This window comes from Limnohabitans parvus II-B4, assembly GCF_003063455.1.
Classification (GTDB): domain Bacteria; phylum Pseudomonadota; class Gammaproteobacteria; order Burkholderiales; family Burkholderiaceae_C; genus Limnohabitans_A; species Limnohabitans_A parvus.
In genome coordinates, this window is record NZ_NESN01000001.1 from 802682 (window position 1) to 913828 (window position 111147).

Below are 111147 nucleotides of genomic sequence, written 5' to 3' on the forward strand. Positions count from 1 at the left end.
GGCCGAGCGCCGCAAGGCACGCGGCCTCAAGCTGAATTACCCCGAAGCCATTGCGCTGATCAGCGCTGCCGTCATGGAAGGCGCACGGGACGGCAAGACCGTGGCCCAACTCATGAGCGAAGGCCGCACCGTTTTGACGCGTGCCGACGTGATGGACGGCATCGCAGAAATGATCCCCGACATACAGGTGGAAGCCACTTTTCCGGACGGCACCAAATTGGTGACCGTGCACCAACCCATCGTTTGAACATTGCAAAGGAACACCCCATGAAAAATCTGGCTCGGACACTTTCTTTCGCCCTTTTGAATCTGGGCACGGCCGCTTGGGCACATGACGGGCACAGCCTCGGTGGTTCGCACTGGCACAGCACCGATGTGCTGGGCTTTGTGGTCGCAAGCGCCTTGGTGGCCCTGGCGGTTTACTTCGGCAAAAAGTGAGTCCCGCATGACCCCCGGAGAACTTTTGATTGACCCCGGCCAGCACGCCCTGAACGTGGGCCGCCGCACCTGCACGCTGGTGGTGCAAAACGCCAGCGACCGCCCCATTCAGGTGGGCTCGCATTACCACTTTGCCGAGACCAACGCGGGCCTGCGCTTTGACCGCGCTGCTGCACGCGGCATGCGCCTGAACATCGCCTCCGGCACCGCCGTACGCTTTGAGCCCGGCCAGCAACGCACCGTGGAGCTGGTGGACTACGCAGGTGACCGTGTGGTGTATGGCTTTCGGGGGCTGGTCCAAGGTGGACTTGAAAGCACACCATGACGCTTTTCATCACCGCTTTTCTTTTGGGATTGATCTTCAACGCCGCACCCGGCCCCGTATTTGTTGAGACCATCAAACAAGGTGCCAAAGGTGGTTTTCACGCTGCTTTGCAAACCCAATTGGGTTCCTTGGTTGGCGATGCCTCATGGGCTATTCTGGGTCTTACCGGCATTGGCTTGCTGATACAAATCGCTGTGGTGCGCATACCCCTGGGCTTGGCTGGTGCGGGCTACCTGCTTTATTTGGCATGGGACAGCTGGCGTACCGCTTGCTCTGAAGACACCATTGGATCTCGCACAGAACTTCAAGTCAGACCCGCATTCAGACGGGGCATGTCTCTGTCGTTGACAAATCCACAAAACTTGGCTTTTTGGGCTGCCATTGGAAGCACCCTGGGCGGCTTGGGCATTGCTGAGCCACAGACCACCGATTACATGACCTTCATGGCAGGTTTCATGGCCTCATCGCTGATCTGGTGCTTTGTTTGCGCCGCAGCCGTGGCAAGCATCCTTCGTCAGGTCAGCAACCAATGGACAAAATTAACTTACCGCTTGTGTTCGGTCAGTTTGCTGGTGCTCGCGCTAACTTCGTTGAACGACCTGATGAGTCCCGTTCATGCCCATGACCCATTGAGTGACATGGCCACCCCCTCGCATCCTCAGAAAGGTACCTGACATGGCCCACATCGACAAACGTGCTTATGCCGAAATGTTTGGCCCCACCGTGGGCGACCGCGTTCGCTTGGCCGACACAGCCTTGGTGATTGAGGTTGAAAAAGACTTCACACTGCAAGCGGGTGGCTACGGTGAAGAGGTGAAATTTGGCGGCGGCAAAACCATCCGTGACGGCATGTCGCAATCACAGCGCACCAACGCCGAGGGCGCGATGGACTGCGTGCTCACCAACGCGCTCATCATCGACCACTGGGGCATCGTCAAGGCCGACATTGGTTTGCGCGGCAACCGCATCGCCGCCATTGGCAAAGCGGGCAACCCCGACACACAACCGGGTGTCGACATCGTCATCGGCCCAGGCACCGAGATCATCAGCTGCGAGGGATTGATCGTTACCGCAGGCGGCATCGACTCGCACATCCATTTCATCGCACCCCAGCAGATTGACGAAGCACTGGCCAGCGGCGTGACCACCATGCTGGGCGGCGGCACAGGCCCGGCCACCGGCACCTTTGCCACCACCTGCACACCCGGGCCCTTCAACATCGAACGCATGATGCAGGCGGCCGATGCCTTCCCGATGAACCTGGGCTTTTTGGGCAAAGGCAACGCCACCTTGCCTGCTGCGCTGCACGAGCAGATCAGCGCAGGCGCGATTGGCCTCAAGCTCCACGAAGACTGGGGCACCACGCCAGCGGCCATCGACAACTGCCTGAGCGTGGCCGAAGAAACCGACACACAAGTGGCCATCCACACCGACACGCTCAACGAGTCGGGCTTTGTGGAAGACACGGTGGCCGCCTTCAAGGGCCGCACCATCCACACCTTCCACACCGAAGGCGCGGGCGGCGGGCATGCGCCCGACATCTTGAAGGTGGTGGGCGAGGCCAATGTGCTGCCGTCCTCCACCAACCCCACACGGCCTTACACCATCAACACGCTCGACGAGCATGTGGACATGCTCATGGTCTGCCACCACCTGGACCCGGCCATTGCCGAAGACCTGGCCTTTGCCGAAAGCCGTATCCGCAAGGAAACCATTGCGGCCGAAGACATCCTGCACGACCTGGGCGCCATCAGCATGATGAGCAGCGACAGCCAGGCCATGGGCCGGGTGGGCGAGGTCATCATCCGCACCTGGCAAACCGCACACAAAATGAAACAGCAGCGCGGCAGCCTGCCCGGCGACACCGACCGCCATGACAACGCCCGCGTCAAACGCTACATCGCCAAATACACCATCAACCCCGCGATTGCGCACGGCATGAGCCACGAAGTGGGCAGCATCGAAGTGGGCAAGTGGGCGGATTTGGTGATCTGGAAGCCCGCGTTTTTTGGTGTGAAACCGGCGCTCATCATGAAAGGTGGCTTCATCGCACTGGCCGCCATGGGCGACCCGAACGCCTCCATCCCCACGCCACAGCCGGTACATTACCGCCCCATGTTTGGCAGCTTTGGCGGCGCGCTGTCGCGCAGCTCGCTGACCTTTGTATCGCAAGCCGGTTTGCAGGCGGGCATTGGGGCGCGTTATGGCCTGCAAAAAACCTTGTCGGCCGTGAAGAACATCCGCCAAGTGGGCAAAAAGGACATGGTCCACAATGACTACGCGCCCCGCATGGAAGTCGATGCCCAGACCTACGCGGTGCGTGCCGACGGCCAGTTGCTGGTGTGCGAGCCCGCCGCCAGCCTGCCGATGACGCAACGCTACTTTTTGTTCTGATGATCACTTGCTCCAAACTCATGCCCCAAGGCCGTGGCCTGGCCCGTGTGCTGGTCCAGCGCGCCAGCACCATCACGCTCGACTGGGATACCCGCCAGAAGAGCCGCTTTGACACGACCGACAGCACGGGCCGCCAACTTGGCGTGTTCCTACCACGGGGCACCGTGGTGCGCGGTGGCGATGTGCTGGTGGCCGAAGACGGCTCTCTCATTCGCGTAGAGGCCGCACCCCAAGAGGTTTTGCGCATCACCGCTTGCAGCGAACACGGCAGTGCCTTTGACCTGACCCGCGCCGCCTACCACTTGGGTAACCGGCATGTGCCGATTGAGCTGAAACCCGACCACCTCAAGATCGAACCCGACCATGTGCTGGCCGACATGCTGCGGGCGATGCACATGACGGTGGTGGCCGTGTCTGAGGCTTTCGAGCCAGAAAGTGGCGCGTATGGTGACCACGGCGGGCATTCGCACGGCGGTCATGGACATAACCACGACCACGGTCACTCGCACAGCGACAACGCAACGACTGCCGAGCCGCATGCGCACGGCCCCGGCTGCAAGCATGAGCACTGACAGCGCCCCGTCTGGCTTGCTGCAACTGATCTGGCTGGCATCGCCTGCGCTGCCGATTGGTGGCTTCTCGTACTCCGAAGGTCTCGAAGCCGCCATCGAACAAGGCTTGGTGCACAACGTGCAAAGTGCCACCGACTGGGTGGTGGACCATCTGCACCTGACGCAGTCGCGCGGTGACATGGCGGTGCTGGCGCAAGCCATCCCCGCATGGCAGTGCGGCGACACCGCCCGGCTGCAAGCCCTGAACGATTGGGTGATGGCCACTCGCGAAACCGCCGAAATGCGCTTGCAAGCCGAACAGATGGGCCGCTCCTTGCTCGACTGGCTGCGCAACTTGCAGCAAGCCAGCGATGCGCAACTGAACTGCTGCGCCCAATTGCCCCCCACCTATCCCCTGGCCATGGCGCTGGCTTTGTCACTGGCCCAGGCCCCGCTTGCCCAGGCCTTGCAGGCCTGTGCCTTTGGCTGGGCCGAGAACATGACCCAGGCCGCCCTCAAAGCCGTGCCTCTCGGCCAAAGCGCGGGCCAGCGCATGCTGGCGCGGCTGGCCCGCGAGATACCTCTGGCCGTGCAAACGGCCATGCAAACCAACGACGAAGACCGGCAAGCCTTCAACCCCATGCTGGCCATCCTGTCGGCCCGCCACGAAACCCAATACTCCCGAATTTTTCGATCATGAACAGCACATCCTCTTCTACACTGCACCACATCCCCCACCGCACCAAAAAACTGCCGCCCCTGCGCGTGGGCATTGGCGGGCCGGTCGGCTCCGGCAAAACCACGCTGCTCGAAATGCTGTGTAAAAACATGCGCGAGCGCTGGGACCTGATCGCCATCACCAACGACATCTACACCAAGGAAGACCAGCGCCTGCTCACCGTGAGCGGTGCACTGCCTGCCGAGCGCATCATGGGCGTGGAAACGGGCGGCTGCCCACACACCGCCATCCGAGAAGACGCGTCCATCAACCTCGAAGCGATTGACCGGATGCTGGAAAAATTTCCGAACGCCGATGTGGTTTTCATTGAAAGCGGCGGCGACAACCTGGCCGCCACCTTCAGCCCAGAACTCTCCGACCTCACGATCTATGTGATCGACGTGGCTGCGGGCGAAAAGATCCCGCGCAAAGGCGGCCCGGGCATCACCAAGAGTGATTTATTTGTCATCAACAAGACCGATCTGGCCCCGCATGTGGGCGCAGACCTGCAAGTGATGCGTGACGACACCCACCGCATGCGCCCCAACCCGGAAACGCGTCCCTGGGTCATGACCAACCTCAAAACGCTGGATGGCCTGGCCGACGTGGTGGCCTTCATCGAAAAGCGCGGCATGTTGTCTGCGGCTTAAATGGCTTTTGATGGGGGGCGATGCTGGAACAGCCGGAATCGGTGATTTAACTCGTTACAATCTGGCCCCAAGGAAGCGTGGCAGAGTGGTCGATTGCACCGGTCTTGAAAACCGGCGACTCGAAAGGGTCCGTGAGTTCGAATCTCACCGCTTCCGCCAGACCCCCTATCTAGGGGGTTTTTTTACGTCCATACATTTCATTTAAGTCATTGATTTATATGTAATTTATGTCCGATTTGGTCCTGCTGAGTCCAGTGAAATCGCATTTTTCTATGATGGTATAGTTGATGGTATAGATTTTTCGAAGCTTAAAAATGCCAAGAATTGCCAAGCAGCTGGGCGCCCTTCAAGTAAGGCAACTGACCAAGCCAGGTTTTCATGCAGTTGGTGGAGTAGCTGGGCTCTATCTGACCGTGAGCGAATCAGGTGCACGCTCTTGGATCCTTCGCACCTTCATTGGCCTTAAACGATCAGATGTTGGATTGGGCTCATTCCCAGCTGTGAGCTTGGCTATGGCGCACCAAAAAGCTCAAGCCCTCAAGGATCAAATCAAATCCGGTGTCAACCCCATCTCTGAGCGCAGACAACAGCGACAAAAGATTGAATGGACATTTGACAAGTGCGCCAGTGACTACATCGAGCTACATCGCAGCAGCTGGAAGAACAAAAAACACGCTGCTCAATGGGTCAGCACACTTCAAACCTACGCAAGCCCCTTGATTGGACGTAAACATGTTCGAGAAGTGACGGTGAATGATGTCCTAGGAGTCATTGAGCCACATTGGCAAACGAAAAATGAAACGATGGTCCGACTCCGCAACCGCATTGAGCTGGTGTTGAGTTGGGCTGCTAGCCGTGGCTACAGATCTAAGGAGAATCCGGCCCAGTGGCGTGGCAATCTACAACATTCGCTGCCTAAACCATCTAAGGTTAATATGCGTAAACATCACGCTTTTATCCCAGTGAAAGAGATGCGTGCATTTGTTCAACGTCTAGAGTTGGTCGAAGGCAAGACAGCAAAAGCATTGAAATGGGTCATCCTGACTGCATGCCGCTCGGGTGAGGCCCGTGGCGCAGTCTGGTCCGAAATTGACCTACAGGATGGATTGTGGAAAATTCCTGGACATCGAATGAAGTCAGGACGCGACCACACTGTGCCACTGACCTCAGAGGCCCTGAAACTGCTTCAAACACTGCCGCGTTTTGCAACGGACGACGATCAGCAAGATTACATTTTCCCTGGGCGAAGCGGCAAGCAACTTTCCGATATGAGTATGACTCAACTCATGAGACGCATGGGCGCAAATGCCGTGCCGCACGGTTTCCGTGCAAGCTTCACAGTATGGGCATCCGAGATGACTAATTACGAAGTTGAGCTTCGAGAAATGGCTCTTGCTCATGCATTAGATGACAAAACGATCGAAGCATATCAACGAACTACATTGGTTGAAAAACGTCGAAAAATGATGGCTGAATGGTCAGAGTTCCTTTACTCTTAACAAAACCATTTCAACATCAATCGAAACGATCAAACCACTCTTCACACCAGTGCATTAGTTGCTTGTCGGTGTGAATTTTTGAAAGCCGCGCCGCCCTTACAAAGGCTATAGCGCTCGTCGATAGTTTTCGATATTCGAATTAAATCGAATGAACTTCTATCGGAAACCAGGTCACGCGCCCCATAAGCAAAACGCCCAACTATGGCATGAATATGCATGTGACGGCGGTCTGCATGCACAACGCAATACAAAGCAAGTCGATGATCTATAGCCAACATATCGAGAATATCCAACGCGATGCGAAGAGCTCCGACATACGTTCCTTCATCGGAATTTTTTTCATTGAAGTCCAGGCTCTTCAATGCATTTCTTGAACGATAGCGAGGTGGGATACTCATGATGACATGTGTGCAAAGATCGTGCGGCCTCGAATCACCAATACGCGCGCTCAGGACTGAACTCGTCAATTGCTTAGCTATATCGGTTGCCGACTCTTCCATCTCACCCCCAAACGGATTGTGGCGTTGAATCAAATTTCGGCAGAAAGGCGGACCAGCCAATCTCACCAGCGATTGACCAGGCCCTCGACCGACAAGAAGATAGCGAATGAGCCTTGAAATTTCACAGACACGCTGCCTCTGTTTTGCTGTATAGCAATTGATTTTGATCAGCATTTATACATACCCGAAAGACGTTGCAAACACGTCATGGTCTCACTGATAAGCAATCGAACATGATCTCTGCGCCTGCGAGTGATGCGCACTTCTAGACTCGCAGCTGCATAAGCCAGGCGCATCACGAGGTTAGACATCTCTGCAAGCTCCTCTGTTCGCATGTGCTTTTGCGCATTCGACATAGTGAGTTGATGGCTTGAATTTCCTAACATCTGCTGAATAGCTGTCCTGATCAAAGCACTTCTGGCGCAGTGGCGTCGCTTGGCTTCAGCCTTCAAATTGCGGATCTCGTCCTCAGTCAGCGCAACACTTGTAGGTTTGAGTTTTTCCCTTTGGATACGTTTGACTTGGACCTTTTTCGATGCCTTGCTAACAGGTTCTTTCTCTAGTGTCCCGTTTCTCACTATCATTCCTTCACAGATATACAGAAAGACTCGAGCGACTCGAAATAAAACGAGCTTTCGAATGCATTCCCCTGGAAAGGCCGAAACCTTCCAGGGATCTTTCAATATTGAATTCAGGATCGCTTGGATGCGGCTGAAGCAATGAGCGCGAGAATTTCAGACTCAATCCAAGCAACTGACCTAGCGGACAGCTGAACGGGCGCAGGGAAGATTTGCTTAGCTACGCCCGAATACCATGTGGAGCGGCTTACCGGGAACAGCTTCAGAACCTGATTCAACCGCAGGAGTCGCTCAGGTTGATGAGCAACATTCGCAGACTTTTCGTTTGCGTGATTTTTTTCGTGACCGTAAGATTCTTCGTTCACATTCGGGGCTTCGAAATCGATGGGTTTTTTCATGCACTTTTCTCTCGTTCTCGTTAGAAAAACGCACCCAGCTAGCCCTTGAAATGCTTATTGACAAATGTAAGCGTTTCAAGAAACAATAGCGTGTCCTCCGCCAAGACGACACGCGCTAGATGCGCACTAAGCCTCCGTTGCTAACGCCACGGGGGCTTTTTTATTCGGCTCCTATTAAGTCCGAATGGATTTATTCTGTACCGAAAGAACGTGTCAAAACGAAAGGAGTGGAATCTAAGCGTGACTATTTTCAAAGTAGCTTCGATTTTGAAGATCACTACGATTTCGCGACTGAAATATGGATTCGAAAATGTAGATTTTGATATTTTTATTATCAAAGACCACAACATTAAGAAGGGTTCTGGTTGACCATTCAAGTTGATCAAATCAATTTCGGCTGTAGGCTGGATACAGTCGCTCGAGGAGTGCCCTGCGAACGACTGATCCCTGTCGGCTGCGGACTATCAAGTCTCCCGGACAACCTGCTGACGCACAGGTCCGAGGTATGGACTCCACGACAGGCGACGAAACCCACCCTCGGCTCTTAAAGCAGTTAACCCCGACGACGTGAGTGGTCGGATCGCACAATACGGGTAGGAAGAACTCGACTTAGAGATAGCGGTGCCGGACGGGCACTTGCCTTCGAGCTCTTGGCCGAAAACGTAGAGGCCAAGTGTCTCTGTAACGCTGGCGCTATTTGCACTGCGGCCCACATATATTTATGTAGATCATAAATTTAATTAAATACGCATATGTAGCTCTTAAAAATACTAAAATGTGGCACAGCCGCAAAGTGATTTCACCCCCATGCACCCACTTCTAGGTCTCGGACTCCTCGCTGCAGTCGTGACCTGGCTCTTAGACGATAGGGACAAGAAGATGCCTGCAGTGCAAAAACAGTTCGAAGACTTCCACAAGGCCATCTGTTTCAATGAAGACGACGAGAAGGCCACCTTGCGCGAAAAGCGCGACATCATCATCAAGGCGCTGAAGGACAACCTCGGCGAAGAAGTGCCGACCTTCACCAACTTCAATCAGGGGAGCTATTCCATGCACACAGGCGTGGTGCCCTTGGACGGCAACTTCGACATCGACGTCGGCCTCATCTTCGACTGGAACCAAGATAAGTACCCCGACCCAGTTGCGCTCAAGAAGAAGGTGCGTGACGCGGTAGACACGAACTTCCGTACAGTCGAGATTCGCCGGCCGTGCGTGACTGTCAACTACATCAGCGGCGGTAAGACGGCCTATCACGTTGACCTAGCCGTCTACAGCCAGGACGCCAGTGGGACGCTGTACCTAGCAAAGGGCAAGGAAAACTCCGCCGAGGAGCACCGCATCTGGGAAGTGTCTGACCCGAAGGGCCTGACCAAGCTGGTGTGCGGCGCATTCGAAGACTCGGAAGAGCTGGCGCAGTACCGCCGGTGCATTCGCTACCTTAAGCGCTGGCGCCATTGGAAATTTTCGGGTCCCGGCGCACCGCTCAGCATCGCACTGACCGTAGCTGCGCTGAGGTGGTTCAAGCCGAACTTCAGCACGTCTGGCAAGCCCGTCGACCTGCTGGCGATGCTCGACTGGGTCCAGGCGATGCTCGACAACTTCACCGACGAATACTGCGAGGATGACGGGTGGCATGAGCGTCTGAGGGTTCCGCTGCCAGTTCAGCCGTACACTGACTTGATGGCCAAGCGCACCGCTGCCCAGATGACGGACTTCAAGGAGCGGCTCGAATCACTGCGCGACGCCCTTCAGGAGGCCTACGACGAAGAGCTGCCTGAGGACGCATGCAAGTTGCTTAAGAAGCAGTTCGGCGACGATTTCAAGGTGCCCGAGAAGGCTGAGACGGCCAAGATGGTCGCGCCCGCAGTCATCAGCACCGGCAACTCCGCTTAACGGACATGGTCTCCGCCGAGGTTGGTGATCCCGTAAAGGTGGATGCCGCGTTCGACGCGGTGAAGTCCGCCTGCTCTCTACGCGGGATTGCTGTCGTGCGGATGCAGGAATCGAGGCCGACCATATTGGCTGTCGAACTGACGGGAGCGACACGCAATTGGCCCCTCTTCATCGACTGCGACGAGGCACACCTGCGCCTCCCTTGGGTCGCGACGAAGCCGCCTACCACGCCGCTCGCGCACGTCAGCTATTCGGGAGCCGTGTGCATCGACGATGGCCAAGGTCTGTCGCTGGACCCGAGCCGCCCCGCGGAAATCGTCGCACATGCCGCCCTGAAGGCCTACGACTTGCTCGAGGAGTCTGCGGTCGATGCAGCCACTGGTTACGGAGAGTTCTTCAATGAACTCGAGGGGTACTGGCTGCACCTGCCTGGTTCGCTACGCTCTCGCGCCTACTTCGAGGTCGATGGTAAGTCGCGGATGGTCAAGGGGTTCGTTAACTCCAGGCTGAAGACGCCGAACTGGTACTTCGTAGAACCTGAAACCGACCGGCCCAGGGACGTACGGCAGGAGAAGCTTGCCGGGCAACGGGCGCTGTACGTGCACCTGGATGCGCTGGAGCTCCCCCCTGCGAAGCCCAACAAGCTGACGACAGCCTTCATCGACGCCGTGCACCAACAGCTGACGCCCGAGCAGTTGAATCTATGGAACCAGCTTCTCGGTCCCTCGAAGAATTCGCCCAAGCAACTGGCGCTGTTGGTCTCGGCTCCCCGCCAGGCTGGTGGCCTGTCGCTTGTCGCTGCGGTATTTACCGCGCGCGGCGGCGGGATCGATAAGAGTGCGTCCGTCACGCCGCTGACTATGCGCCGGCATGCGCCTCAGTACATGCGGGAGCGTGGGGGCAGCGCGCTCGAGCTGTCTGGGAAGCATGTCGCAGTGCTCGGAGCAGGCGCCGTGGGTAGCGTTGTCGTGGATACGCTGGCCGCGGCAGGCGTTCGAAATCTCACGGTGGTCGACCACGACGAGTATTCGGCGGACAACGTCTTCCGCCACCTGCTCGAGCCGATCTACATCGATATCTCGAAACCCGTCGGACTCAAGCTCGCGTTGGAACGGCGGTACCCCGGCCTGAGCATCACCCCGGTCACCTCGACTGCGCAGAAGTGGTGGAAGACTGCCGACCTCCGCCAATACGACGGAATCGTATTTGCGTTCGGCGCCCCCTCGGTGGAGCGTTCATTCTCGCGCGTGCTTAAGGGCGGGCGGCAAGAAATCCCGGTGGTCTTCACGTGGCTCGAAGCCATGGACCTCGGAGGTCACTCTGTGCTGATGTGGACCAAAGGTGATGGCTGCCTCGACTGCGCCTATCGGGATGACGAGGGTCTGCCGTCACAGGCGTCTCGTACGTCCTTCCTCGAGCCGAATCAACCGGTTACTCGCAATTTAACGGGATGTGCCGGTGCGTTCGTGCCGTTCGGGCCCATTCAGGCGCGAAAGACAGGCCTTCTGGCCGCCGAGCATCTGCTTTCTGCGATGACCTGGGCTACGGCCGGAGACGACGCGCGTAGGCCCTCCTACCGCTTCTGGGTTGGTGAGGGAACTGCTGCTGCCAAGCAGGGTTTGCGGACTACGCCTTGGTTCCAGGCTGCACGGACAACCTCGTACAAGGAAGCTACCCGCATGGTGTTCGGCCGCCCGTGCCTTCACTGTCGCGCGCCGAAGGAGCCTTCGCCGTGAACCTGGTGTACCGCGTTACGCCTAAGCAGCGACTCATCATCGTCGAAGACGCACTCAAGCAGATGGAGGCGTTCGCACAGCACTGGTGGTCGGATAGGGAAGCAGGCGGCGTAATGATGGGACGACATCTGCTCGACTCGCACGACATCGTCGTCGACGAGATCTCAACGCCCCAGTACACTGACCGCCGCAGCCGGTTCAATTTCTTCCGGTCACGAAAGCACGAACAGGTGGCTCGCCAGCGGTGGCTGCAGGAGCACAACACCTCCGCCTACCTAGGTCTTTGGCATACGCATCCCGAGCGCGACCCCACGCCATCTGGTGTTGACCGGAACGATTGGCAGCAGGCCGTCGCATGCGACACTTACGAGGGGGATCGCCTGTTCTTTCCAATCGTTGGTACGCACTGCATTCGCGTCTGGACGTTGAGTCGTCGAGGCGCGCTACGAGAGTTGAAGCTGGAGAATACTAATGCCCAAAAGTAAAGTACCTAGCAGCGGCGGCGCTAAGCCGAAAGCCATGACCAGGAAGGTTGAACGCGCCTACATCCCGGCGACCGTTCGACGTGACCTGTGGGTTGCTGCGGCCGGCCGATGCGAGTTCCGAGGTTGTTGCAAGTCGGTGGACCGGGACTTCCTCACAATGGCTAAATGCAATGTTGGCGAATACGCGCACATTATTGCCGACAGCCCTGCTGGGCCTCGCGGCGTTCCAGGCGAGTCAGAGCGGCTCGCAGCAGACCCGAGCAACCTCATGCTCGCGTGCTTCGAATGCCATGCCCGCATCGACCGCGATGGCCGAAGCAATGAGTTCACGGCCGAACAGCTGCGCGCAATGAAGCGCGAGCATGAAGCGCGCATCCAGCTCATCTACTCAGCCAGCGGTGTGGTCGAGAGCACACCGCTGATCATGTCGTTTCCCGTGGGCACCCATGTGCCCGTAGTCGAGGTGCGGGACATCCAATACGCGATGCTTACTAACAGCAACTTCAAGCTGTTTCCGACATCCACCGCCATACACATTGACCAGAGCAACTTCCACCTACAGGACAACGACACGGACTTCTGGCCAAACGCTCAGCGTGCACTCACGCAGCAGTACGAGCAACGAGTGCTACCCGCGCTTACCACCCGCGGTGGTGCTACGCATCTGACCATCGCCGCGTTCGCACCCATTCCCATGCTTATGAAGCTCGGCGCTCTCATCGGCGACAAGACGCCGGCCGCCATCCTCGACTTACCGGGCGAAAAATGGCTTTGGGACACCCGAGATGGCTGCCCGGAGCCGCAGTACGCCTACAACGTGCCCGTCTCACTTCCTTGCGAGGTCTCGGTGGTGGTGAGCATCTCAGGCAAGGTTCAGCTGCCCGTTGGGCGCGTGGTCGTCGAGTTCGAGGCGGTGGTTCCGGGCCGTGGCATCATCCGCAAGGGCGCGCACCTTCAGCAGTTCCGCACAAGCTTTAACGCGTTCTTGCAGCAACTCTTCGCTGCCGGCGTCCGAGTCGTACACATCTATCCTGCTACTCCGCTGTCGGCGAGCATCGAGATTGGTCGCATGCTCCTGCCCAAGATGTTTGAGGAGGTTCACGTCTGGGAGTGGCAAGCGCCGGACTGGAAGCAGGCGTTACGGCTGAAATAGCTGAGCCACCCAACACTTGATATCTTGTACACGCCCACACGACTTAGCTCCGAGCTGTTACTCTTCCAGCTTCGCTCAACGCCTTGCCAATCTGGCAGCAGTCGATGTACGGGCAGTAGTCCTGAGGAGCAGCGATGAGAAAGTGCCTGGTTCGCACTGATTGGTCGTCTCTCGTTCAACTGTCCTCCAGGCGTACCGAGACCGCTAAGTTGAGCGACCGCTTGATGACACTCAGAGTCAGTCAGACGCATGGGTCAACTGACCGCTACCGCTGCATACCGGCCACCTCAGGACCTCCGAGTTCAAACATCGTTGATGAATCAATTCGAATGCGAACCTCGTTCTCGAAGGTCCGTTGGCGAATCGCACTGAAGGCCCATGCAAAAGTCATCTGGTTCTGTTTACGTGACCGAAGCAGTTCGCATCCGATGATTTCGTCTACTTAGTTATCGCCACCGGTTTTTTTCGCAATCGTTTTTTTTCGTGGACGATATCTTCGTGATCGATCCGGGCTCTTGCCTTTTGCACTCTCTAAGGCCAATGACGCAGTTTGTCCGCCCCACTGACACGGGCACAACGACATTGAGATTGCCATCGCATGCGAAGCTTATTGAACGAAGCGACAAGGACAACTAACTAGCTCGATTGCGCAATGGAAGCTAGTGGGGCCCGTGGCTGATCAAGCGTCACCATAATTTGACAGAGTTTTACGCCATCAGTGAGTAATCCGAGCAATGCAAAGCGCGTTCAAAACCGATGCAAAACTGGTCAGCAACCCAGTCTTATCAACAACTTAGCAAAAAAATATTTTGACTAATTTTTCACAAAGCATAAAAACAACAAGTGAATTTGTCGAAATTTGGCAAGCCTCGCCAAGGTCCCTACACTTCGCTGCATAGCAAACCTTCCAAATGATTCTTGCTCTGAAATCACTGCCTAAACGCACCAGCCTTGGTGCTTAAACTAGCATGCGAAGTCGATAGCTCCCCTTAAGTTTTCTCCCTTTTTTTTGCCTTAGCGGGCACCAGCCAGGACTTCTCCTGCGCGTGGATTTTTTTAGGGAGAGAGAAAAATGCAAAACGTCATTAAGACTGCACTTGCGGTCGCGGTCATCAGCGTAGCCACTGCGCGGCTGTGCATCGATTTGCACGAAACACGCAAGAAAACAAACGGGAAATCACCCCCGGTTCAATCAATCTGGACAACTATCGCGGGTAGCCTCACGCTCTTTTACGCATATATGCATGATGCCGACCCGGTTCTCATTATTGCCACTTGGCTAAACACCCTATCCGCATCGATCGCTTTAGCAGTCGCCATCAGTCATGCGAAATCAGAAACTGCGCCACAGGAACAGGAGTCGGATCGTGAATGAGTCGAAATTTGACGCTCGATCAAAGGGCCATCAAAATTCGCACATGCTTTCAACTCATTCCATGCAAGACCCAACCGCTGTATCTGAAGCGGTGGTTCTTGACCATGGTGGGTGGTGGTGCATCTTCATTTCACGAATACCTCAGCGGCTGAGCTGTTGAGGGCAATACCTCTATTTTAGAAAACCGGGTTAAGCCCCTGCAGGGAAAGTCGCGCGTCGAATGGTCAAGTGGTCGATTGTGCGCACGTCATCCCTTCGGCCGCTTCCTGGCTATTACTCACATGACATTTCTTTTGCTTCGTGGCATTCGCTTCGAAGGAGTGTCTGTGCCATTTAGAGAATGAAAATGAGTGAAATGAATTTGTTTGATCCTGCGGACGAAGACACCCACAATGCAGAACCGGCCAAGTGGCGCGCCCTTCCCAGAATTAGTATGAGCGTTAACAACCGGGAGTTCAAGGTCAAAGTAGGCGAGCAGAGGTTTCGCAAATATCTTCGCGTCGCAGCTTTAAACGTCTGTCCAGATGAATCTGCAACAGAAGCGACAGATGGGCGAGAAGTACGTCGCGGCATGATCCACGAGCTGTTTCTGCTGCTGCGCTACACCCCTTACCAACCGGACCAGATCGGCAAGTTCAAAGAAGATCTTCGTGTTGCAAAAAATGATGGTCGATTCTGGCATAAGTGGACTGCAGAACTAATCGAACGCGTGCTGAAAGACTCACACATCAGCAAGAACCGAACGACACTTCCACAAGCTTACTCCTTAAGCAACTCCGTCAAACCTGCCAGATTATTGTTACTCGTAGAACGTTTCGAAACTCGCGCTTGCTTTGCTTGGTTGCATGAAAAAAATGAAAAGAGCGCAAAGAGGCAGGACCCCATCACTCACGGTCTGCTGACCTCAATGAAAAAGCTGGAAAAAAGACAACGCCCTGTCAAAGCACGCCAAGTCATCATGACACCCGCCCCCTGGAGGGCCAGCGATCCTCCTTTCCGGATCGCCCGTGCGAAGGGCTTCTTCGGTCACGAAACGCTGCACCCCACCGTGTTGACCCACAGTCTAGTGCTGGGCGGGACCGGCTGTGGCAAAAGCCAATCCGTCGTCATTCCAATCATGAATGCAATGCTCGGCTACAAGTTGAGAGACGGTACAGAGATGAGCATGCTAGTGATTGATCCCAAGCGAGAACTCGCAGCTGTCATTGATCAGCGGATCCAGCGGGATCACCCCTCGCGCAGAGTCACTGTCATCGGCAAATGCCCGCCGGTCAGATTCTTCGATGAAGGCTTGCGACTGAGCCCTGCTGACAAACTCGATGAGCTACGACTGCTGCTCGACCAAAATAAGGTCGAAGAAAACTCCTACTGGAGAGAGCTCGCAGACGCCCTGCTGGCTGACCTGATGAGGCTGGAACAGGACTTCCAGGAAAAAACACAGACATCACTTCTCAAACAGATGCTCGACGATCTCAGGCCCGGGGAAGTCTTTGAACATGGTTTCTGGCATCAACTGCGCTACCTGCTGGATCACACTCGCACAAGTTCAACCCGACTGAGAGATACCGCCAGAAATCTTGCCCGTCTGCTCGACCTGTGCAAAGTGAGTTCACCTGCAGCAAGCGTGTTTAAGAACTTTACGGGCGACAACGAACTAATCCAGCAGTGGAATTACGTTTGCATGAGTGCAGACACTCTGCTGAAGTCGCTGACAGACCCCGACTTCACAAGGGCGGTCGATGCTGACCCTTACCCGCGCCGGCACAAAGCGCACATGAATATCCAACGCATCATCGACCGCGGTCGCATCGTAGTGTTTCAACCTTCGAACAGCAAAGGCGCGACCATCGCAGCCCGCGCACTCAAGGCCCGCTTTTACGCTGCAGTTTTTTCACGCCAGCAAATGCACCGCCCCGTTGGCATCATCGTTGACGAAGCACATCGTTTCGTCACTCAAGACCGCATTAGCGGAGAGCAAGCTCTGCTTGACCGCTGCCGTTCGTATCGTACGAACGTCGTGCTCGCAACCCAAAGCCTGAAATCGCTTGAGCATGCCATGGGCAGTGGCGTCGATGCTAAGGACGCTGTTCGCATCCTGGTCGCTAATACCCCTTCCCGTTGGCTCATGCGTTCGACTGAGCCCGACTCAAGCGAGCTGCTGCGTCAACTGCTGCCACCTCCACCTAGTTCAGGCATGCACATCGCCGATGCCCGACCTCCAAGCCAACTAGCGCCGGGCGAAGCCTATTGGTTGCTATCGGATGGGCGCTGGGGACGCAGCCGAGCGAAGTTAGAAAACATGAACTGAAACAACGATTCGAGAATAATGGGGAGATTTCAATGACAGACACCATCCTCCGCACGCTGCGTACACACGAAAAAGGCATTGTGCTAATCAATGGCCCTATCACCGATCAGCTCGCGCTAGATTTTTGCGATGAGCTGGACTCTCTTTACGACTACTACCAATATGAGACTGTGCTGCTTCGCATCCACAGTCCTGGGGGGCAGACCCTGGCTCTCGACTTCATGATGGAGCGCATCGACTTCTGGCGAGCACAAGGACGGAAAATGCATACACAGGCTACTATGCAAGCGGTCAGCGCCGCCGCGCTACTGCTGTCTCTAGGAGAGGTTGGGCACCGCTATGCATCACCGTCCAGCGCACTGCTTTATCACCACACCCGATTCGTGACCACGTCTTCACAGACAGTCACAGCTAGAGCGGCCATGGAAGCCGTGCAGCAGTTAATCGAGTCCGACCATCTTCTGATGAAACGCCTTTGCAAGCACCTGTTACATGGCTTTGGTGGAGCAGTCGCCTTCGCGCAGGCTGGCATCCAGAGGATCCAAGCCATCAAAGATGTAATGACGTCACATCCAAATGGTAAAAAACCAAAATGGATCGAGGAAACGAAGCAGGTTTATGAACAGGTGCGCGTCATGAATGGCATCAAGCTCTATCAGCAACTGCTGATGAGGCGCTTCGACGAGGACACCATCATGTCTCAAGTTCAAGCCTGGGCACTAATGCTCATCGATGATGTCGACCTCCCGGCCATCACTCGCGGGCAATCCACATGTGCAGTCAGTCAGTCAAATCTGTCCATGCCCCCTGCCCTGGCCGCTGGACTCGTCGAGACAGCGCTTCATGCCTGAAAAAAATGAACGATTAAAAACTGCCAGGCTCGGGAGTAAGAACAGTTTCTCATCTCCATGATTCATCGAATGACAAGGGTGACCGGTCATCTAGATCGGTCACCCTTGCTTTGAACCTTCGCCGGATTTATTTGCGAACCTGACGCTGAAGTCGACTGATTTCAGCTCGCAGCTGGATATTTTCCTGATTGAGCTGCTGGATTTTTTTATTCAGGATACTCATTGCACGACAACTTGTCGAAGACAGCTCATTGTATTTGTGGACGAGATGATTGTATTGATTGAGTAGCTTATTTTGCGAACTCTTTTCACGTGAGTTCACCATTACCTCAACTCCAGCATTTAATGCGCCCAGCAATGTATCTGTGAGTTGCATTGCATTGATCATTTTGCGATCTCCCTTTGCGTCCGAACTTTGAATTATTTTTGCCTGACTTTGAACCAAACATGCCGTTTATTCGGCATGTTTGGTGCAAAGAAATGCTTTCATACGATATTAAAAGCCGAATCTTGAAAAAGTGCAAATTGTTGTATTTCATTGGGTCCGTAGCACGTGAAAAATCACAGTAACAGGCAATCAGTGCAAACGAATAACACACATGCAAACATCACAGTAACGTAACCAGAAGACCCAAATCCACCAGCCCAGTAACACACAGTCAGCAATTCACGGCTTGACTGCCGAGGAAATTTTCTCGCTGTCAAGAATGGCCTGGAGTTTTGTCATCAAATATTCATGAGTGTTCCGCAAAACTGGATCTTCCGCTCTCACATTCATTGAAGCATCATCAGGGTCAGGACCCAACAAAAAATCAACGATTATTTTCACGATCCAGCGAATTGCCTCTTGAATATCTTTATGAGCTAAAGACAATGACTGAGGATCGATTTTTTCTATCTTGGGCATGAATTTATTGAAGATCTTCTTCTTATCGGCATAGGAAATATCTTTTTCGACATCTCCACAATTCCAATAACGCGGATCATCTAAAGAAATATCTTTTATCAAATCGAAAATATGATCCATATTTTTATCATGCAATTTATCAATCAAATTTAATGTCGAATTCATTTTTCACCTCTCGCCAACAAGTTGATATTCATCCTTAGTCAGATGCCAAATACATCCTGAATCTAGAAGAATTTTACGAGTTGCATCAAAAATAAATTGATAAATTTGACTATTGCATGAACTGATTTGGACTCCCCGTTTCAGATGAATCACAACGGGTATGATTTAGAAAACTGGAGTTACGATGTCCGAAATCGATCGCCTCTACCAATACAAAACCCTGCTCAGCGGCCGCAGGGCCATGTCACGCGAAGACATCATGGCCAAGCTAGAAATCTCGCTGGCCACCTTCAAGCGCGACATCGCCAAGCTGCGTGACCAGTTGCACACCCCCATCGTGTTCGACCGGGACCTGGGCGGCTACCGGCTTGAACAAACAGAAAGCACCGAACTGCCTGGCATGTGGTTCAGCCAGGACGAAATGCTGGCCCTCATGACCATCCAAAGCATGATCGTGCAGCTCGAACCCAGCTTGTTGGGTCCAAAGCTCAAACCATTTCAAAAGCGCCTGGACGACATGCTGGCTAGCCAAGGGCTGGATGCCGCTACCTTGACCCAGCGGGTCCGCGCCGTCCATGCGGGCAAACGCCGCCTTCCGCTCACCAGCTTTGAGACCCTGGCCAAGGCCACCCTGGAGCGCAAGCAGGTTCAGGTCGAGCACATCAACCGTCAAAACGGTGAAACCGTGCTGCGCGACGTTTCGCCCCAACAATTGGTGCATTACCGGGACAACTGGTACGTCGACGCCTGGTGCCACCTGCGTGGTGGCTTGCGGAGCTTTTCTGTAGACGCGATTACCCGGGCCACCCTGCTCGACAAAGCCAGCAAAGACATTGACCTTATCGCCATGCGTCAACAGCTCGATGGCGGCTACGGCATCTTTGGTGGCACACCCAAAGCCTGGGCACAACTGCGGTTTTCGAAAGCACGGGCCGCATGGGTTAAACACGAAATCTGGCACCCCGAGCAAAAAAGCCTGCGTATGGCCGATGGTCGTTACGAACTCGTAATTCCCTACGCCGACGAAAGAGAGCTGCTTGGCGACATCCTGCGCTTTGGGGCCGATGTGGAAGTGCTTGCCCCAGCCCGCTTGCGCGAACAAGTGCAGGCTGAAATTCAAAAGATGGGGCAGTTATACGGGCGCTGACGCAGCCTGCGCGACGCTCAGACCTTGGGCCTCCAGGGCAGCCACATAGACATCACGCAAAAATTCACTGGCCACGCACACCCGAATGCACTGCAGGTGCGGCGCCAGCGCTGATGCGGCACAAAACACCTTAGCGGTGATCTCTGCCGCCAACTCAGGCGGGAAAGCAAACACACCTGTGCCAATGGCGGGCATTGCCAAGGCTCGAATGTAATTCTGGTGGGCTGCTTTGAGTGCAGCTTCTATGGCCTGCTCCAAAATTTGGGGTGCATCATCGTGGTTGGTGTACGAAGCCGCTCGCACATGGATCACCCACAGGTTGGGCAACTTGAACCCCGGCGTGACCACGAAAGCGCCGAATTGCAAGGGCGCATAGGGCTTGCAATACTCCTCCAGCTTGGGGCCTGCGGCGGTATGGATCGCCCCCGCCACGCCCGAGCCCAGCCGCAGATTGGCATTGGCACTGTTGACCACCGCCTCCATGTCGGGTTGCTTGACGATGTTGCCAACGATGACTTCAATCTTCATGTTTTTGCTCCTTTGGAGAACCGAATACTGAGCCATGAAAGGCTCAAGACATGAGCCTCGCCCAACGAAGACTCCTCGCCATCAGTTCATTGAATGTGCTGGGACCTTTGAATCAATTTGTCGAAACACGCCAAGCGTTTCGATCAATCCGTCTGTTTCGTCTGCATCCGAATTGATCGCAATCAAACTGATTCGGGCTGGGTCATCAAGCCCCTCACTGATCAAAACAATCGCCTTGTTTTCCTCAGACTTGTAGCAATCCATCAGAGCATGAATCACATACAGAAAATGTTCTCGCTTTTCATCAGGTAACTGGGCTAAGGTGGCCTCACAGCGGCCCAGCAAAGGCATGTTGATGTCGCTCTTCGATAGATTATTGGTCATGGTCATCCTTTATGGCATCGTCCTGCGTCAGCATCCAAGGGCTCAAGGCTCCTTCCAAAACCCACACATAGCCCTTGCGACTGAACTTGGTGCCCCACTCTGATGTCCAATCGCAAGCAAACGACCAAAGCACTGCATCAGCAGGCCTCTTGGACATAAAGTCTGTCCATGCAGCATTCAAATGTCCAAAGGGCAGATCAGGAACAGCATTCAACGGGTCTTTGACAAAGCTGGAAGCTTCAACCTCCGCAATCGTTGTCTGGCCGAAGAGATCTTCAGGGCGTACCCGGAACACCGCGTCGATTCGGCGCTTGGCCTCGTGCTTTTCATTTCTTCGTTCTTTGAAGATGAACCAGATCACAGCAGGCCAAGCCGTTACAACAAGAATTGAACCCAGAGCTGGAGCCACCACTTTTTCCAGAATTTGATCAGTTCTGCTTTGAGAACCACGCATGCTTGCCAAAAGTTGGCTCATGTCTGACTTGGGTCGTCGAGCATTCTGGACATACACCCCCAAACCAAAAACCAGGCCAAGGCACAAATAAAGCCACAGCCAGATCATTGGTCATCTCCATGGTTGGGTTTGCGCGATGGCCAGGTCGTCATTCCACCGATGCTGTAGCCTTCTGGCGCATCTTCATCACCCACGCCGTTGTGCCGAATCTCTTGCTTGACCACCACGCCGTTTTGCAAGGTCAACAAAACATCGCGCTCATAGGTGCTGCCGTAGCCCATGTGCACGTATTCAAGACGCTTGCCCTGGGGAATGCGCAACGTGCCGGAAAACCAATGGGCGAAGACGCAATGCGCGAAGCCTGGGAAAACGCTCTCCAGGTCAGCATCTTCGCCCGATTTCAACGAGCCATGGAGGGCGACAAGGTACATGCGGTCATTCAGGATTTCCCATGTGCCCACGTAGCCACGCCAAAGGGCCGTGGATGTTGACTCAAAACCCGGGTCGCGGCCCCCTAGGCTGAAGTAGTCGTTCAAAGGGTTGGTCAACAAAGGGACCTTTTGGCCCTCAAAAATCAACTGTTCAGAAATTTGCGCTGTCATCGTCGCCTCCTGATGCATTGTTATTGGAGTAGTAGCTCAGCACATGAGCCACCTCATCTATTGATCAACCAATCAACGAGTGATCTTGATGCGCACGCATTGGATGAGCCAGGAATTAAATTCAAAGCTGTACCCAAAAACAGTTCAAAGTCTCACGGTATGAGCCTCTTCAAATGCATCCTTGAATGGTGTAAAGAAGTTAACGTCTCGCATTGAAGGAACAATATGAACAAGATTTTTGTATCAGTGGCCGTATTGACCATGGCACTGACCACCAGCGTCTCGGCCCAAACATACTTGGGTAACTTGACAGCGAACCCCTATTTGCCCAAAGCACCACCACAACCCGCCAACACGTTCAACAACCCCTATGGCGGCTCGCACGATAGCCCCAAGCTCTATGACAGCCAAGGCAATTTTCGAGGCAACCTCAACAGCAACAAATATGACCCTGACAGCGTGACCAACCCCTACGGAAGATATGGGAGCAAGTATTCAAACGACAGTATCAACAACCCCTATGGTGCTGGCAGTCGGTACAACCAAGACAGCCCGAACAACCCTTACGGCAATGGACTGACGATCATCGGGCGTTAACGCGGCTGGTTTTATAGGCATAGATCGGGTTCGAAGTGAAACGCGAACAATATGACTCTCAATCAATTGACCGTACTTATGGGGTCAGAACCTTGAGCCGTATCTGCATTTGGCCTTGATACTTGGTACCGCTGAGGGTGAAGCAAGCGATCAAGGTCGTGAACTTTATTGGCTCCAAGTGAGACACCAAATAAAAATGCAAGCAGTTGAGCCGAGCTTTGGTCATCCGAACTATTGATTGCGTTCACAGCAGCAATGATTTCATCGGGATTCACTGAACCGTATTTAATCAAGTGGCTGTAGCGTACGTGCAGTGCAATCAATGCAGGTGACCAAGGTCGTGGAAACATGTCAGGAAACTTTGCTTCCAATTCGGTCGTAAACATTGAGATATCTTCAGAACCAGCAAGCAATGGATCAAATTCAACACTCCAATATTTTTCGTGCAGTCCATGGGCTTGTTCGGCGAAATCGTGATCTTGTTGAAGGATGTTGGTATTGGAGCGAAGATTGATCCATTCAATCGGTCCTGAGACAAAAATCGATCCTTTCACTGAATCTTCTCTCACCAAGTCAAACAGACCCTCTGTACTTTTGAGGAGAAGCCCTTGAATATCCTCAAATACGAGCCCAGTAGCAGATGGGTAACTAGAGCGCAAAGCCAATCCACGCCAATGAGAAAGCTCGTTTTCGTCAATGGATGTGCCATTGCCTAGACCAAAGCTTCGGCATAAAGCCAGGCCATTCATACACGCCTGGTTCACCATTTGATTTCTGGACCACTCTTCCCATTGGGGCTCGAAAACTGCAGCACTGATCGCAACACGAGCTTTGTCTGCATCACCTTCAAATGTCCAGGCGTCATCAGCTTTGATTGGGAAGAATTGAACAACCTGATCTAGCAACAGCCAAAAGACCCCTCGGTTAAAACCGGGGGGATGATGACCATCAATTTTTTGCTGAAGTTGTGTGAATTCAACGATCAAGACATCCGAAGTGTCTCCCAAAGCGAACCTGTCTGGGGCTAAGGCAAATAGAACATCAAAGAAATCTCTGTTCAATTGACCTGATGCGGCTCTAGATTCGTGGATGCGGATTCTGCCCATGGAGCATAGGTTTCTCCATTCGCTGGCTGTTAGACATGTAAAGCTGCTCATACTTTAGGCAGGACGTCGGAATGTTGAACGTGGCGCAACAAAGTCTTCAAGACATTCGTCCGGCAACAAATCCAGCAAGTGATGCTTGGTGCCGTGATATGAAAGGTACAAATTTTCTTTGCTTCGTGTGATTGCCACGAAAAAGTGGCGACGCTCGTTGTCGCCATTACTAAAGCGGCGATCTTTGGCATCAAGCTTTACGTCCTCAGTGAGGTCGGGCAAGAAAACATTGTTGAAGTCCAGCCCTTTTGCGCTGTGATAAGTCATGAGATAGACCAGTCGAGCTGAGTCACTTTCTGGCAAGGATCCATTGTTGCTGCCAAGAAACCTCAAAGGTGATCCTTTGCGTGCAAAGAAATCGTTGAATGCTTCGTAACTCGTGACACGTCCAGTTTTCTCGCGTTCAGGCGGGCTACCCCAACCATTAGCGCCCGAAATCACGGATGCAAATTCATGAATTTGCTCGTGAAAAGGGAAAAGAATGGCACTTGGTTGCTCGATAGAGGAAACACGAAACGCCTCTGCGTAAACCTTGGCGAATTCGTCCCTTTTACTGGTTCCTTTTATTACGCGGGCATTGTTGCCATCGCCCCTGACCTCTGCACCTCTTACGATTTCAGCCTCTGGCAGTATGGCGGTCGCCAATTGGTAATTTTTCAATGTGAGCCGCTGAATATGTTTCAACGTATGTTTGCGTGCACCACCCAGGAGACGGCGTAAGTTGGCAGGATCAACTCTCCCCAGGTAAATGGATTGATCTGGATCACCAGCTGCCACCACATGTTCTGCTCGAGCAAAAATCTTCCCTATGACATCTTCTTTGATATCTTGAATTTCATCCACAAGGATGTAATCAAAATTCTCTCGCGTCGTCAAAAAAGTATCGACTGTTTGGATCGTCACGCGCGCCAGCGCCCTCTGACTAAGCCCTGAATGGACAAGATCTTTTAGGGCGTGTGTGTAGGTCAAAAAACAAATATAGGGACTGCGAGTTCTCGAAATCATGCGCTCTATCAGGTGCGTGATAACAACCGTTTTGCCAGTTCCCGCATACCCTGCAATCCAATGCGTCCGTGTGTCATCCTTGGACACATCATCCAAAATACGGGCTTGTTGAGCGCCCAGCTGATTGATCGAAATCATCCATTGCATATGAAACCTCTTGACATTCAAAAAAGCTCTAAACCATGAATCCGAATCACTCGGCCAGCGACTTCAATAATGCATCCCGTCCATCTTGGTAGAACTCAATGTCCAGCTTTGTAGCCATTTCATCCGACAGATCAAATAATTGTTTGCGACAAGATACCGGCAGCAATAAAGCCTTGGCCCCTTTCTCAACAGCAATTTCAGCAAGAGACACTGCGTTGTGAATCGGCTCAATAGTGCCCCCAAGGGTGACTTCACCGACCACAATCAAACCGCCACGCACCGACTTTTTCAGCAGCGCGCCAGACAAAGCGATTAGGGCGGCAACCCCTGTTTTTGAACCGGACTTTGCAGCATCAAAGCCACGCAACTGGACTGAAAACTCATGAGAGCGCGGGTCGCGGTCGCCGACCAATTGCATGGCGCGGGCATAGAGGTTTTGCTCTGCGCAACGAATCGATTCTTTGAATGCCTGAGGAACAGGGTTATTAAGAACCCTCACACCACTGCCAGGCCCCTCATTCACCTCAAGTCTGAAAAGACCAGGATGTTCATCTTGACCGCCAGGGGAAATAGTCCAAACTTGTCCACACTCCAATGGTTCATCGCCGATACCGCCTTGGCTTTGCAACTCAGGTGTTGAAACAAACTTCTCTACGCCCTCTGTGCCGATGGTGTAGCTGAAATGTGTGTTTCTGAACTCGGCAGCGCCAATGCGTTTTTGCTGCTCTTTGACGCGACGGCGAACTTCCAATGCCAACCTTACGGCCCACTCCAGGTCTTCAGGCGAGACCTTGCTGTTGGCGTCGGGATACATCAGCTTCAACAAGCCGCTCACGGTTTTGTTCACGCCATTGATATCGCGACCAGAAAGTGCCCCACCCCAAAAAACTTGCCCTTGAAGTGAAGAGACACGACTCTGATTTCGTAGCTGCGTGAAGCATTCCGACAAAAAGTCGCTTACCAAACCGAAATGCTCAGTGAACAGCGAAGGGTTGAGCTTAGGGACATCCCAGCCTGGCAAGAAGCAGTGGATGCGATCCATGAATGCGGTGTCGTCTCGCATTTCGGGAGGCAATGGACTAAACAAGTGTCCCACCCTTTGCTGGTGCTCCACATCCACATCGAAGTTACCAACCAACACGATCGAGCCATCCGCACGAATGCTTTCTTTGCCACGAGAGAACTCTCCGCTCTCCATGTAGCCCTTCATGATGTTGACGCCATCTTTTTGATCAAAGGAAACACCAGAGACTTCGTCAAAACAAACCACGTCGTATTGGCAGACAAGACCACGCTGCCCGTTGGAATTGTTCACAAACATCCGCGCTACGGTGGCTTTGCCGCCAGAGATCAAATGCGCGTAAGGTGAAACCTGTTGAAACAAGTGAGATTTACCCGTACCACGAGGCCCCAACTCCACCAGGTTGTAATTGCGCTCAACGAATGGAACCATACGCAAAAACAGCGCATCCTTGGCACGTTCGGTCAAAGTGGCAGGCTCAAACCCCACACTGCGCAACAACAGGTCGCGCCATTCAGCAGTGGTGAAGCTTTCGCGGCCCTTGGCCAGTACATCCAACACTTCACGTTTCGACAGCTGGATCGCACGCAATGACTCGACGCCAAATGGACGCCCACCTTTTTCTTGAGCTATAGAGGCGTCGTACTCCAAGGTGATTTCGGCATAAAAACCACCCGTCAGCATGCGCTCATTGTCTTTGACCATCTCTGGTGTCAGGCGCACATCGTTCAGACGTAAGCTGGGTAAGGTGGCAACGTAGGAGTCGGTTTTGGAATCCAAACGCGCCGTGATGATGTCAATGATCTTGACCGAGCCAGATTCACGTGCGCGCGCCTTGAAAAGCTCTTCCTCTCCGGCTTTGACAGTTCTGGAGCTCAACTGGCGTTGAACGATTTCAATGCCCTCTTGGATTTCAGCTTCATCCGTTGTCGCGCAGTAACGTCCGAGCAAAAACTCCACTACGTAGGTTGGTACCGGAAATTGGCGACTGAAGGTTCGAACCAAATCTTTCCTGACCACATAGCCCTCAAAAGCTTTGGTCGACTTGCTGTCCAATTCATCGAGTTGCATCTTTATTCCTTATCCGCCGACAGTCGTCGCCAGTTTCTGAATCACATTGCCTTGAGCATCAAGGACGACCACTACAGCAGCTGCACCCAATTGGTCATCGTCAACGATAGCCAAACTGGCCTTGCCATCCACCAACAGCTTGGGTTGCGCCACCAGACTGCTTGATGACTGGGCGGGCTTGGTCCGAATATCTAAATTCAAATCGACTGATTGTGACGACACCACTGCCGTACACCGCAGTCCCTTCCAGGTCACGGAATCAATGGTGGCCTTGGCTGAGCCAACAGCGCTCGTGCCCGATTCCAGGTTCAAAACAGGCACCCAACACTCTTGGAGGCTGATGCCCCCATGCGCATAGTCGCTGCCTGCAACAAAGGATGAAACGCCAGGCGCATAAGCCACTTGAACATCATTGCACCAATCCCAGCCAAAGGTCAGCGGCGTGCCATGGGCAGAATCCTTCAACACAGCGCAACGCCCCCAGCGCGTTTCAGCTTGATGCTTTGGTAGTTCTGACTTGGGCAAACCACCAGGTAGCAGCAACCAACCGTGATCGGTCACGATGCGAAACTTTTTCCACCCCGATTGCTCAAGCTCCAAAATTCGCTCTACAACCTGGGCTAACTGAACCTCCATGTCACGAGCCAGTCTGATGCCGTGTTGGTGACCATAGTGGTCCAAATCGCCAGTCTCGGTCCAAGCAGCACCAGCAGCATCACCTGTCTCGTGTTTGTCTAAGAACTGCACGCCATGATCGGCCAACAATTTTCTGAAGTTGTGAGTTGAAAGCGACTTGCCGTCAGCAGATACACGCGGTTGGAACTCTGTGTCTGCTAAGTTACCGCTGATCCAACGTGCCACGGGAGAACACCAGGCTTTGCCAGAGGCAGTTACAGATGGCATGCTGGTCCACGCAGCGTCCAAAGTCGTCGTTCCAAAACTTCCTAAAAGCTCTTGCAATCGTGTGGCAACGTCATAGCGCAGACCATCCACAAAAACAGTACAAACACCCGCAACGGGTTCTGCCCCATTGGCTTGAGCAGCGACACTCAAACCGCCAGCCGCCTTCACGGCGTCTTGCAAACGTTTGGCCGACTCTTCAAGCCAAGGCAAATAGACCGCACGCAAAGCCAAAGAAACAGCGGCAATATCCACCTTGGAGGTGACCGCAGCCAAAGCGCGCATGGCAGCAGCATCTACTTGCCAGCCCGTTTGTTGGTAACTCAAAGCCAATGCATCGGGGGTCGCTCCCACGGGCAACTGTTTGCTTGCTGAAGCCACCTTGGCCAAAAACTCCAGGGCCGTGGCCAAAGGTGCTTGGCCCATGCGCGCCCAAAGCCAAGAGCGACGAACACCATGTTCTTTTTCGATCTTGGCAATTTCATCCCGCGCTTGGTCCGGCATCATGGGGCCGCAAGCTGCCAGGGCGTAACGCAAAGAAGATTCACCACCCTCGTTGGCCTGCGGATAACCCTCTTGCCCCTCAAAGCCATCAAACAAATTGCGCTGGGGCGGTTGTACCTGCGCCAACAAATCAAAAATCTTCGGAAAGCTGCCAAAAGAATCTTTGTACAACTCAGAAACAGCCGCCCACTGACCCTCTGCTTTGGCCAGCTTCTCTGCGGCAACCAAAACGCCATCAGCTTTGGGGTCAAAACCAAAATCAGCTTTAGCCCGCTTGTCAAAAATTGCCCACTGCTGTTTGGACCACTTAGCATGGGCCGCCTCAGGGTCATTCATCCAAACCAGCAAATCACGAGTCGGATTAGGAGCTAACAAACTGTTAAGCCAGGCCGCATTGATCGAACGCCCCATCAGCTCAACCACTGGACGCTCCAACAAAACTCCTGCTTCAACCGCTTGAATCAAGGCTTCTTGCGTCGCCTTGTCTTGGGCCACATCCAAACCCAATCCACCGTTTTTGGAGGTCAAGAACGCGTTGACTGTCCAGTCCTTGCCATTTGATTGACTCCAGAAAACCCCCCGGTACTGCAACTCAGCCAAAGGCTGCAAATCTCTCGGGCAAGTTTCAATGGCTCGCAAATCAGCGCGGCTGACACCAGGCAAATGCACGATATGTGCGCCCTGAGCGGCCTCATCTTGCGCAATACTGCCCCCTATCAAACATTTGAGCCAAATCGCTGGCCCACGAAACGCCTTTGGGTCATACGCGCCCAGCTGCAGCAAACCATTGCAGCGCTCGCGCAAGTTCATGAACACGGGCAACCACTGACGATCAGTATCTGGCCACAACACTGCAGCCGGTTTGACCTGGGTTGAACCGTTGACCTTGGTGGCCTCTTGCAGGGCTGCCGCCAAAGCGTCCAGCAAAGTTCTTTTATCAGTCATGGGAATCTCAATTGATCTGCATACCTGGCCACCACATGGCCAAAATTGGACAAGTGCCCATAATCGTCGCGCTGTCTGAATGCTTCGGCCAGCTTTTCAAGTTCATCTGGTGTGGCCGACTCTATGAATTGAGGATCAAAAACATCCTCTAAAGCCTCTTGCCTGCGGTTGCTCAAAAAATGGCAATCCAAGCTGAGCAAGTCAATCATGTACTTTGCGGCCGCATCATCTAGTTTTGCAGGCAAGACATTACCCATCAACGTGAAGCGAAACCGTTCCTCACACCCCGAATCAAGAGGTGAGATGTGACTGTTTTCATCAAAGTGATTGCCTTTGAAATGCCCACAATGCAGCGGGTTGCCAGGTTTGGTTTCGCGAATGCAAGACGCATGCAAGTTGGCGTAGTCCAAGGCCAGATCTGGCCTGCTTTCTTGCGGCCTGAAGTGCTCAATGTGGCTATCAGCTTGTGAAACCGATCGCCCGCAATAACAACACACACCACCCTGTTCTTTAATCAAGGCTGCGTGAACCTGGGCTTTTTCTGGATTCTGCAGATCCGTGTACCCAGGCGTCCAACCTCCTTGCTTCCAAACCTCAAACTCGTTTGGAGCCCCTCCCTTGACTGTGTGCTTCATCGCCCCAGGACCTCCTTGCGTTTGAGCAAGGCCTCGGCCCCGGCCAGCTCAGGTATGCCAGGTGCAGTCGCTTTCAGCTGGGCCAACAAACTGCGAGCTTCATCCAAACGTCCCTGCTCCAAAGTAGAAAAGAGCTGTGAAACCTGTTTTTCTATCGGTTCGGTTCTGGCCCCTGCACCCATGATTTCTTCCAGTATGTCGCTGGAATCTAAGCCGTAACTCACCTGCGGATGAGCAGCACCGTCAGTGCTCAGCACAATGATCTCATCCGGCTTCAATTCACCCAAAATTTGCGGCGAGTGTGACGCGGTAATGAACTGAATATTAGGAAATGCAGCTTTCAAACCATTGGCAATTTGGCGCTGCCATTTGGGGTGCAGATGAATATCCAACTCATCTATCAACACAATGCCTGGCGTCTCTGCACAGACTTTGCTGCCCAAGTGTGGGTTGAGCACCACCATACGCCGTGCAATGTCCGCAATCAAGCCCATGATGGTCCGTTGGCCATCGCTGAGTTGTTCGTATGGCACGCGCTGCACCACGCCATCAACATCCCATTTAACGATGATGCTTTTCTTGGCCATGTCGTAACGTACATCCTGACATTCCGGCAAAGCCGCACAAATGGCTTGGACCACCATACTCAGTTCATCACCCTGAATGGCGTCAGCTGACAGCGCACCGTCTTGTGCAGCTTGCAAGCGCTCAAGGCTTTTGGACACCACCCATGTTTGCAAGGTGGCGTTGTCAGAGGATGCACTCAACCAATTGGCATAAGCATGATCACGGCTGACCTTTTGGGTAGCGGCCTGCATCACATTGGCATTCACAGCTGGCCAGTTGCGATCAGCCTGATAGAACAAAATCAACGGCAACGTTGTTGACTTCGCTTGATCCGAATTGATATTTTCAATCTGCTGCATGAACTTGAACGGCGTCACGTTTTCGACCTTGGCATGGTCCACAGCACTGCTTTTATTCACTGACCAATCAACACGCAAAGTATCCAGATAGGCGGTGGAAGCCACCTTGATGGGGTACTGAGCCTCATACCGGACACTCGCACCATGGGATACACACTCTTCGCGAGCAACCCCCTCCTTACCGATCCAAGCCTGCCAGGGTGAATAACCGCCTAAGTGCGTAAAACCCACCATGGCATCCGTCAATGCCCGCAATAAAGATGTTTTGCCGCTCCCGTTGCACCCAACAATCACATTAAAGCGAGGGTTGAACGACACCGTTAAATCTCGATGCTTCAAATAATTGAGCAGTCGGACCGAACCAATGTGCATGTTCATGAGTTAACTCCTGCTTTTGACTTTGCTGCCATTTTCTCAGCCAAGCTCAAATGATGATCGTTAATTCGATCTCCCTTGTGCACATTGAACCAAGGCGCACTCTCGACATCCTTGCCCCGGTCTTTGTCCCAGGTGATGTTGAGTTTGGGTTTTTTGTTGTGACGCAGGACTTCGGCGGTCATGAAGGGGCGGATGTTCATGCGCACGCCGTCGTTCAGGTCGGGGTTCCAGCCGATGGGTTGTTCGGACAGGGACTTCCAGCGCACGAAGATGTCGTAGGGCTTTTCGCCCTCCAAGATCAATTCCAATCGACGCTTAAGGTCGTGTGCCGCGGCCAGTCGTGTTGGAGCTCCGTCCACACCATCTCGCACGCCACCTTCTTGCTGGCGAATCCAGTCACCCAGGTAGGTGTGGATAAAGCGCTCCAGGTTTTTGGTGTCGAGCTTGTGGTAGTTAACCAGCGCGGCAAAGCCGTCTTTCAGGCCATCCCACACATGCCAGATGAAGGGCCGGTGGTGAAAGCGCTTGGCGTGTTGCTCGAAAAACTTTTCGCGCAACCAAGTGTCCAGGCCCTTGCCAGCCCAGTCGGCGTCAGTCAGCAGCTTGTCGAGCACAGCGGGCTTCCAGCTGCCGGGCTGTACTGTCTCCCAGGCAGCAATCAAGAGCTTGAGCAAGCGATCATGTGCTGCTGGCTCGCCGCGTACCGAGGGCAGGCAGATGATGCCGTCATCGTCGGTGTGCTCTGACAGTTTGTCGCACTGTGTAATCCACGAGCGTGCCTCGTCGGACAACTCCATGGATGCATCGGTTTCTGCGGGCCAGCGGTAACTGGCCAGGCGGGCAACTGCTACTTGAAGCGGATCGATTGAAGGCTGTGGGTGGCCGTGAAACAGCCACTGGGTGGGATCATCCGAATATGGTTTGGGCAATCCGTTGGGATATCGCTCAACGGCCACTTGTTGCCAATGCGCAGCGTCGAAAGGTAGATCATTAAAAGTGCCGTTTGTGACGTTAACCTTCTGATTTAACTTTCGAACTTCAATTGCAAACTCTGGGGACTCTGCGAAAGACCAAAGTGCTGGAAGTAGTTTTTCATCCTTAATAATAAAAGGTGAAACTGTAGGTGAAAAAATTTCACCTGAATGGAGCGTCACAAAGAGGGAACTCATCTGCTGAATTGCAACACCTTTAGATCCAATCAATGATGCCGGGGGAAAATTATGGGCCTTTGAATTTAGATGCAAGTCCCCTTGCTTATTTTCCCATCTGACAAATGAATGTCTTCCTGCGTACAGCAAAGACCGATCAGGTGGTGTTTGGTATTTAGACCAAATATTAAAACGGTCGACTATTTCCCAGTGTCGAATAACATAACGCAAGTCATCACCTGTGACTAAACCTTGCCATGCGCGCCCATACTTCCCGAGGCGAACAGCATCTAAATCAGATGAGAGATTCACCCGTGCACCATTAGCAAGCTGACTTTTCTGTGAGACTTCAACTATTACCGATTGTCTCAGCGCAATTGACTTTTCTTGTGCATCTTTAGACACACTGGCATCGATACCTCTGAGTAAGTATCCATCATGTGCAATATCATGGGTTTGTACTAAAAGGACAACCTGTACAACTTCACCGCCAATTGTCTCGAAAGCCCCTGGGCCTAATCGCGCCAATAAATTCCACTGAACGCGCTTCAGTAAAGATTCACGTTGTTTCCTATAACTTGGCAAGAACAACCAGTTCTGCGGCATCACGATTTGCACAACACCCGCACCTTGTTCTTGGCTTAACTCAAGACACCGCTCCAAGAAGACATTGGCCAAATCATTCTTGGCGTCCCCGTAATGCGTTTCGCAGTATTCCTTCAGCGTGTCGTTTTGCTTGCCACGTGCCAAGTAAGGCACGTTGGTAATAACCAAGTGATATCGGTCATCCAACAAGCGTGCAGCATCGAGCAAGCCGAGAGCTGTTAACGCGTTGTTCCAGGTGGCAGAGGCGTCCTCCAACAAGTCAGGTTGCTGCTCGGCCTTGAGTGCCTGTTGCAACAAGCTGGACAGCAATTTGTAATCGGCCGTGAACAGGTCGCCACTTGATTTGCCTGTATCGAGCAAGCTTCCCAGAATGGGTGCTTGCGTGAACGCTTTGTGTAGCTGCCGCAGTCCATTCTTCAGTTCATCGGCGTTCTCAACATGGTCAGGGACTAGCGCCGTCCACTCAGCAGACTTGGCTCCCACCTTCAAGCCGCAGCAGGCGATGTTGGGCGCAGGCATGTCTGAGCGCACACCAAGCGGTTCACCGTTTTCACCTGGGAAGCGCCAGGCAGCCAAAGCCAAGGCAAACACCGCAATCTCCACACAACGTGGGTCCAGTTCAAGGCCGTGCAAGTTGTCTTGCAGCACCAGGTCCACCGCGTCCATGGCGGTCAGGCCTTCGGCTGCCATGCGCATGGGCACCAGAAGCAAGAAGGCAGCTACCAAGAAGTGGCCCGAGCCGCAGCACGGGTCCAGCAGCTTGAATTGCTCTAGGGTATCTGGCCAGCCTTCAAACTTCCCCGCAGCGGGCGTGCCATCGTCCAAGGTGCGTAAATAGGTCAGCGGTACTGGGCAAGTTTTACCAGGATGACGAGTGGTCCACCAGGCACCCAGCGAGTTGTGCAACAGGAAGTCCACCATGTAAGGTTCGGTGAAGAGCTGAGTGACGGCGGACAGCTCGTCTGCGCCGATCTTGACTTCAGAGGCGTTGACCTCGTCCTTGCGTTTGGCTTGCCAGAACTGGTAAACCCAGCCCAGGCTGTCGCTGGCTTTGAAGACTTCTTCGGGCAAGGCGGCCAACAACGTTTCGAGTTTGCGCTGGTGCTCAATGGCAAAGGCCATGTCAAACACGGGGTGTTGCGGCTTGAAGACCTGGGGCAGCATGCGAGCGGCCAACTTGCCTGCCAAGTCCCAGCCACTTTTAGCGCCCAAGCTGGTGGCTGGGTCTTCCGCCATTTCTTCGCACTCGGCGAGGGTCACAGGTGCACCCGGCTCCCACAGCAGCAAACCGTTTTCAGCCAAGAAGCGGGCAAACAGCATGCGGTGCCAGTGCTCGTAAGCGGTTTCCCACACCAAGTGGCGAATGCTTTGGCTGCCGTCTGAGGCTTTGACATCACCCAAGGCTCGGCCGTGTGCACGCAGGCGACGGCGCAGGACTTTTTGTGGGTCGGTCAAATAGTCAGGCGCTTTGCCCTCGCCCACAGCCAGTTGTGCCAAGGCGGCAGTAGCAGCCACCTCAGCCACATCACGGGCGACTTTGACGGTGTTTTCTAGCTGCGTGCGCAGGAGTTTGGGGAGGGGCTGGTTGTTGAGAGCACTCATGCTAGGACTTGTCTTTCACGTTCTTGGTCAAAGCGACACAGGGCCATGTTTGAGCTTGTCGCTCAACAAAACTTCAACCTGGGTCAACCAGGCCTTGAGTTCAGCTTCGTCGTTGAGGGTGCGCTTGGGCAGATCAACGCGGATCACATTGGGTTTGAGCAATTGCACGGCGGCATGGCGTGCGGCCTCAAAACGGCTGGGCAGTGCCTGGGTTTTAGAGACCCAGTGGTCCAGATCGCAGTCGTCCAGTGCGTCTTGCAATTGTTCTGGCGTGCTGAGCTGCACAGCATCTGGGGCAGTCAGGTGATGCTTGTTGCTCAGGTCTTCGCGCTGGGCATCGGTCAGCTTATTCCACTCGGCATCGGCAAAGAGTTGGCTTTGCTGCTGGGCATAGGCTTGGCCGAAGGCGTCGAGCTTAGCGTTTAGGGCTTGGCGCAACAAGTCAACCGTTTTATCCAGCAGCGGGCGAACGGCGTCAGGATCGGCCAGAAGACTGCGTTGCAACTCGATGGCGTCCAGCTCGGCCTTTAGGTTGGCATAAGGCCCCAGGGTTTGCGCGTGACGTAGTAATTCCTTGAGCTGACTCCAAACGGGAAGGCGCTTGGCAATGGCTTCTGCGGTTTGTCCCCATTCTTTGGAAAGAGTCTGCAACTCGTCGTATCGGTTGAACAGCTCCAACAGCTGTGCGTTGCCAGACTGAGCATCAATGGCCTCAACCACGGTGAGCTTGGGTGACTCAGGTGCAGGAGCATTCCCCCCTGCTTTACTGGCCTGGTCCCGCAATTTGGCGAGCAGCGCAGGCACTTTGGCCTGCTCTTCTTTGGGTTGGCAGGGCACGCCCACTTGGCTGAACAGCTGCCTGATTTTAATGAGCTGCGGCGGCGTGATGGTGATGGATTCGCGTTGAAAATTGGCCTGCGTTAGGCGAGCACGATCCAAGCTTTTCACATCCACGGCCTTGCTTGTGGCATCGGTAGCTTTGATGTGGCCAGCGGCCAGCAAAGCATAGAGCGCCCCGTCGATGGCATCACGGGGCCAGCCATAAGGAGGGCTTTCAAACTGCTCCCGTATGTCTGATCCTTTTTTGTTCAGCCCAATGAAGGCCAGCAGCTTTTGGCACACAGGATGTTTGTCTGCCTCTTGGTTGTGGCCTACCGCCTTCATTGCTTCCAGGTTGCCCTTACGGGCTTCGTCAAGCACTTTGCTCCAATGGTCGTGGTCAGCGGCGTCAAACTGGTTGTACAAGCGAATCACGGACGACTTGGCTGCACGGTTGATGCGATCGGCAAGGTCTTGGCCGTCAGTAGCTTCTTGACCACCCGCCATGAACAGGCGCGCACCCACCATCAATTTTTCGAGCAGGTCGGCCAGTTCTTTCTCTGCGTTGCGCTGGCGGCTTTCCATGGAGCGCTGGGCGTCACGCCCCTCTTCGGTGGACGGACTGCCCTTCTTTTGCAATGTGTTGCGAGCAGCTTCAAGAGCAACAATGGCGTTGGTCAACGCTGTTTTGTTTTCCGCAGGCAAAAAGGCGAACAAGGTCGGGTTGTCCGCGCCCTTGGCTTTGGCCTCTGCAATCAGTGAGCGCTCTTCGGTTTGCCAGCCGTCTTGCACCCACAGGAAAAGGTTTTTGTCGTTGTCACGCGGCAGGGTTTCATCGTAGCTGGGCGTGAGCTTGCGCTCAACGTTGTCTTTGCCCTGCGTGACGCGGACTTTTCTCAGGACTTCGCCATAACGGGCTTTCAGCAGTTCGGTCCGCTTTTGCTCTACACGCTGGGGCGAAGACTTGAAGTCAGCCTCTTGAGCACGGTACTCGTCGTACCAGGCGCTGGACTCTCGGGTCTGCAAGCGGTATTCGGTGCCCGTACCACCCGCCAAAGCCATGACCAGGCGATCTTTGTTTTGCAGCTGGTCCAACAAGGCGGGCAGAATTTTTCTCAGTTCTGCGGAACCAGCAGAAAGATCGGTTACCAACAGGTCAGCTAATACGTCTTCGGTGGCTTTGAGGCCCAAGTCCACAGCCGCATCGGCAGGCAGTTTGTTGATGAGGTAAATCAACTTGAGCAGTTTGGCTTTGAGTTGACTGTCTGCATCGCCCGCTGCGAATTTTTGGACGTTTTCAAAAACCTCTTTGGGCAACTGGGCGGTCGATACCAAGTTGGGGGCAATCTGATCGTACAAAAAGTCGCCAGAAACCACATGACCCAGAGGCTCATTCGCGGTGGCCAAAACAGCTTCATGCACCACACGCAATTGGCTGCGCAACTGAGACACGGTGCCCGTGGTGTCGATAGTGCGCAGGACACGCTCCCAAAAACGACGGCGGACTGGCAGCAGCGGGTAATCCGACGTCATCTGTGACTCGTCTTCTGTCACATGTTCCAGCTTGGTACCACGCAGATGGCGAGAAATCTCGCCCAGGTTGGCTCGCCAAATGTTCTCGATTTGGGGCTGTGCCGATGGCTTCTTGGCCAGGATGATTTGACGGGTAACGTTCTCCACGTCCCAATCGCCCAACATGACTTGCACTGGGAAGCGGCCCATGAGTCGCTGCAAATTGGGCATGCCAGATAGGGCCGATTGGCCCGTGCCTACAAACAACAGCTGACCATTGAACTTCTTTGACAGTGTCTCAGTCACTTCTTGGATTTGGAAAGCCTTTTCTGCATCGGTGCCGATGTATTGCTGCACTTCGTCCAAAACCACCAGGGTCAGTGGAAACTTGCCGTTATTCGACAGAGTTGCCTCAATGGCCGCGACCATTTGTTCGCTGGTGATGTCGGTGACCTGCGGATATTGAGCTTTCAGCAACTGCCGTACTTCCGCTTCGGAAGATCCAAGACCTGGTTGAACCTTCAAAAGCGCTTTGGCCAAGTGCCCAGACACATACATGTGCGGCAGTTCTTGCTCCAGGGTTTTACCCACTGTTTTCAGCTCTGCTTGTAATTTGTCGACCAGTTCTTCTTTTTGCAACCAAAGCACGAACTGCGCTTGGTTGTATTGCTCAGGCAATCCTTTGGACTTGAAGATGATGCTCAGCAATGCCAAGCGCACTTTGTCGCCCGCACCAGCACCCAACTTGCCCGCAGCTGCATGTAACCCCCCCAGACGTTTGCCCTGTGTCGTGAGTTCTTTCAGGTGCTCAATGACGCCATCTGGCAATTTGGCAATGCTTCTTGCGGCTGCTCCATCCGCAAACGTGTAATCAGTCCACAAAGTCCGGAGCATTTTGGCCAAATGGGATTTACCGCTGCCGTAAAAGCCAGAGACCCAGACGCCTGGCTGCTCGGTCTTGGAGCTCAAGTTCATCAAGAACTTGTCCAAGATGGTCTCAATGCCTTTTTCGTACTGACCGTCACACACAAAGGTTTCAAGTTCATAGCGCAGAATCGACTGAGCCGCCTCGGAATGGTCCTCGGATACTTCAGCCACTCCGTTGTTCACCAAGCGGTTGTCTTGCGGTGCTTTGTTGTAAATGTCCCTGTTGATCATGGTCATTGCTCTTTAGGTTTTGTTCAGTTCGATTCGTTGGCGGTCAACGGAATGGCCAGGTAATTCCAGCCGTCGCGTGCGTCCAGCAGTCTGTAGGTGTGGCTATCGGGGTGATGTTCACCCGGGAAAAAGACCAATAGTCGGCCTTGAATGACATCCTTGATGCCTTCAACAACGGTAGACACCCGTGCCAGGCCAAATAGACTTCCAACTCCCAGCAACGCAACGACGGTGTTGTTGTCGGATGCTTGCTGTATCTGTTGCTTGAGCTGATCGATCAACTCATTGACGAATTGCGTCAATTCGCCTGTTTGGTAACCGGCCAAGTCTTCAGGAGATTCAAAGTAGGCGTCGCGGTACTCTTGCTTGGCCATCCATTCTGGAAAGGCGTTGGTCACATCAATCAACAACCATTTCTTTTGGGCTTGTTGCGTGGCCAGCTGGAATTCACCAACATTCGCTCGCAGGCGCAGTTCATCTGTCTTGTCATAGACCGCAAAGATGACACGCTGAATGCCCGCAATACCCTCTTGCCAAGGCACGCTTAGGTGCTGTCTGTAGGTGGCGGCCAGCTTGCTGACTTTAGAGCTCATGGGCTAGTTCCTGGCGAATTTGATCTTCTGTGGGGGTCAAGCTGTCTGAGAAACGCACTTCTTTGACGCCCCCAGCATTGAGAAAAACGATCAGCCCGCGGTGATAAGCAGCATTCGTCAGCGATTCAATGTCTTGTTCTGAGCCGGGAATGAGCTTGCACCAACTGGAAGTAAACAGGCGCTGACCAGACATGCCTTGCAAGTGCCCCATGAATAAGCACATGGCCACGTTGGCTGGCGTAATGACTGGCTGAGAGCGTGTTTTGCGACTACGACCCGACAAATACCCAGCAAATGTCCAAGTGCCATTGACGTTTTGAGCGAATGATTTCAAGGAAGCCGGGCTGAAGCGGTCTGGGTGGGACTGCACCAAAAGCGCTTCAAGGTCTTCACGGCTCACATGCTGACCATCATGTTTTTGCAAGATGAATTCTTGAGTACCAGCCAACAATGGATCTCTGGCAAGGGCCACGGTCAATGCCAACACAGGCTGAGCTTGCTCGTCGGCAGCCCAGAGACGGCGAAACATTCGAAACAAAGGAAATTTGGGATCCAGTCCATACAAGGTGACCAGATGCCTGTACGCGAGTTCTCTCGCCTTTTTGGTGGGTTTGCCCAGCACATTCAAATCGATAACTTGATGGGCGTACTCGGGTTCATTGGCCTCTTGCGGAACCGCAGAAAGGAGCACCTTCAAGTCGTCCAGCATCATGGTCCGGGCAGCGTGCGGGCCATTTGTCCCAAATCGGAAACCGTATTGGGTGAGCAGATCATTGCGACGGTCAGACATGCGGCTTTTGCTTATTCGTAGAAAACATAAATTGTCTATGAGCTTACCTGAGGAAAATCCAATCTTGGAGCGAGAAATGCCCTTAACTTCAGAGGTTTTGTCTGTTTGAAGCAAAGCCAATTTGCTGAAATTAAAATTCAATAAATTACTCCTTTATTATTGCTTTAACCAACCATCGCCCACATCTCCAATGGCGACACGCCAATCGCCCCTCTTGCCTGTGCCTGAGCGAGCAGGTCGCGGTCTTCGGTAACAACCAGGCGGGTGGTTTGGGTGCCCCGATAAACCTCAGATTGCAGGCTTTCCAGAATCCGGCCATCGGCGCGGTCAGAGCCCTTTCCCCCAGAAAACCAAACCCGCAAGTTGTCGGTTTCGCTCCAGTGTTGGTCGTCAGGACTGTCAAACCAGATGTCCACTACCAGTAGCGGATGTAATGCGGTCAAGGTTTTGACACGCTCTATCAGCAAAGCGCGGGCTTGGGCGGTTGGCCCCTGCCCTGCTTTGAAGTAACTGGCCCCAATGAGGGGCTTGAGTTTGGGCAAGAGGTTGTGGCCGTCGATCAGCAGGCGGCAAGGCCTGGCGTGCAGCAAGCAGTCGGCCAGGTGTTGTGTGGGAGTGACGGGTGGAGCGATGTCTTTGGGGTCTGGGTGATGCTCGGCATAAATGGCCATGACCTGGCGGTCAATGAGCGCAAAGGCTTGCTGGCACAGGGGCAGGCCCCAGGCTTCGGCCAGCATGGTGCGTTCCAACGCTTTTTTGTGGTTTTGCAGGGCATCGATGTCGTGCAGGGTGTTCAGAGTCAGCGCCAATGCGCGCAGTTGGGGGGCTTGCGGCTGCAGGCTGGTTTGGTTCAGGCGGGCTTCGGTGGCGGCAATGTGGGTGGCCAGCGCCCGGATTTCGTCGGTCAGCTGGGGCAAGGGGCGCAGGGATTCTTGCTGGGCGGTTTGAAGTGCGGCCAGCAGGCTGCGGGCCTGGGCCAGCTCTTCGGTGACATGGGCGCGAGTGCCGTAACGTTTGTCTTGCTGAGCCTGCCGGGCAAGCAATTGCTGCGCACTGGTCAGTCGACTGCTGCTGTTGGATGACCAATTGGCCAAGCTTTCGCAGGATTCAAGCCAAGGTGCAAGGCGATTTTTGAGTCCGTCGGCAATGCCTTGTGCCACCCGCTGGTTGAGCTGTGACTGCATGGCGACTAAATCGACGTTGCGTTCACTGGCCAATCGGGTTTGGCCCGAAAGGTCAGCGCTGAGTTTGTTGACCTGGCTTTGGAGCTTGTCTCGCTCCGTTGTCAATAAATTTCGCTCTTTTTGGAGTTGGCGATAAAGGGTGCTGGAAAAGATGTCCCGCTCTTGCTGTTCTTTGGTCACGATGGACGCTGGAGCCAAAGCAACTGTGCGGGGCGCAGGAACTTCGTAGGGCACACCCTCAAGAATCGGGCGCAAAGTTTCCAGCAGCGGCTTGAAGCGGTTCTTGAATAACTCCTCCTCTTTGGTCTTGGTGGCAACTCTGGCTTTCGACGGCTTTGCCATTTCAGCCAGGGCCAGCTCGCGCACACTTTCACGCGCGTCGAGCAGCATGGCGGCCAATATGGATAAGCAGCCAAAATGATCGAGCAGTGAGGCAAGGCCAATCTTGATGGTCTTTTCGCTGAGAACGTCTATCAAGGGCTCGGACAACGTCGCGGACCGAAGAATATCCAAAACGGGAGGCGGTGGTGATTTGAGCTGCAACTTGGCCGTCACCCGTTGACGAAGCTGTTCGACGTTGGGTTTGTCTTGCTTGAGCCCGTTGAGCAGTTCAGGCATTTTGCGAGCTGACGTGATCAAGAGCGCATCAGGCATGGCATCAACTGCGTTTTTGTAAAACGTCAGCATTTCATCGTCCAGCGTGTGGTCGTCAACGATCATCTCGGATAGCTTTCACTCTAAAAATGTAAATTTTGGACAATATTCAATTGTCGTCTTGATAAGGATGATGCGATGGCATCAGGCACTTGCGAATTGAATAAAGGCCTTTCGGCCGGGGCGATGTCAAACTTCGTGAGTTGATCGCCAGTATCCCTTTTTGGAATAAACCCCCTCCTCCGTCGCCCTGGCATCCCAAAAATGACCCTCGGGCACGAAGTCAAGCCAAGGGCCGGGTTTTACCTTCAGTCGATCAAAGTCGTTGGCTTTCAGGGCTCGCTGAGCCTGGTGCACGTCGTCAAACTGCAGTGCATCGACAACGGCACTGCGGTTGCTGAAGTCGGCCCTTTTGAAACCACTGGGCCGAAGCGTCATCCCCTTATCGTGAAAGAAGTACACCGTGGCTTGTCCGTTGGTCTGCGGCTCGATCAAGGCCCAGTTGTGCGACATCATTCCCAACACCTTGACCCACCAATCACGGTTGCCAATGTGAAACAAGGGTGGAACCATGGGTTGTTTGGGCAGTTCTGGCATTGGGGTCTTCATGCGCCGGGCCTGCCATGACCATTCAAAGTGAATATCGCCATCGTTGTGGGTGGTTTCAAAGACAAAGGGCTGCTCGTCTTGACGCTCTATCGCCTGCATGATTTGTTCCGCCCTGGCTGAAAAATCATCTGAAAAGTCATGATCCAACAATTGGGCAGCTCCTTCAAAGCGTCCCAGCTCACGCAGTATTTCTGCCCTGAGCAAAATTTGGGAATCACTGTCAGAGATCAACAGATCCAACAAAGCCAGCAGATTGGCTTTCTCATCGGCTTCAAGTTCTTCCGGGCCAGAGTCCATCCGCTCATCGTTGACGCAGTGCCATGCAAATAGGCGCAACTGTTCTGGGTGGGCAGTGATGTCATGACTTTGGACGTACTGGGTGCACTGGCTGCGGGTTGCCAATACATAACGAGGAACGTCCCGGTATTGCTCGGCCAAGGCTTCTTGAGCTTTCTTGCTGGCCAAAGCCTCAGTCGTAGGCTTTTCTACAAAGCCGAAACCAGGGAAATAGTTTCTGTACGAGATGGCAGGCTGTGCACCCACCATGCAAAACAGCTCATGGCAATGTGGACAGACCACCAACGGCGGTGTCTGCGGCAACATTCGGGCTTTCATTTGACCGTCAGAGCGGTATTGCGCACCCAGCGTGTTGCCGGAGCTGAGGGTTCGGCGAGAAAACAAGCCATCGCATGAGGTGCAACGGTACAGAAGAATGGGTCCGGGGAGCATGCTGAATCCTTTTTCGACAAATGGATCGTATGGGCATGAAAGCTCTCGCCCTGAGCCTTGCGCCCTGTGGATGAATACAGTGCCACGACGACATTGACCAAGGGGGGTTCATAGACTCGGGTCCATGGGGCGTTACTGTTACTTTTGACAAAGTGCCCGGATTTGTGTTCTTCTAAAAAAGGAACAGCACTCCTTGGACCCGAGATGAAAGAAACCGAAGTCAAACCCTCTTTACGCATCAGCCACATCGTTCATGGGCGTGAATCTCGGGGCAACCGCGTGTACTACCTGGTCGACCCCAAGGGTCAGGGCACCATGTCTGCGGTGCCAGAAACAGTGGTGCTCCGAAGGTGGCGGCAAAGGCGCTTTGACGGTTACCGGTTTTCTGGCACCAGGCTGAGTGCCACCATCTGGCGTGCCGTGTCGAAGGCATTGGGCCAGAACGCCAAACAGTTGTGCAGCATGTCACTGACTGAGCTGACCCAAGCCAATGAGCGTAAGCGCCCTGCATTGCGACAGGAGTTCCTGGCATTGCCAGCGCCTGAGGCATTGCACACGCTGTTTGCTGTATGCGGCCCCAGACGTCTGCAAGCGATTCTGGATAAGCACACGTCGGAAGCACATGCTGGTTTGTCGGGGGTGCCTGACTTGTTTGTCTATGCCATATATCTGTCGACAGGCAAGCCAGCCATCGCCAGATTTGTAGAAGTCAAAAAACCCGAGGAGCCGGTATCCCAAGTCCAGTTGGATGAAATTGCCTTTCTCAACGGACTGGGCTTGCACGCCAGGGTGCTGAGGCTGAAGGAGCGCACTTCGACACTGAAATAAAGAACAGTGCCATGGGTCATGCACTGAGCCCAGATTCGGGCAACCTCCATCCACTCTTTCAAAGGTAGAACATGAGCAAAAAATCCGTAGACGAAATCATTTCGCTGGCGAAGAACATCATCAACCAAGCTGCAAACAATGGTGAAGCAGCAGCTGCATCGCCGGAACTGATGGACGCGATCCAGTCGGTGACCGCCCAAATCAAGCGTTCAGCGGGGTCTGACAGCGAGCTGGCAGCGCTGGTGGATCAAGTGCAGAGCCTGGCCAAGGGCGCTGATAAGCAATAACACTTGCGCCCAAGGGAAGCCACAATGAATCAGCAGCAGCAACCTGATCCCAAAGAGAAAAGAATTTTTGAGCTTATTCCGTTGCTAGTCCAACTGGGAAGAACAGAGGATCCCTCGGTCATCCCACCCTCTAAGCTGCCCGACTCATGGGATTTCGGCGTCCTTTGGAAAAGATGGGACTGCGTCGTGAAGGGGTGGGAGGCGAAAGAAGTTGCAGATCTGATCAAAGGGTTAACGTACTTTGAAAAGGTATTCAATTGTGGGTTCGGAAGCATTCCTCCAGTTCCACAACTTTTTGGCATTTACGCGTCCATGGTGGACTCGAGCGAAAGAGACAACTTCGCTGACTGGATTCTCATCCACACCGTAAATGACTACGTACCTTACGGGACTAACAATTTCGGGATGCGCAGCCTAGCCGCTCTTAGTAAGAAAAAAGCCGCTTTGGCTGATCGCAAGCGGACAAATGCCGCGAGCGAACAGGTTAGATTTGAAGAAGCACAGCGAAATAAAGGACAACTTGCTACTGAAAAGCTACCAAAAGCACTTCGCAGAAAAGATGCAGCCGCAGTTGCCGCGTTGCTCGCCAAAGGTGCAGATGTGAATGCCCCGTCGGATTCTGGGCAAAATGCACGCGATATTGCTAAGGAGCTAGGTATTGAGTCTTGGATAGACGTCGAATCCGCAAAAGCTAAGCGATGAGATTGGTAGTGAAGGAACTACACCCATAGCCAGAAGAGATTGGAAAAATGGCATGTGCGCCCACTACGAATCCCCCCACGACAAAGCCCTACTCAAAAAGCATTTCGACATCGACTTGCCCAGCGAGCTGGCAAAGCGCGACGTCTGGCCTGGTTACAAAAGCACCTTCATTCGCCGCCATCCTCACGCAGACGTGGGCGATGACGCGGTGCCCCCGCGTGAAGCGTTGCTTGGCAGCTTCGGCCTGATCCCGCACTGGTCCAAAGACGACAAGATCGCCAGCCACACTTACAACGCGCGAAGCGAGACCGTGGCAGAAAAGCCAAGCTTCCGCGACGCTTGGCGCCGGGCACAGCATTGCATCATCCCAGCGCAAGCCATCTACGAACCCGACTGGCGCAGCGGCAAAGCGGTGTCCACCCGCATCACCCTGACCAACGGCGAGCCCATGGGCTTGGCTGGTCTATGGGCGCAATGGCGCTCACCCCAAGGCGAGACCGTGCACAGCTTCACCATGCTGACCATCAACGCCGATGAACACCCCTTCATGCGCAACTTCCACAAACCGCAGGATGAAAAACGCTCGGTCGTGATCCTGTCGCCTGATCGGTACGACGACTGGCTGCAGGCCAGTGCGGGCGAATGTGGGGAATTTTTGCGGGCTTGGCCAGCAGATTGCATGGCGGCAGCAGCGCCTCAACAGGGGCTCAATCTTTAAGCCACTGATCCAGCAAGTCGCTCACATAGGTCTTGGGCAGGTTGTGACCGCCGTCGCGCACCACGGTGACTGGAATACCGGTTAAATGACCGAAGGCCTGCACATTGGCCGGAATGCTTTGCCAGTCCTCTGAACCGACATGGATTTCAGATCTGGCAGGTGCAGGGAACTGCCCCGTCTCGGCCAACTCCTTGAGTCGAGTCGGGCGAGGCGGTGAGAACGTGGTGCTCGTCTCGTCGCTCGTGAACTCGCCAACGATGGGCGAAAGCATAAGCACCCGGCCGGGGAACGGCTCCATCTGCGACTGTGCATGCAGGAACAGGTACGAACCGTAGGAATTGCAAATCACCCTTGCATGCTTGTTCCAGAAGTACGACTGCAAGTCATCTCGAATAAGCTGCAACTGATCCATGAAGCCCAGCGCCCGAAACTCGCCACGTGTCTGGCGGCCGGTGACATCGAAACCCCTGTCTCGCAGGGCTTGCCCCAGTCCGGTGGCCAACTGGCCGCCAGCGCCGGGTAGGTAATAGACGGTATTCATTGCAGTCATGTCTCCGTTTCCGCCGTCCTACATGTTGTCAATGAACGACTTGAGTTTGTCACCCATGGGCCTGCGCGGGAGTCCAAGTGTGATTCGCCCACCCCTTGAATTGATACGCCAAGTCCGCCGAAGTTCGTTCCGCTTTTCGGTCGGCAAGTCATCTTTCTCCTGGTTGAAAAAGGCGATGCATTTGCCCTCTTCTGCCGCAACTTCCAGTTCTTCTTGGCTGTCGACAAAGTGCACTGGTTTGCCGCACTCCTCGCAGTCACGAACAAGAGGATCGGCTGTTGCATTCAATTCATCCCACTGCTTTGGACAGTTGAAGTCCATTCCACAAAACCAAATCGCCATGTTGTTCTCCTCGCGTACTGCTGGTGCAAATTTTTTACTCTACGGAAAATTCAGCCAAAAACGAACATTGTTCGTAAAATAATTCTAATCATGCTTAAATCACCAACACCAGAGCAGTTGAAGAGCGCCCGCAAGGCGCTCGGCTACACCCAGAAGGAAGCGGCGGAATTGGTTCACGTGAGCTTGAGGGCTTGGCAGTTGTGGGAAGCCGGAGACCGAAAGATGCCCCCTGGTATCTGGGAACTGTGCGTGATCAAAGCTGGGCTGCACCCGCTCTACCGCGCTCATAAGGCTTGATTGCTACTCGAGTAGCAAGCCGGCCTTTAGGTCACAACAACGAAAGGCCAACTTATGCCATGCAATGCACACAATCATCGACCCGATTGCAACTGCGGCTGGGGTGGTGTTTTTTATGAGAACAATGGGCAGTTGTCTACGTCTGATTGGTCCAAGGCAGAGAGTCACACCACCCCCAATGCCAAGTGTCCTGTCTGCAGCGCGCCAGTCTTCTTTTACAAATCACCAGAGGGCGGTTCTGTTTTCTTCGACGACCTTGGCCCGCCATGGCCTAAGCATCCTTGCACCGATCCAGACCTTACTCCGCAAAGGTATCCGGCGGAGGCATTAGAAAAAAAGAAAGCAGGATGGTGGCCTCTGCTGCGAGAAACTGGTCCGCTGTCAACATTTTCCTTGCCAAAGGGAGAGGGGACATTTGTTGTTGACATTCAGGGGCGCGAGATTCTTATCAAGGGGAACCCCAAAATACTCAAGAAACCGGTCCCTTTGTGGATGCGGGCAGTGCCTGGGCAGCGACACGTCTACGACATCTCGACCATCAAAACGAAAAATGACCACTTCATCGAAGTGACCTTCCGCGCTTTTGGTATCAAGGCGCTTGAAGATTCAGAGCACGCAAGACTGTTCGAAGAGAGCATTCGTTTCTTCAACGCGCACCGCAATCAGGGCGCGCAGCCCTAGGAGCAGAACAATTTTTGCGAGTATCGAAACCTGCTTTGAACCCGACTGGTGCAGCGGCAAAGCCATGCCCACCCGCATCACCCTGGCCAGTGGTGAGCCCATGGGCTTGGCCGGGTTGTGGGCGCAATGGCGCTTACCCGAAGGCGAGACCGTGCACAGCTTCACCATGTTGACGATCAACGCCGACGAACACCCCTTCATGCGCAACTTCCACAAGCCGCAGGATGAAAAACGCTCGGTCGTGATCCTGCCGCCTGATCGGTACGACGACTGGCTGCAGGCCCGTGCGAGCGAGAGTGGGGAGTTTTTGCGGGCCTGGCCAGCGGAACTGATGGCGATAGACAAATCACCGTAACCAAAAATGGACAGGGAGAAAAAAATGATTTACTGCGGAACAAATGGACACGTTTTTGCTCTCGACGTAAAGGATGGCAAAGAGGTCTGGAGAACAAAATTGAAGACCAAATTTGTCTTTAATGCTGCGTCTTCAGGCGACGTAACAGTCATTCTGGTCAACGATGTTTTGATTGCTTCATGCAATGGTCACATCTGGGGTTTGAAACCAGAAACAGGCCAGATACTCTGGCATAACGATCTTCCAAGTCTTGGTAATAGATTCATCACGATGTGCACATCAAACGTATCCATACAGTACGTGCATGGTCAATCCTCGGACCATCAAACGGAACAGAACCGCCCATAAAAAATGCCCCTCCACCATCCAGCAGAGGGGCGCATCAAACAAGTTCATCAGGCAACTGCAAATTGCTGAGGATGTCATTATACTGTTGATTTATACAGTATCGGCGACATCGTGCCCAACCTCTCCACACCTCAACCCCTGCCCCCCGGTCCGCTTGTCATCAAAGCGTTTTCCACCAGCGTGCAGTGCGGTTTCCCCTCCCCGGCTGAAGACCACCACGTCGAACGCATCGACTTGATGAGCCAGCTCATCAAGCACCCGCAGGCCACGTTCATGCTGCGCGTGAGCGGGCATTCCATGCGCGACGCGGGCATCTTGGATGGATCGGTCGTGCTGGTGGACCGGGCGATCAAGCCCGAGAGCGGTCACATCGTCATCGCCGTGGTCGATGGCGATTTCACTTGCAAGATTTTGCAGACAGGCCCCGACTTCTTCCGCCTGGTCGCGGCCAATCCCGACTTTGCCGACATCGTGCCCAACGATGGCCAAGCGATCGAGGTCTGGGGCGTGGTCGTGGCCAGCATCGTGCAACACGCGGTCTGACATGCTTGCCCTGGTCGACGGCAACAACTTCTATTGCAGCTGCGAACGCGTCTTTCAGCCCTGGCTGCAAGGCCGGCCGGTGGTCGTGCTGTCGAACAACGACGGCTGCGCCATTGCCCGCAGTGACGAAGCCAAAGCGCTCGGCATCAAGATGGGCGCGCCCTACTTCCAGTTGCGCGAGCTCGAACGCGACGCGGGCCTGATCGCCTTGTCTGCGAACTTTGCTCTTTACGGCGACATGAGCGACCGCATGATGACGCTGGCCGCAGGCCTAGGCCACATGCAGGAGGTCTACAGCATTGATGAAAGCTTCATCGACCTGAGCGGCATCCCCGGTGATTTGGTGTTGCGTGCCCGCAAGATCCGCAGGCGCATTCATCAATGGATCGGCATTCCGACGTGCATCGGTATTGGCCCGACCAAGACCCTCGCCAAGTTGGCCAACGCCATCGCCAAAAGCGCTGAACGCAAGCCCGGCAGCTACCCGGCGCATCACGCGCAAATCTGCCACTTGGGCGAGTGCAACGCGCAAGAACTGGCAGCCCTGCTGCAAGCCACCGAAGTGGGCGACGTCTGGGGCGTCGGCCGCAAGATCGGCGCGCAGCTTCGTGAGAACGGCGTGCACACCGCGCTGGACCTGCAGCGCATGAGTCCGGCCGCAGCCAAAGCAGGCTGGTCGGTGGTGCTGGAAAAAACAGTGCGTGAACTCAACGGCGTGCCTTGCATTGAGTTTGAAGACGAGCCCCCGGCTAAACAACAAATTGCCTGCACCCGGAGCTTCGGACATCCGGTGACGGAGTTGATCGAGCTGCAAGAAGCCATCACCGAATTCGCATGCCGTGCCGCAGAAAAACTGCGCAAGCAAGGCAGCCACACCGGCCACATCATGGCCTTCATCCGCACCAGTCCGTTCAGGAAACAAGACCCTCAATACAGCCGCAGCGCAAGCATCCCCCTGCCCTCGCCCACCAGCGACAGCGCGCACATCACTCAAGCGGCCAACGCCATCATCAAACGCATCTACCGCCCCGGCTTCAAGTACGCCAAAGCAGGCGTGATGCTGATGGACCTGCAGCCGGCCACCCGCGAACAACTGACGCTGGACTTTGACGAAGTGATGCCCGAAAACCGCGTGCGCCTCATGGACGCCATGGATCAGGTGAATCAACGCTACGGACGTGGCACCCTCAAGCTGGCCAGTGCGGGAGCACCTAAGGCCATCAAGCTGTGGGCGATGAAACAGGAGAGGATTTCGTCGGGGTTTACGACGGATTGGGAGGGGTTAGCACTTGCAAATAAGTAGAAATTAGAGCTACAATTTATTCGCGCCGGATTTATTCCAGACCACTTGCCTGGGCGCATTACAAATTCATGGCTAAAGCGTCACGCAGCGCCCTTATCCCGCACGCCGCCGACGTTCCAAATGTCTGCGGGTAAAGGAAATCATCATGGCCAACGCCACCATTCAGCTGCCAAACCAATCCATCAACATCCAGACTGTGCCCGGATCGGGATTCATCCGCGTGATCCTGCCGGAAACTGACAACTGCTTTTACAACCCGGCCTCGGGGCTGTTCAGCACCGAACCTATTACTGATGGGGCACCGCTGGACCTTGTCACACATTACCTGCCTGAATTGACGCAAAAGCTCAATGAGTTTGATGCTCAAAGGCGCGCTTACATCGCACGGTACAACCAGTTTTCAGCCTCGCTGTAAATCCGCCTGAACTTTCAACTGACCGACTGCGAGTGAGAGGCTCATGCCTCGATCCTCTCACTCATCAATATTCATGAAGGAGCGATAGCCATGCACATTCGACACACCGGACAAGTCGAAGACCTGACGCCAGCTGACTACATACGGTGGCGCAGCGGTGTGTTGACCGAAATTGCTTTGGAGTTAGCTCAAATATCCACCGTCGAAGAATTGCAATGGGCCATTGAGAGCGGAGAGACTATGTCGATCATTCGCGCCGGGTATCACGATGCTGCTTACAACCACTTTGCAGATAAGGCGGGAGAGTCTTCGAAAGATCGCGTTTTTTTTAACATGGCTGACGCACTTAAGCAGAACTTTCACACTGTAGAAATGGTGCGTATGGATGGTTTTTACGACGAAATTTTCGAGAAGGCAATTGAGTATTCAAGGGCTTTTCCGTACAAAACAGAGCGATGAACTTTATCTACACCGCAGACGCCCTTGTGGTGATAACACATCCATCGAAACACCACAGATCACATCGACCAGAGCTGGATGTGCGGCTGAGAATTACACACTAACCAAGCAACGGTAAGCCCGAAAAATCCGCAATCATATCGATGATCAAAATCGTTGATGTGATGATCCTCGAAAGAGAAGCCATGTACATACACTGCCCCAAATGCAAAAGCGTTGCCACTGTTGAGATTGCTTACGGCAAACCTAGCCATGAAATGATGGAAGCGCACAAATACGGGTTAATTCATCTGGCGGGCTGCGTCATTGACGATGACGGCATCAACCGTCACTGCATTGCGTGCGGCTGTGATTTCATCTCGAATGAAGTTGGCCTGCCCGGCGCACATCAGAAACAGAGCATTACCGTCCAGGAAATGAACCGTATGCTCGACACCCTCGAGCAAAATTTAAAAGCGGTGCACCAAAACATCGAACGCGAATACATGCGCCTTGGCCGCGATTGCAAAGCAGAGGTCAGTTATGCCGTCTTTGAATATTTGCGCGAACATCACAGCGCGTGGGATCTCTTTCTGGACCGGTTGCAGTATTGCGGCGACCCTACGGTGATCGTTGGGCATGAAGGCAAGATAATGGCCAGATACAGCAACAACACAGCTCGGCTTTACTTGGTCAAAAACCACTACCAGTTTTACTCGTTGCTGGTTGAACTGGCACAAGCCTGCCACTGGTTGGGGCGCACCAGCCGTTGCGACCAGAACGATATTGATGACTTGAAGGATGCCTCGATCGCTGTGCAAAACGCGAGAGAAAACATCGACAAAAATTGGAAGAGCATCCGCACTGATGCTATCTCGCTGTTTGATTAACAACCCCGAAAAGCAGCAATCGAAACAAGCCATGACGACTCCTCAGACCTTGTCCACCGAACTACTGCAAGCCTTTGGACAGACACACTACATCGTGCATCACGAACCCCCGTTCACGATGCACATCGGTCGGCCTTGTTCGGAGCTCAAAATTCTCATGACTGATCAAAATGCTTTGAGCGCGGCGTTCATCACCGCCTGGAACCCGTTCAGTCAAAACCTTCCGGCCAAAGAAAACAAAGCCCGCCAAAACGAGCTGAAAGCTACCCTCAAAAAGAGCGGATTGACCTGCATCGACGGCATCGGTCAGCATCCCAGCAACAACTGGCCGGGTGAGGTCAGCGTGTTAGTGCTGGGCTTAGATCTGGAAGCGGCGAAGTCACTGGCCCGGCATTACGAGCAACATGCGTTTGTGTGGGCTGCGGGCGATGGCGTCCCTGAGTTGGTGCAGCCGTGATCCGCTCAAATTTCACGCTTAGCCTCAGCCTTTGAGCCATCGATCCAGCAAGGGACCCATGGATTCCTTGCTCAGGTTGTGCCGCACCTTGCGGCACAACTGTGCCTGGCATCCCTCTCACCCGACCAAATTCCTCGACATTGAACGGTTGAGGCCAATTCTCTGTTGATGCTCAGTCACTGGTATCCATTTTTTAAATGACAGTTTACAAATGACAGTTGAGCTGTATAATAAAAACATGGATACGACTTTTACCCTTGATCAACTCAGCGCCCTGACCGACTTGCCGCTGCGCACGATCCGCTATTACATCCAGCTGGGCCTGGTGGAACGGCACGAGGGTGATCGTAAACATGCGCGTTACAACCAGCGGCATCTGGATCAGTTGCTGCAGGTGCGCGCAATGGCGGATCAAGGCATGCCGCTCGAGCGCATCAAGCACCAAATGCAGGGCACCACGCCGCCATTGCCGCCCCCAAGGACTGCCGGTGACATCTCGGTGATCAGCAAAGTTTTCATTGCCCCCGGTGTCGAGTTGCACCTGGAGCCGCAGGCCGCAGGCCTGCCCCCAGAAAAACTCCGTCAATTTGTTCGCGCTGTCCTCAACCAATGGGAAAACCTTCATGACCCCGAATGACCAAAAAGTCGGCCTGCGCGCCCAGGATGGCCAAGCCCATGTGGGTTTGCTGTCGGCCCATGTGACTGGCCGCATCAGCGGTCTGGTGGCTCAAATGAAGGTGCGCCAGGTCTACAAGAATTGGTCTGAGACCAACATCGAGTGCGTCTATACCTTCCCGCTGGCTTGGCAAAGCGTGTTGCTGGGCATGAGCGTCGAGCTAAACGGCAAGCGTTTGAGCGGGGTGGTCAAGCCCCGCAAAGTGGCCGAGTCCGAATACGACCAAGCCATCGACACTGGCGACTTGCCTGTGATGTTGGAGAAGGCTGGCAAAGACCTGTACACGGCCAACATCGGCAACATTCAGCCTGGTGATGAAGTGGTCGTTGAGATTGACTATGCCCAGATCCTCAAGGTCGTGGACGGAGCCATCCGGCTGAGCATGCCTACAACCATCGCACCACGCTATGGCGATGCTGCCGATGCCGGACTGCGCTTGCATCAGCGCATGGCACCCGATGCCCAGGTTGAACAGCGACTGTTCATCAGTCTGGAGTTGGACGAAACGTTGAGCGCAAGCATGGTGCATAGCCCCACGCACACGATCCACCAAACCCGCCAAGGTGACATCAACACCTACAAACTCCATGGCATGGCCTGGCTGGACCGTGACTTTGTGCTCGTCATCGACCGCATTCAGGATCTCAACTTTGCTTTGGCTGCGCCGGATCCAACGAAGCCGGGTGAGGCGACCGTTTTCACGGGCTCGATTTATCGCCCCGATCAAACACCGCGGACACGGCCGTTGAACCTGAAAATTCTGGTCGACTGCTCGGGTTCAATGCAGGGCGACAGCATTGCGCAGGCGGGTGATAGTCTGCACTGGTTACTGGGCCAGTTGAACAGCGCCGACATGGTTTCACTCACCCGCTTTGGCAGCCATGTAGTGCATGAACACAAGCAACTGCAACCGTGCAGCCTAATTTACAAACAGGTGCTCAAAGCTGGCGTGCGACGGCTCAAGGCCGATTTGGGCGGTACCGAGATTGACCAAGCACTACAAAGCGTTATCGAGATTGAGCGCTACGACCGTGAATCGATCAGTGATGCCGTGATTCTGCTGATCACCGACGGCGAGGTTTGGAATATTGAAAAGACCATCGCCACCGTGCGCGCCGCTGGTCACCGGATTTTTGCGCTTGGGGTGGGCTCGTCACCGGCTGAAAGCTTGTTGCAAGACATGGCCGAAGTGACGGGGGGTGCCTGCGAAATGGTGACACCGGGCGAGAACATGCAAAAGGCCGTTGAGCGGTTGCTGATCCGCTTGCGCCAAAGCCAAGCGGCCGTACAAACTGTTCACTGCGAAGCCCCGATGCTCTGGAGCGCCCCGAGCGCACGCCACGCAACGCCCGGCGAGAGCATGAGCACATGGAGCCAATTGCAAGTCACACCGGGCGAGCTGGTGGTCAGCACCGGCAAACCTGCCCAGAAATGCCAAGTGCAGTGGTGCGAGCACATTGAGCTTTCGCGCATTGCAGCCGCCCTTCGTATGCGTGACATGAAAAGTGCCAAGGACCGCGAGGCCCTGGCTATGCAGTACCAACTGGTCAGCAGTGAAACCAACTTGATCTTGGTACATGAACGAGCAGAAGCAGAAAAAGCCGAAGACCTGCCCGAGCTTCATCAAGTGCGGCCCATGTTGGCGGCTGGCTGGGGTGGGCACGGAACGGTGGCCATTCAGCATTCATCAATTCAGTACATGCGCAGTGAGTGCGCGTCTTTCTCTATTAACGAGTCACATACCCAGACTTTTTCCGCGCCTGCATACTGGCGCAGCAACCGCACCCATGCGGCTGCACGTGTGGACGGCATGGCCAATGCGGGCATGGATGACATCGAGATCCCTGCTTTTCTGCGCAAGCAAAGCGACAGCGACTCCGTACCCGCGTCGGCCCCCAGCAAGACCGTCAGCGCGCGCCCATTGCCGCCCGAACTCCCCAGCACCACACAGGCCCGAAACCCACAGCCGTCTCGCCATGAATTGGATCTGGTACTGAACGAGCCCATGGGCCCAAGCCACGTTGTGAAAATTCTGCTCAATGATTTCAACCAGGTTGCCCTGAGGCACACCCAGTTCCGATCGGCACTGGCGACATGTATGCGCTCAAACCATGTGACCTTCCTCGAATGGTTTGTGACCCGCCACATGAAAGCCGCGGGATCTGCCGCCCCAGTATGGGCCCTGTTCATCCAATGGGCAGCCGACAAGTACGGTCTGCCTTTAGATCGTCACGCCCAGCGACTGTTAAGGGACTTCCTCAAAGCCGTCAGCCCTGAACTGCAGGCTGCTGTGCACAGGGATCTCGAAGGCGTTGTGGGACGCACAACAACAACCCAGGAATGAAAATGACCAATGACGAACTCAAAGCCCGTGTAGTTGACTTGATCAGCAACATCCCAGATGAAAAGCTGGGGCACTTCGCCATAACGATCGAGAAAGTCGCAAATTGTTATCAATCTCCAACATTGCGTGCCGTGCTGATGGTTCAAGATGACGTAAATCAGACGCAATCTATCTACGCCATCAACGCTTGGAAAGAACAAGCCTCCGAGATGCTCACTGCGCTGGCCGATGGTTTGCGAAGGGCAGAAAAGGAGGAAAACGGGTTGCTTAATTGAATACAGCCCGCCTTTGCGCGGCAGTTAGCGAAAAGGCAGGGGGTTGACAAACCAACAAAATTGTGAGAAGATAAAGTTCTGTTAATTAATTTACTTATAAAGTATTAAATTAATTAACAACAGTTAATCTAACAATTGTTAGGCTGCGGTAAAGTTACCTACCAGGTAAGACACTTCCAACCCAGTTCAGATAGAAGTTCTATCTGAGACTTTGAGAGAGAATTCTCTCCCAAGGTTTTTAACTTTTAAGGTTAAAAGTTTGGTGGAACAGTATGTTCCACAGCTTCTAATCGGTGAGACACGGTGTCTCACGAACGGATGCTGTGAGAAATCTCACAGTGTTTAGAAGAAAACTGGTGGGACATCGTGTCCCACCAAAAAAGCTCAAAAGACCACCCAACGGTGGTTTTTTAAACAACGGAGTATTTTTGATAATTTTTGACGATGGAGATTGAGACATGAAGAACATTTTGAAATCAGCGGCCTACGCAACCAAATCGGTTGCCCCTCGCCATACGTTCGACTTCGGTTTCCGGGATGCAAGCCGTGGCGCTGGCTGTGATGTGCGCAACGGCCGGATCTACGAGAAAACAAGCCGGAAGGTCATTTTTTTTAACAACCTAGAAATCGTCAAAGCCTCACGATAAAGGATAATGCAATGAAACTGTCTAAACACGCCAAACACGAGCGCTGCCAGCAGCGCGCAGTACCGTCGATCATTTTTGACTTGGCAGTCTTTGCCGATGAAGTGCGGGCATCTGGGCATGGCCAGCGCCTGCACTTCAGTCGCGAAAGCCTGAAGCTCATGCGCGCTGAAGGGGTCTCCAAAAAGGACATCTGCATGATTGAAAAGAAGAAGCATTTGCGCTTGGTCGCCAAAGAAGGCCGCGTGATCACCGCTATGTATGCCTACCAAGGCAAGAAAAGGATTCAGCACTATGAGCACTGAAACAAGCAAATCACTGTTTGAGTTTTTCGCCCGCGCTTACCGCGACACCAATGAACGCGTGGCCTTTAACTATCCTTCGTGGATCACCCAGCTCAAATCCGATGCGCCTGCGGCTCGGGTCGCACATGTTTGCCTGCAAAGTGCTTTGGCGAGCATGATGGCGCGCCCTGGCTGGGGTGGTCGCATTGCTGGTCTGGACTTTGATGAGGAGCTGACCCCAGTTCACTACGTCCAAGCTTTGGAAGCCATTAGAAAAATGAACCCGTCAGGTGCTGATGAGGTGATGGCACCAATACTGAGCGGCTTGAGAGAGTATTTGGGTTTTACCGGAGATATTAAGGGCACCGATCGCATCGACGGGGTCGATGGTGGATCCGGCGTCCTGCATGGTTTGGCCACTGAAGCAGCGGGACGTAACGCTGCCGCTGTCACCCCGGTTGATGTCGTGAATTACATGTTGGACCTGTCGCAAAGCGCGCAGGTTCACACCTATGCATTGGATGGTCTCGGGCTTCTTTACGGCCTGGATGAACAGCACAGGCGCGCATGGGCGGTGGGCGATGAGTTTCAGTCGGAGCAGGCAATTGTTTGGCCCAACTCGTTGGAGAAGACGCTCGAAGAAGCTTGGATGTGGTTCAAGGCGCCTGAGTTTTCCAATCGCGCATTTCTTGAAATCGAGACGCTTGTCGCTGCTGAGAAAAAGCCAGCCTCAGCTTTATTGGTGAATGCGGCTCGTCAGGACTTGCCCTTCTACCCGGCTGAAACGAAGGAAGATGATCTGCCGACCAACGCAGGATTGCTTAACCGATGCCTGACCGCGGGTTATCAAAAAGTGGTGGTGCTGGTTTCAAACCATTACCTCACTGCAGGTCGTGGGCGGGCTGAGTTGATCTTGCGCCATTGCCTGCAGCATGGACTGCGGCGCGTCATTCAGTTGCCCATGGGGGTTTTGGGTTTGCGGTCACAGGCGCACAGCATTTTGGTTTTTGAGCAAGGTGCCAACGTGGATGCGGTGGCATTTGAGAATTTGATGGATGAGGCCTTGACCACGACAGTTGCCAAAGGTTTTGGTTTGCCAAGGCGCGCCAGGCAATTTGATCGGGGCAATGCCGTAGGTAGCTCCCATATTCATTCGGCGAGCGTTCAAACCCTTTTGAACCGACGTCCAGGCTCGGGTAAAGCGCGGAAGATCTTGTCGTTTGAAGTCGGCCAGTTTTCCCCACTGGATGCGATTGCACCTGTTCGCGACCGGTATGAATTCATGCGGCTGGGGTCGTTCATGGATGTTTTCAGATCGCACCACGTTGTGGAGACGGGGGATGAAAAGCGCAGCCAATACAGCGAAATTGGTGCAGCCAACATCAGTGCAGATGGTTGGGTGAGTCTTGGAAAAATGAAAGATTGCCCCACGGACTCACTTGAACGCAGACAAGCGCAAATTCTCAGAGATGGGGACTTGATCATGTGCTTCAGGGGATCACCAGACTCGTACGCCAAAGCCGGTATTTACCGACACCAGCCCGGCGTACAGGCTGTCCCAAACCAAAGCTTTGTGATCATCCGGCGCAAGCAAGACGCGCCTGATAACGCGCCCAGCCCGGAGCTGGTGCTCTGGTGGCTGCAATCTCAATACGGTCAAAACTATTTGCAGCAAAAGGCCATAGCGCCCGACGTCATGCGTGTTGCGCCGCGTGACATCGATGCGCTAGACGTGCCCTGTGGCCCACCCGGATTGATCGAAGAAGAAGAAAAGAGATTGTTGCGGGCGCAGCAAGCCAGCCAAAGAATCAACGAATTGAGGACAGAAGTGGCAGCACTTCTGGAAAAAGCATGGCAACAATGAGAGCACCCCGCGTGAAGAACGAAGACAGGCCTGTCATCCACAAATATGCCGAAGTTTGGTTGGCGGAAGCCGTTGAACTGCTTCGTCCCATGTTCAAAGAATGTGGGTACGAAATCCCACCCGTGCATGTCTCAGTCGGCTTTAGCACCTTCGGTTACAACCCAAAAGCAAAGAAACGTGTCATCGCCGTGTGCCATGCAAAGAGCATGACGCGTGATGGCATCAATGAGATCTACATCACACCACTGGTTTATGAACCCGTAGATGTTCTTGGACTTTTGGTTCACGAGCTTATCCATGCGGTTGACGACTGCCAGAGTGGGCACGGTAAGACGTTTCAAGAAATGTCGTTAGCACTTAAATGCTCTGACAATTTAAAAGTACCTCTCAATGTTTGGCGAGAGGCCGTGGATCGGCACAGAAAGATAGCTGATCTACTGGGCCGCTATCCGAGATCTGGAGTCAACTATGAAGACAGCTTCGACTTTGAGGTTAAGCCTAATAAAGAAGCATTGGCTGCTTGATTGAGTCTGCGGTCTTGAGGAAATTAGAGGTCATGTTGTTCGACCTGACGACGGGAAATTATCAAAACGACCGGCTCGGTTACGACGCGACTAAGGTCTGAACGGGGTTTAGGTGTGAACTTCCCAACTGAGGAAGACTGTGACGCTTCATGAAGGCCGACCAAAAATCCCACTCAGCACAGCAACATGATGCAGCTGTAGCAATCCAACCTCCAAAAAAAAGCCACCGTTTCTGGTGGCTTTTTCCCAGTCTCACGACTGTTTTCGAGAGGTATCAAGTCCAACCCCACTGACATGGGGAACCAAATGTGAAACTGCCGAAACAACATCACATCGTAGGGACATCCCCGCTTACACAGGGGAAAAATGTGAAACTGCCGAAACAACATCACATCGTCGGGACATCCCCGTTTACACGGGGAAACTGATTTTCATCAGCCGCTGCGTTGAACAGAAAGAAAACTTTCGATTCGCACTTACCTGAGAAGTCCGCAGCTCGGGCGTCGTTAGCGACTTCAGCACTTCAATCCTTTCCAAGCTAGCTCGGTCCTGATTTGATGGTGAATGCTCTCCTCAGATCACCCATGGACGTAATTTAACACTATAAAAGTCATTTTTTAATTACTGTGTGTATTTGAAAATTATTTTTAAACTAGTTCTTTCAATATTCTGAGGGCTTCTTCTCAGCTGGAACGAATGACAAATGAACATGTTCAGATTGAAGACGCAAATTCCATTGGGCTTGAATAGAAGACAACTGAGCACGCAAAGCCAGTTTTTCGTTATCGAAGTCATGCGCATTCAAAGACTGAAACGCCGTTATGGCACCGCCGATTTAATTCAGCTAGCTGAACTCTGCGATGAGCTTGATAGCCAGGCGTAACTCAGCTTGAAAGCAAGCTTAGACAGCGAAGGGTTTGGTCACGTTAACGTTGGCAGCGGTGACGTTTCTGATCATGCAGGCGGTGATTTCGCTGCCGATGGTGCATCTCCTGAGTTAGCAACGCCATAGAGTTTTCGATATCGAAATACTTCGCCAAGGCTTTGGCATCAGTTCCAGTGTGCCGCCTATCAACCTTCACGCAAAACGGCATGGTGGCCATGAAGCATAGAGCGAGCGCTTTGTCTGGCGCAACACAGTAGCAACGGGCGACACATTAGCTGTTGGGTGTTTTACTGTCTTCGATGACTTGACTGACTCAATGATGAGAGAAAACTCGACTGGGACTAAGGTTAGTGCTATTTTTTTTATGATGGTATAGAAGATGGTATTTATAAAAAAAGCATCTGAAAGCATTGCTTAAAAAGGATTTTATACGGACACCGCTTCCGCCAAACACACCCCATGCAAAACGCCCCTTGAAAGGGGCGTTTTGCATGGGAAAACCCAATCAGACCTTGCCCACCAACATCGCCTCCACCAACTCCTGCACTGCCAGCGCTTCTTCTGCTGTCGCGAGCTTGTGGGGCTTGCCCTGTAACCACAGATCGACTTCGCTCAGTTGACGTTGCAAAGCGCTGGTACGCGGATCTTCGGTGGTCCAGTCGAGCGCCTCCTGCCATGGCCCACCGTCTGAACGCCACAGTTGGTAGAACTCTCTGAACTGGTGGTTCATGCGGCTACCGCGCACCGTGACTTCTTGCCGGTCGGGCTGCTGCCCCCCGGTGGTGGCCATCACCGTCACGGGCTTGCCGTCTGCTGTGGTCAACCGGGCCAACATGTCCAGCTCGCACAGCGTGCGGTCTTGAGGATAACGTGGCAGGGCCTGTTGCAGAGTCAACGGCCCCAAAAAGCGCCCTGCCAAAAACAGGAAGTGTGAGATCACCTCGCGTGTGTAACCGCCTTCGTGGCGCAAGCGCAGCCAATCGGCGTCTTTTTGCCACGCACGTGGCCAAGCGGGGTAGTTCACCACGATGTCGATGCCCAAAATTTCGCCCGTTTCACCGGCGTTGATGGCCCGGTGCAGTTCGTCAAAACCCCGCGATGCCGCTTGGGTGAAGTTGACAACACCCGGCAGACGGGCCTGACGCAGCTTTGCAACCAGATCGCGACTTTGTGCGTTGTCGGTGCCCAAGGGTTTTTCCATGAACACACCTTGCCCGGCGGCTGCAGCCTGCAAGGCATAGGTTTTGCGGGGGCCTGGTGGGCAAGCCAAATAAACCACATCGGCACCGGCCATGGTGGCTTCAGCGCTGGATTGGACGGGCACGCCCGGCATGGCATCCAGCGTTTTGGCTAGCGATTGGGGAGACGGGTCCCACACACCCGAGACCTCAAAAGCCGGGTGTTGCAACGCGTTTTCCAGCATGCGTCGGCCCATGATGCCCAGCCCAATGATGGCCAATCGATGTGTCATGTTTGTTTCCTTTTACCGAAGCTTAACCATTCATTAACCCGACCCATTTAACTATTGATAGAAATTCGATAAAATCATATTTATGGAAAAAATCAACAGTCCCTTTGTATCGGCCTACCTGCGATTTTTGCAGCTCGCCAAGGTCATCCAGGCTTTGCCCGATGGCATGGAGATGGACGCGAACGAAAAAGCCTTGTTGCAGGCCGTCGTGTTGCGCTGGTATGAGAACAAGCCCATGACTGTCCGAGAAGCGATTGGCTTGGCCGAATTGGGCTCGCCAGCCACACTGCACAAGCGCATCACGCGTTTGCGTGAAAAAGAAATGCTGAGCACATTGAACTTGGAGGGCGATCGCAGGGCCAAGTTCTTGATTCCAACACAACGGACATTGGATTATTTCAATGACCTTGGGCAATCCATGCAACAGGCGCATCAAAGCCTGGCTGCATGAAAATCGCCATTCAAGAAGCTCTCGAAACGACCGCACTGACCCTTGGCGGTGCGGTTTTGTTTGCAGGCTTCTTTCAGTTCAACGGCTGGCTGTTTGCGGACCTGGTGTACAGCGAAGGTGTCAATTGGGTGTTTTTGCCTGCCGGTTTTCGGGTCATCCTGGTGTTGGTACTGGGTCTTCCTGGTGCCACAGGCATCATGTTGGCGACTTGGTTCCTAGACCGTGACTCGCTGGGCACCAGCAGCATGTGGCTGGCACTTGTAAATGGTGTGGTTTCAGGATTCACACCTTTGTGGGTTCTGAAAATCCTTGAACGCGGCAAACGCACACAGCACCTGCTGCAAGACATGACGGCCCAACGCCTGCTCAACTTCACCCTGATTTTTGCAGCGGCCAGTTCGGCGGCCCATCAATTGGTTTGGTTACTGATGAAACGCGCCGATGTGAACATTTGGGTCGACGTGTGGCCAATGTTCATTGGCGATGCCATTGGTGCATTGCTGATGCTGTATGGCTTCAAGTTGCTGCTCTCGCGCATCAAAGTCAAACGCCTCTGAAAGCCGATGACTGTGGCAGCTTAATCTGCCTCAGACAAAAACAAGGCCTGCAAATCGCTCAAGAAATCAAAGCCTTTTTCTGTCGGCCAAACCTGGTGCAGGTCACGGCCAATCAAACCCAATTTTTCAGCCTCTTGCAAACCCTGCTGAATGCTGGTCATGGCCAAGCCTGTGCGGTCCACGTAATCGGCCAAAGCAAAGCCACCGCGCAGGCGCAAGGCATTGAGCATGAACTCAAAGGGCAACTCTTGGCGTGACACCTCGGTGCTTTGCGTCACAGGCTCGCCCTTCATGGCTTGCTGCATGTACAGCGCAGGCTCGCGGTAACGCACTTGGCGCAGCACGCGGTGGGCAAAACTGAGCTTGCTGTGCGCCCCGGCGCCAATGCCCAAATAGTCACCAAACTGCCAATAGTTCAGGTTGTGGGCACACTGATGGCCAGGCTTGGCGTAGGCCGACACCTCGTACCTGTCCAACCCGGCCGACGCGGTCAGCTCGGTGATGCGGTCCATCATCTCGTAGGCCAAATCGTCTTCAGGCAAGGTCGGCGGGAACTTGGCAAACACCGTGTTGGGCTCGATCGTCAGGTGATAGATCGAGATATGCGGCGGCGCAAAAGCCAGCGCGGTCTGAATGTCTTGCGTCAGGCCTGCCAGCGTCTGGCCCGGCAAGGCGTACATCAGGTCCAGGTTGAAGGTGTCAAACACCTGCGCCGCTTCGGTCACGGCAGCCAATGCTTGCTCGCGGTCGTGCACACGGCCCAGGGCTTTGAGGTGCGCGTTGTCAAAACTCTGCACGCCAATCGACAAGCGGGTGATGCCCGCCTGGTGGAAAGCCTTGAAGCGGTCTTTCTCGAAGGTGCCGGGGTTGGCTTCCATGGTCACTTCGGCATCGGGTGCCAGACGAACACGGGCACGGATGCCAGAAATCAATCGGTCAATGGCTTCGGGTGAAAACAAGCTGGGGGTGCCACCCCCCAGAAACACGGTCTGAATGCTGCGGCCCCAGATCAGCGGCAAGCTGGCTTCCAGATCGGCAAAGAGCGCATTGATGTAGGCCTCTTGTGTCGAGACAGGATCAGCCCCTGCCCGGAATTCGTGCGAGTTGAAGTCGCAATAGGGGCACTTTTTGATGCACCAGGGCAGGTGCACATACAGCGACAGCGGCGGCAAGGCGTTCAATTGCAGCAAGCCAGGGCGCATGGCGTGCACCGGGTCCATCATTTGACTCATGGGTGGTTCATCCGGCGGGTCTTGCCGATGCAGTGTCCATCCAGCGCTCGCGCATCAGCGCCAGCATGGCCTGTGCGGCGCGGCCCCGGTGGCTGTTGGCGTTTTTAACTTCAGGCGGCAGCTCGGCAAAGGTCTTGCCAAATTCGGGCAAGTACATCACCGGGTCAAAGCCAAAACCGTTCGTGCCCCGGCGCTCGGGCGTGATCTGGACCACCACACGGCCGACCGCGATCAGGGGCTCCGGGTCGTCGGCACTGCGCACGGCCACCAGTGTGCTGACCATGGCGGCGCGGCGGTTGGCGATGCCTTGCATTTGTTCCAGCAGTGCGGTCACGTTGTTGTCATCGCTTTTGGGATAGCCAAAGCGGGTGGCGTAATAAGCCGTGTCCACGCCGGGCTGACCACCAAAAGCGTCCACACACAAACCCGCGTCATCGGCCAGGGCAGGCAAACCGCTCAGCTGCGCCGCGTGCCGGGCTTTGGCCAAGGCGTTTTCCACAAAGGTCTTGAAGGGCTCTTCGGCCTCGGGAATGTTCAGCTCGGACTGACGCACCAGCGTCATGCCCAGCGGTGCAAACAGGGTTTGCAGCTCGGCCAGTTTGCCTGCGTTGTTGGAGGCGAGAACGATTTTCATGTGCGCAATCGCCCAAACATCAGGCGCTGAAAGTCAGGGTCTTGGGCTCGTCGTGCGCCTGCTTTTGCAGCTGCACCAGCTGCGCAATGCCTTTTTCGGCCAGGGCCAGCATGCGGTCCATCTCAACACGGGTGAAAGCCACACCCTCGGCCGTGCCCTGCACTTCCACAAAGTTGCCCGCGCCGGTCATGACCACGTTCATGTCGGTATCGCAGGCCGAATCTTCGGGGTAATCCAGGTCCAGCAGGGCGGTGCCGTTTTTCAGCCCCACCGAAATAGCGGCCACGCGGTCCAGGATGGGTGATTCGGTCAATTTGCCGGTGGCCATCAGCCAGTTCACAGCGTCTTGGGCCGCGACAAAAGCGCCTGTGATGCTGGCAGTTCGGGTGCCGCCATCGGCCTGCAGCACATCGCAATCGAGGTGAATGGTGCGTTCGCCCAGTTTTTTCAGGTCAAACACCGCGCGCAGTGAACGGCCAATCAGGCGCTGGATCTCTTGCGTGCGGCCGCTTTGCTTGCCGCGTGCGGCTTCACGGTCGCCACGGGTGTGGGTGGCACGGGGCAGCATGCCGTATTCGGCGGTCACCCAGCCTTCGCCACTGCCTTTTTTGTGGCCTGGCACTTTTTCTTCGACCGAAGCGGTGCACAGCACACGGGTCTGGCCAAACTCGATCAGCACCGAGCCTTCGGCGTGGACGGTGTAGCCCCGGGTGATGCGCACAGGGCGCAAAGCATCGGCGGCACGCCCGGATCGGACATAAGAGGCAGTCGTGGTGTTCATGGTGTGTGTAAAAGTACGTTGAAAGCGTGCCGGGAATGAGGGCAGGCCGGAGAGTTTGCGATAATCCACGGTTTGGTGTTCGCACCTTGTGCGGCCCATTTGCAGCGCTCAAGCCTCTTTCTTGCAACCGAAGAAGGGCCGTGCTGTCCCAAGGAATTTGACCGATGCCAGTTTACAGTATGACCGGGTACGCCAGCGTGCAGCACAGCCCGCTGCCCACCGACGGCGAGGCCCCTGCCAGCACAGGCCCCACAGCAAGATTGGGCCTGGAAATCCGCTCGGTCAACAGCCGCTTTCTGGACCTGTCGTTTCGCCTGCCCGAAGAGCTGCGCCAGCTCGAACCGGGCCTGCGCGAACTGATCACCCGCCAGATCAAACGAGGCAAAGTCGAAGTTCGCGCCAGCCAGGATGCCGGTGACGGTGCCGCCCTGCAGGCCCCTAACCACCAGGCTCTGCAAAAAATTGCAAGCCTGCAAGAGAAGATTCAAGACTGGTTGCCCGGCGCCCGCGCCTTGAGCGTGGCCGACGTGCTGCGCATGACGGCCGGCAGCTCAAGCCAAGCAGCGCCCGACGAAGCCGCCTGGATGCAGCTGGCTGCGCAAGCGGTAGATGCACTGCGCGAAGCCCGCGCCCGCGAAGGTGCCCGCCTGACCGAGATGCTGCAAGGCCACATCACCCAATTGCGCAGCTTGGCCGATCTGGCCGTGCCACTGGTGCCACAACTCGTCGAACAGCAGCGCCAGCGCTTTCTGGAGCGCTGGAAAGACGCCATGGCCCTGGCCGACGGCAGCCACCTGCCCGAAGCCGCGCAAGACCGCGCCCTGACCGAAGCCACAGCCTTTGCCATCCGCATCGACGTGGCCGAAGAACTGACCCGCCTGCGCTCACACTTGGACGAACTCTCCCGCCTGCTGACCCAAGGCGGCGACATTGGCAAGCGCTTGGACTTTTTGATTCAGGAGCTGCACCGCGAAGCCAACACGCTGGGCTCCAAATCGGCCGTGCTGGAGATGACCCGCATCTCGGTGGACATGAAGGTGCTGATCGAACAAATGCGCGAACAAGTTCAGAACATCGAATAAAGAACCTCAGCATGGATTACCCAGGAAACCTCTTTGTCGTGGCCGCCCCCAGCGGGGCCGGTAAATCCAGCTTGGTCAAGGCCTTGATGGAACTGGACTCACGCGTTCAGCCCACGGTCTCGCACACCACCCGCCCCCCGCGTGGACAGGAAAAGCATGGCCGGGAGTACTTTTTCGCGTCCGTTCAGGAATTTGACGCCATGGTGCTGGGTGATGCGTTTGTCGAGTGGGCCCATGTACACGGCCAGCGCTACGGCACCTCCAAGAAAATGATCGAAGACCGCATGGCCCAAGGGGCCGATGTGGTTTTGGAAATCGATTACCAAGGGGCCTTGCAGATCAAAAAGATGTACGCCAACGCGGTACTGATCTTCATCTTGCCCCCCAGCTGGGAAGAATTGCGCTCGCGTCTGGAGCGTCGAGGGGAAGACTCCCCCGAAATCATCGAGCTGCGCCTGCAAAACGCCGCCGTCGAGATGGCCCAGGCCCAAGAATTCGACTTCGTTATAATCAACGAAGTATTTGATCGTGCCCTGTTTGACCTCAAAGCGGTTGTTCACGCCCAGCGGCTCAAGTACCACGTCCAGCGCCGTGCCCGGCCTGACACCTTCCAAGCGCTCAAAATGGCTTGAATCACGCTCAGAAATTCTCAAGGAAAACATCATGGCCCGCATCACTGTTGAAGATTGCCTGGAACAGATCCCGAACCGCTTTCAGCTGGTTTTGGCAGCCACCTACCGTGCCCGCATGCTGAGCCAAGGCCACACGGCCCGCATTGAAAGCAAAAACAAGCCAGGCGTGACCGCCTTGCGTGAAATTGCTGCAGGCAAAGTCGGCATCGAAATGCTCAAGCGGGTTGCCTGATCCGCAACCCACCCGGCAACTGCCGGGTCAGCCAAAGCCCCAGTGATGGGGCTTTTTTTTGCCCCATGAAAAAGCCAACAAGCGCTTGCGTTACATTGATGTCATGAGCACCGCCACGCCACCCTCTTCCAAAGCAGGTCACAGCCGCCCTAAGGCCGTGGCACCGGCTGCGGCCAATGCGGCAGCCGCCAGTTTTGCGGTGCTGGAGGCGCAAATCGGCTACCTGAACGATGCAGACACCGAGATGGTGCGCAAAGCCTACAAATTTGCCGACGAGGCCCATTTGGGCCAAATGCGCAAAAGTGGCGAGCCCTACATCACCCACCCCATTGCAGTGGCTGGTTTGTGCACCGAATGGAAGCTGGACGCCCAAGCCCTGGCCGCCGCTTTGTTACACGACTCGATGGAAGACTGTGGTGTCACCAAGATCGAGTTGATCGAGCGCTTTGGCTCCCCGGTGGCCGAACTGGTGGATGGCCTGACCAAGCTGGACAAGCTGGAGTTCAACACCCGGGAAGAAAACCAGGCCGAGTCGTTTCGCAAGATGCTGCTGGCCATGGCCCGCGATGTGCGCGTCATCCTCATCAAGCTGGCCGACCGCACCCACAACATGCGCACCATGTCGGACATGCCGCGCAGCAAGTGGGGCCGCATCGCCTCTGAAACGCTTGAAATTTATGCCCCGATTGCCCACCGCCTGGGCTTGAACCAAATTTACCGCGAGCTGCAAGACCTGTCATTCAAGCACCTGCTGCCCTGGCGCTATGCCGTGCTGACCAAAGCGGTGTCACGGGCTCGCAACCGACGCCGTGACCTGATCCAAAAAGTGCAGGCCGATGTGGAAAGCGTCTTTGCCCAGGCCAAGATGGACGTGCGCATCAGTGGCCGTGAAAAAACCCTGTATTCCATCTACAAGAAGATGGACGAGAAACACCTGAGCTTTGCCCAGGTGACCGACATTTACGGCTTCCGAGTCATCGTGCCTTCGGTGATCGACTGCTACACCGCGCTGGGTTGGTTGCACCAAATTTACAAGCCCGTGCCCGGCAAGTTCAAGGACCACATCGCGATTGCCAAGGTCAACGGCTACCAGTCCCTGCACACCACCTTGGTGGGCCCATCGGGCGTGAACGTGGAGTTCCAGATGCGTACCGAGGCCATGCATCTGGTGGCCGAATCGGGTGTGGCCGCCCATTGGCTTTACAAAGAACACGAGTCGGCCAGTGCCCAGTCCGAGCGCTTGGGCACGCAGTGGCTGCAGTCCCTGCTGGACATTCAGACCGAAACACGCGATGCGGCCGAGTTTTGGGACCACGTCAAGGTCGACTTGTTCCCCGATGCGGTCTATGTGTTCACACCCAAGAGCCAAATCATGGCCTTGCCGCGCGGAGCCACAGTGGTGGACTTTGCCTACGCCATCCACAGCCGGGTGGGGGACCACGCCATGGCCGCCCGCATCAATGGCGACCAAGTGCCACTGCGCACCGAGCTCAAAAACGGCGACGTGATCGAGGTCATCACCGCACCCGTCTCGGCCCCCAACCCCGCTTGGCTGGGTTTTGTGCGCACCGGACGGGCGCGTTCCAAAATTCGCCACCACCTCAAAACCATGGCGCAGACCGAATCGGTCGAGTTGGGCGAAAAACTGCTCACCCAGTCCTTGCGAGCGGAAGGCATCGACAAACTTCCGGCGGATGACGACACCCATCAAGCCTTGTGGGAAAAATTGCTGCGCTTCACAGGCAACCGCAACCGGCAAGATCTGCTCATGGACATCGGTCTGGGCAAACGCATCGCCACCATCGTGGCCAAGCGACTGGCTGCTTTGCTGTCGGAGTTGGGTCAAAAACCCGATGCTTTGCTGATGACGCGTGAGCGTTTCACCGCCCATGAATCCATCTCGCAAGGTGCGATTACCCTCGATGGCAGCGAAAATGCCTCGGTGGTCTATTCACGCTGCTGCCGTCCTTTGCCTGGTGACGACATCGTGGGCTACCTGGGCCGAGGCGAAGGTCTGGCCGTGCACACCCGCGACTGCGCCACGGCGCGGAAACTGGAATACAAAGACAAAGAACGTTTCATCGGCGTGGAATGGTCCGACGAGCTGACTCGCAATTTTGAAACCGCCATCAACGTCACCGTGGTCAACGGCAAAGGTGTCTTGGCCAGAGTGGCTGGGGCTCTGGCCAGCGCTGAAACCGACATTGTTCACGTGGACATGGGGCAGGAGTCGCCACAAGACACGGCGGAGTTGAAATTCGTGGTGGCCGTGAGAGACAGCGCTCACCTGGAGCAGGTGCTGCGCCACCTCAAGCGAACCCCTGCCGTGATCCAGGCAGAACGCCAAACCAACAAAGGCAACGCGGCTGCCTGAAGCCTGGCGATAAAACGCCCTTAACTGGGCGCGGGATAACTGACCTGCACCACCTCAATGTCCAACACCCCTACCGGTGTGACCAGTTTGAGTTCGTCGCCTTCGCGTGACTTGAGCAGCGTGCGCGCGATCGGCGACACCCAACTGACCTGCCCTTGCAAGCTGTCGGCTTCGTCAATGCCCAGGATGGTCACGGTACGCTCGGTGCCCTTGGCTTCGACATAGGTCACGGTTGCGCCAAAGAAAACCTGATCGCTGCCATGGTGCACAGCAGGGTCCACCACTTCGGCCAGCTCCAAACGCTTGGTTAAAAAGCGGATGCGCCGATCAATCTCACGCAAGCGTTTTTTGCCATAGATGTAATCACCGTTTTCCGAGCGGTCACCGTTGCTGGCGGCCCAATGCACGATCTCGACCACTTTGGGCCGCTCATCATCGATCAAGGTGAACAACTCAGCCCGCAATCGGGCATAGCCCGCAGGGGTCATGTAATTGCGCGCACCGGAAGGCAATGCGGGCAAACCCAAGTCTTCATCATCGTCGCCGTCAGACTCTTTGGTGAATGCTTTGCTCATGTGAAGATGCTCAAAGGAATAAGGCTTGAAGCCCGCCAAAGACCGACGTGTTTTGACGGCCAGAAATAGAAAAAGCCCACAACTTTCGTTGTGGGCTTTCTAATTTTTGGTGCGGCTGGCAGGAATCGAACCCACGACCCCTTGGTTCGTAGCCAAGTACTCTATCCAGCTGAGCTACAGCCGCATCATGCATCGAATTATAGCAAGCTTTTGGGGCCCATTTGAGCCCCTCTGCAATTTATTGCCAAGAAACGGCCGACATGTCGTTGGCAAAAACAGGCGAGCTGGACCACAGACCTTTGAGGCCTTTGCGGTAGACCGCCGTGTTGGACGCATTGAACAAAAACACGTTGACCGCATCCTTGGCGATCATGCGCTGCATGTCGCCAAACAACTGCGTGCGCTCTTTGACTGTCGTGGTGGACGAGTGTTTGGTCGCCAGATCGCGGAACGCCTTGCTGTCGTACCCCCAGTAATACTGCGGGTTGGCATAGTTCATATAGTCCAACGGCTCAACGTGGTTGATGACTGTCAGGTCAAAGTTGCCTTTAAAGGTGCCGCCCAGCCATTGGGCCCATTCGACGTTTTCAATCTTGGCAATGATGCCCACCTTGGCCAGTTGGGCCGCCAGAATCTCACCGCCCTTGCGTGCATAAGGTGGCGGAGGCAAGGTCAGGGTCACGTTCAGCGGCGTCTGCACCCCGGCTTCCTTGAGCAGGGCTTTGGCTTTTTCAGGATCGTAGGCGTAAGTGCCGCTCAACTCCACGTAACCGGTGTCGGTGGGGGCCATGTGGCTGCCAATGGGTTTGGCCAGTCCTTCGAACACACCGTCGATGAATGCTTTTTTATCGACCGCATGCGACAAGGCACGGCGCACGCGCACATCGTCAAACGGTTTTTTACGGTTGTTGATGGTCATGATGCCCTTGCCGGCCGTGCTGCCCAGCTCAACCACAAAACGCTTGTCGGCCTGGAACTGCTTGAGGCTTTGCGGCGATTGAAAGCGCGGCATGCCATCGATATCACCCGCCAGCAAAGCGGCCACTTGCGCTGCCGAGTCGTTGATGAAGCGGAAAGTGACCTTCTTCACCTTGATGGCATTGGCATCGCGAAAACCATCCCACTTGGACAAAGTCACCGCAGTACCTTTGGCCCAGCTGTCGAGTTTGTAGGGGCCAGTGCCCACGGGCTTGGTGGCCGCGTTGGCGGCGCTGTCGGGGTGCAAGATCACGGCGGTGTTCTCGCCCATGCGGAACAGGAAGTTGCCATCCGGGTTGGTCAGCACCAGCACCACGGTGTGCGCATCGGGCGTAGAGATGTGACTGATGTTATTGAAGACCGCACCCTTGGCCTTGTTGGTGCTCTTGGCATCTTTGGCACGCTCGAAGCTGAATTTCACCGCGGCGGCGTTGAAGTCACTGCCATCTTGAAACTTCACGCCCTTGCGCAGCTTGAAGGTGTAGGCCTTGCCATCGGCGTCCATTTTCCAGCTCTCGGCCAGCAAGGGGCTGATGCTGCCATCGACGTTGATCTTGGTAAGACCTTCAAGGATGTTGTAGTGCACCACTTCGCCAATGGCGGCGGCAGGGGCCATGGTCGGGTCAAGACTCGTGGGCTCCAGGATCATGCCCAACGTCACAGTGTCCTTGCGCGATTGGGCCTGCGCCTGCAAAGGCACCCAAGCCAGGCTGGCCGCCAGCAAAGCCACCGAATACAAGCCCGCAGTGCGGCGGGTCATGGGGAATTGAACTTTCATGTCTTCTCCTGCTCCAAAAATGCGTCCCGTGTGCCGGGTACGGCTGAAATGAGCATCCGGGTGTACGGATGCTCAGCATGCTGAAAAATGTGTGCTGCGGGGCCTTGCTCAACCACCTGGCCCGATTGCAAAACCAGCACATCGTCGCACATGAGGTTGACCACGGCAAGGTCGTGGCTGACCAGCAAATAACTCAAGCCATACCGGTCTTGCAGGTCCATCATCAAATTGAGTACCTGCGCCTGAACAGACACGTCCAAAGCGCTCACCGGTTCATCGGCCACGATCAGGGCCGGACGGGTGATCAAGGCCCGGGCGATGGCGATGCGCTGGCGTTGCCCACCTGAAAATTCATGCGGGTATTTGTCCAGATCGGCCGTTCTGAGTCCGACCTCGCTCAAGGCCTCCGCTGCGCGCTCGCGCAGCGCCGACCGACCGTCCGAGGGTTTGGCCAAAGTCTGAATCGGTTCGGTGACGATGCTCAACACTTTTTGCCGAGGGTCCAGCGAGCCATACGGGTCCTGAAAGACCATCTGAAACCCACTGCGCAAATGCCGCAGCTGCGACGTGCCGGCCTTGTGCACATCCACGCCGTTGAACAACACCTGTCCCTCTGTGGGTTGGTCCAGCGCCATCACCAGACGGGCCAGCGTCGATTTGCCAGAACCCGACTCCCCCACAATGCCCAAGCTCTTACCGGCCTTCAGGCTGAGGCTCACGTCGGACAAGGCCTGCAAACTGCTTGCAGGACCCCACATGGCAGAACGCGGCATGACAAAACGCCGGCCCAATTGCCGGACTTCCAGAAGCGTTGGCTTGATCGGTGATGGCGTCATCAAGACAGCCTCCAGCGCGGGCAACTCACCGCATGGGGTTCACCCGAGAGGCCTTGCAATCCAACACTTTCGACTTGAGGCGGGGTGTGGCGGCATTCGTCTGCGGCCAAAGTGCAGCGGTCGGCAAACGCACAGCCAGCGGGCAGATCCATCAACTCGGGCACGCTGCCGGAGATCGTGGTCAAACGTGTGCCACGTGCCAAACCCAGTCGGGGCCGCGCCGCAAACAGCCCCCGCGTGTAAGGGTGGGCACGGTGCGCGAACAACTCGGGCGTGGCCGCGCTTTCGACCACCGAACCGCCATACATCACCATCACGCGGTCCACCTGGTCTTGCATCAGACCCAGGTCGTGGCTGATCAGCAGCAGGCCCATGCCGTCTTCGTTGACCAGCTGCTTGATCAAGGCCAGCACCTCTTTTTGCACCGTGACATCGAGCGCCGTGGTGGGCTCATCGGCAATCAACAAATCGGGGCTGCAGGCCAACGCGATCGAGATCATGACGCGTTGGCGCTGACCGCCCGACAGCTGGTGCGGGTAAGCGTCCAGCCGCTCGCGCGCCCGTGGCAACTGCACCCGGTCCAGCAACTCGAGTGCACGCGCTTTGGCCTCGGCAACACCCATGTGCTGGTGCAAGCGCAAAGGTTCTGCAATTTGCTTCCAGATCGGATGCAGCGGGTTGAGCGCGGTCATCGGTTCCTGAAAAATCATGGCCATCCGGGCTCCGCGCAACTGGCACAGCTGGGGCTCGGGCATGCCCACCAGCTCCTGGCCGTGCAACAGAATCGATCCGCTGACCTGTGCCCGTTCGGGCAACAAGCCCATCAAGGCCAAAGCAGTGAGCGATTTGCCGCAACCGCTTTCACCAATCAAACCGACCGTCTGGCCGCGTTCCATGCGCAAAGACACACCGCGCAGGGCCTGCGCCCAACCACGGGCCGTGGGCAAAGTGACCCGCAAATCGGACACTTGCAGCAAGGGGGTCGGGTTGGACATGTCAGCCATGCGGGTTCACCGTTGCCGCGCCAGACGCGGGTCCAGCACATCACGCAAGCCGTCACCCAGCAGGTTCAGCCCCAGCACCGCCAGTGCAATCGCAGCGCCCGGGTACACCGCCAGCATGGGGGCCTGGAACATTTGGGATTGCGCCTCATTGAGCATGCGCCCCCAACTGGGCTGCGGCGGTTGCGTGCCCAGCCCCAGATAAGACAAAGCCGCCTCGGCCAAGATCGCAATGGCGAACTGAATCGTCGCCTGCACGATCAACACGCTGGCGATGTTGGGCAGCACATGCGCCACTGTGATGCTCACCGGGCCTTTGCCCGCAGCCCGCGCAGCGGCCGTGAAGTCGCGTGACCACACGGCATTGGCAGCACCCCGCGAAATGCGGGCAAACACCGGAATATTGAAAATGCCAATGGCCGCAATGCTGACCACCAAACCCGGCCCATAAATGGCGGTCAGCATGATGGCCGACAACAAAGCCGGAAAAGCAAAGGTGAAGTCCGACGCCCGCATGATGACTTCTTCGACCCAACCCCGCCGTGCCGATGCCAGCAAGCCCAAAGGCACGCCCACGCCCAGGCCAATGCCCACAGCAATGAAGCCCACCAATAAAGAGTTTTGACTGCCCACCAACAGCAAAGACCCGATGTCGCGCCCCAAGCTGTCCGTGCCCATCCAGTGCGCTGCGCTGGGGGAAGCCAGTTTGTTGGGGATGTCAATGTCGGCGACGGGGTAAGGTGACCAGAACAGGGAAAGAACAGCGCAGAGCACCAGCAGCAGCACCATGGCTCCGCCAGCCACAAAACTGGGGTGCCGCAGTGCGCGGCGCAAAGCGTGGTTTTTATCCTGCATGACCGACCTTCAAACGCGGATCAATCAAGGCGTACAAGACGTCAATCAAGAAGTTGATCAGGATCACCAAGGCCGCCAGCAACATGACCACATCGCGCACCACAATCAAATCGCGGTTGGCAATGGCCTGGAAAATCAGACGCCCGATGCCCGGCAACACAAACACGTTCTCAATCACGATGGCGCTGGTGATCAGGTTGCCAAACTGCAGGCCCATCACCGTGAGCACCGGGATCATGGCGTTGCGCAACACATGCCGCCACAACACCTGACGGCGCGACAAGCCTTTGGCCCTTGCGGTCCGCACAAAATCCTCACGCAAAGTGTCGAGCACGGCAGAGCGGGTCACCCGCGTCAAAATGGCCGTTTGCACCGCGGCGAGTGCCATGGCGGGCAGCAGCAAGGCCTTGATGCCCTCCCCGATGCCACCACCATCTTCTGGCGACCAACCCGGAAACCCGCCCGCGCTGACCCATTCCAGGTGCACGGCAAACAACAAAATCAGCAAGATGGCCAGCCAGAAGTTGGGCAAGGCCAACCCCAACTGGCTGAGCGTCATGACGCCCACATCGCCCGCCTTGTTTTGTTGCGACGCCGCATAAATGCCCAGCGCCAGCGCCAGCGCCACCGTCAGCCCCATGGCCATGACCGCCAGCGGCAGTGTCACTTGCATGCGCTCGGCCATCAATTGGGCTGTGGGTGTGTCGTAAGAAATGCTCATGCCCGACTGCCCATTGAGCATGCCACCCAACCATTGCAGATAACGGGCGGCGGCAGGCTGGTTCAGGCCCAGTTTATCTTCCATCGCGGCAATGGACTCGGGCGTGGCCGTCTCCCCCAAAATGACCTGTGCCGCATTGCCCGGCAGCAACTCGAGCACAGCAAACACCACGACCGATGTGGCCAACAGGGTCAGCACAAAGCTCAGCAGCCTTCTCAGGACAAACAGGGGCACACGCTATCCTTGAGTCTGTGAGCAACGATGAAGAGGGTTTTCAATGGCATCGCAAATGATTGTAAACAGCGAACAAGGCTCGATCGTCGATGTGCCGGGTTTGCAAGTCGGTCACTTCACGCTCAGCCAACGCCTAACCGGTTGCTCGGTGGTGCTGGCACCCGACGGCGCAGTCGGTGCAGTGGATGTGCGGGGGGCCGCCCCCGGCACCCGCGAGACCGATTTGCTGGACCCCGCCAACCTGGTGGACAAGGTGCATGCCGTGCTGCTCAGTGGCGGCAGCGCCTTCGGTCTGGATGCAGCAAGCGGCGTGGTGCGCTGGCTGGATGAACATGGCATCGGATTCGAGACCGGTTACGGCCGGGTGCCCATCGTGCCTGCGGCCGTGTTGTTTGACCTGCCCGTGGTCAGGCCAGGCGAAGACCCCAAAGCCCGTCCCGGGCCCGATGCCGGTTATGCCGCCTGCGAAGCGGCCAGCCGCAAAACGCCCGATGCGGGCAACGTGGGTGCGGGCGCTGGTGCCTGTGTGGGCAAACTGTTTGGCCTGGATCGTTGCATGAAAGGCGGCATCGGCAACGCCAGCGTGCGCGTGGGCCCTTGGGTGGTGGGCGCCTTGGTCGCGTGCAACGCCGTCGGGGATGTCATCGATCCGGCCACCGGACAAGTGCTGGCGGGGGCCCGCACGGCCGACGGCCTGAGCCTGCTGGACACCCAACGCGCGTTGTTGAAGGGTGAACGCGGCCATCGCCCCCTGCCCGGCACCAACACCACCATTGGCGTGGTCGCCACCAACGCCACGCTGACCAAAGCGCAAGCCAAACGCCTGGCCATGAGCGCACACGATGGTTTGGCCCGCAGCATCCGCCCCGCACACACCACGCTGGACGGCGACACCTTGTTTGCCATGGCCACAGGCACCGAAAGCAGTCAGGCCGATCTGATGCTGCTCACAGCCATGGCAGCAGAAGCCACGGCGCTGGCGACAGTGGATGCGATCCGGCATGCGCAAAGCATTCAGAGCGTCACCGGGCCTGTGCCAGCAGCAAACCATCTGGCGGCATAACCCCAAAAACAACAAAGCCCACCCGGTTAGAAGTGGGCTAAGTCCTTGATTTAAATGGTAGGGCGTCACGGACTTGAACCGTGGGCCAAAGGATTATGAGAAGCGATAAGAAATAAAAGTTATTTTAAATCAATAACTTACAATGCTTTTTCTTTGGTGTGCAGCAAAGTGTGTAGTCATTTGAAATATTTTCGGCTAAAAATGTCTTCTAAAAAGTTACCTCTGCGGCGAAAACATAGAAAAAAGTGAATTCGTTCTAATCAAAAGCTTTACTCCTTCAACCTGAAGATACGCACTGCATTCTTGTAGGCTAATTTTTCCATAACCTCAGGTGAAAAATAGGGAAGTAAATTAGTTCTCAATTCAGTAATCAGTTCAGAGTAACCCCTATCAGCACCACAACAAGGATCAGTCCCAAGCATAGCCCTTGGCCACCACCAGGTTGAGCAGGTCGGAGCCATAGTTCTGCTCGGCGTCTTTGTACTGGGTCTGTACTTGGCTCATTTCCTTTTCGAGCTTGACGATCTGCTCGATGGGGGATGTTTTGTCGCGCTCGGCGGGTTTGAGGTCGGCCCGTTGCTCGGGCGGTGTGGCTTTGAGCAAAGCTTCGGCGTGGGCCACAGTAATGGTGTTGCTGGCCACCATCAGCTCCACCGCCTCCACCTGGCGGGCGGCCTTCATGTTGCGCAGGATGCGGGTGACGTCTGGGGTGAATTGCTTGTCTTGCAGCAAGTCGATGGCTTCGGGGCAAATGCCTTCGAGCAGGTTGATGCGGCGGTTGATGGAGCTCAGGTTGACGTTAAAAGCCCGGGCCAAGCGCTCGCGGCTCACGCCCCGGTCGATGGCGCGACGCAGCATGTAGTGCTCTTGCACCGTAGACAAGCGGTTGATCCGGTGGTTGTATGAAAAAGTTTCGTCGTCTTTGGCCATAAGGCAGGGTGCGGTTTCCATGCCCAGCTCTTTGAGGGCGAGCACCCGCAAGTGGCCATCCAGCAGAAGGAATTCTGACTTTTTGGGGTCGGGCTGGATGACGGAGAGGGGTTCAATGAGGCCGATTTCGTGGATGGACGAAACCACCTGCTTGTATTTGCGGGTGCTCATGGTGCCGTCCATGATCTTTTTGCTGGGCAGCAAATGGTCAAGAGGCACCTGGTAGGTCTCCAAGTCAAAGCCCAGCAGGGTGTTGAGGGGCTGCATGGGCAGGTCAGGCCCGCCTTCCCCCTCGGCCAAGCTGGTGGGCTGGTAAATGCCAGGGTACATCTCGGCAATTTTGGGTTGGGCGTTGCTGCTGGGGTTCATGCGGGTGCTCCTTCAAAGTGGTTGATGCGTTCGGCCAAGTACTTGGGCAGGGTGTCCAGCCCCTCGGCGCGCAGCAGGGTGACGAAGTTTTCGTCGGCGAAGAGTTTTTTGAGGCCCTGCACCACCAGCAGCAGGCGCTGGTGGGCGTGCTCGGCCTTGAGGACCATCTTGCGTTGGCGCTCCACCTCTTTTTGGTAGGTGCGCACCAGGCTGTAGCTCGACGTTGGCGGTTTGATCTGCGCCGCATTGGGTGACGATGGGCCCAACTCTTGGCGCTTTTCAATCAGGCGCTTGGCCTCGATGATCTGGCGGCCTTTGAGCTGGCCGTTTTCATAGGCTTCTTGCAGAAGATCGCCCAGGTTGGATTCGCCACCTTCACCGCTGGCGTTTTGCGGGTCGTTGGCGCTGGCGCGGGCAATTTCAAGGGCGGTGGTCAGCGGGATAGAGCCGCGCTGCACACCTTCGATCAGGCGCTCTTCGCCCTGCTCGAGCAAAAAGACAATGTCGCGCACGTATTTGGGCGACAGGCCTGTCTTTTGGATGATCACATCCGCCGTGTAGCCCCGCTCACGCAACAGCTCAATGTCGGCCAGGATCTCCAGAGGGCGGTAACCCCGGCGGGCGATGTTTTCGGCCAAGCTCATGATGAAGGCGTCTTCATCGCTCACGTCCACCACCAAGGCGGGGATGTGGGTTTCGCCCAGGATGCGGAAGGCGTTCAGGCGCCCTTCCCCGCAAACCAGCAGGTATTTAGGCTGACCGTCGTCACCAGCCCGCTCAGCCACGGTGATGGGCTTTTTGAGGCCAATGAGCTGGATGCTCTCGACGATCTCCTCAAAGACCTTCATGTTGCGGTCGCGGGAGTTAAGCACCTCGATGCGCGCAATGGGCACCATGCTCACGTTTTCTGGGGTGTCGGTCATCATGTGGGCCTCCGTGGCGTTTGGGTTGAGGTGGTGTGCATGGGGTGGGTCCTTTCAAGTTTGATGAGGGGGTTTAAAACTTGCGCTGCAAGCGTTCGCGCTCTGACATGCCGTAAAAGAAGTTAAGGTCGTCAAACCGGAAACACTCGAAGTTGGCGCTGTTGCGGTTGCAAACCCGGATCTCCTGCTCGGGCAGGTCCAGACGGGGTAGCAGGTAGTAGTCGAGCTCGTTCGCGTTTTGCGGGTCAAGCCGCACTGCGACCGTGATGTCTGGGTTGAAGCGTTCGGTGTCAAACCGGATGCGCCAGCGATGCTGTCCGTTGGGCAATGTCTGGCAGCGGGCCAGCACCAGGCTGATGACCAGCTCGTCATTGAGGGTGAGCAAGTCCGTCTTGCCATCGCGGCGCACACTGCCGCCAAGCTCGGCGATGGTCTCTTCGGTGCGGCGCACGATCTCGGGATGGAGCTGCCGCAAGCGCCGGTTGATTTCGATGAAGCCTTGGTCGCGAGAGGTATGAAACCCCACCAACTCATACGCCCGGGTGAGGCTGCCAAAGCGGTGGGCATAGGTGATGGCGCATGGCAAGCCCGGGGCCTGGTCGATGATGAGGCCGGACAACGTGCCGCAATCGGCATAAAGCTGCTTGAGGTGAGCCAGCAACTCGTCATCGCTGTAACGGCGGGTGCGCTCAGCCAGCACCTCTTGAGCTTTGAGGAAGGTGTCCAGCGGCACGATGCCTTCAAACGCACCCTCCTTGCGGATCCACATGGCTGGCGGGTTGTTGACATGCAGCTTTTTGAGCTTGAAGGAATGGCGGTTGTAGACGTTGTTGCCGATGTACTTTTCGTTGGTGAGCACCTGGCGCACCGTGCTGTAGCTCCAAGGTCGGCCGTAATCGGTGCGGATGCCTTGGTCATTGAGCCGCTTTGCAATTTCGGCCAGGGGCCAGTCGTCTTGGATGAACCAGGCAAACATCTGCAAGACGGTGGCCACCTCGTGGTCGGGGCCGGGCATGAGGATGACGCGGTCGGTCTGCAGGCTTTTGTGCTCGCCGTTCTTGAGCTCGCTTTTGATGGTGCCGGTCTGGTCAATCAACACCCGGCGCAGGCCGTACCCTGCAGGGCCCCCTTGACGAAACCCCATCTCGATGAGCCGGCACTGGCCGGCAAAAACCTTGGCTGACAGCTCCCGGCTGTATTCCCCGGCCATGGCGCGCTTCACGCCCTTGACGATGGTCGACACCGGCGAGCCGTCGTTTTCAAACTGCTCGGCCACGTAGGCGACCGCGATGCCTTTGCGCTTGCAGATGTATTCGTAATAGGCTGACTCGTCCGCATCTTGAAACCGCCCCCAGCGGCTGACGTCGTAGACCAGGATCAGATTGAAGTCGGTGTTGCCGGCTTCGACATCGGCAATGAGCTTTTGCAGCGAGGCGCGGCCATCGATGGACAGCCCGCTCTTGCCCTCGTCGGCATAGGTGCGCACGATCGCGATGCCGCGACGATCGGCATATTCCTGGATCTTGTCGGCCTGGTTATGCGTGGAGTACTGCTGATGCTCGGTGGACATGCGCACGTACTGCGCGGCTCTGAATGATTTGGGTGGATCTTCTAGGGTCATGTGGACTTGTGGACTGCTTGGTTCTGTTCGTTCAAACCATGTTGGCTTCGAAGCGGCAGAGCTATCAAGTCATTTCTAGACCTGTTTGCAGACTTTTTTGCGATCAGCCACATTTACGCAACTGGCCTGGCTCGATGCGCATGGGCACCGGCTTGTTGAGCATGGACAGCAAGATCATGGAGCGCCGCTCGGCGTCGGTGGTTTGGTAAATCGCCTCGATGCCAGCGAAGGGGCCATCGGTGATGATGACCTTGTCGCCTGCGGCAAAGAGGGCCTGGGGATTGGACTGCTGCAGTTGCTCGCGCTCGTGCAACGCGTTGACGAGCTCGGCGTCGACCTTGGGCGGGTGACCGCCAAATTTGACCAACTCGCGCACGCCCAGCGTAGAGCGAATGGGCGACCAGCTTTGGCCTTGGCCGCTGGTGTCCAGCTGCACAAACACGTAGCTGGGAAACATGGGCTCGGCCACCACCGCCGGCTTGCCCCGGCGGACCTTCTCTACATACAACATGGGCATGTAGCAACGGAAGTTCTGTCGCTGCAGGTTGGTGATCGCAGTGTCTTCCTGTCTGCCCTTGGTGTGGACCAGGTACCAGGCGTGATTGGGTTGCAGGCTGAGGTCTTGAGGTGGACTGACCAACGATGGCATCTGCGGCTTGGGCTCGGCCATGGGCATCGGCGCCTTCACCTTGGGCGCGGGCTTGAGGTCTTCGCGCACCGCTGGCTTGAAGACTGTGGGATCAGATTCAACGCCCTGGGTGTTGACCGCCACGTCAAGCGAGCGGGCAATGGCACGGATGAGCGGCAATGGCCGCTCGTGCTGCAGCACTTGCCTGAGGAGGTTTCGTACTTCGCGCTGCTCGAAGGCCTCCAGGTCTTCGAGTCGGTAGTGAACGGCAAGCCCTTGCTGGAAGATGGGCAGGCCATCGTCTTGCCAGCGCAACTTTTGCAGGCTGCCGGGGGTGAGGCCCAGGCGCTCAGCGGCCTCTTGCGTGGTGAGCAGCCTGGGGGTCATACATCGCTTGTTGTAAGTGTCATACCAGCATGAACGCTCTGGTGGGCACACAAGTCAAGCGGATGGGAGCGCTGTTTTAAAGGGGTGTGACTGTTGCGCCCGTTCTATGGCTTTTCTGCGGCTTTGGCCTGCTCGGCGTACCAGCGCTGGAATGACAAGACCATGAGCGTGGCCTGGGCCGCATCACTGGCCAATTGTTCGCAGCTCACGGGGATCTGAGCGATGGCGGGATCAGGTACAGCGTGGGCGGCGGCTGCATCAACACCGGTGGCAGGCTGGGCATGGGCGGGCACGGGGCCGAGACTGCTGGAGCTGGTTGAGTCGCGCAGGCGGTCATCGCCAGTGCGCAGGTTATCAGGCACAGACTGCGAATTGGGCGAATCAGGCGTAACAACCACTGGAACGAGAGAAGCCTTTGGGGGTTGCCACAAGCGCTGAAGTTGGGTTTTGCGGGTGTCATGGTCTGTGGTGATGCGCTGGTTGATCTGTTCTTGCCGAGTTTGGACCTGGGCCACCTGTAGGGATTGCTGCAAGGTGGCGCTTTGTTGCTGCAATCGCTCTGTTTCCCAAGCCCGTTGAACGCCCTGCTGTCCCTGCCGGTAGCCAGCCCAAAACAGGCCCGCAGCCAGCAGGCTTGAGACGATCCATCGCAGGGGCAAGGCGCCAAGCCAAGGTAATAGCCACGCACTCATGTGGCCTCCGGTGATAGGTTCAGCGGTGGGTCGAGCGCTTCGAGCTGGTATTTGTCGATCATGGCGATCAACTTGTCGGCATAGCGCGGGTCGGTGGCATAGCCCGCCTTGGCCACGGCTTGGGCAAAGGCTTTGCCTGTGGTGCAGGCGAAACAGGCGGCGTACCGTTTGTTGCGGCGCAAAAACTGCCCATGGTCCACCAAACAGGTCTGCCAATCGGGGTAGGCGCGCCAGTCGGCCGGGATAACCACCCACATCTGGTTGAGAAACTCTCGGGTGTTGAGGGTGACGCGCTGGCCCGTCCAGCTGCGGTCAGCCTTGATGCCAAAGAGGTTCTTGGCCCGTTTGGCCAGGCCCGACTCGCCCCAGCCGGACTCCAGAGCGGCCTGAGCCACCACGAAGCTGGCGGGGATTCCAGTCTGCAAGCGACTGGCTTGTGCAGCAGGGCCAATGAGTGCGATGAAGTCTTGCGGTTTCACAGCATCTCCTTCACGTCCTTGGCCACTTCATCGATGGAGGCGTCGCGGCGCTGACCAATGAAGTTGAACACCCAGCGCACCAAGGCCCAGCCGGGCAAGCCACAGGCGAACATGAGCCCGCCCAGGGCACACAGACCCACCGTAGAAAACGCCCAATGATGCAAATGGAAATGCTCCACCGTGATGGCGCCACCACCGATGCTGGAGACCACGGTGCTGATGAGCCCCACGGCCCACTCGCGTTTGTCACGGGGCGGCGTCATCAGCATGACGACCACGGCAGCCAAAGTGGCCCCACTGGCCACCGCCGCAGCGGTACCCCCAAAGGCCTTGTAGGCGACGGCCGCCCCTGCCACGCCAGAGCTTGTCGGTTCAGGCATACGTTTCTCCAAAGTAAAAAACCCGCGCTGACCGAAGCCAGGCGGGTGGAAGTTGGGTTGAATGTTGAATGGACTGTTGAATTGGCTATCGAACGAATGGTGTTTGGATTCAGGCTGCCACAGTTCGGTCGTAGGCCAAGATCGGAATCACGCGTTTGGTGCTTTGTTCGGGGACTCCATGGACCTGCCCGAAGATGTCTTTGCGGTCTTCACGAAAGTCGCCGTCGATGAAATACGGAATGCAACCCGTCAGATACTCGATGGCCGCAGCCAGAAACGGCACGTTATCCGAATAGGCTGCATCGCAGCCCGCATCCCACAGCGGCCCCTGCAAAAACATGCATGAGCCCTTGCACAGTTGCAGCACGGGGCAACTGGGGCAATCGGGCCTGTGGCTCCAGTGCGTGGCGCTGCGCATCTTGACGGCCTGCAAATTGGACAAATAGCCAATGTGGTGGGGCTGCCCATTGGGTGCAATGGCTGATGCGCTGACGTTCTGGCAGGTGAGCACCTTGCCGTGCAGGTCCACCGCCAAGTTGTCCGGTTTGTCCATGCCGCACTTTTGGCCCAGCGAGGATGCAGGGCGTACGGTGCGGATAGACTGCACAAAGTCAATGATGCGCTGCTGCGCCACCGACATGCGCGAAGCCAGGCCCTGGCGCAGTTCTTTGTAGGCCAAGGACCTGAAACGCACGTGGTCCTGTTGCGTTTGCAGCGTTACCGCCAAGCCACCTTCGTCGTAGGGGTCAATGAAAGCGCCTTCCCCAATGTTCACATCCTGGCCAAACCGCTGCTGCAGCCAAGCCTGAATCTGCGCCCGGCTTTGGTTGCTGGCATGAACCATGGCGTTGATGCTGATACGGCCCTGAGGCTGCAAGCGGGCATACAGGTCCATGATGGCGGCATATTTCTTAGGGTCGTTCAGCGGATCGGGTCCACGGGTCGACTGGCCCGGACCATCGTGTGACAAACCCACAGAAAACTCCATGCGGTCGAACCACTCGTTCTTACCTGCATCGAGCATGCTGCCATTGGTGATGACGCTGAACTGCGCGTCCGCGTACAAGCAACGTAAACGTTCAGCCAGCGGCTGGAGGGTCTTCCAGTACACCAAGGGCTCCCCGCCCCAGAACTCGATGCGTTCGGGTGGTTCAAGTAGCGCATCGGTCAGTTGACTGATGAACGGCTCGATGTCGTCCGGGTTGCTCGTATCCGCATGCGGCACAAAGCGCTGGTTGCAGTAACTACACTCGTAGTTGCAGGATAGCCCCAGGCTGATCTTAAGGATGCGCACCTGGCCTTTGCGGCCAGGTTGGCTAATCGACACCACCGTGGCATCCCGGAAACTGCCGGGCTGAACCGGCGCCACGGGCGTGCCGTTCTGCCAGGTCAGCGTGGACAAGTGGTTGTCGTAGTGCAGCAAGATTTTCTGGCCATCTTGACGCAAGGCGTGAATTTGAAACTTCATGAGAGGGCCTTTTGCGGCTCCTGCAGCCGCGTTTTGAACACCAGAACCGGCCGCAGATCACGGCAGGCACGGGAGATGGGGTTGACGCCATGGCGGATGTGCCCAGCGAAGAACACCACCCGAGCAGGCGCGGGCATGACCGAGCCCTGCAGGCGACCCTCCTGGTCGTAGAACACTGTCTCTCCGCCCCACCCTGCTTGCCAGTGCCGCACACCGTAGATCAAAAGGGTTCTGTCCAACGGGTGCTGGCTGTCGATGTGGACATTGCCTTCGTTGCCATGGGTGTTGGCGTTGGCGTAAACGCCATGGCACTGGGTCATGACAGGCAGTTGCAGCGCCCGCATGCATGACCGCCAAACAACAGAGAGCACGCCCGTCTGCGCCTGAAGAAATTGCGGCGTGCAGCTGTAGTCCGAAGCTTGGTTGATGGGCCAGTCCCGACCCAACAATTCGCGGTGCCAGATCGGAAACGGCTCCGGCTCGTTTTTGTTGGTGATGCGGTAGTAACGGTACTGAAGGTGCTGCAGCCAATCGACGAGCTCCTGCGTTACGCCCGGATCCAGAACGCCATCGGCAAAAGAGATGGGACTGCGGGCGTCAAGCATGTTCTGCCTCCGGTTCTGCCACCGAATGAAACTCGATGGCAAGGGTGTCGCGCGTCTGCGTGCGCAGCGGAAAGTAGCCATGCGGCGTGCACAGGGGCATGGTCACGAGCAGGCCCGGCTGGGGCGTGATCGGGAAATGCACCGGTGTTTCCCAGGGCAGCAGGTGTTCATTGAGGCGTTTGGCCGGATTGCCAATGACCATACAACCCGGCGTTCGCAGATTGGGGCTGTCGGTCGTTGGGTAGTCGGCTTGCAAGAACAACACCGTGTTGAGACCAGAACGTGAGCTGGCAATGTGCTCAGCCACATGAAATCCCGGCTGACAGCGCATGATGTGGGCGCTCAGCCGGTATCGGTATGTGCCCCAGATGGATTGCAGGTGCTCACGGACCACCGCCAACATGTCATCCAGACCATCTGCCTGGGATAAGCCCCCCTGCAACAGGTCGTGACTGCGACACTGCCAGGACTCGGGGCCCCAGCGGTGCTCAGCGTCTTCCCGCAAGACGGCCTTCGCCAGTCGTTCAAGCCTTTCCGGCGACAAGCCAGAGGGCTGGACGTACACGGTGCTGGGCCACAAAGAAAAAACCCAACGCTGGTGTGACGTTGGGTGGTTCTCTGAAGCATCGGTTGATGCGAACGGATGCGGACTGGCTTGTGTGGCCACCGCCATCATGGGTGGTAGGGCGTGCGCTGATGCATCAAATGACATGAATCACTCCTTGGGCCAGTGCGGTGACGGCCCCTAATCCAAATTGAAGGTGCAGGTTTTCTCCGGCACGCAGGCCCTGGGCCAGGGCCCGCACTTGGGCGCGACCTGATTGCATGCGAACGCGCTGGTGTGGGACATAGCCCGAGACGGCGTGCACATGCAGACAGGCATCGGCGGGCTCTGAAGCCCGTATTTCCAACTCCACCCACTGGTCTGGAGACACCACTGGCGGAGCTTGCACGGTGAGCTTGGGCATGTGTTCGTGCAGCCGGGTGATGGTGTGGGCATGCTGGGTCAGTCCATCACTTGGCTTGGCATAAGGCACATGCTCGTCCACGTGAAGGTTGGTCCAAAGTTGTCCGCCTGGGTGAGCGTTGATACGCAGCACCATCTGGGCGCTGAGCGGTGATTCATGCCATGGCACCAAGCATGACCCGGCAACCAAGTGCGTCTGGCGCGCTTTGGTGAGCGGCAAGGACAAGGCAGTAAAGCCCTCGCTGTCTACCCGGCTGCTGCGGGTGAGGACATGGCGGTTGAAGGGCGTCATGAAGCGCCAGGTATCTGTGCACAGCACAAACATCCAGGCGGCCCAATCACTCAGGTGCTCGCCATACATGCGAGGCTTGGCGCGCATGGCCTGTGGATCCAGTGCGATTTCATCGACCAGGCCCCACTGAACGCCATCAATGGTCTCGGTGTGGCCGGATGGCATGTCCAGTCTGACTGGCAAGACGTAGGGACTGGGCTGGCCGCGTCTGGGCAATGAATGCGATTTTGGGATTAATGCGCCTGAAGGATGGACCCGATACTGTTTTTGAGTCACCTTGCCGACAGGGTAATTTGGCCGGAACGTCTCCAATGGCTCCCAGAGCCGCCAGGTCAAGCGATCCGCTTCAGCGAGAACCTCCACGACCAACGGCTGTGTGAATTCATCGACCCGCTGCACGAAGCGCGCACGGACTTTTTCAGCACCGCTCACACCCGCACCTCCAGCTCTTCGACACCGCTGAACCACTTGAATCCCAGCTTGATCTTGGCCAGGGCCCCGGGGTCTGCGCCAAAGAGCGTGACAAGGGCTTGCCCTTGATCCAGGTCTGGGCGGCTGTTGCTCAAAGCACCGGCCGTGGTGCTCAGTAGCACCTGCCCAGACGCCGGGAGCACCATCCCCTGGTCATTGACCGCCGAGATACGGATGCGCCGGGGATCACCCCCCTCATCGACCAAGCGAAACGAGGGAAACGCCAGAGCCATGGCAACCGAATTGCTTTCCCACTCGTGATCAAACTCAAAACCGGTCACCTCGGTCTGACCCGCTTGTGGCGAGCACATGAGCACCAGTGAGGGCTCAAGACCTAGCGGTGGGATCCAAAGCTGGGCCAAGACCAGCATGGGCTGCTGGTTCCAGTACTGCCGAAACCCTTCTTTAGACAAGGCAGTCTGCGCGAACTTGTTGATCCACACCGGCTCACTCTCCCCTTGACGCAGTGCAAAGAGCCAGACGGTGTAGGCATTGCCGGGATCTTGCGCGAGGTTTTGCAGGTCACTTACTGTGACAGCATGGACAAATGCGCTTTGATGGCCGACCAACATGGGCGCAGACGATTCATCAATGACCCGGCCACTTTCATCTAAGGCTTGCTCAAAAGAAGGCGTGAGGTGTTCGATCAAGAAATCGCCCTCCACCTTCTGAATGCGAATGAGGTTGGTTCGGTGCGCGTTTGTTGTGCTCGCAGGGCTTTGCAGCGGATAAGACATGCGTACGGTTTTCATGAGCAATTCCCCTTTCAGCAGCCACAGCAGTTGCAATTGCAGTTGCAATTGGCCAACACGTTCACTGTGCGCAGCCGCAGCTGCCCGCCTTCATCAATCAACTCATAGTCATGACGACTGGTGATGTTGCCGCTGCCATAGCAATTGATGGCGTAACCAGTACCACCGCAATTGGCCACTTGCTTGAAAAAGTAGTCGTGCAGCCAGCCATAGTTGGCGGTCCACATGGAGCCGCCGTTGTTCATGTACATGTCCCAGTTGCCGTCGGTTTTCAGAAATCCCATCAGGTTGCTGTTGACATGCAGGTAGCGGGTGCTGCCCTGGTCTGTGTCGTAAAAGTCGATCGTGGGCGAAGTGCTTTGCACGGTCTGACTGGGCAGCGTGAGGCGCCCGCTCATGCTGTCGCCCGTGCGTGCTACCCGCCCCGACAAATCGATGTTGACCGTGGCGTTGCCGTTCGCGTCCGGACCACCACCGTTAACCGAGCGGACAAAGGCCGAGGCGTCATAGCCGTCCAGACGGTCTGCGTCCGTCGCTTTGGCGCTGATGCCCAGATAGGCCGAGTTGTGGTTGTGCGAAGCTGAAGCAAATGCGCTGGCATGCTGGCCGTCGAGCAGGTCGGCATCGATCCCAGAACCCGCGCCATCCACCGTGAGCAGCTTGGCCAGCACATCGGCAGCTGTGTAGGCGGCGGCATTGAGTTTGGCCGCGAACTGTGCATCGATCCCACTGGTCAGGTCCATGATGAAGCGCCAGTTATCCGGGTTGGTGCCGATAAGCTGGTAAAGCTTGAGCTGATCCGTGCGGTAGCACAGCATGCCCACTTGCTGGTTGGTGGTGGGGAAGGTGGTGCCACTGTTGCAGGAGATCGCCGTCTTGTCGTTGTTCAGGATCTCGATGAGTGAGTCAGAAAGCGTGCGCGACGACGGGATGTCGGTGAAGTTTTGCATGGTGAACGGGTGGGTAAATGACTGAGGTACATGGGAGCTGTCAGTACCCCTGAGCGATCCAGGTGAACGCGCCGGTCACGCGAGCGCCAGAGATGTTTTCTAAAACTGCCGTGAAGCCTGTCCGGGTGACTGCACTGGATAGGCGCGGGATGGCGACCACCGTGCCGCCCTTGTGGGTCATGGTCACCTCGGGCGGCACCCTAAAAATTCGGGCAAAGCCAATCACAGCACCTGCCTGCGCATCGGTGATCTGCACAGTGCCCCGGTCAAAGACATCTGGGACATCCACCGTCACGCGCAGCGCATCAATGAAGCCCCGGTCGGAATTTCTGGACTTCAAGATGGCCCGAAACAAGGCGCGCTGGTAGGTGTAGTCACCCTGAATGAAGTCCCGGAAATCCGTGTAGCCCGGGGGATGGCCCGTTTCGACGATTCTTGCAAAATCGGCTTCGGTGATCTCGGTGCTGGCCACGATCATGTCGCTGATCACGCCGTTGGCGTGGCGGCGGTACTGCTCGGCGAGCGCCAGGGCTTCATGAGCCTTGAGACGCATCGACCTGCGCAAGGCTTCCGAGACACCCAGCCCTTCCTGCAAGAGCCGCCTGTACGCCACTGTGCGGCCTAAAGTTTCGGCAAACGCCAGTGCCTCGGCCACCTGCTTGATGGATTGGCGACTGAGCTGATCGCTCGTGGTGAATGTCTCAGCGACTGGCTTTTGAAGCCACCTGGAGGCCTGATCGCTTACAGCCAAACCCTCGCTGATGCGCAGGATGAAGGCGATCAGGTCGTAATAAGTTTCGGCAAAGTTCAGCGCTTCGCTGACCCGTTTGCTGAAGCGTTGATCCAGGTCATCGGTCAAAGCCACTCTTTCAGCGACTGTTTTGGTGGCGACCCGCGCGGATACCGATGCCACTGGCAGGCTCTCAGCATGCTTTTGGCGCATCTGCCGAGACAAGACTTCGGTTACAGGCAAGCCTTCTTGCAAGGCTTTGGCTATGGAGCGGGCCAAGCCGTCCAGACTTTGAAGGTTTTCTTGAACGGACTTGCGGCTCGATTTGGCAACGCCCTCAGTCACCCCCAGCGACTCAACCCAGCGAAGGACATAGGCGATCAGGTCGTAGTAGGTGTCGGCAAACCCGATTGACTCCGTCTTTTGCAGCGCGGCTTGATGACGCCGGGTTTCCGCAAGGGACAGGGCTTCAGTCAGGCGTTTGCCATGCTGACGGCCTGAAGCCTCAACCCAAGCGAGTGTGGCAGCTACTGCGACCACATAGACAGCGGGGTAAGCCGTGAGCCAGGATTTGCCTGCACTGGCACTGGCCCAAGTGAAACTGGCATTGGCCCAGGTGTAGCGCGGGCCTTGGGACTCGCCTACGGTGACCGTCTCGGCCATGGCGATCAGCTCATGGTGAAGGTGAACACTGCCGTCAGACTGTCGTCTGCCCCCTTGTTCACCACCGGGAACACCACCCTGTCGAGCATGATGCCGCCCGATGCGGCATTGAACACTCCAGCTTCCGTGATTGCCCCCGTGCCGTCGCCTGCTGGGAAGTCGGCCGTGAAGCTGAAGGCTTTGGTGCCAACGGTGTGGGCATAGGTGGCGGCGTTTCGGTCAAGCTCGGAAACCAGGGCCGACTGGCTGGCTGCAGCCGCCGTGGTGCCCGTGCCCAGGGCGATGAAGCCCATGACCGAGGGACGACTGGCGGATTTGCCGATGGCGTCCGCGATGAAATCGAAGCCCACGTTCACGATGATGTTGTCTTTGTGAACGGTTTCGATGTCGCCACTGGCGCGGCGAACAATGAGGGTCATCGCCCCCTGCAGTTGCATGGTTTCGTCAATCATGTGGTGCCTTAAAAGTGAATTGCTAAAAAATTCTGCGCCTGCTCAATACAGCCGCAAACTACTGAATGCGCCCACGGGCTCAAGCCGTGCGCTGGCCGACTGGACACCGCTGCCCATCCTGGCGGCAAAGAGGCGGCGTTCTGTGCTGGTCTGGCAAACCCCCAGGCAGATCCGATCGGATGCTTCCAGCCCAAATGTCAGCGCGACGCTCCGGGACAGGTGGTCTTCCAAAAAGAAGCCTTGCGTTTGGGCGTCATAGCCCAGCAGCAAAGCGCCGCTCGGTCCCGTTGCTTTCCAGATCACGCAAGTCGTGACCTCTTGGGGGATGAACCAGAACGTGGTGTGGAACACCTGCGGCATGTTCACAGTCCAGGCCACCTGAGTGGTGTCTTTGACCATGAGCCCCATGCCATAACGGCCATCGCCGTAACTCACGCCCGCCGACTGGCTCGTCACTGCATTGCCAATGCCCATCACCGAGCCGCTGAGCCGCCATCCGTAGAGCTCGCCCGGGTGCAGCACATCCTCTCGCGCCATCTGAAACCGCGCATCCACGTTGGCGATGGCGCCGTCGTAGGTCCACTGCCTTCGAGCGGCATCACCGCTCCAGACAAAGTTGGCTTCCTGCCAGGTGGTACGGTCATCGACCGAAGCGCCCAGGCTGCTGAGCAAGGTGTTCTGTGCCCGGATGGGCGAGACCAGATCCAACTCGAACAGGTATTCGGCCACTTCCGCGCCGGTGTTCATGCGCAGCACGTTTTTGCCATTGACCGTGACCACCGAAGCGAAGTGCTTGGTGCCAGCAAAGCCCCCTGCTTGTTCGTCGCGCTCGAGGATCAGGTTGGCGTTTTGCGGCTGGGCCACCACGGTCGAGACGAAGGTGGGCGTGTCGCTGTAGATGCCGGGCGAGGCAATCGCCTTGATCCAGAACTTGCGCTCGCCATCAAATCCTGAGGGCAGCGTATAGCTGGTGGACTTGACCTCGGCCACAAAGAGCGATGCGTCCCATGCCGCACCCTCTCGCAGCTCGTAGCCCACCACCTCGGGCTCTGGGTTGGGTTGCCAGCGAAACTCCAGCCGGTTGGATGACTGCACGACATCGAACTGGCGCACCGTGGCCGGGGCCAGCAAGGTCAACACAAAGGTGGTGACATGCGCGCTGTATTGGCCCGAGGTGTCGTAAGCGCGGATGTGGTACGGGTACTGCCCTGCTGCGTCCTGGTCGTGAACCATCTGGGTGCCTAAGGTCTTGGCAACCAATTGGGCGTCGTCCCAGCCGGGCCCGACCCTAACCTCATAGCCCGCCAAATCGGCATCGGGCAGTTCGTCCCAGCTCAGCAGCAGATCGGACATGCGCCGCTGCACGGTAAAGCCGGTCACATCCGACGGAGGCAGTGTCTTGCCCAGCACCGTGGCGCTGAGTGTGGCGGGCGCACTTTCTTTACGGGTGATGCCGATGGCCCTTAAGCTGAACTCGTACTCACCCTCCTGTGCATCGCGGATTTCTGCGTAATTGGCGCTCACCAGCGGCAAGCTCACGAAGTTGCCACCGCCCACCCGGTAGGAAAGCCGGTAAGCAATGGCCACGGGCACTTCAGCCCAAGACAGTTGGACCAGCACCTGCGCCCGGTCTTTGACCCGGTACAGGCTCTCTTGCATGCTGAGGGCTGTGGGGGCGGTAGGCATGTCCGACAGCACCGTGATGGTGCGCGGCTGCAGCGCCAGGCCCTCTTCAATGGCTGCGTACTTGCCCGGGTTGTGGGCCAGGGCCGTGATCTCATGCACGCCGGGCTCGCGCTCGGCCACGGACACCACCCGAAACAGTTGCGGCTCGATGATGGAAGAAGCCAGCACCCAGATGGCATCGGTTTGCGGGGCCATGCTGAAGGGGATGGTCACCATAAGCGTTCGCCGAGCGTGTGCATCACCGCTGGACGCAGCGAAGGTTGCTCCGACCAGGCGCTCTTCTACACTGCCATTGGGCAAGATCACCGAAAGCCGCCAGGGTAAATCGGCTGGCAAATCCTGATCCAGGGTAACGCTGGTGGTGGTGGCTGCTGCGACGCGCCCCCCAAGGCGCATGCCGCCCCGGCTCGGATCGGCCACCTGGATGACATCTCCCGGGCGCACCACCGCACCTTCCAGCCCCGTGCGGAAAGTGATGATTTCCGATTCGGACTGCTCGGAATACAGCAGCCACTTGCCCACCCGGTTGGCCTGCCCGCGCGAGGTGCAGCCCATGGCCACCACATCGGCTTGCACCACGCCGTAGCGCGCGATGCCTGCGACGTCCTCAACGTATTCCACCTTCTGTCTGTAAAAATCCTCCGGATCGACCCAGCTGACCAGGGCCACGGTGTGCCGAGCCTTGGCAGACGAGCCCTGGTAGGCGAACTCACCGTCGATGACGTTGGCAGCGGTGAACTGGTAGACCGGGTCTTGGGGCGCATCTTGCGTGACGGTGATCGCCCCACCGGACCAATAGGCCATACCCCGGAAGACCGAAGCCATGTCCTGCACCACCTTGTAGGCCTGCTCGCGGGTTTGCAGGTACAGGTTGCAGGTGAAGCGGGGCTCGCGCCCACCCAAGCCATCGGGCACGAATTCGTCACAGTAACGGGCCACCCGGTACAGCGCCCACTTGTCAACCTGAGACTCAGGGGTGAAATGTCCCAAGCCATAGCGGGTGTTGGTGACCAGATCGTAAAAGCACCAGGCCGGGTTGTCGGTCCAGGCCACCTTGAAGGTGCCGTCCCAGATTCCGGCATATGAGCGAGACTCCGGGTCGTAATTGGACGGCACCCGCACACGCAGGAGTTTGAGCTCATAGCTGCGCCGGGGGATGGCGTTGAACTGCGAGGCGTCCACCCGCAAGGCCATCAAGGCGCTGTTGGGGTAGCGCAGCTTGCTCTCGATGACCTCGGTGTACGAGTCCAGGAAGGTCTTGTTTTGCAGACTGCTCTGGGTTGCGTCCTCGGTCAGCCTGCGAAGGCGGACATCCCAAGGACCTGCGCCGGACAGTGGCACGTAGTAGCTGCGCTGGTAGCGCGAAGTGGTCTTGCCAGAAACCGTGTCGGTGAGCACCTGCACAAAACCGGCGCCCGCTGATTGCAAGTCGATCGCATAGCTGACCGATGTGCCATTCAAGTCGCCGTTGGTCGTGTCCTGCAAGGTGAGCGCGGGCATGCTCACTTTAAGGCGCACAGCGTCCACGTCGGGGTCGTTGATGGCGCGCACCACCGGCTGGGCAAACTTGCATTCCACGCCGACCGAGACTTCGTTCTCTACCGAGGCAAAACCCGGGATGTAGCCCTGCTGCTGGGTGCCGGGGCGACTTTCAAGCGTCACCCCAGAAAAGTTGTAACTGCCATCAGCATTCTGAATTGGCGTGTCGTCCAAAAAGACCGACTGCAAACCCTGCACCAGGCCTTCGATTTCTCCTTCGCACACCAAATCGACCACACGGGCGTAGGCTTTGGAGCGCAGGCTGTCGGCAGCTTCCTGGGCTACACGGGCGCTACCGCCGCCCGACTTGCCCCCACCACCTGCGCCGATGATCAAAGGATTTGAAGCTGGCATCAGATTCATGCAGTGATCTCATCGACAGGTATTTAAAGGACAGGTATTTAAAGGACAGGTATTTCATCGACATCGATGCCCGCACTGATCACGGCCGAACCCACGATCATGCGGCCGTAGCCCACGGGCACGGGATGGCCTTGGGCGGTGGTGTTCACGGGCCCGTTGAACACATAACTGGGGCGGTTTTCTGGGCGCTCGGACGGATCGGCGGATTTGGCGGTGGGTGCAATCATCTGGGCCACACCGCCCAGAATCATGGAAGTGCCCACCGAATACAGGGTCGCTTGCGACAAGAATGAGCCAGCGGCTGCCCAGCCCATCGGGTTCCACCAGGACACAGCGATCAAAGCTGCACCGAGCAGGATCTGACCTAAGCCATTGCCACCAGCACCCGAGACGACAGGCGCGATGGTGATGCGCTGCTGGCCGGTGGGCTCGTGCAAGCGGTCGAGCGCGAGTTGGTCCCGCCCGGCCAGCACCCGGTAGCCCACGCCCCGCTCGCCAGAGGACACCAACTCCCGCTCAAACTGCGGAAAATTCGCACAAAGAGCGCGCACCGCCTCGGCGGCTGAGGCCACCGCCATCTGATGGCGACGCCCAAAGCGCTTGCCCAGTTCACCGAGAAGAAGGATCGTGGCCATGGCAAGACTCATGCTGCAAGTTTTAGGAGCGGTAAAGAAAACGGCTAAAGATGTCGGTGAAGGTCTGGATGCCGCAACGCGTGGGTGCTGACCTTTTGCCAGTAGCCGCCGTACACGTCGCGACTCGATAGCCTGCCTTGCAGGTGATGCAGGATCAGCCCGTCGCCCAGATACACCGCCGCATGGTTGGGCACAGGGGAGGCGACCTGCATCAAGAGCACATCCCCCACCTTCAGATCTGTCCGATCCGTCAGATCCGTAACCCCAAACCCGGCGGATCCAAAGTTGTCCAGGTACAGGTTCATGCCCCGCTTCCACCACTCATCAAAGCGCTCAAAATTGGGCAGTTCGATGCCACGCTCCTGCACGTACCAGTCGCGCACCAGGGCGTAGCAGTCAAGTACCCCATGCGCCCATTGACGGCCCACCAAGGGCGCGACATAGCCCACGGGCTTGATTTGTGCCCACTGACCCGCGGGAAACGACACGATGGACCAGGGCAGCCCTGTGGCCTCGCAGGCCACACGGTCGGCCTGACTGGGCTCAGGGGGCAAGTTCGGGTGGGAATGGAACACCTCAACGATTTCGCCCTGGCGGTCGGCTGCCACATAGTCTTCGGGGTGGATCACGAACTGGTCAGTGCCCACACCGATGTTGCGGCAAGGGCAATAGACTTCGCGGCCCTTTTGAATGACCAGCAGCCCACAGGCTTCACGGGGAAACTCTTTGGCGGCGTGGGCCAAGGCCAGGGATTGATTGATTTCATTCATTCAGTGATTTCGTTCATGTTTTGATTTCATTCATCACCGGAACAAGCCCGCTGCAGGAAAACCCCCGAAAGGCAACTCGGCATGTGCACCAAAGCGCCGCTGGCAAGAGGCCAGGCGTTTGCCACAGGCGTCTTGCGCCTTGCTGCTCACCACCTCGTCATTCGCGTTGAAATACGCACTGCCCGTGTAGCCACACTCGGCACCCTGGTAGGACCAAGGGCAGACGTTTTGCACAATCTGACGGCGCGGCAAGCTGACGCCTTCGAGGTCAAAAGACGCGGCCAACTCGAACTCGACCACCTCGCGCGTTTCACGCGACTTGCGGTCAACGCAGTAAACGTCGTCGGCAAACTCAGCCAAGGAATCTGCCGTAGGGTTCACGCCGCCCGCAAAATTGACCGCATCGAGGTACTTGGCCAGGGTCCGTTTGCGGGTGATCCTGGCTCCCACCAGGTCCTGGTAGCTCAGCACGAGCGCCGTGATCGAACCCGTGACATTGGCCACTCGCAGCCGGGGACGTGGCACCTGTCCGCCGCCATTGAACTCAAAGCCTTCAACCTGGATCGGAAACGCTTCATAGGCATGGCCTTGCCAGACCACACGCTGCATGAGCGCATTGGTACCGGCATGAAACCTCACTGGTCCCTGGCCAAAGAGCGACAGGTCCAGCACAAAGAGCTCGATCACGGCGCTGGGGGCAAGTTTCTGGATTTCTGAGGTGATCGCTGGGGAAGTCTTGGCTTGTTCGGTCATCACAGATCAAACACCTGTTTGAATGTGGCCCGCACAGTCTCGACGTCGGGCTCATCCACCGAGCGGCTCCACTCTTCGCAGGTGAACTTGGCAGCAGTGCCTGCCGGGGTGGTCCACTCAAATGCATGCACACCTCCGCGAGCGCGCAAGAAATCGTCGATCGCCCCCGCGTCCTGCGTGGTCCGCCCACGAAACTCCAGCGTCCAGACCTCGGCTTGGGTGTGGATTCCAAAGCCCAGGCGCTGCTCATAACCATCGCCAAATGCCACCCGGCGCACATTGGGCCGCATGGCCAGACTGGCACCCAGCGATGGAATCCATGTGAACACCGCCATTTACAAAGCCCTCCTGCTGTCGAGCAAGCCACCGGCCCGCTTTTGCGCCAGCAGCTCCTGGCGGACCGCGTTGGCCACTGCCTGGCCCAGGTCACGACCGCCCGCGCTGTCGCCTCGCGCTGCTGCGCCTGCGTCAGAGACATTCACGGAAATGTTGAACACATGGCCTGCGCCCATAGCACCAGCAGCAGCACCAGCAGCGCCACCGCTCATGGTCACGGGAATGGTCCGCCCATCGGGTAATGGCACATAGGCCTCTGGCCGCGAGCCTTCGCCAAACACCGCCAGTTGCGGCGAATTGGCAATCCCGCCGCTGGCGTAGCCCCGCAGAGGTAATGGCCCCTCTGACGTCATGACTCCGCCATCGGCAAAGCCAAAGAAACTGCTCATGGCTTTGGCCAGGGGCAGCGTGATGGCGCGCTGGATTTGGATGCGGATCAGGTCCGAGATGATGGAGTTAGCCAGCGACCTGAAGTCGAGCTTGCCCGTCATCACAAAGCCCACCAGCGCATCGGTCATGCCGTTGAAGGCGCGGATTGTTGCCGCTTCCATCTGCTTGCCGATTTGCTCAGCCTCTTCAGCCACTGCGCGCATGCCCTTGGCAAATCCGGCTTCGGGGTCAGAGAGTTCCTTGGCCCGCTGCGTCAAAAGCTGAGCGCCATCTGCCGCTAGGCGGGCGGCTTCCTCGATTTTGCGAAGGGCTTCGGCGAGTTTTTCATTGCCGGGGGCTGCGTCTGCCAAGGCACGCGCCTGCTCGGCCAGTGTGGCCAGCTGGTTCGCACTTTCCTGACGGGCTTCGCCCAAGCGACGCAACGAGTCCAGCTCACTGATGGCGCCGGTTTCGCGCAGGGTTTTGATCTGCTCCTCGCTGGCACGCAACTGCGCCTGACCGCGCGAGGCCTGCTCTTGCAGGTCTTTGAGATACTCGCCCGGCAGCCGAATCTGGCGCTCCAGGTCGGACTGCTGGGCATCGCGCTCGAGCTTTTGGCGTTTGAGGGCAATCTCCAGGAGCTTGTCCTGGAGCTTGAGTTTGTCCTGGCTGGTTTTAGCGACCGAGTCGAGACCTTTGCGCAAAACAGCTTCCTCATCCGAGGACAAGGCAGAGAGCTTTTGCGTGAAGTCTTGCTGCGCAGCCAGGCGAGCGTCACTGGCCTCCTTGAAACTCAGGTAGCCCTGGTTTTCATAGAGGTCGATGATGCGTTGGCGGTCCTTGAGAATGCCCGACTCTGCATCAACCAGGCTTTGTAGGCGTTTGAGCTCGCTGTCGATACCCGCCATGGCCGTGGCTGTGACGGCCGTGGTGGCGGTGCTGTAGTTCAGGCGCTTTCGGGGCGCGGGTGCAGTTGTTTCAGAGTTGCTCGCATCGGTGCCTTTGCGGATGTCATCAAAGCTTTTGGTGACCGCATCGGCCAAAAGTGGCATGTCCCACAGCTCGACATAGTTCTGGTTGGCCTGCGCAACGATGGCATTGCGTTTGTCCAGCGCCGCTTTGAGGCGTGCACGGTTCTCTTCAGAAAATGGATTGAGCCCCTCGCCCCCCGCTAAAAACGTGCCCGCCAGCTCAATGTCTGCCCACACCACCTGGAAACTGCCAATCACCGACTTGATGGTCTGGCCAATGCCGCGCAGGGCGTCGATGACCACAGCGATGGCGTACGCCGTGTTCTGCGCCCAGGTGGTGAGCGAGCCATCGGTGCGCAGGCGCTGGATACCGCCCACCGCATCGTCCGTACCAAAGAGCACCTGCTTGAGCTCCTGCGCGAGCACTGTCATGGACGGGATGGCGGCCGTGACAAGTGTCTGCGCGACAAAGCCTGTCTCGGCCTTCATGCGGGCCAGCGCCTTGGAGGCGTTGTCCGCTTCCTCGATCTGCTGGGCCGTGAGCCGAATATTGAGGTCCTGGTTTTCTGCAAGGTCTTTGAGGAAGGGCAGCATGGACGCGCCCGACTTGCCAAAGAGCTCCATGGCCAGGGCCGTCTTGCCCGCGCCATCCTCAAATTCGGAGAGCTTTAAGGCCACATCGTTCATGACCTCGGCAGGATCGCGCAGGTTGCCACTGGCATCCTTGGCCCTTATGCCCAAAAACTGCAGCGCCTTGGTGGCACCGGCCGTTTCATCGTCCACCCCCGCCAGACCTTTGGAGAGTTTGGCCAGACTCCCGCCGATGGCGTCCATCGCGGTGCCCGAGATGGTGGCCACGGGCGCAAAGCCCGACAGCGCCGTAGCACTCGCTCCGGTTTGCTCAGCCAGACCTTGCAGCGCTGCCGAGGTCTCCAGGGTCTGGGTCACAAAGTCACGCAGTGCTGCCACAGAGGTGGTGCCGATGACGACCGCAAAAGCGGTCCGGGCAACACCAGCGACCTGCTGCAGCGAGGTTTTCATGTCCGAGGCGTGCTTGTCCAGCAAACGCGCACTGCGCCCGAGATCGGCCTGAAACTCGGCGGTGTCGGCTGCAAGTTTGATGACCAAGGAGCCGATATCAGCCATGGGGGTTGCCTTATCTCTTGATGCGGTGCGCGAACATGGCTTTGAAGCGGGCGATGTTCAGGCGTGCCGCATCTGCTTCAGATGCCTTGGGTTGATCTGAACGGTGTGGCTTGTGGTGATCTTTGTGGTGGTTTTTTTCCACAAAGGGCATGAAGTCTTCGGGCGTAAAGGGCTTGCCCTCTTTGCTGCGGTGGGCGTTGGCCAAGGTGGAGGCGACGATGGCCGAGCGCAAGTCCGCCCGAAAATCCCCAAAGGGCTCCAACTGATAAAACGCCATCCACTCGGTGAGCTCGTCCGAGCCCATGCGCGCCAGCAACTCGCGCACTGGCAGACCCAAAGCCAGCGCCAGCCGAAACACAAAGCGCCGGGCCGGGCTGGCGATCAGGCGTTTTTTGCGGCTTGCGCCTCATCGGCGCCGATGCCGTTCAGGCGCTGGGCCACAGCAAAGACCCGGTCGAGCGCCCGGGCGCTTTTGCGGCCTAAGGCGTCGATGTCACCATCTTGGAACATGCGCTCGCCCGACTCGCTACACAAGGTGAGCGAGACCAGGCGCGCGCGCACGTTGTGCATGCGTTGATCGTTAGACGAGGTGTTTGAATCCCTCGTGATCAGGCTGGCTTCAAAGGCGTCGCGGTCGGTGCCGGTCATGGTGCGCACGTACACCTGACCGCCCCATTCGGGAACGCTCACGATTTCGCGCGGCAGGTCGTCGGCAGATAGGATGGCTTCTTTGGACAGGAGGTTCATGGGTTTAGCTTTCTGTGATGTCGCCGTCGATTTCAATGGTCACGCTGGCTTCAACCACCGCGTCCACCCCGCCTTGCACGCTGAACTGCGTGACATAGCCGTAAAACGTCCAAGTGGCTGCAGCCACATCGGTGAAGGTGATCCGAAACTGACGACGGGTGCGGTTGGCGCGGTCGGTGCGCAGGCCCTGGTGCACTGCGTCTTCGGGGTTGTAGTGAAGACTCAGCGAAAGCTGGCCTTCGTCGCGCAAACCCACGCGTTTTTCTTTGGAAGTTGAGGCCAGATTGGTCACATCGATGACCGAGGCCTGGCCTCCGGGCCCCTGAAACGAGACCACGTTGGGGATGGTTTCAAAGGTGGTGGTGCCAAAGCGGGCAATGGCAATACCCTGTGCGGTGATGGCGGTGCTGCTCATGCACGTGCTCCTGTTGTGCGGTGAAACTGTTGTGGGCTGAAACGGATTCAGCGGTGGTAGGTGTAGTCCACGCTCACCCGGTACAGCCGGGCTTGCGCTTCAAATTCACTGAGCCCCATGCGCACATCGGCGATGGTGCTCTTATCGGCCAATAGCGCCGCCAGGACCTGGTCTTGCAGGTGCAAGGCCTCCTGGTAGGTTCTGGCGTAGGTGTCGACCTGCACGCGCACGCGCTGCAGGCCTCCTGACAAATTTGGCCCATCGATGCCGAAGATGTGTTCTTGCGCTATGGGCGTGTAAACGATGGCCGGGTACTGTGTGCTTTCTGGAGCGACAAGGGCGTACACCTCACCACCGGCCAAGTTCTGGATGGCGTCAAAGAAGTCCTGCACCGCTGTGTCCTAAGGTCTTGTGCTGAATTTTTTGGCTTCTTGCGCCACGCGCTGCTGCAATCGCTCTTTCATGGCCTGAGCCGCTTCGCGCCGTTTGGCCTCGAGCGCTGGACGCAGAAATGGACGTGCCGCCATCTTTCGGGTGCCAAACTCCACAAAGCGCCAATACCAGGCGTCTTGGGACAGGTTGCCTTTTTTGCCCTGCTTGCGGTACTTCTTACCGTGGCGCACCGTCACAAAGAAGGTCTGGCGCGTGAGGCTGGAGAGCTCGGGGATGTGCTTCATGATCACCGAGCGTTTGAGGGTGCCCGGTGGGGGCTGGTTCGGCCCCAGAGACTGCTGCGCCTTGGGTGCCCGGGCGCGGGCTTCGTCACGAACGACCTTTGCCCCGGCGTACACCGAAACACGCAAGCCGTTTCTGGCGACACGTTCTGGCAATTCGCGCAAGGCTTTGCCCAGTTCTGCCAGGCCTTCGATCTTGACGGTTTCACGTTTAGCCATCGTCTAGCCCTTCGCAAGCCAACAAGATGAGTTTGACCCGGCGCTCGTCCTCATCAAGAGCCGAATGGATGTTGAACACCCGAGCTTTGTAAAGCGCGCGCATCTGAGCCACTTGGTGGGGGTTGTCAAAAAGGCTCTGGTGGCGCACCGTGATCTGGTGGGTGAGTTCTGCCGAGATCCGCCCAGCGATCACCGCTTCACGTCCTAACAGAGGCTGAATGTCAGCCCAGACGGTCGCCACATCGAGCCAAGTGCGGCAGGGGCCACCCAGGCGGTCTTTGGTCGTGCTGGGGCGCTGGATCCTGATGCGGCGCGTCAATGCGCCTGCTCCGATCGGGTTCATAAAGGCCTCATATCAGGGGTACTTTGTAGGGATCGAGCAGGCCATCGACAAAGGGCAAGGGGTCAATGCGACCTCGGGCCATCGACGCGACTTCCTCGCGGTGGGCGTACAGACTGCCCAGACGCAACTTGATCCAGCTTTTGAGACCTTCGGGCACATCCGCTGCGCTGCCATACCCGGCATCAAAAGTCACAGAGACGGCACCGATTTGCGGCAAGGCCACAGGCCAGATCTGACCAAACACCGGAGTGATTCGGGCAGGCTCACAGGCCTTGTCCACCGTGTAATGTGCGGAGGGCATGACTTGCGAAACACCCGCCATGTCCAAATAGCGAATTTCCACCACCGATTGCAGGGGTGACTTGGGAATCAGGATGGCATGCCCAGGCAGCGTGAAGGTCTGCCCTGCAGGCACCCCCATGAGGCCGCAGCCCGGAAAGCTGTCGAGCACCATGCGCCAGCGGGCCGTGACCAGCTGCCGTTGGATCAGCATCTCGGCGGCCTGTCGGGCTGCAGAGATCAGCGCCTGAATCAGGGCATCGTCGTCGTCAAAGTCCACACGCAGGTGGAGCTTGGCCTCGGCCAGCGAGACGGGCTCGGCCGCTGGCGGGGTGATCAACTGCATGGGCATGCACCGCTCTCCCCTTCAGATCAAACGATCTGAGCCACAGCAGCCTGGTTGGCTGTTTCGGCTGAGGCCAGTCGCGGATTGACGCCCATCAGCTGCGCCGAGGTGTTGGCCGCCGCAGCAGCCACCGTGACCACGAGGCGGACGAAGGCAAAGCCATTGTTCACATCGAGCTCTTCAGGGCGCAAGTTGATGAGCGTCTGACGGTTGGCACCGTTGCTCGCCTGGGTGAGTTGCGCGATGGCTTTGCCCGCCACGTCCTTGGCACCCGTGCCATTGGCGTCCTGGGCCTGCTGCAGCTTGGCGTCGACGGTGGCACCTGTGGGCAAAGCGCCGGTTTGAACCAGCGCCAGCAGGCCATGGTGGGTGCTCAGCGGCACCCAGCCGGTGTTGGCGACACCCGGTGCCTGGTTGCCCGGGTCGAGCGTGGCCAAGATAGACAGCAGTTCGCTGCCTTTTGCATTTGGAAACATGAGGGTTCTCCTTCAAAGTAGGGCGACGATCAGCGTGCGCCCAGTTGGACAAAGGGCGACAAGGTGGCGTTGCCCTTGGCCGGGGCAATGGGCGCGGCGATCTTGGACTGGCCGTCCATGCGGAACGTGGTCCGAAACGCCGTGAGGTCCGAGTCGAAGTACAGGTGCATGGAGGTGGCCGTTTGCATGCCACCAGCCTTGGTGATGGTCTGGTAGTACGACAGGTCGGCCAGCAACACATCGCCCGCTGCAGAAAAGCTGTTGGCGTGCTGGGAGACGAACACCGGGCGACCCAGCAAAGTGCCGTAGGGTGAGACCTGGATGCCGCCGACGGGCAATCCCGTGGGCAGGTAAATCGGGTAGTTGCCCAGCATGAGCGTGAAAAGAGCTGGCAGTACGTCGTTGTTGACGATCCACACGGCCTTGCCAAATGAGCCCGGCGGCAGGCGAGAAATCATCTTGGCCAGGTTCTGGGCCAGAAGTGTCTGGGCTGCCTGGCCCGACTCCTTGGCTACCGTCACCGTGGTCGCGTTGGTCATGCAGCCCACAGGCAGGCCGGTGCCCGCGCCAAACAAGATCGACTCGTTGGTCTTCCAGCGGATGGAAGTAGCGATCTTGTCGGGCAGATAGGTTGACAGCGCATTGGTGTCGTCCAGCAGTTCGTCGGTCACTGGCACCAGGGCCATGAGCTTTTTGAGGCGCAAGGTGGAAAGACCCAGCACAGGTTTGGTGGCACCGGCCGGATTGGCTTCGCCTTGCCAGTAGGCTCGGATGCCGTTGGTGCCCCAGGGCGTGGTCTCATCCTTGGGGAAGGCCATGGTGTTGCCCGTGATCTCGACGTTGTCGGTCAGCGGCAGCAAGGAGTCTTCACCCAAGGAGAGCTGGAAAATTTCTTGAGCGAATTGGGGCGGCACCAAAAAGCCACCGTCTTGCGCCGAGCCTTCGTTGCCAAAAGAGGCAGGGGCGACGGCACCGCGACCGGAGCCAATCAGGAGGCGCTCGTCGATGGCGCTGCCGGGGTTTTGGGCCTGACGCACGGTTTTGAGGAAGTCGCCCACGGTTTTGAAGCCGTGCTTGGGGTCGACTTCGAGGTTGTCGGTGACGGAAATTACCGTGGATGTGTGACCATGGGAGACTGCTGAATGGGCCACATTGGCCATATGCGCCTCTTCGGCGATCAGGGCAGCCTCGCGGTCGATGGCTGCTGACGCCACCTCGATCTTGGCCTTGAGGGCGTTGAAGGCATTCAACTCCTCATCGGTCATATCGCGCTCTTCAGATGCGGCGATGTCGGTCAGGGCGCGGGCGTCCTTGACCAGGGTGGCTTTGCGAGCTTGAAGCTCGCGCAATTGCTTACTCATTGGGGTTGCTCCAGATATGAAAATGCCGCCCAGGCAGTAAGCACGGGGCGGCGGTTTGAGGCGCGACCAACGGGTCGCAGGTGGTCGGCAGCCCTCAACGGAGGACTGCTGAATTGGGGAAACGGAATCTGTTCGAAGTCAGATCAGCGCGAGGGCTGCTCGTGCCCGGCCAAGCCGGGAAGCACCCGGTGGCTTTTGAGGGACGGCCGACTTTTGCATCTTGGCCAGCACATCGTCAAAGGTGGCAATGCCGTCCACCATCTTGGCGGCAAGCGCCGCATCGGCGCCCAACACCCGGCCTTCGCCCATGCCATCACGCACATCGCCAATCGAGACGCCTCGGCCCTTGGCCACGGCTTTGATGAAGGCGTTGTAATAGTCGTCCACGCGGGACTGCATAAAGGCCTGGGCCTCAGGATCCAGCGGCACATACGGGTTGCCCTCGACCTTGAACTTGCCTGCCGAAATCAGGGTGGGTTTGACCCCCTCCTCTTCCAGCGCCTTTGAGTAATCAAAGTGGGCCTGCCAGACACCGATGGAGCCCACCTCGCCACCCGGGGTGACATAGAACTCACCGGCCGAGCAACCGATCCAATAGGCGGCCGAGGCGGCCAGGCTATTGGCCACGGCCACCACGGGCTTTTGGGCCCGGGCTTTGACAATCTCGGCGGCCAGCTCGGCAACGCCGTAGACGCTGCCGCCTGGGCTATCGATGTCGATCAGGATTTGGCCCACAGTGTCATCCGCCAAGACATTGCGCAATGCGCTTGTGAATTTCTGGGTGCTGGTACTGCCCGGCCCTGAGATGTCATCGACCATGTTGCCGCGCTGCGTGACCACCCCATACAGGGGCAGGACCGCGATGCCAGCTCCGGCATTGGAAGAGGCACGGTCTGTTGCGAACTGTTTACGCGTATCCCGCAGCACCCGGTCCGTATTGATCTGAAACAGCGTCTCGTCGCTGGGGGACACGTCAGAAGACCAACGGGTGAGGACGGCAGTCATGGCCTGCAGACGCTCGGGCATCAATGCCCAGGGCGTGGTCAAAAATTCAGAGATCAGAAGTTGCTTGTTCATTCATGCGTTCCAAGTTCGATGAGCGCTTGCGCCAGTGCATGCTCATCGGTAGGTGTTTCAATGTGGGTGGCCCACTGCTCAACCCGTGATGGAGTCAAGCCGAAGGTCTCAGAGATCAAATTCACTTCTTTGGGTCCGATCGCACCGGTCCTGCTGATGCGACGGGCCAGACGCTGTGCGTTGACATGAACCAAACCCCGCAGCCTCTGGTGAATGGCCTGATCAGACCCGGGGTCTGCGTCAGGTGAGGGCGTTCCGTCTGCCGCTGCAGTCTGTGACTCCAATGCCTCGGCCGCGTCCTCTTCGACCATGTTGAGCGGGCGAAGGGGCTGATCCAGTCCAGAAATCGGGTTGAGGTTCTCGGCGATACGGGCCTCATTGCGGGTGAGCCAGCCGTTTTGGATGCCGCTTTGGTAGTAAGCCGAGCGGCTGGCCGCATCACCACGCATCAGGTTGGCGAAGTCAAACTCGATTTCGAGCTCATCGCCTTCCAGCATCAGGTCCGCTTCGATCGAAGCCTCCCAGCGCTCGGCCCAGGGCGTCATGGTGTGCATGACGAACTCCAGGCTTTGCTGCTCGATGTTCGAGAAGGTGGCCCGATCCAGGTCCGCGATCATGTGTGGCGGCACCCGAAACAGGCGAGCGATGTCCGTGATCTGGAACTTGCGCAGCTCCAGGAACTGGGCGTCCTTGTTGGTGACGCCCACCTCGTGGAACTTCATGCCGTTCTCCAGCACCAGCACCTTGCCCCGGTTCGCTCCGGACTGCGCCTGCTGGTAGGACTCACGAAATACCTTCTTGGCTTCGGCGTCCTTGAAGTTGCCCGGGAACTCGATCCAGCCGCCCGTGGGTTTGGCATCGTTGTTGAAAAACCGGGCGCCATAGTCCTGCGCGGCCAATGCCATGCCCAGGCTCTCACGGGAAAGCTCGATGGGACTCAAGCCCAGCAGACCGTCCGAGGACAAACCCCGCAGGTGCCAGACCTCGCCGCGAGGCAGGACCATCTCGTGACCCGTCTGGTTCTGAATCCGATATCGGTAGTCACCTTCAGTGAGTAGTTCCATTCGCACCCGGTCCGGATGGATAGGGATCAGCTCGGTGATCTCGCCCCGGCCGTTGGCCAGAATTTGGCAGAAGGCATTGCCACGCAGGGCCAGGTGCCCCTGCAGCATCTCGCGCCACTCGAACGGGTTCTGGTACCGGTTGGGCTTCTTGCCCAACAACCGGTAGAGCCAGTGGTCCGTCACCCGGTCCTTGCCGCCGTCTGCTCGAGCGCGGTAGACCACAAGTGGGAGCGAGGCCATGGTCTCAGACAGGATGCGCACGCAGGCATAGACCGCTGCCAGGCGCATGGCCGAATCGGCCGAGACGCGCATGCCCGAGACGCTGCGCACCGATACAGGCTCAAAAAAGAAATCGCCCCATGGGGAGCGATCACTTGCGGAAGCCTTGAATCGGTCAAAGAGGTTGAAAATTCCCATCGGTAGTGTCAGAAAACGCACCTGCCGTCTCGTTAGAGCAGCATCAGCTCGTAGTCGGATCCCAGCACCACCGAGTCCCCCGGTTTGATCGCCCGAGAGAGGGCCATGATCAGTGCCACGATGCCGTCGATCTTGTTTTCTGCTCGCTCCTTGCGCGGGTAAATGTTGTCTTTGACGTCCGTGTGGGCCACCACGTTGCTGGCCATCCAGGCCAATACCGGGTCGCCGTCATGGGCGAGCTTCTTTTGCAGGACCAAGGCTTCAAGCGTCTTCATCGGCTCGCTGAAATTGAGCACTGTGGGACGCACCTCGATCATGGGCAGGCCCTCGGACAGCATCCGGGTGGACAACTGTGTGGCCTGAAACGGATCGAAGGCCACGGCTTCCACGGAAAACCGGGACGCGATGTCCAGCAGATCGGCCTCGATCCAGCTGAAGTCGATCACCTTGCCCGGCGTCACAGACAGGCGGCCGGTATGGGCCCAGCCCTCGTACTGGCTGTTGCCCGCAGCCTGGACCGTGTCCTCTGGCAGGTAGTACTTGCCAAACACGGCATATGCGTCAGGTGTGTCGGGGTGCTGGAACACCATGACCAGCGCCGCAATGTCCGTCTTGCTGGCCAGGTCCAGGCCCACCCAACAGGGCTGGCCCAGGAACTGGTCCAGCTCCAGATCCGGGTTGGTGCCCGCGTCCCAGGCCCGCATGTCCATCCAGGCCTTATCCGCGCTCACCCATTCGTTGAGGTGCTTGGTCTTGAAGTTGTTGACCGCGCTGGGCAACTGCATGGCCTTGGCCTGCAGGGGAACCAGAATCTCTTCACGCACAGAGACGCCCCAGTTGGGGTTGGCTTTGATGAGGGAGTCCTTGATGGTCCAGTCGTCCCCTTCATCGAGGCCGTAAATGATCCCGAACTGAGAGTCGTCTTCGAACACTCGGTTGAGCAGCTTGGTGACAAAGCTCCTGACCTCGTAACAAATCCCCGAGCGGTTGCTGCCAGCCGTGGTGATCACCCACAGCAGCGAGTTGTCTCGCTTGCCGGTACCAGTTTCCACCACGTCATAGACCGTTCGGGTCTTGTGGGCGTGAAGCTCGTCAATACAACCGAAGTGGATGTTCAGGCCGTCCAGCGTCGAGCCCTCAGCCGAGAGCGCTTCGAACTTGGAGCCGGTTTGCAAGACATGCATGTTGTGCGCCCCGACGTTCACCGCAAACCGGTTCCGAAATCCCGGGCTCAGGCGCGCCATGGTCTGGGCATCGCCAAAGACGATGCGGGCCTGATCGCGGGTGGTGGCGAGCGAGTACACCTCAGCGCCGCCCTCGCGGTCGGCTGCAAGCATATAAAGACCCACCGCCGATGACAGGGTGGACTTGGCATTGCCCCTTGGCACCTCGATGTACGACCGCCTGAAACGGCGTTTACCGTCCGATTTGACCCATCCGAATACTGTGGACAGGATGAACACCTGCCATGGCTCCAGAACAATCATCCGGCTGGCCAGTGGGCCTTTGACGTGAGGCAGGCGCTCGATGAAGGCACAGAGGTTGTCTGCGGGTCGGTAGGGCCTGCCGTACCGATCGAGCAGCTCCGGGTTGAACTGGTAAATGCTGCTCTTGCGTTTGAAGCGAATCAGGTCATCGAGTTGGCGTTTGCAGGCTTTCTGGACCCATTCACAGGTCAGGATCTCACCTGATACGACGCGCTGTGCATATTGTTTGGCGCTCGCGGCATATCCACTCATCGTTTGCTCTCGGTCTTACCCAACAATGTCCTCCCAGAGATCGAGTTCTTCGCCCGGTCGCTCGTTTGGAATGGAGATGCGCGAGCGAGACGCAGGCGTGAACCCCATCTCGATCGCAGCCTTGGTCATGATCTGGGCCTGCTTGTTGGCAATGGCCAGGTATGGCGACTGCATGGGCACACCGCTGTGGGGCGCCTTCACCAAGAGCCCCGTTTTGCCGATGCCTGCCTGGGCCTGTCGGTACAGGTCTGCCGCGCAGGCCCAGATTTCCAGCACAGACATGTCCAGCTTGCGAATCAGGGTGGGCGGCGCACATTCAAGCGCGTAGCGCCAGGCAGCCTTGGCACCCTCAGGCATGTAGTCCGGAGGCTCGACCAGCAAGCCCTCTGGGATGGGCTCGTGGTAGTTGGTCCGGCAAGGCTGCAAGGTCCCCTTGATCTGCTTGACTTGAGTCGGCAGTGGCTTGCGTCCACCCATAAATCACCCGCTTGGTTTGATGTTCATCTGATGCACGGCCTTTGCTGCGCAGAGTCTTTGGAAAAGGGGATACCCCCCCTTGTTCAATTTGCACGCACAAAAATTTGCGCAAGCGCACGCATCTCGGGCGCCAGTCTGTAGAGATTCAGACCCCCTACCCCCTCAGGACGGGGCCTGGTTGCGCAGGGATGCCGTCTCTGAGGCGGTCTTGGCGTTGTGACAGGGCACGCACAGGCTCTGCAGGTTCGCTCGCTCAAAGCGCTCACCGCCAAGCTTCACTGGAACGATGTGATCGACCACCTTGGCGGGCTGCAGCACGCCCTTGGCCTGGCACCTGCAGCAAAGCGGGTTATCCCGTAACACCGCTGCGCGCGTGTTGCGCCACCTGGCCGATTGATAGAAGCCCAGCTCTGTGTCGAACCCACGCCGCGCACGCCCGTACTCACGGTGCACTTGGGGCTGGTGATTAGCGCAATAGCCGGGCACGTTCAGCACCTGCGCGCAACCCGGATATCTGCATGGAGTGGGCGCACTTCGCGGCATCTCAATCGGCTTTCAAGGAATAAGCGACAGCTTGAAAAATTGACTTGGCTTCATCTTGATTCAGAGCGTCAATGCTCCACATCCAATCAACACAAGGAGAAAGCGCATGAAATCAAGCCAAGAAATCGACCAGCTGTTCAACCGCATCGCGAACGAACACCTCTACATCGAAACCCTGGAGACCCAGCACAGAGACCGGCTGGACTTTCACGAGGTGGCGGTATGGGGAATCAAGTGCGCGCTGGCCGCAGCCTACGCAGAAGGGATCGCAGCAGGAAAAAAAGTAAAAGTACCAAGGAGCAAACAATGCAACTGACAGACACCCAGCGCGCGCTGCTCGAAGCAGCTGCCAAGCATCCACAAAAGAAACTGGTGGACTTCCCAGACAACCTCAAAGGTGGTGCCCGCATGAAAGTGATCACCACCATGATCAACACACAGTTGATTGAGCCCTGCGCCGATGAACCCAACGTGTACATGGCCACGCAAACGGGCATGCAAGCAATCGGCATCGCAACACAACCGGCAACACCGATCAAGCCCCAGGCCACACGTACAACACGTGAAGGCACTAAGCAGACGGTATTGATTGACCTGCTCAAGCGTCCCGAGGGCGCCACGCTGCCCCAGATGACCGAGGCCACAGGCTGGCAGGTTCACACCGTACGCGGCGCAATGGCAGGCGCACTCAAAAAGAAGCTGGGGCTCGCGATCACCTCAGAGAAGCAACCCGGCACAGACCGCATCTACCGCATCACCACCACAAGCGTTTGAGGACCTCATGAACCCCATCACTATCACCATCGAATCCAAGCCTACGACCATCAACTTCGATGGCCGCGAATTGCAGGTTCAAAAGCTCAGCATCCCGCTGCCCTTTGGCAGAAAGCCAACAGACATCTCCGACATTGCCGCTTGCGGCGTCGAGGCGGTCTACGTGACCGAGATCCGGGAGATGGACCCTGAAGAATTTGATGGCTTCAAATTGAACCTGGGCAAGTCTCGCGACTGGCTCAAAGGCAAGGGAGGCGATTACTGGGATGGCCGGTTGTGCGTGATGGTGCGTGCACCTGGTCGCCCCTACTTGTTCATCGATCCATCCGGAGGAGACAGCGTTCGCTACCTCGCGCGTCTGGGCTGATCAGTCACAAATAAGCAACTGATCAGAAAGATTGGATGAATCGCTTTACTTCATTCCCAAGTAGAGCGTTCATAGAGGCATCGCAACAAGGACGAACCCATGCACATCAACACCACACCGACAACGCAAAACGAGGCCTGGGGCTTTTGGGGAACGATGGGGGGTCACGCCTGCGTGGCCTGGCCCGTCGCCATGCAGCAGATCGCCGAGGTCACAGGCGAACCTCTTGAATCGGTCCGGGCATTCCTGGACAGCAAGCAAGGCAGGCACTTCGCCGATTCGGTCCGAGATGGACAGGCCGGTGGCCTTTCGATCAACGCTGCTGTCGCCCAAGCCATCGCCAAATGGATGGACTGGAAGATCGGCCGCATCACAGCGCGGGAAACAGGCATCCCACGAGGCCTGCCCTACCTGACCGGCTTTGTGATTCACTGTGGCTTGGATGAGGTCTGCTACTGAGCCACAGGCTCGGCATTTTTAGATTCTGCGGCATTGGCGAATGAGACGCCATCGTCCTCCCGCACTGCCTGCTGTCCGGTGTAGTCCTCCCAGCGTTTGATGATCACGTCCACGAACTTAGGATCGAGTTCAATGAGGCGGGCCTGACGCCCGGTCTTCTCACTGGCGATCAGGGTGGTGCCCGAACCTCCAAACAGGTCCAGAACGATGTCACGGCTCTTGGATGAATTCTTGATGGCCCGCTCAACCAGCTCGACCGGCTTCATGGTCGGATGCAGGTCATTGACCCGTGGCTTGTTGTAGTTCCAGATGTCCGATTGGTCCCGATCGCCGCACCAGAAGTGGTCCGAACCCTGCTTCCAACCGTACAGGATCGGTTCGTACTGGCGCTGGTAATCCGCGCGACCGAGCGTGAAGGTGTTTTTGGACCAGATGATGAACGTGGACCACTTGCCCCCTGCCTTGATCCAGGCCTTTTGCAAGGTGTGCAGCTCGGACGAGCTCATGCACACGTAGCAGGCGCCCTTGGTGACCAGGAGCAGGTTCAGGCAAGCGTCGTACAGGAACTGGAAGAAGCCATCGCCCAAGTCGTCGTTCATGATGCGCCGGTCTTTACCGCGCATCTTGTCCTTGGCACTGTTGCCGTAGTCCACGTTGTAGGGTGGATCGGTGAAGGTCATGTCGGCAAGCTGTCCGCCCATGAGGCGCTCCACATCCGACAGGATCGTTGAGTCGCCACAAAGGAGGCGGTGGTTGCCGAGAATCCACAAGCCCCCAGGTCTGGAAACAGGATCTACTGGTGCTTCTGGGATTGCATCATCTTCAGTCAAACCACCGCCTGACTCGTCACCGTTGAGCAGCTCTTCGAGCTCCTTATCGGTAAAACCCATCAGGTCCAGATCGAAGTCGGCCGCTTTGAGTTCGGCCAACTCGAGTTTCAAGAGCTCGTCATCCCAGCCAGCGTTCTCGGCCAACCGGTTGTCGGCCAGGATGTAGGCCTTCTTCTGCTCGGGCGTCAGGTGCCCCAGCTCAATGACCGGAACCTCTTTGAGACCGAGCTTGCGCGCAGCCATCAAGCGACCGTGGCCAGCAATCAGGCCCTTGGCCCCGTCCGTGAGGATCGGGTTGGTCCAGCCGAACTCGGTGATCGAAGCCGCGATCTGTGCCACTTGGGCA

118 protein-coding genes, 2 tRNA genes and 1 pseudogene (2 of these 121 only partly in view) are annotated in these 111147 nt (G+C 56.7%); 52 read left to right on the forward strand and 69 right to left on the reverse strand.

Features of this window, described 5'->3' with window-relative positions; translation table 11 throughout:
* The 10 genes from ureA to B9Z37_RS03755 form a co-directional block, all read left to right on the forward strand.
* Nucleotides 1-247: the 3' portion of an urease subunit gamma gene (gene ureA / locus B9Z37_RS03715; protein WP_090138429.1), read on the forward strand. 56 nt of this gene lie to the left of the window's left edge; 247 of the gene's 303 nt are visible here — the last part of the coding sequence; the start codon falls outside the window, past its left edge; it ends in the stop codon at nt 245-247.
* A 20-nt stretch (nt 248-267) separates the two neighbouring features.
* Entirely contained in the window at nt 268-438 is a 171-nt protein-coding gene (locus B9Z37_RS14415; RefSeq protein WP_167394308.1) for a hypothetical protein, read from the forward strand.
* A gap of 7 nt (nt 439-445) precedes the next feature.
* Nucleotides 446-763, forward strand: a complete 318-nt coding sequence (locus B9Z37_RS03720) for an urease subunit beta (protein WP_108311651.1) — start codon at nt 446-448, stop codon at nt 761-763.
* Nucleotides 760-1437, forward strand: coding sequence for a LysE family translocator (locus B9Z37_RS03725; protein WP_108311652.1), 678 nt, complete (start codon nt 760-762; stop codon nt 1435-1437). Before B9Z37_RS03720 ends, B9Z37_RS03725 begins: the two co-directional genes overlap by 4 nt.
* A gap of 1 nt (nt 1438) precedes the next feature.
* Entirely contained in the window at nt 1439-3157 is a 1719-nt protein-coding gene (ureC, locus tag B9Z37_RS03730) for an urease subunit alpha (RefSeq protein ID WP_108311653.1), read from the forward strand.
* On the forward strand, nt 3157-3729 hold the full coding sequence (gene ureE, locus B9Z37_RS03735; protein ID WP_108311654.1) for an urease accessory protein UreE: 573 nt from the start codon (nt 3157-3159) through the stop codon (nt 3727-3729). The genes ureC and ureE overlap by 1 nt, the downstream gene beginning before the upstream one ends.
* On the forward strand, nt 3719-4408 hold the full coding sequence (locus B9Z37_RS03740; protein WP_108311655.1) for an urease accessory protein UreF: 690 nt from the start codon (nt 3719-3721) through the stop codon (nt 4406-4408). The genes ureE and B9Z37_RS03740 overlap by 11 nt, the downstream gene beginning before the upstream one ends.
* Nucleotides 4405-5076, forward strand: coding sequence for an urease accessory protein UreG (ureG, locus tag B9Z37_RS03745; RefSeq protein WP_108311656.1), 672 nt, complete (start codon nt 4405-4407; stop codon nt 5074-5076). The genes B9Z37_RS03740 and ureG overlap by 4 nt, the downstream gene beginning before the upstream one ends.
* Before the next feature lie 71 nt (nt 5077-5147).
* A tRNA-Ser gene (locus tag B9Z37_RS03750) sits at nt 5148-5235 on the forward strand.
* 155 nt (nt 5236-5390) lie between these two features.
* Nucleotides 5391-6575, forward strand: coding sequence for a tyrosine-type recombinase/integrase (locus tag B9Z37_RS03755; protein WP_108311657.1), 1185 nt, complete (start codon nt 5391-5393; stop codon nt 6573-6575).
* Nucleotides 6576-6616: 41 nt separating this feature from the next.
* Here the strand turns inward: B9Z37_RS03755 and B9Z37_RS14290 are convergent, their stop codons facing one another.
* Both B9Z37_RS14290 and B9Z37_RS03765 read right to left on the reverse strand, forming a co-directional pair.
* Nucleotides 6617-7249 (reverse strand): hypothetical protein, encoded by a 633-nt coding sequence (locus B9Z37_RS14290; RefSeq protein WP_146179692.1) that lies wholly within the window; start codon nt 7247-7249, stop codon nt 6617-6619.
* A gap of 517 nt (nt 7250-7766) precedes the next feature.
* The gene (locus tag B9Z37_RS03765; RefSeq protein WP_108311659.1) at nt 7767-8051 is read right to left on the reverse strand and encodes a helix-turn-helix transcriptional regulator; all 285 of its coding nucleotides are present in this window, start codon (nt 8049-8051) and stop codon (nt 7767-7769) included.
* Nucleotides 8052-8930: 879 nt separating this feature from the next.
* Here B9Z37_RS03765 and B9Z37_RS03770 point away from each other — a divergent pair.
* The 7 genes from B9Z37_RS03770 (at nt 8931) to B9Z37_RS03800 (ending at nt 17852) form a co-directional block, all read left to right on the forward strand.
* Nucleotides 8931-9944, forward strand: a complete 1014-nt coding sequence (locus tag B9Z37_RS03770; protein ID WP_146179693.1) for a nucleotidyltransferase domain-containing protein — start codon at nt 8931-8933, stop codon at nt 9942-9944.
* A 5-nt stretch (nt 9945-9949) separates the two neighbouring features.
* Nucleotides 9950-11680, forward strand: coding sequence for a ThiF family adenylyltransferase (locus tag B9Z37_RS03775; RefSeq protein WP_108311661.1), 1731 nt, complete (start codon nt 9950-9952; stop codon nt 11678-11680).
* The gene (locus B9Z37_RS03780) at nt 11677-12165 is read left to right on the forward strand and encodes a Mov34/MPN/PAD-1 family protein (protein WP_108311662.1); all 489 of its coding nucleotides are present in this window, start codon (nt 11677-11679) and stop codon (nt 12163-12165) included. The genes B9Z37_RS03775 and B9Z37_RS03780 overlap by 4 nt, the downstream gene beginning before the upstream one ends.
* 34 nt (nt 12166-12199) lie before the next feature.
* Nucleotides 12200-13318: an SAVED domain-containing protein gene (locus B9Z37_RS03785; protein WP_167394309.1), complete on the forward strand. Its 1119-nt coding sequence runs from the start codon at nt 12200-12202 to the stop codon at nt 13316-13318.
* A gap of 1072 nt (nt 13319-14390) precedes the next feature.
* The gene (locus B9Z37_RS03790) at nt 14391-14693 is read left to right on the forward strand and encodes a hypothetical protein (RefSeq protein WP_108311664.1); all 303 of its coding nucleotides are present in this window, start codon (nt 14391-14393) and stop codon (nt 14691-14693) included.
* Nucleotides 14694-15039: 346 nt separating this feature from the next.
* Nucleotides 15040-17001: a type IV secretory system conjugative DNA transfer family protein gene (locus B9Z37_RS03795; RefSeq protein ID WP_167394310.1), complete on the forward strand. Its 1962-nt coding sequence runs from the start codon at nt 15040-15042 to the stop codon at nt 16999-17001.
* A 32-nt stretch (nt 17002-17033) separates the two neighbouring features.
* Complete coding sequence (locus B9Z37_RS03800; protein WP_108311666.1) at nt 17034-17852, forward strand: ATP-dependent Clp protease proteolytic subunit; 819 nt, start codon at nt 17034-17036, stop codon at nt 17850-17852.
* Between the two features lie 127 nt (nt 17853-17979).
* On the opposite strand, the gene B9Z37_RS03805 is transcribed toward B9Z37_RS03800, so the two are convergent.
* Together B9Z37_RS03805 and B9Z37_RS03810 are read right to left on the reverse strand one after the other, a co-directional pair.
* A complete protein-coding gene (locus B9Z37_RS03805; RefSeq protein WP_108311667.1) occupies nt 17980-18240 on the reverse strand; it encodes a hypothetical protein in 261 nt (86 codons plus the stop codon).
* Nucleotides 18241-18519: 279 nt separating this feature from the next.
* Nucleotides 18520-18924 carry a DUF4211 domain-containing protein gene (locus B9Z37_RS03810; RefSeq protein WP_146179694.1) on the reverse strand — a complete coding sequence of 135 codons (405 nt, stop codon included), beginning with the start codon at nt 18922-18924 and terminating at the stop codon, nt 18520-18522.
* Nucleotides 18925-19108: 184 nt separating this feature from the next.
* Between B9Z37_RS03810 and B9Z37_RS03815 the strand changes: the two genes are divergently transcribed.
* Complete coding sequence (locus B9Z37_RS03815; protein ID WP_108311669.1) at nt 19109-20071, forward strand: helix-turn-helix transcriptional regulator; 963 nt, start codon at nt 19109-19111, stop codon at nt 20069-20071.
* On the opposite strand, the gene B9Z37_RS03820 is transcribed toward B9Z37_RS03815, so the two are convergent.
* From B9Z37_RS03820 to B9Z37_RS03835, 4 genes are all read right to left on the reverse strand, one after another.
* Nucleotides 20057-20599, reverse strand: coding sequence for a macro domain-containing protein (locus B9Z37_RS03820; RefSeq protein ID WP_167394311.1), 543 nt, complete (start codon nt 20597-20599; stop codon nt 20057-20059). The genes B9Z37_RS03815 and B9Z37_RS03820 overlap by 15 nt on opposite strands.
* 81 nt (nt 20600-20680) lie before the next feature.
* Nucleotides 20681-20983 carry a hypothetical protein gene (locus B9Z37_RS03825; protein ID WP_146179695.1) on the reverse strand — a complete coding sequence of 101 codons (303 nt, stop codon included), beginning with the start codon at nt 20981-20983 and terminating at the stop codon, nt 20681-20683.
* Complete coding sequence (locus B9Z37_RS03830; RefSeq protein WP_146179696.1) at nt 20973-21458, reverse strand: hypothetical protein; 486 nt, start codon at nt 21456-21458, stop codon at nt 20973-20975. Before B9Z37_RS03830 ends, B9Z37_RS03825 begins: the two co-directional genes overlap by 11 nt.
* 83 nt (nt 21459-21541) lie before the next feature.
* Nucleotides 21542-22039 (reverse strand): hypothetical protein, encoded by a 498-nt coding sequence (locus B9Z37_RS03835; RefSeq protein ID WP_205872534.1) that lies wholly within the window; start codon nt 22037-22039, stop codon nt 21542-21544.
* 225 nt (nt 22040-22264) lie between these two features.
* Here B9Z37_RS03835 and B9Z37_RS03840 point away from each other — a divergent pair, with 225 nt between their 5' ends.
* On the forward strand, nt 22265-22636 hold the full coding sequence (locus B9Z37_RS03840; RefSeq protein ID WP_108311673.1) for a hypothetical protein: 372 nt from the start codon (nt 22265-22267) through the stop codon (nt 22634-22636).
* A 62-nt stretch (nt 22637-22698) separates the two neighbouring features.
* On the opposite strand, the gene B9Z37_RS14295 is transcribed toward B9Z37_RS03840, so the two are convergent.
* The 12 genes from B9Z37_RS14295 to B9Z37_RS03895 form a co-directional block, all read right to left on the reverse strand.
* Nucleotides 22699-23742 (reverse strand): hypothetical protein, encoded by a 1044-nt coding sequence (locus B9Z37_RS14295; protein WP_146179697.1) that lies wholly within the window; start codon nt 23740-23742, stop codon nt 22699-22701.
* 54 nt (nt 23743-23796) lie between these two features.
* On the reverse strand, nt 23797-24945 hold the full coding sequence (locus B9Z37_RS03845) for a 3'-5' exonuclease (protein ID WP_108311674.1): 1149 nt from the start codon (nt 24943-24945) through the stop codon (nt 23797-23799).
* 46 nt (nt 24946-24991) lie between these two features.
* Entirely contained in the window at nt 24992-27037 is a 2046-nt protein-coding gene (brxL, locus tag B9Z37_RS03850) for a protease Lon-related BREX system protein BrxL (RefSeq protein ID WP_108311675.1), read from the reverse strand.
* 9 nt (nt 27038-27046) lie between these two features.
* Complete coding sequence (gene pglZ, locus B9Z37_RS03855) at nt 27047-29386, reverse strand: BREX-1 system phosphatase PglZ type B (RefSeq protein WP_108311676.1); 2340 nt, start codon at nt 29384-29386, stop codon at nt 27047-27049.
* The gene (locus B9Z37_RS03860) at nt 29383-30021 is read right to left on the reverse strand and encodes a retron system putative HNH endonuclease (protein ID WP_108311677.1); all 639 of its coding nucleotides are present in this window, start codon (nt 30019-30021) and stop codon (nt 29383-29385) included. Before B9Z37_RS03860 ends, pglZ begins: the two co-directional genes overlap by 4 nt.
* Nucleotides 30018-31325, reverse strand: a complete 1308-nt coding sequence (locus B9Z37_RS03865) for an AAA family ATPase (protein ID WP_108311678.1) — start codon at nt 31323-31325, stop codon at nt 30018-30020. The genes B9Z37_RS03860 and B9Z37_RS03865 overlap by 4 nt, the downstream gene beginning before the upstream one ends.
* On the reverse strand, nt 31322-34603 hold the full coding sequence (locus B9Z37_RS03870) for a BREX-1 system adenine-specific DNA-methyltransferase PglX (RefSeq protein ID WP_240606607.1): 3282 nt from the start codon (nt 34601-34603) through the stop codon (nt 31322-31324). Before B9Z37_RS03870 ends, B9Z37_RS03865 begins: the two co-directional genes overlap by 4 nt.
* 105 nt (nt 34604-34708) lie before the next feature.
* A complete protein-coding gene (brxC, locus tag B9Z37_RS03875; protein WP_108311897.1) occupies nt 34709-38170 on the reverse strand; it encodes a BREX system P-loop protein BrxC in 3462 nt (1153 codons plus the stop codon).
* A gap of 23 nt (nt 38171-38193) precedes the next feature.
* A complete protein-coding gene (locus B9Z37_RS03880) occupies nt 38194-38763 on the reverse strand; it encodes a BREX protein BrxB domain-containing protein (RefSeq protein ID WP_108311680.1) in 570 nt (189 codons plus the stop codon).
* On the reverse strand, nt 38753-39694 hold the full coding sequence (locus B9Z37_RS03885) for a hypothetical protein (protein ID WP_240606608.1): 942 nt from the start codon (nt 39692-39694) through the stop codon (nt 38753-38755). Before B9Z37_RS03885 ends, B9Z37_RS03880 begins: the two co-directional genes overlap by 11 nt.
* A 23-nt stretch (nt 39695-39717) precedes the next feature.
* Complete coding sequence (locus B9Z37_RS03890; RefSeq protein WP_108311682.1) at nt 39718-41457, reverse strand: NYN domain-containing protein; 1740 nt, start codon at nt 41455-41457, stop codon at nt 39718-39720.
* Nucleotides 41458-41580: 123 nt separating this feature from the next.
* Nucleotides 41581-42729, reverse strand: coding sequence for a hypothetical protein (locus tag B9Z37_RS03895; protein WP_108311683.1), 1149 nt, complete (start codon nt 42727-42729; stop codon nt 41581-41583).
* Between the two features lie 204 nt (nt 42730-42933).
* Here B9Z37_RS03895 and B9Z37_RS03900 point away from each other — a divergent pair, with 204 nt between their 5' ends.
* From B9Z37_RS03900 to B9Z37_RS03915, 4 genes are all read left to right on the forward strand, one after another.
* Nucleotides 42934-43557 carry a VRR-NUC domain-containing protein gene (locus B9Z37_RS03900; protein ID WP_108311684.1) on the forward strand — a complete coding sequence of 208 codons (624 nt, stop codon included), beginning with the start codon at nt 42934-42936 and terminating at the stop codon, nt 43555-43557.
* A 71-nt stretch (nt 43558-43628) separates the two neighbouring features.
* Nucleotides 43629-43844, forward strand: coding sequence for a hypothetical protein (locus B9Z37_RS03905; protein ID WP_108311685.1), 216 nt, complete (start codon nt 43629-43631; stop codon nt 43842-43844).
* A gap of 24 nt (nt 43845-43868) precedes the next feature.
* On the forward strand, nt 43869-44546 hold the full coding sequence (locus tag B9Z37_RS03910) for a hypothetical protein (protein ID WP_108311686.1): 678 nt from the start codon (nt 43869-43871) through the stop codon (nt 44544-44546).
* A gap of 52 nt (nt 44547-44598) precedes the next feature.
* Entirely contained in the window at nt 44599-45264 is a 666-nt protein-coding gene (locus tag B9Z37_RS03915) for an SOS response-associated peptidase (RefSeq protein WP_108311687.1), read from the forward strand.
* Here B9Z37_RS03915 and B9Z37_RS03920 read toward each other — a convergent pair.
* Nucleotides 45254-45814 (reverse strand): hypothetical protein, encoded by a 561-nt coding sequence (locus B9Z37_RS03920; RefSeq protein WP_108311688.1) that lies wholly within the window; start codon nt 45812-45814, stop codon nt 45254-45256. The genes B9Z37_RS03915 and B9Z37_RS03920 overlap by 11 nt on opposite strands.
* Nucleotides 45815-45832: 18 nt before the next feature.
* Complete coding sequence (locus tag B9Z37_RS03925) at nt 45833-46156, reverse strand: hypothetical protein (protein ID WP_108311689.1); 324 nt, start codon at nt 46154-46156, stop codon at nt 45833-45835.
* A 90-nt stretch (nt 46157-46246) separates the two neighbouring features.
* Between B9Z37_RS03925 and B9Z37_RS03930 the strand changes: the two genes are divergently transcribed.
* The 18 genes and pseudogenes from B9Z37_RS03930 (at nt 46247) to B9Z37_RS14425 (ending at nt 59377) form a co-directional block, all read left to right on the forward strand.
* On the forward strand, nt 46247-46453 hold the full coding sequence (locus B9Z37_RS03930) for a helix-turn-helix domain-containing protein (protein ID WP_108311690.1): 207 nt from the start codon (nt 46247-46249) through the stop codon (nt 46451-46453).
* A 54-nt stretch (nt 46454-46507) separates the two neighbouring features.
* Nucleotides 46508-47134 carry a hypothetical protein gene (locus tag B9Z37_RS14300; RefSeq protein WP_205872535.1) on the forward strand — a complete coding sequence of 209 codons (627 nt, stop codon included), beginning with the start codon at nt 46508-46510 and terminating at the stop codon, nt 47132-47134.
* Complete coding sequence (locus B9Z37_RS03940) at nt 47052-47489, forward strand: SOS response-associated peptidase family protein (RefSeq protein ID WP_276308847.1); 438 nt, start codon at nt 47052-47054, stop codon at nt 47487-47489. Before B9Z37_RS14300 ends, B9Z37_RS03940 begins: the two co-directional genes overlap by 83 nt.
* A gap of 24 nt (nt 47490-47513) precedes the next feature.
* Nucleotides 47514-47837 carry an outer membrane protein assembly factor BamB family protein gene (locus tag B9Z37_RS14775; RefSeq protein WP_167394312.1) on the forward strand — a complete coding sequence of 108 codons (324 nt, stop codon included), beginning with the start codon at nt 47514-47516 and terminating at the stop codon, nt 47835-47837.
* A 111-nt stretch (nt 47838-47948) separates the two neighbouring features.
* Nucleotides 47949-48380 carry a LexA family protein gene (locus B9Z37_RS03950; RefSeq protein ID WP_108311694.1) on the forward strand — a complete coding sequence of 144 codons (432 nt, stop codon included), beginning with the start codon at nt 47949-47951 and terminating at the stop codon, nt 48378-48380.
* 1 nt (nt 48381) lies between these two features.
* Nucleotides 48382-49683, forward strand: coding sequence for a Y-family DNA polymerase (locus tag B9Z37_RS03955; RefSeq protein WP_108311695.1), 1302 nt, complete (start codon nt 48382-48384; stop codon nt 49681-49683).
* Between the two features lie 145 nt (nt 49684-49828).
* Entirely contained in the window at nt 49829-50098 is a 270-nt protein-coding gene (locus B9Z37_RS03960; RefSeq protein ID WP_108311696.1) for a hypothetical protein, read from the forward strand.
* Nucleotides 50099-50188: 90 nt separating this feature from the next.
* The gene (locus B9Z37_RS03965; protein WP_108311697.1) at nt 50189-50557 is read left to right on the forward strand and encodes a hypothetical protein; all 369 of its coding nucleotides are present in this window, start codon (nt 50189-50191) and stop codon (nt 50555-50557) included.
* A gap of 143 nt (nt 50558-50700) precedes the next feature.
* Nucleotides 50701-51426, forward strand: coding sequence for a hypothetical protein (locus tag B9Z37_RS03970; protein ID WP_108311698.1), 726 nt, complete (start codon nt 50701-50703; stop codon nt 51424-51426).
* Between the two features lie 157 nt (nt 51427-51583).
* Nucleotides 51584-51883 (forward strand): DUF3293 domain-containing protein, encoded by a 300-nt coding sequence (locus B9Z37_RS14420; protein WP_167394313.1) that lies wholly within the window; start codon nt 51584-51586, stop codon nt 51881-51883.
* 238 nt (nt 51884-52121) lie between these two features.
* Complete coding sequence (locus B9Z37_RS03980; protein WP_167394314.1) at nt 52122-52520, forward strand: MerR family transcriptional regulator; 399 nt, start codon at nt 52122-52124, stop codon at nt 52518-52520.
* Nucleotides 52507-53754, forward strand: a pseudogene (locus B9Z37_RS14620) (VIT domain-containing protein); the annotation flags it as partial. The gene B9Z37_RS03980 and the pseudogene B9Z37_RS14620, both read left to right, overlap by 14 nt.
* Before the next feature lie 1151 nt (nt 53755-54905).
* Entirely contained in the window at nt 54906-55178 is a 273-nt protein-coding gene (locus tag B9Z37_RS03990; RefSeq protein WP_146179699.1) for a hypothetical protein, read from the forward strand.
* 458 nt (nt 55179-55636) lie between these two features.
* Entirely contained in the window at nt 55637-55825 is a 189-nt protein-coding gene (locus B9Z37_RS03995; protein ID WP_108311703.1) for a hypothetical protein, read from the forward strand.
* A gap of 11 nt (nt 55826-55836) precedes the next feature.
* Nucleotides 55837-56127 carry a hypothetical protein gene (locus B9Z37_RS04000; RefSeq protein ID WP_108311704.1) on the forward strand — a complete coding sequence of 97 codons (291 nt, stop codon included), beginning with the start codon at nt 55837-55839 and terminating at the stop codon, nt 56125-56127.
* The gene (locus B9Z37_RS04005; protein WP_108311705.1) at nt 56117-57970 is read left to right on the forward strand and encodes a restriction endonuclease subunit S domain-containing protein; all 1854 of its coding nucleotides are present in this window, start codon (nt 56117-56119) and stop codon (nt 57968-57970) included. The genes B9Z37_RS04000 and B9Z37_RS04005 overlap by 11 nt, the downstream gene beginning before the upstream one ends.
* 11 nt (nt 57971-57981) lie before the next feature.
* Nucleotides 57982-58494 carry a SprT-like domain-containing protein gene (locus B9Z37_RS04010; RefSeq protein WP_146179700.1) on the forward strand — a complete coding sequence of 171 codons (513 nt, stop codon included), beginning with the start codon at nt 57982-57984 and terminating at the stop codon, nt 58492-58494.
* A 709-nt stretch (nt 58495-59203) separates the two neighbouring features.
* A complete protein-coding gene (locus B9Z37_RS14425) occupies nt 59204-59377 on the forward strand; it encodes a hypothetical protein (RefSeq protein WP_205872536.1) in 174 nt (57 codons plus the stop codon).
* Nucleotides 59378-59885: 508 nt separating this feature from the next.
* Here the strand turns inward: B9Z37_RS14425 and B9Z37_RS04020 are convergent.
* Entirely contained in the window at nt 59886-60851 is a 966-nt protein-coding gene (locus B9Z37_RS04020; protein ID WP_108311708.1) for a Gfo/Idh/MocA family protein, read from the reverse strand.
* An 82-nt stretch (nt 60852-60933) separates the two neighbouring features.
* Here B9Z37_RS04020 and B9Z37_RS04025 point away from each other — a divergent pair, with 82 nt between their 5' ends.
* Nucleotides 60934-61302 carry a hypothetical protein gene (locus B9Z37_RS04025; RefSeq protein ID WP_108311709.1) on the forward strand — a complete coding sequence of 123 codons (369 nt, stop codon included), beginning with the start codon at nt 60934-60936 and terminating at the stop codon, nt 61300-61302.
* On the forward strand, nt 61299-61859 hold the full coding sequence (locus tag B9Z37_RS04030) for a hypothetical protein (protein ID WP_108311710.1): 561 nt from the start codon (nt 61299-61301) through the stop codon (nt 61857-61859). Before B9Z37_RS04025 ends, B9Z37_RS04030 begins: the two co-directional genes overlap by 4 nt.
* 20 nt (nt 61860-61879) lie before the next feature.
* Here the strand turns inward: B9Z37_RS04030 and hemW are convergent, their stop codons facing one another.
* The 3 genes from hemW to rph are packed head-to-tail and all read right to left on the reverse strand — an operon-like array spanning nt 61880 to nt 64506.
* Nucleotides 61880-63082 (reverse strand): radical SAM family heme chaperone HemW, encoded by a 1203-nt coding sequence (gene hemW, locus B9Z37_RS04035; RefSeq protein WP_108311711.1) that lies wholly within the window; start codon nt 63080-63082, stop codon nt 61880-61882.
* A gap of 16 nt (nt 63083-63098) precedes the next feature.
* The gene (gene rdgB, locus B9Z37_RS04040; RefSeq protein WP_108311712.1) at nt 63099-63725 is read right to left on the reverse strand and encodes an RdgB/HAM1 family non-canonical purine NTP pyrophosphatase; all 627 of its coding nucleotides are present in this window, start codon (nt 63723-63725) and stop codon (nt 63099-63101) included.
* Nucleotides 63726-63744: 19 nt separating this feature from the next.
* The gene (gene rph, locus B9Z37_RS04045; RefSeq protein ID WP_108311713.1) at nt 63745-64506 is read right to left on the reverse strand and encodes a ribonuclease PH; all 762 of its coding nucleotides are present in this window, start codon (nt 64504-64506) and stop codon (nt 63745-63747) included.
* 179 nt (nt 64507-64685) lie between these two features.
* On the opposite strand from rph, the gene B9Z37_RS04050 reads away from it, so the two are divergent.
* The 4 genes from B9Z37_RS04050 to B9Z37_RS04065 all read left to right on the forward strand — a co-directional run bounded on the left by B9Z37_RS04050 (nt 64686) and on the right by B9Z37_RS04065 (nt 68826).
* Nucleotides 64686-65588, forward strand: coding sequence for a YicC/YloC family endoribonuclease (locus B9Z37_RS04050; protein ID WP_108311714.1), 903 nt, complete (start codon nt 64686-64688; stop codon nt 65586-65588).
* Between the two features lie 11 nt (nt 65589-65599).
* A complete protein-coding gene (gene gmk, locus B9Z37_RS04055) occupies nt 65600-66220 on the forward strand; it encodes a guanylate kinase (RefSeq protein ID WP_108311715.1) in 621 nt (206 codons plus the stop codon).
* A gap of 31 nt (nt 66221-66251) precedes the next feature.
* Nucleotides 66252-66452: a DNA-directed RNA polymerase subunit omega gene (gene rpoZ / locus B9Z37_RS04060; RefSeq protein WP_108311716.1), complete on the forward strand. Its 201-nt coding sequence runs from the start codon at nt 66252-66254 to the stop codon at nt 66450-66452.
* A 103-nt stretch (nt 66453-66555) separates the two neighbouring features.
* Nucleotides 66556-68826, forward strand: a complete 2271-nt coding sequence (locus tag B9Z37_RS04065) for a RelA/SpoT family protein (protein WP_108311898.1) — start codon at nt 66556-66558, stop codon at nt 68824-68826.
* A 20-nt stretch (nt 68827-68846) separates the two neighbouring features.
* Here the strand turns inward: B9Z37_RS04065 and greB are convergent, their stop codons facing one another.
* The 7 genes from greB to B9Z37_RS04100 all read right to left on the reverse strand — a co-directional run bounded on the left by greB (nt 68847) and on the right by B9Z37_RS04100 (nt 74804).
* On the reverse strand, nt 68847-69401 hold the full coding sequence (gene greB / locus B9Z37_RS04070) for a transcription elongation factor GreB (RefSeq protein ID WP_108311717.1): 555 nt from the start codon (nt 69399-69401) through the stop codon (nt 68847-68849).
* A gap of 107 nt (nt 69402-69508) precedes the next feature.
* Nucleotides 69509-69585: transfer RNA gene (locus B9Z37_RS04075), tRNA-Arg, on the reverse strand.
* A 54-nt stretch (nt 69586-69639) separates the two neighbouring features.
* Nucleotides 69640-71157 carry an ABC transporter substrate-binding protein gene (locus B9Z37_RS04080; RefSeq protein WP_240606609.1) on the reverse strand — a complete coding sequence of 506 codons (1518 nt, stop codon included), beginning with the start codon at nt 71155-71157 and terminating at the stop codon, nt 69640-69642.
* Nucleotides 71154-71993: an ATP-binding cassette domain-containing protein gene (locus tag B9Z37_RS04085; RefSeq protein WP_108311900.1), complete on the reverse strand. Its 840-nt coding sequence runs from the start codon at nt 71991-71993 to the stop codon at nt 71154-71156. The genes B9Z37_RS04080 and B9Z37_RS04085 overlap by 4 nt, the downstream gene beginning before the upstream one ends.
* Nucleotides 71993-72997: an ABC transporter ATP-binding protein gene (locus tag B9Z37_RS04090; RefSeq protein WP_108311718.1), complete on the reverse strand. Its 1005-nt coding sequence runs from the start codon at nt 72995-72997 to the stop codon at nt 71993-71995. Before B9Z37_RS04090 ends, B9Z37_RS04085 begins: the two co-directional genes overlap by 1 nt.
* A gap of 6 nt (nt 72998-73003) precedes the next feature.
* Nucleotides 73004-73849 carry an ABC transporter permease gene (locus B9Z37_RS04095; protein ID WP_108311719.1) on the reverse strand — a complete coding sequence of 282 codons (846 nt, stop codon included), beginning with the start codon at nt 73847-73849 and terminating at the stop codon, nt 73004-73006.
* Entirely contained in the window at nt 73839-74804 is a 966-nt protein-coding gene (locus B9Z37_RS04100) for an ABC transporter permease (protein WP_108311720.1), read from the reverse strand. The genes B9Z37_RS04095 and B9Z37_RS04100 overlap by 11 nt, the downstream gene beginning before the upstream one ends.
* Nucleotides 74805-74859: 55 nt before the next feature.
* Here B9Z37_RS04100 and B9Z37_RS04105 point away from each other — a divergent pair, with 55 nt between their 5' ends.
* Nucleotides 74860-75867 carry a P1 family peptidase gene (locus B9Z37_RS04105; protein ID WP_167394315.1) on the forward strand — a complete coding sequence of 336 codons (1008 nt, stop codon included), beginning with the start codon at nt 74860-74862 and terminating at the stop codon, nt 75865-75867.
* A 408-nt stretch (nt 75868-76275) separates the two neighbouring features.
* Here the strand turns inward: B9Z37_RS04105 and B9Z37_RS04110 are convergent, their stop codons facing one another.
* The 35 genes from B9Z37_RS04110 to B9Z37_RS14560 all read right to left on the reverse strand — a co-directional run bounded on the left by B9Z37_RS04110 (nt 76276) and on the right by B9Z37_RS14560 (nt 108371).
* A complete protein-coding gene (locus tag B9Z37_RS04110) occupies nt 76276-77166 on the reverse strand; it encodes a plasmid partitioning protein RepB C-terminal domain-containing protein (RefSeq protein WP_108311722.1) in 891 nt (296 codons plus the stop codon).
* A complete protein-coding gene (locus B9Z37_RS04115; protein ID WP_108311901.1) occupies nt 77163-78089 on the reverse strand; it encodes a ParB/RepB/Spo0J family partition protein in 927 nt (308 codons plus the stop codon). Before B9Z37_RS04115 ends, B9Z37_RS04110 begins: the two co-directional genes overlap by 4 nt.
* 73 nt (nt 78090-78162) lie before the next feature.
* On the reverse strand, nt 78163-79710 hold the full coding sequence (locus B9Z37_RS04120; RefSeq protein ID WP_240606610.1) for a recombinase family protein: 1548 nt from the start codon (nt 79708-79710) through the stop codon (nt 78163-78165).
* A gap of 103 nt (nt 79711-79813) precedes the next feature.
* Nucleotides 79814-80725: a transcription/translation regulatory transformer protein RfaH gene (gene rfaH, locus B9Z37_RS14555; RefSeq protein WP_205872538.1), complete on the reverse strand. Its 912-nt coding sequence runs from the start codon at nt 80723-80725 to the stop codon at nt 79814-79816.
* Between the two features lie 104 nt (nt 80726-80829).
* Nucleotides 80830-81417 (reverse strand): hypothetical protein, encoded by a 588-nt coding sequence (locus tag B9Z37_RS04130; protein ID WP_146179701.1) that lies wholly within the window; start codon nt 81415-81417, stop codon nt 80830-80832.
* Nucleotides 81414-81896: a glycoside hydrolase family 73 protein gene (locus B9Z37_RS04135; protein ID WP_108311724.1), complete on the reverse strand. Its 483-nt coding sequence runs from the start codon at nt 81894-81896 to the stop codon at nt 81414-81416. The genes B9Z37_RS04130 and B9Z37_RS04135 overlap by 4 nt, the downstream gene beginning before the upstream one ends.
* Nucleotides 81893-82276 carry a hypothetical protein gene (locus tag B9Z37_RS04140; protein WP_108311725.1) on the reverse strand — a complete coding sequence of 128 codons (384 nt, stop codon included), beginning with the start codon at nt 82274-82276 and terminating at the stop codon, nt 81893-81895. The genes B9Z37_RS04135 and B9Z37_RS04140 overlap by 4 nt, the downstream gene beginning before the upstream one ends.
* A 109-nt stretch (nt 82277-82385) precedes the next feature.
* Entirely contained in the window at nt 82386-83744 is a 1359-nt protein-coding gene (locus B9Z37_RS04145; protein WP_108311726.1) for an SPASM domain-containing protein, read from the reverse strand.
* Nucleotides 83741-84349: a 2OG-Fe(II) oxygenase gene (locus B9Z37_RS04150; RefSeq protein ID WP_167394316.1), complete on the reverse strand. Its 609-nt coding sequence runs from the start codon at nt 84347-84349 to the stop codon at nt 83741-83743. The genes B9Z37_RS04145 and B9Z37_RS04150 overlap by 4 nt, the downstream gene beginning before the upstream one ends.
* On the reverse strand, nt 84342-85061 hold the full coding sequence (locus B9Z37_RS04155; RefSeq protein ID WP_146179702.1) for a hypothetical protein: 720 nt from the start codon (nt 85059-85061) through the stop codon (nt 84342-84344). The genes B9Z37_RS04150 and B9Z37_RS04155 overlap by 8 nt, the downstream gene beginning before the upstream one ends.
* Nucleotides 85051-85773 (reverse strand): hypothetical protein, encoded by a 723-nt coding sequence (locus tag B9Z37_RS04160; RefSeq protein ID WP_108311729.1) that lies wholly within the window; start codon nt 85771-85773, stop codon nt 85051-85053. The genes B9Z37_RS04155 and B9Z37_RS04160 overlap by 11 nt, the downstream gene beginning before the upstream one ends.
* Before the next feature lie 263 nt (nt 85774-86036).
* Entirely contained in the window at nt 86037-86831 is a 795-nt protein-coding gene (locus tag B9Z37_RS04165) for a hypothetical protein (protein WP_146179703.1), read from the reverse strand.
* A 14-nt stretch (nt 86832-86845) separates the two neighbouring features.
* Nucleotides 86846-87781 (reverse strand): Maf family protein, encoded by a 936-nt coding sequence (locus tag B9Z37_RS04170; RefSeq protein ID WP_108311731.1) that lies wholly within the window; start codon nt 87779-87781, stop codon nt 86846-86848.
* A 40-nt stretch (nt 87782-87821) separates the two neighbouring features.
* A complete protein-coding gene (locus B9Z37_RS04175; RefSeq protein ID WP_108311732.1) occupies nt 87822-89174 on the reverse strand; it encodes a hypothetical protein in 1353 nt (450 codons plus the stop codon).
* A 5-nt stretch (nt 89175-89179) separates the two neighbouring features.
* Nucleotides 89180-89626 carry a hypothetical protein gene (locus B9Z37_RS04180; RefSeq protein WP_108311733.1) on the reverse strand — a complete coding sequence of 149 codons (447 nt, stop codon included), beginning with the start codon at nt 89624-89626 and terminating at the stop codon, nt 89180-89182.
* 42 nt (nt 89627-89668) lie between these two features.
* Nucleotides 89669-93214, reverse strand: a complete 3546-nt coding sequence (gene gpJ, locus B9Z37_RS04185) for a host specificity protein J (protein WP_108311734.1) — start codon at nt 93212-93214, stop codon at nt 89669-89671.
* 38 nt (nt 93215-93252) lie between these two features.
* The gene (locus B9Z37_RS04190) at nt 93253-93849 is read right to left on the reverse strand and encodes a tail assembly protein (RefSeq protein ID WP_108311904.1); all 597 of its coding nucleotides are present in this window, start codon (nt 93847-93849) and stop codon (nt 93253-93255) included.
* Between the two features lie 44 nt (nt 93850-93893).
* Entirely contained in the window at nt 93894-94619 is a 726-nt protein-coding gene (locus B9Z37_RS04195; protein ID WP_108311735.1) for a C40 family peptidase, read from the reverse strand.
* Nucleotides 94620-94652: 33 nt separating this feature from the next.
* Nucleotides 94653-95372 (reverse strand): phage minor tail protein L, encoded by a 720-nt coding sequence (locus B9Z37_RS04200; protein ID WP_108311736.1) that lies wholly within the window; start codon nt 95370-95372, stop codon nt 94653-94655.
* On the reverse strand, nt 95372-95707 hold the full coding sequence (locus tag B9Z37_RS04205) for a phage tail protein (RefSeq protein ID WP_108311737.1): 336 nt from the start codon (nt 95705-95707) through the stop codon (nt 95372-95374). Before B9Z37_RS04205 ends, B9Z37_RS04200 begins: the two co-directional genes overlap by 1 nt.
* Nucleotides 95708-98194, reverse strand: coding sequence for a phage tail tape measure C-terminal domain-containing protein (locus tag B9Z37_RS04210; protein WP_108311738.1), 2487 nt, complete (start codon nt 98192-98194; stop codon nt 95708-95710).
* Between the two features lie 10 nt (nt 98195-98204).
* Nucleotides 98205-98552, reverse strand: a complete 348-nt coding sequence (locus B9Z37_RS04215) for a phage tail assembly protein T (protein ID WP_108311739.1) — start codon at nt 98550-98552, stop codon at nt 98205-98207.
* Nucleotides 98553-98575: 23 nt separating this feature from the next.
* Nucleotides 98576-98941: a hypothetical protein gene (locus tag B9Z37_RS04220; protein WP_108311740.1), complete on the reverse strand. Its 366-nt coding sequence runs from the start codon at nt 98939-98941 to the stop codon at nt 98576-98578.
* Nucleotides 98942-98945: 4 nt separating this feature from the next.
* Entirely contained in the window at nt 98946-99356 is a 411-nt protein-coding gene (locus B9Z37_RS04225) for a phage tail tube protein (protein WP_108311741.1), read from the reverse strand.
* A gap of 47 nt (nt 99357-99403) precedes the next feature.
* A complete protein-coding gene (gp17, locus tag B9Z37_RS04230) occupies nt 99404-99748 on the reverse strand; it encodes a tail completion protein gp17 (protein ID WP_108311742.1) in 345 nt (114 codons plus the stop codon).
* Between the two features lie 9 nt (nt 99749-99757).
* Nucleotides 99758-100249, reverse strand: coding sequence for an HK97-gp10 family putative phage morphogenesis protein (locus B9Z37_RS04235; protein ID WP_108311743.1), 492 nt, complete (start codon nt 100247-100249; stop codon nt 99758-99760).
* Entirely contained in the window at nt 100242-100592 is a 351-nt protein-coding gene (locus B9Z37_RS04240; protein ID WP_108311744.1) for a phage head closure protein, read from the reverse strand. The genes B9Z37_RS04235 and B9Z37_RS04240 overlap by 8 nt, the downstream gene beginning before the upstream one ends.
* A gap of 7 nt (nt 100593-100599) precedes the next feature.
* Complete coding sequence (locus B9Z37_RS04245; RefSeq protein ID WP_108311745.1) at nt 100600-101223, reverse strand: head-tail connector protein; 624 nt, start codon at nt 101221-101223, stop codon at nt 100600-100602.
* 20 nt (nt 101224-101243) lie between these two features.
* Nucleotides 101244-101693: a hypothetical protein gene (locus B9Z37_RS04250; protein ID WP_108311746.1), complete on the reverse strand. Its 450-nt coding sequence runs from the start codon at nt 101691-101693 to the stop codon at nt 101244-101246.
* A gap of 29 nt (nt 101694-101722) precedes the next feature.
* Nucleotides 101723-103054 (reverse strand): phage major capsid protein, encoded by a 1332-nt coding sequence (locus B9Z37_RS04255; protein WP_108311747.1) that lies wholly within the window; start codon nt 103052-103054, stop codon nt 101723-101725.
* Nucleotides 103055-103192: 138 nt separating this feature from the next.
* On the reverse strand, nt 103193-104131 hold the full coding sequence (gene sppA / locus B9Z37_RS04260; protein WP_108311748.1) for a signal peptide peptidase SppA: 939 nt from the start codon (nt 104129-104131) through the stop codon (nt 103193-103195).
* Nucleotides 104128-105612 carry a phage portal protein gene (locus B9Z37_RS04265; RefSeq protein WP_108311749.1) on the reverse strand — a complete coding sequence of 495 codons (1485 nt, stop codon included), beginning with the start codon at nt 105610-105612 and terminating at the stop codon, nt 104128-104130. Before B9Z37_RS04265 ends, sppA begins: the two co-directional genes overlap by 4 nt.
* A gap of 32 nt (nt 105613-105644) precedes the next feature.
* Entirely contained in the window at nt 105645-107351 is a 1707-nt protein-coding gene (locus tag B9Z37_RS04270; RefSeq protein WP_108311750.1) for a terminase large subunit, read from the reverse strand.
* A gap of 15 nt (nt 107352-107366) precedes the next feature.
* Nucleotides 107367-107828 (reverse strand): phage terminase small subunit P27 family, encoded by a 462-nt coding sequence (locus tag B9Z37_RS04275; RefSeq protein ID WP_108311751.1) that lies wholly within the window; start codon nt 107826-107828, stop codon nt 107367-107369.
* Between the two features lie 162 nt (nt 107829-107990).
* Entirely contained in the window at nt 107991-108371 is a 381-nt protein-coding gene (locus tag B9Z37_RS14560; RefSeq protein WP_108311752.1) for an HNH endonuclease, read from the reverse strand.
* A 106-nt stretch (nt 108372-108477) separates the two neighbouring features.
* Between B9Z37_RS14560 and B9Z37_RS04285 the strand changes: the two genes are divergently transcribed.
* The 4 genes from B9Z37_RS04285 (at nt 108478) to B9Z37_RS04300 (ending at nt 109971) form a co-directional block, all read left to right on the forward strand.
* Complete coding sequence (locus tag B9Z37_RS04285; RefSeq protein WP_108311753.1) at nt 108478-108687, forward strand: DUF6900 domain-containing protein; 210 nt, start codon at nt 108478-108480, stop codon at nt 108685-108687.
* Nucleotides 108678-109145 carry a DUF3489 domain-containing protein gene (locus B9Z37_RS04290; protein WP_108311754.1) on the forward strand — a complete coding sequence of 156 codons (468 nt, stop codon included), beginning with the start codon at nt 108678-108680 and terminating at the stop codon, nt 109143-109145. Before B9Z37_RS04285 ends, B9Z37_RS04290 begins: the two co-directional genes overlap by 10 nt.
* A gap of 7 nt (nt 109146-109152) precedes the next feature.
* Entirely contained in the window at nt 109153-109512 is a 360-nt protein-coding gene (locus tag B9Z37_RS04295; RefSeq protein WP_108311755.1) for a hypothetical protein, read from the forward strand.
* 99 nt (nt 109513-109611) lie between these two features.
* Nucleotides 109612-109971 (forward strand): hypothetical protein, encoded by a 360-nt coding sequence (locus B9Z37_RS04300; protein ID WP_108311756.1) that lies wholly within the window; start codon nt 109612-109614, stop codon nt 109969-109971.
* Here B9Z37_RS04300 and B9Z37_RS04305 read toward each other — a convergent pair.
* Nucleotides 109965-111147, reverse strand: partial view of a site-specific DNA-methyltransferase gene (locus tag B9Z37_RS04305; protein WP_108311757.1) — the 3' portion only. It continues 77 nt past the right edge of the window; the window shows 1183 of its 1260 coding nt (coding positions 78-1260); its start codon lies off the right edge, out of view; the stop codon is at nt 109965-109967. The two genes, B9Z37_RS04300 and B9Z37_RS04305, sit on opposite strands and share 7 nt — an antisense overlap.

Bases quoted from the DNA above. Each gene is read 5' to 3' on its own strand.
- B9Z37_RS03955 (WP_108311695.1), top strand. From the start codon at position 48,382: ATGCTTGCCCTGGTCGACGGCAACAACTTCTATTGCAGCTGCGAACGC.
- B9Z37_RS03725 (WP_108311652.1), top strand. From the start codon at position 760: ATGACGCTTTTCATCACCGCTTTTCTTTTGGGATTGATCTTCAACGCC.
- greB (WP_108311717.1), bottom strand. From the start codon at position 69,401: ATGAGCAAAGCATTCACCAAAGAGTCTGACGGCGACGATGATGAAGAC.
- ureG (WP_108311656.1), top strand. From the start codon at position 4,405: ATGAACAGCACATCCTCTTCTACACTGCACCACATCCCCCACCGCACC.
- B9Z37_RS04175 (WP_108311732.1), bottom strand. From the start codon at position 89,174: ATGGCCGAGACGGTCACCGTAGGCGAGTCCCAAGGCCCGCGCTACACC.
- B9Z37_RS04220 (WP_108311740.1), bottom strand. From the start codon at position 98,941: ATGAACCTCCTGTCCAAAGAAGCCATCCTATCTGCCGACGACCTGCCG.
- B9Z37_RS04095 (WP_108311719.1), bottom strand. From the start codon at position 73,849: ATGCAGGATAAAAACCACGCTTTGCGCCGCGCACTGCGGCACCCCAGT.
- B9Z37_RS03790 (WP_108311664.1), top strand. From the start codon at position 14,391: ATGCAAAACGTCATTAAGACTGCACTTGCGGTCGCGGTCATCAGCGTA.
- sppA (WP_108311748.1), bottom strand. From the start codon at position 104,131: ATGAACAAGCAACTTCTGATCTCTGAATTTTTGACCACGCCCTGGGCA.
- B9Z37_RS03900 (WP_108311684.1), top strand. From the start codon at position 42,934: ATGAAAGAAACCGAAGTCAAACCCTCTTTACGCATCAGCCACATCGTT.
- B9Z37_RS04180 (WP_108311733.1), bottom strand. From the start codon at position 89,626: ATGATTGACGAAACCATGCAACTGCAGGGGGCGATGACCCTCATTGTT.
- B9Z37_RS03795 (WP_167394310.1), top strand. From the start codon at position 15,040: ATGAGTGAAATGAATTTGTTTGATCCTGCGGACGAAGACACCCACAAT.
- B9Z37_RS04165 (WP_146179703.1), bottom strand. From the start codon at position 86,831: ATGAAAACCGTACGCATGTCTTATCCGCTGCAAAGCCCTGCGAGCACA.
- B9Z37_RS04250 (WP_108311746.1), bottom strand. From the start codon at position 101,693: ATGTTTCCAAATGCAAAAGGCAGCGAACTGCTGTCTATCTTGGCCACG.
- gpJ (WP_108311734.1), bottom strand. From the start codon at position 93,214: ATGAATCTGATGCCAGCTTCAAATCCTTTGATCATCGGCGCAGGTGGT.
- B9Z37_RS03845 (WP_108311674.1), bottom strand. From the start codon at position 24,945: ATGCAATGGATGATTTCGATCAATCAGCTGGGCGCTCAACAAGCCCGT.
- B9Z37_RS03765 (WP_108311659.1), bottom strand. From the start codon at position 8,051: ATGAAAAAACCCATCGATTTCGAAGCCCCGAATGTGAACGAAGAATCT.
- B9Z37_RS04140 (WP_108311725.1), bottom strand. From the start codon at position 82,276: ATGCCTGAACCGACAAGCTCTGGCGTGGCAGGGGCGGCCGTCGCCTAC.
- B9Z37_RS03930 (WP_108311690.1), top strand. From the start codon at position 46,247: ATGCTTAAATCACCAACACCAGAGCAGTTGAAGAGCGCCCGCAAGGCG.
- ureE (WP_108311654.1), top strand. From the start codon at position 3,157: ATGATCACTTGCTCCAAACTCATGCCCCAAGGCCGTGGCCTGGCCCGT.
- B9Z37_RS03820 (WP_167394311.1), bottom strand. From the start codon at position 20,599: ATGAAGATTGAAGTCATCGTTGGCAACATCGTCAAGCAACCCGACATG.
- brxL (WP_108311675.1), bottom strand. From the start codon at position 27,037: ATGCAACTCGATGAATTGGACAGCAAGTCGACCAAAGCTTTTGAGGGC.
- B9Z37_RS03980 (WP_167394314.1), top strand. From the start codon at position 52,122: ATGGATACGACTTTTACCCTTGATCAACTCAGCGCCCTGACCGACTTG.
- B9Z37_RS03740 (WP_108311655.1), top strand. From the start codon at position 3,719: ATGAGCACTGACAGCGCCCCGTCTGGCTTGCTGCAACTGATCTGGCTG.
- B9Z37_RS03890 (WP_108311682.1), bottom strand. From the start codon at position 41,457: ATGATCGTTGACGACCACACGCTGGACGATGAAATGCTGACGTTTTAC.
- B9Z37_RS04085 (WP_108311900.1), bottom strand. From the start codon at position 71,993: ATGACGCCATCACCGATCAAGCCAACGCTTCTGGAAGTCCGGCAATTG.
- B9Z37_RS03960 (WP_108311696.1), top strand. From the start codon at position 49,829: ATGGCCAACGCCACCATTCAGCTGCCAAACCAATCCATCAACATCCAG.
- B9Z37_RS04290 (WP_108311754.1), top strand. From the start codon at position 108,678: ATGCAACTGACAGACACCCAGCGCGCGCTGCTCGAAGCAGCTGCCAAG.
- B9Z37_RS03785 (WP_167394309.1), top strand. From the start codon at position 12,200: ATGACCAGGAAGGTTGAACGCGCCTACATCCCGGCGACCGTTCGACGT.
- B9Z37_RS03755 (WP_108311657.1), top strand. From the start codon at position 5,391: ATGCCAAGAATTGCCAAGCAGCTGGGCGCCCTTCAAGTAAGGCAACTG.
- B9Z37_RS03720 (WP_108311651.1), top strand. From the start codon at position 446: ATGACCCCCGGAGAACTTTTGATTGACCCCGGCCAGCACGCCCTGAAC.
- B9Z37_RS14775 (WP_167394312.1), top strand. From the start codon at position 47,514: ATGATTTACTGCGGAACAAATGGACACGTTTTTGCTCTCGACGTAAAG.
- B9Z37_RS03800 (WP_108311666.1), top strand. From the start codon at position 17,034: ATGACAGACACCATCCTCCGCACGCTGCGTACACACGAAAAAGGCATT.
- B9Z37_RS04155 (WP_146179702.1), bottom strand. From the start codon at position 85,061: ATGTCATTTGATGCATCAGCGCACGCCCTACCACCCATGATGGCGGTG.
- B9Z37_RS14300 (WP_205872535.1), top strand. From the start codon at position 46,508: ATGCCATGCAATGCACACAATCATCGACCCGATTGCAACTGCGGCTGG.
- B9Z37_RS04210 (WP_108311738.1), bottom strand. From the start codon at position 98,194: ATGGCTGATATCGGCTCCTTGGTCATCAAACTTGCAGCCGACACCGCC.
- B9Z37_RS04145 (WP_108311726.1), bottom strand. From the start codon at position 83,744: ATGAAGTTTCAAATTCACGCCTTGCGTCAAGATGGCCAGAAAATCTTG.
- B9Z37_RS04190 (WP_108311904.1), bottom strand. From the start codon at position 93,849: ATGGCCACGATCCTTCTTCTCGGTGAACTGGGCAAGCGCTTTGGGCGT.
- B9Z37_RS04255 (WP_108311747.1), bottom strand. From the start codon at position 103,054: ATGAGTAAGCAATTGCGCGAGCTTCAAGCTCGCAAAGCCACCCTGGTC.
- B9Z37_RS04170 (WP_108311731.1), bottom strand. From the start codon at position 87,781: ATGCAAAACTTCACCGACATCCCGTCGTCGCGCACGCTTTCTGACTCA.
- B9Z37_RS04160 (WP_108311729.1), bottom strand. From the start codon at position 85,773: ATGCCATCCGGCCACACCGAGACCATTGATGGCGTTCAGTGGGGCCTG.
- B9Z37_RS04000 (WP_108311704.1), top strand. From the start codon at position 55,837: ATGAAACTGTCTAAACACGCCAAACACGAGCGCTGCCAGCAGCGCGCA.
- B9Z37_RS04270 (WP_108311750.1), bottom strand. From the start codon at position 107,351: ATGAGTGGATATGCCGCGAGCGCCAAACAATATGCACAGCGCGTCGTA.
- B9Z37_RS03860 (WP_108311677.1), bottom strand. From the start codon at position 30,021: ATGAAGCACACAGTCAAGGGAGGGGCTCCAAACGAGTTTGAGGTTTGG.
- B9Z37_RS04150 (WP_167394316.1), bottom strand. From the start codon at position 84,349: ATGCTTGACGCCCGCAGTCCCATCTCTTTTGCCGATGGCGTTCTGGAT.
- B9Z37_RS14420 (WP_167394313.1), top strand. From the start codon at position 51,584: ATGACTGATCAAAATGCTTTGAGCGCGGCGTTCATCACCGCCTGGAAC.
- B9Z37_RS14290 (WP_146179692.1), bottom strand. From the start codon at position 7,249: ATGCTGATCAAAATCAATTGCTATACAGCAAAACAGAGGCAGCGTGTC.
- B9Z37_RS04275 (WP_108311751.1), bottom strand. From the start codon at position 107,828: ATGGGTGGACGCAAGCCACTGCCGACTCAAGTCAAGCAGATCAAGGGG.
- brxC (WP_108311897.1), bottom strand. From the start codon at position 38,170: ATGATCAACAGGGACATTTACAACAAAGCACCGCAAGACAACCGCTTG.
- B9Z37_RS04300 (WP_108311756.1), top strand. From the start codon at position 109,612: ATGCACATCAACACCACACCGACAACGCAAAACGAGGCCTGGGGCTTT.
- B9Z37_RS04050 (WP_108311714.1), top strand. From the start codon at position 64,686: ATGACCGGGTACGCCAGCGTGCAGCACAGCCCGCTGCCCACCGACGGC.
- B9Z37_RS03915 (WP_108311687.1), top strand. From the start codon at position 44,599: ATGTGCGCCCACTACGAATCCCCCCACGACAAAGCCCTACTCAAAAAG.
- B9Z37_RS04105 (WP_167394315.1), top strand. From the start codon at position 74,860: ATGATTGTAAACAGCGAACAAGGCTCGATCGTCGATGTGCCGGGTTTG.
- B9Z37_RS04090 (WP_108311718.1), bottom strand. From the start codon at position 72,997: ATGGCTGACATGTCCAACCCGACCCCCTTGCTGCAAGTGTCCGATTTG.
- B9Z37_RS03830 (WP_146179696.1), bottom strand. From the start codon at position 21,458: ATGAGCCAACTTTTGGCAAGCATGCGTGGTTCTCAAAGCAGAACTGAT.
- B9Z37_RS03770 (WP_146179693.1), top strand. From the start codon at position 8,931: ATGCCTGCAGTGCAAAAACAGTTCGAAGACTTCCACAAGGCCATCTGT.
- B9Z37_RS04200 (WP_108311736.1), bottom strand. From the start codon at position 95,372: ATGACCGAACAAGCCAAGACTTCCCCAGCGATCACCTCAGAAATCCAG.
- B9Z37_RS04240 (WP_108311744.1), bottom strand. From the start codon at position 100,592: ATGAACCCGATCGGAGCAGGCGCATTGACGCGCCGCATCAGGATCCAG.
- B9Z37_RS04225 (WP_108311741.1), bottom strand. From the start codon at position 99,356: ATGAGCAGCACCGCCATCACCGCACAGGGTATTGCCATTGCCCGCTTT.
- B9Z37_RS03990 (WP_146179699.1), top strand. From the start codon at position 54,906: ATGACCAATGACGAACTCAAAGCCCGTGTAGTTGACTTGATCAGCAAC.
- B9Z37_RS03825 (WP_146179695.1), bottom strand. From the start codon at position 20,983: ATGACCAATAATCTATCGAAGAGCGACATCAACATGCCTTTGCTGGGC.
- B9Z37_RS04025 (WP_108311709.1), top strand. From the start codon at position 60,934: ATGGAAAAAATCAACAGTCCCTTTGTATCGGCCTACCTGCGATTTTTG.
- B9Z37_RS03895 (WP_108311683.1), bottom strand. From the start codon at position 42,729: ATGCTCCCCGGACCCATTCTTCTGTACCGTTGCACCTCATGCGATGGC.
- B9Z37_RS04115 (WP_108311901.1), bottom strand. From the start codon at position 78,089: ATGACCGACACCCCAGAAAACGTGAGCATGGTGCCCATTGCGCGCATC.
- rpoZ (WP_108311716.1), top strand. From the start codon at position 66,252: ATGGCCCGCATCACTGTTGAAGATTGCCTGGAACAGATCCCGAACCGC.
- pglZ (WP_108311676.1), bottom strand. From the start codon at position 29,386: ATGACTGATAAAAGAACTTTGCTGGACGCTTTGGCGGCAGCCCTGCAA.
- B9Z37_RS03910 (WP_108311686.1), top strand. From the start codon at position 43,869: ATGAATCAGCAGCAGCAACCTGATCCCAAAGAGAAAAGAATTTTTGAG.
- B9Z37_RS03865 (WP_108311678.1), bottom strand. From the start codon at position 31,325: ATGAACATGCACATTGGTTCGGTCCGACTGCTCAATTATTTGAAGCAT.
- rfaH (WP_205872538.1), bottom strand. From the start codon at position 80,725: ATGACCCCCAGGCTGCTCACCACGCAAGAGGCCGCTGAGCGCCTGGGC.
- B9Z37_RS03835 (WP_205872534.1), bottom strand. From the start codon at position 22,039: ATGACAGCGCAAATTTCTGAACAGTTGATTTTTGAGGGCCAAAAGGTC.
- B9Z37_RS04205 (WP_108311737.1), bottom strand. From the start codon at position 95,707: ATGGCGGTGTTCACATGGATTCCATCGCTGGGTGCCAGTCTGGCCATG.
- B9Z37_RS14425 (WP_205872536.1), top strand. From the start codon at position 59,204: ATGTTCAGATTGAAGACGCAAATTCCATTGGGCTTGAATAGAAGACAA.
- B9Z37_RS03810 (WP_146179694.1), bottom strand. From the start codon at position 18,924: ATGAATTCGACATTAAATTTGATTGATAAATTGCATGATAAAAATATG.
- B9Z37_RS04195 (WP_108311735.1), bottom strand. From the start codon at position 94,619: ATGAATGAAATCAATCAATCCCTGGCCTTGGCCCACGCCGCCAAAGAG.
- B9Z37_RS04120 (WP_240606610.1), bottom strand. From the start codon at position 79,710: ATGACCCTAGAAGATCCACCCAAATCATTCAGAGCCGCGCAGTACGTG.
- B9Z37_RS03815 (WP_108311669.1), top strand. From the start codon at position 19,109: ATGTCCGAAATCGATCGCCTCTACCAATACAAAACCCTGCTCAGCGGC.
- B9Z37_RS03925 (WP_108311689.1), bottom strand. From the start codon at position 46,156: ATGGCGATTTGGTTTTGTGGAATGGACTTCAACTGTCCAAAGCAGTGG.
- B9Z37_RS04265 (WP_108311749.1), bottom strand. From the start codon at position 105,612: ATGGGAATTTTCAACCTCTTTGACCGATTCAAGGCTTCCGCAAGTGAT.
- B9Z37_RS04285 (WP_108311753.1), top strand. From the start codon at position 108,478: ATGAAATCAAGCCAAGAAATCGACCAGCTGTTCAACCGCATCGCGAAC.
- B9Z37_RS04080 (WP_240606609.1), bottom strand. From the start codon at position 71,157: ATGAAAGTTCAATTCCCCATGACCCGCCGCACTGCGGGCTTGTATTCG.
- B9Z37_RS03775 (WP_108311661.1), top strand. From the start codon at position 9,950: ATGGTCTCCGCCGAGGTTGGTGATCCCGTAAAGGTGGATGCCGCGTTC.
- B9Z37_RS03905 (WP_108311685.1), top strand. From the start codon at position 43,629: ATGAGCAAAAAATCCGTAGACGAAATCATTTCGCTGGCGAAGAACATC.
- ureC (WP_108311653.1), top strand. From the start codon at position 1,439: ATGGCCCACATCGACAAACGTGCTTATGCCGAAATGTTTGGCCCCACC.
- B9Z37_RS14560 (WP_108311752.1), bottom strand. From the start codon at position 108,371: ATGCCGCGAAGTGCGCCCACTCCATGCAGATATCCGGGTTGCGCGCAG.
- B9Z37_RS04295 (WP_108311755.1), top strand. From the start codon at position 109,153: ATGAACCCCATCACTATCACCATCGAATCCAAGCCTACGACCATCAAC.
- B9Z37_RS04065 (WP_108311898.1), top strand. From the start codon at position 66,556: ATGAGCACCGCCACGCCACCCTCTTCCAAAGCAGGTCACAGCCGCCCT.
- B9Z37_RS03920 (WP_108311688.1), bottom strand. From the start codon at position 45,814: ATGACTGCAATGAATACCGTCTATTACCTACCCGGCGCTGGCGGCCAG.
- B9Z37_RS03965 (WP_108311697.1), top strand. From the start codon at position 50,189: ATGCACATTCGACACACCGGACAAGTCGAAGACCTGACGCCAGCTGAC.
- rdgB (WP_108311712.1), bottom strand. From the start codon at position 63,725: ATGAAAATCGTTCTCGCCTCCAACAACGCAGGCAAACTGGCCGAGCTG.
- B9Z37_RS04030 (WP_108311710.1), top strand. From the start codon at position 61,299: ATGAAAATCGCCATTCAAGAAGCTCTCGAAACGACCGCACTGACCCTT.
- B9Z37_RS03840 (WP_108311673.1), top strand. From the start codon at position 22,265: ATGAACAAGATTTTTGTATCAGTGGCCGTATTGACCATGGCACTGACC.
- B9Z37_RS04130 (WP_146179701.1), bottom strand. From the start codon at position 81,417: ATGAGTGCGTGGCTATTACCTTGGCTTGGCGCCTTGCCCCTGCGATGG.
- B9Z37_RS03880 (WP_108311680.1), bottom strand. From the start codon at position 38,763: ATGAGCTCTAAAGTCAGCAAGCTGGCCGCCACCTACAGACAGCACCTA.
- B9Z37_RS04020 (WP_108311708.1), bottom strand. From the start codon at position 60,851: ATGACACATCGATTGGCCATCATTGGGCTGGGCATCATGGGCCGACGC.
- hemW (WP_108311711.1), bottom strand. From the start codon at position 63,082: ATGATGGACCCGGTGCACGCCATGCGCCCTGGCTTGCTGCAATTGAAC.
- B9Z37_RS04235 (WP_108311743.1), bottom strand. From the start codon at position 100,249: ATGGCTAAACGTGAAACCGTCAAGATCGAAGGCCTGGCAGAACTGGGC.
- B9Z37_RS03805 (WP_108311667.1), bottom strand. From the start codon at position 18,240: ATGATCAATGCAATGCAACTCACAGATACATTGCTGGGCGCATTAAAT.
- B9Z37_RS04110 (WP_108311722.1), bottom strand. From the start codon at position 77,166: ATGAACCCCAGCAGCAACGCCCAACCCAAAATTGCCGAGATGTACCCT.
- B9Z37_RS14415 (WP_167394308.1), top strand. From the start codon at position 268: ATGAAAAATCTGGCTCGGACACTTTCTTTCGCCCTTTTGAATCTGGGC.
- B9Z37_RS04245 (WP_108311745.1), bottom strand. From the start codon at position 101,223: ATGCCCATGCAGTTGATCACCCCGCCAGCGGCCGAGCCCGTCTCGCTG.
- B9Z37_RS04005 (WP_108311705.1), top strand. From the start codon at position 56,117: ATGAGCACTGAAACAAGCAAATCACTGTTTGAGTTTTTCGCCCGCGCT.
- B9Z37_RS03995 (WP_108311703.1), top strand. From the start codon at position 55,637: ATGAAGAACATTTTGAAATCAGCGGCCTACGCAACCAAATCGGTTGCC.
- rph (WP_108311713.1), bottom strand. From the start codon at position 64,506: ATGAACACCACGACTGCCTCTTATGTCCGATCCGGGCGTGCCGCCGAT.
- B9Z37_RS14295 (WP_146179697.1), bottom strand. From the start codon at position 23,742: ATGGGCAGAATCCGCATCCACGAATCTAGAGCCGCATCAGGTCAATTG.
- B9Z37_RS03970 (WP_108311698.1), top strand. From the start codon at position 50,701: ATGATCAAAATCGTTGATGTGATGATCCTCGAAAGAGAAGCCATGTAC.
- gmk (WP_108311715.1), top strand. From the start codon at position 65,600: ATGGATTACCCAGGAAACCTCTTTGTCGTGGCCGCCCCCAGCGGGGCC.